Genomic DNA, 93,272 nt, shown 5'->3' on the forward strand with positions numbered 1-93,272 from the left:
AGCACCTGGGCGCGCTCGGCCCGCTGCCCCCGCTGCCGCGCGCGCGCGGGCCCACGCGCCCCGACGCCGTCGGTGGGGTCTCCGTCTGCCCCGACGTCCTGGCCGAGCAGCACGCGCCCCGGCTCACGGCCGTGACCGGCCCGAGGAAGGAGCTCGGGCAGCTGGCCGTCGAGCAGGTCATGGCCCGGATCACCGCCCTGGCCGAGGGCGGGGCACCGGAGGACGAACTGGTCCTGATGCCACCGGAACTGGTGGTCCGCGAGAGCACCGCCCCGGCGCCCCGGCGCCTCACCCACCGCTGATCTCACCCGGAGGATGCACTCCCCATGGACATGCGCCGGCTCACCGACCGCCTCGGCGGTCTCGCCTTCGGCGGCGACTACAACCCCGAGCAGTGGGACGAGGAGGTGTGGAAGGAGGACGACGAGCTGATGCGCCGGGCCCGGGTCAACCTGGCCACCGTCGGCGTCTTCTCCTGGGCCCTGCTCGAACCGGAGGAGGGCCGGTACGACTTCGCCTGGCTCGACGCCCACATCGACCGGCTGCACGCGAACGGCGTCGCCGTCGACCTGGCGACCCCGACCGCCTCACCCCCGCCGTGGTTCACCCTGGCCCACCCCGACGCCCTGCCGGTGACGCCCGACGGCACGCGGCTGACCCACGGCAGCCGGGACACCTACTGCCTCGCCGCCCCCGCCTACCGCGCCGCGGCCCGCCGGATCGCCGCCGCCCTGGCCGAGCGGTACGGCGACCACCCCGCGCTCGCCCTGTGGCACGTGCACAACGAGTACGCGACCCTCTGCTGGTGCGACCACACGGCGGCCGCGTTCCGGGTGTGGCTGCGCGCCCGGCACGGCTCCCTGGACGCGCTCAACGAGGCCTGGGGAACGGCCTTCTGGAGCCAGCGCTACACCGCGTGGGAGCAGATCCTGCCGCCCCGCGCCACCCAGTGGCACAAGAACCCCGGCCAGTCCCTGGACTTCCGCCGCTTCTGGTCCGACGAGACCCTCGCCGCCTACCGCGAGCAGCGGGACGCGATCCGGGCGCACAGCGACCGTCCGGTGACGACCAACCTCATGCTGCCCGGCTACCAGAACCTGGACCTGTGGGCCTTCGGCCGCGAGGTGGACCTGGTCTCCGTCGACCACTACCCGTCCGCGCCCGGCGTGGACGCCGCCGCCGACACCGCCTTCGGCGCCGACCGGGCCCGCTCCTTCGGCGGCGGCGCACCCTGGCTGCTGATGGAGCAGGGCACCAACACCGTCTACGCCGGCGACCGTGTCCTCGGCAAGGAGCCGGGCGAGATCCTGCGCCACTCGCTCGGCCACATCGCCCGTGGCTCGGAGGGTACGCTGTTCTTCCAGTGGCGCCAGTCCCGGGCCGGCGCCGAGCAGTGGCACTCGGCGATGATCCCGCACGCCGGGGCCGACAGCCGCACCTTCCGCGAGGTCACGGCCACCGGAGAGGCCGTCGCCCGCCTCGGCGAGCTCGCCGGCTCCTCCGTACGGTCCGAGGTCGCGGTGCTGCACGACTCCGACGCCTGGTGGGCACTGCAGTCCGACGGCCTGCCGTCGGCCGAACTCGACTACCACTCCGCGCTCCGCGGCGCCCACCGGGCGCTGTGGGACGCCGGTGCGACGGTCGACTTCGCCCATCCCGAGCACGACCTGAGCCGCTATCGGCTCGTTCTCGCCCCGGCCCTGTTCCTGCTCTCGGACACGGCCGCGGAGAACCTGCGCCGCTACGTCGAGGGCGGCGGCACCCTCCTCGTCCAGCACGCCGGCGGCTGCGTCGACGAGCGCCTCCACGTCCGCCTCGGCGGCTACCCGGCCGGGCCCCTGCGCGCGGCGCTGGGCGTCCGGGTCGAGGAGCACCGCCCGCTGGGGCGCGAGGAGGAGACCGTCCTCTCGGACGGCTCGCTCGGAACGGCCTGGAGCGAGTCCCTGCGCACGGAGGGCGCGGCGGCGGTCGCCACGTACACCGACGGCATGCTCGCCGGAAGCCCCGCGCTCACCCGCCACGCCCACGGCTCCGGCCACGGCTGGTACCTCTCCACCCGGCTCGCCGACGCCGACTACGCGGCCCTGATCGTCCGGCTGCTCGCGGAGAGCGGTGCGGCTCCGGACCTGCCGGGCCTGCCGTCCGGGGTCGAGAGCGTCACCCGGCACGCACCGGACGGATGCCGCTGGCACGTGCTGATCAACCACCGCGCCGAGACCGTGCCCCTGCCGGAGCCGGCCCACGACCTGCTGACGGACGGCCCCGTGCACGAACTGCCGCCCGGTGGCTGCGCCGTACTGCGCGCGCACTGAACACCCCACGTCCGCCCCGCCCCCACGTCTCCCCCGCCCCCACCGAGGAAGGCCACCATGACCGACCCGCACCGGACGATCCGCTGGGGCCACGACGCCCTGGAGCTGGAGATCAGCCTGGGCGAGCACGGCACCCCCCGCCTGGTCCGCATCGGCCCGCCCGACGCGGCCGGCGGAGGCCCGCGTCCCGACGCGGCGCTGCCGCTGGTCGAGGTGACGACCGCGGGCCTCGGCCGCCATTGGTCGGGCCGCCACCTCGTCGACACCGCGCTCGGAGCGCGGCTGCGCCACCGCTCCCACCACGCGACCCGGGACGGCGACTGGCACGTGCTCACCGTCGAGCTCCACGACCCGGAGACCGGCCTGACCGCCAAGGCGGTCTACCGCTCGCCGGACGGTCTCCCGGTGCTGCGCGCCGAGGTCGTGCTGCGCAACGAGGGGGCGGCGACGCTGCACCTGGAGTCGGTCGGCTCGCTGGTGGCGGGCTGCCTCAGCGAGGGGGACCCGGCGGCCCTGGACAGCCTCGACCTGCTGTGGGCGGAGAACGACTGGTTCGCCGAGTGCCGGTGGCGGCGCGAGCCCCTGCGGGTGTCCTCGCCCGCCCGTGACGGGCGGTTCCGCTACCGCGCCGGCCGCAGTCCCCACATCGTGGCCGGACGGGGCGTGTGGTCCAGCTGCGGCCACCTGCCGATGGGCGGTCTGACGGACCGCGGATCGGGCCGTACCTGGCTGTGGCAGATCGAGCACAACGGCGGCGGCTGGCGCTGGGAGTGCGGCGTGCGCGACGACACGGCGTACGCGGCGCTGTTCGGCCCCGGCGACGCCGACCACGGCTGGCGCCACCCGTTGGCACCCGGCGCCGCGTTCCGCACCGTGCCGGTGGCCCTCGCGCTCAGCGAGGACGGCGGCCCGGACGACGCCTTCGCCACCCTCACCCGCTACCGCCGGGCGACCCGGCGCCCCCACCCCGACCACCACCGGCTGCCGGTCGTCTTCAACGACTACATGAACTGCCTGATGGGCGACCCCACCACCGCCAAGCTGCTGCCGCTGGTCGACGCCGCCGCCGAGGCCGGAGCGGAGTACTTCGTCATCGACGCCGGCTGGTACGACGACGAGGACGGCGGCTGGTGGAGCACCGTCGGGGCCTGGGAGCCCTCCGCCTCCCGCTTCCCCGGGCCGAACGGGATCCACGAGGTCCTGGACCGCATCCGGGAGCGGGGCATGGTCCCGGGCCTGTGGCTGGAGCCGGAGGCGGTCGGCGTGTCCAGCCCGGTGGCCAACACCCTGCCGGAGGAGGCGTTCTTCCGCCGTGACGGGCGGCGCGTCGACGAGGGCGGCGGCCGGTACCACCTGGACCTGCGTCATCCCGCCGCCCGTGCGCACCTGGACGGCGTGGTGGACCGACTGGTGGGCGAGTGGGGTGTCGGCTACCTCAAGCTCGACCACAACACCGACCCGGGCTCCGGCACCAGCAGCCGTCCCGGAGAGGCCCCGGCAGCGGGGCTCCTCGGCCACAACAGGGCGCACCTCGACTGGCTCGACGGACTCCTGGACCGGCACCCGGGTCTCGTGGTCGAGAACTGCGCCTCGGGCGGCATGCGGATGGACCACGCCCTGCTCTCCCGGCTCCAGCTGCAGTCCACCAGCGACCAGCAGGACCTGCTGCTCTACCCGCCCATCGCGGCCTCGGCACCCACCGCCGTCACACCCGAGCAGGGCGCGGTGTGGGCGTACCCGCGGCCCGAGGACACCCTCGACGAAGTCGCCCTCACCATGGCCAACGCACTCCTCGGCCGCATCCACCTCTCCGGCCGGCTCACCGAACTCCGGCCCGAGGCCCGCGCCTTGGTCCACGAGGCCGTGACCGTCCACAAGTCCCTGCGCGCCGACCTCCCGCACGCCGTGCCCGTCTGGCCGCTCGGCCTCCCGGCCTGGGACGACCCGTGGATCGCGCTGGCCCTGCGCGCCCCGGCCGGCACGTACGTCACCGCCTGGCGCCGCTCCGGAGCGGAGGCCGTCCGGGTTCTCGACCTGGCCCACCTGCGCGGCCACGAGGTCAGTCCCGAGGTGCTCTACCCGGCCTCCAGCCGGGCCGCGGCCGTCTGGCACCCGGACACCGGCGAACTCATTCTGACCCTTCCGGCCGCACCGTCCGCCGTCGTGCTGCGCCTCACCCGTACCTCCCGCGAGGGGAGTTGACGATGCCGTGCGCGACCGCGCGGGGCCCGCCCCCGTACGGAAACGCGTCCGGGCCCGATCCCCGCGCAGCCGCGCCGGGCCCACCGTCCAGATCGCCGGGAGTTCGTTTCCCCCACCCGAACAACCACGCACCCCACCCCCTGGAGGGACGCATGAAAGGGCACGTACGAGCTTGTCGTGAACGCGTCGTAGCCTTCGCGGCGGCGCTGTCGCTCGCGATCAGCGGCGCGATCGCCGCGGTCGCGCCGGCCGCCACCGCGGCGCCGATCGCCACCGAGCCGTCCGCCGCCGCGAGCTCCGTGTCGGTGTCGGTCGACGCCGCCCTGCAGCTCGCCACCATCCCCAGCACCGGCGTCGGCATCAACACCGCGGTCTTCGACGCCACGATGAACGACGCCGCCACCCCCGGTCTGCTCCGCGGCGCCGGCATGGGCGCCGTCCGCTACCCCGGCGGCAGCCACTCCGACCACTACCACTGGAAGACCGGCACCGCCTCCGGCGGAGCGTACGTCGCCCCCAACACCGGCTTCGACGCCTTCATGGGCACCATGCGCGCAGCCGGGACGCAGCCGGTCATCACCGTGAACTACGGCTCCGGCACCCCTCAGGAGGCCGCGGACTGGGTCCGGTACGCCAACGTCACCAAGGGCTTCGGCATCAAGTACTGGGAGGTCGGCAACGAGGTCTACGGCAACGGGCTGTACAGCAACGGCAACGGCTGGGAGTACGACACCCACAGCAGCAAGACCGCCACGACCTACGCGACCAACCTGGTGCAGTACGTCGACGCCATGAAGGCGGTCGACCCGGGCATCAAGATCGGCGCCGTGCTCACCACCCCCGGCAGCTGGCCGGACGGCATCGTGGGCCCCGGCGACACCATGGACTGGAACCACACGGTCCTGTCGATCGCCGGCTCGAAGGTCGACTTCGTAATCGTCCACACCTACCCCGGCAGCACCAGCCCGGCCGACCTGCTCACCAAGCCGCAGGCCGAGATCCCGAACATCGCCGGCACCCTGCGCGCGCTGATCGACCAGTACGCCGGGGCCAACGCCCCCGACGTCGGCATCGCGGTGACCGAGGCGAACGCCACGAACTACCGCGACACCTCCCCGAACGGGCTGTTCGCGCCCGACACGTACCTCACGTGGATGGAGAACGGCGCGTTCAACGTCGACTGGTGGGCCCTGCACAACGGCGTCGACTGCACCGACCTGAGCACGGTGGAGGGCGCCACCGAGTACAACGACTACGGCATGGTCTCCAGCGGCGCCTCCTGCGAACCGCCCCTGAACACCCCCTTCCCCGCCTACTACGGCACCGCGATGATCAGCAAGCTGGGGGCGCCCGGTGACACGCTGGTCAAGGCCGCGAGCTCGTCCTCGCTGCTCTCCGCACACGCCGTCCGCCGCGCCAACGGCGACGTGGCCGTCATGCTGATCAACAAGGACCCGAACAACGCGGCCACGGTGAACCTCTCCTACACGGGGTTCACGGCCTCCTCCGCCACCCCGACCGTCTACTCCTACCTCAAGAACGGCCACTCGATCGGCACGGCCCAGAGCGGCAGCCCGACCAGCCAGACCGTGCCGGCCTACGGCATCACGGTCGTCGAGATGCACCCGACCAGCGCACCCTGTCGGGTCGTCTACAACAGGAACGAGTGGCCCGGCGGCGTGATCGGCACCGTCACCGTCGTCAACAACAGCCTCGGCCAGGTCAACGGCTGGCACCTCGGCTTCAACTTCCCCGGCGACACGACCATCACCAGCAGCTGGAACGCCTCCGTGTCGCAGAGCGGCCCCAGCGTCAACGTCGGCAACGCCTCCTTCAACGCCGCCGTCCCACCCGGCGGAAGCGTCCAGTGGGGCTTCAAGGCCACCTGGTCCCGGAGCGACGCGAATCCGTCCGCCTTCTGGTTCAACGGCGCCTCCTGCGCGATCGGCTGAACCCCTGAACCGGTGGTGCCCCGGACACCTGACCGTCCGGGGCAGCACCCCCACGCGAACCACCGTGAAAGGAACCCTCCACGTGTCGGACCAGCCCCAGCCCGGTGACACCGTCCCCAACCCGGTGATCCCCGGCTTCCACCCCGACCCCAGCGTCTGCCGCGTGGGCGACGACTACTACCTCGTCTGCTCCAGCTTCGAGTACTTCCCCGGCATCCCCGTCTTCCACAGCCGCGACCTGGTGAACTGGACCCAGATCGGCAACGCCCTCGACCGGCCGAGACAGCTGCGCCTGCCGCGCGACATGCCCTCCTCCGCCGGCATCTACGCGCCGACGCTCCGTCACCACGACGGCCGGTTCTGGCTGATCGTCACCAACGTCGGCGACGGCGGCAACATGCTCTTCACCGCGACCGACCCGGCCGGCCCGTGGTCCGACCCGGTCCGGCTGCCCGGCGTCCCCGGCATCGATCCGGACCTCGCCTGGGACGAGGACGGCACCTGCTGGTGCACGGTCGCCGGGGTCTCCCAGGTCCGCATCGATCCGTACACCGGCGAGACCCTCGGCGAGCCGCACCGGGTGTGGTCCGGCACCCCGGGCGCGCTGGCGCCCGAGGCCCCTCACCTGTACCGCATCGGCGACCACTGGTACCTGCTCATCGCCGAGGGCGGCACCGAGCGCGGCCACGGGGTGTCCGTCGCCCGCGGCCTGACGCCCTCGGGCCCGTTCGAGCCGTGCCCGGCCAACCCGATCCTGACCCACCGCAGCACCAGCCACCCCATCCAGAACACCGGCCACGCGGACCTCGTGGAGGCGCCCGACGGCTCGTGGTGGATGGTGCTGCTCGGCGTCCGGCCCGGTGGCGGCACCCCCGGCTGGCACGTACTGGGCCGCGAGACCTTCCTCGCCCCCGTGGAGTGGGTGGACGGCTGGCCCGTCGTCGGCGCGCTCTCCCCCCAACTCCCCGCACCCGCCTGGACGCTGCACCCCGGCCCCGCCGCGCCGGTCCGGGACGACTTCGACCAGGCCGAGCTGCACCCCCGCTGGATCTCGCCGCGCGAGCGCCCGGAGCGCCTCTGCACCACGAAGGAACGATCCGGCTGGCTGACCCTCCACGCCGCCGGGGCCTCCCTCGACGAGAACGACGCGGTGTTCGTCGGCCGCCGCCAGCAGCACCTGGAGTGCACCGTACGGACCCTCGTCGACCCCGCCGAGGGCCGCGGCGGCCTGGCCGTACGGCTGGACGAGGAGCACCACTACGAGATCGAGGCGGCAGCCGACGCGGTGACCGTCTACGCCCGCATCGGCTCGCTGCGCACCGAGGTGGCCTCCGCCCCGGTGCCCGCCGGTCCGGTGGTGCTCGGCATCGACATCACCCCGCGGCCGCCGCAGGACTCGCGCTCCGGCCCCGACCTCGTCGCCCTCGGCGTCGAGGCGGCGGACGGGACGTTCACCGCGCTCGGCACGCTCGACGGCCGGTACCTGTCGACCGAGGTCGCCGGGGGCTTCACCGGCCGTGTCCTCGGCATGTACGCCGCCGAAGGCACCGTCCACTTCGACTGGTTCGACTACGAGCCGACGCTCAGGCCGGCCCTCTGACCACTGCCCGATCACACCCACACGACCGACCGAAAGGGACACACGTGAACGAGATACAGCAACCCTCGCACCACCGGAGTCGCGGCCCAGGCCGCCTGGCCGCCCTCCTCCTGGCCGTGCTCGTCATGCTCGGCCTCGGCACCACGGCCTTCGCGACGCCCGGCGGCGGCAAGGGCGCGTCGCGGCCGGCCGTCGTGGTCCCGGCCTCCGCCATGGACGCCGTGGCCGCGATGCAGCCGAGCTGGAACCTGGGCAACACCCTGGACGCCATCCCCGACGAGACGTCCTGGGGCAACCCGCCCGCCTCCAGGGAACTGCTGGCCGCCGTGCACGCCCAGGGCTACCGCAGCGTCCGCATCCCCGTGACCTGGACCGACCACCAGTCGGCCACCGCGCCGTACACCATCGACGCCACGTACATGGCCCGCGTCAAGCAGGTGGTCGACTGGGCGCTGGCCGAGGGCCTGTACGTCGTGATCAACGTGCACCACGACTCGTGGCAGTGGATCTCGAAGATGTCCACCGACCACGACGGGGTGATGGCCCGCTTCAACTCCTCCTGGACGCAGATCGCCTCGGCGTTCCGCGACGAGCCGCGGACCCTGCTCTACGAGAGCGTCAACGAGCCGCAGTTCGACAACGCCACGGCCGCGCAGAAGACCCAGTTCCTGAACGAGCTGAACCTCTCCTTCCACACGATCGTCCGCGCCTCGGGCGGCGGCAACGCCGACCGCCTGCTGGTTCTGCCCACCCAGTTCTGCACGCCCTCGCAGCCCCTCATGGACGACCTGTCCGCCACGATCAGGACGCTCGACGACAGCAACCTGGTCGCCACCGTCCACTACTACAGCTACTACCCGTTCGCCGTGAACATCGCGGGCGGCATCCGCTACGACGCGGTGGCCCAGAAGGACCTGGACGACGCCTTCGCCCGGATGCACGACACGTTCGTCGCCAAGGGCGTCCCCGTGTACGTCGGCGAGTACGGCCTGCTCGGCTGGCCCGACCACAACCACCCCTCCCGCATCGAGCGGGGCGAGGCGTTCAAGTACTACGAGCACCTCGGGTACAAGGCGCGCGTCGCCGGCGTCACCACCGCGCTGTGGGACCCCGGAACCTGGGCCTACCTGGACCGCGCGACCCTGACGTGGACGGACCCCGCCCTGTTCGCCTGGATCAGGTCGAGCTGGACCACCCGTTCCGGCACCGCCTCCTTCGACAAGGTCTACGTGCGCAAGTCCAGCCCCGTCACCGCCCAGACGCTCACCCTGAACCGGAACGGCACCAGCTTCCGTGGCCTGTGGCAGGGCGGCACCAAGCTGTCCTACGGCCGGGACTACACCGTGTCCGGCGACCAGCTCACCCTCACCGCCGGCACGCTGACCCGGCTGGCCGGTGACCGCGCCTACGGCGTGAAGGCGACGCTCCAGGCCCGCTTCTCCAGCGGCCTGCCGTGGCAGATCGAGGTGGTCAGCCAGGACCCGGCGGTGCTGTCCAACGCCACCGGCACGACCGGCGGGTTCACCGTCCCCACGCAGTTCCGCGGTGACGAGCTGGCGACCATGCACTCCACGTACGCCGACGGCACCACCGCCGGCCCGACCGACTGGACCCCGTACCAGGAGTTCAACAAGGCCTTCTCGCCCGACTACCCGGGCGGCGGGATCATCCTCACGTCCGAATACCTGAACGCGCTGCGCGACGGCGCACAGGCGACGCTGGTCTTCCACTTCTACAGCGGCGCCACCGTCACGTACCACGTGACCAGGTCCGGCACCTCCGTGACCGGCACCCTCGCCTGATCTCCACCTCTCGTCGCCCCGGCCGCCGCTCCCCCGGCGGCCGGGGCCCCGCCGTGCCGGGGTCCCCCGTGTTCCCGTGGCGTGCGGGGCTTTCCCGCGCGTCAGCCGGCGTGATGCGGAGGAGGCGGCGGGAGGGTGGGAAGCCCCGGCGGCGCCTCGGGCCAGACGAGCAGCACCGGGCAGGGGGCGTGGTCGACGACGAAGCGTGCGGCGGGGCCGAGGCTGTGCGGTCCGAGGTGGGAGCGGTCGCCGTCCCGGGCCAGGATCAGCAGCTCGGAGCCCTCGGCCGCGGCGACGACCTCGCGCTCGACGCGCCCGGTGCGCTCGACGGGCGTGCAGGGGCGGCCCAGCCGGTCGGCGGCGGCCTGGAGCAGCTCCCGCGCGGAGGCGGCGGCGAGGTGCTCCAGGCGTGTGCCGGGGTCGCGTTCGGGGTGGCCGCGGCCGAGGAGTCCGGCGAAGGCGCCGTGTGCCGCGCCCGGGACGGCGGCGGGTGTGACGTGGAGGAGGACGATGTCGTCGTCCTCCGGCGTCCGCGCGCGGGCGGCGTCCACACAGGCGGGCCAGGTTCCCTCGACGATCCAGACGACCACGGCCATGGGGTCAGCCTCCTCCGATGACGGTCAGCGAGAGCCACAGTGCCAGGACGGCGGCGACCAGGCTGGCGGGTACGGCGTACACGCCGAGCTTGGTGAACTCCTTGAGCTCCACCTCGCCGTCGTGGGCGTGGACGATACGCCGCCACAGCAGGGTGGCCAATGACCCGGCGTAAGTGAGGTTGGGGCCGATGTTGACCCCCAGCAGGACGGCGAGGACGGCGCCGGGTCCCAGGGGGGCGGTCAGCGGCAGCAGCACCAGGACGGCGGGCAGGTTGTTGATGACGTTCGCGAGGACGGCGGCCAGAGCCGCGAGGGCGAGCAGTTCCGGCAGGCCCGTTCCCTCGGGGATCAGGTGCCCCAGGGCCTCGTCGAGGCCGTTGTCCACCACGGCGAGGACGACGATTCCGAGGGCCAGGACGAAGGCGAGGAAGGGCACGGAGGCGGCGCTCACCAGTGCCCGGGGCGTGGTGCGGCGGCGGATCAGGGCCCGGACGGCCAGGGCCAGCGCGCCCGCCAGGGCCGCCCACGCGGGGTCGATGCCGATCGCCGAGGTGAGGACGAAGCCGGCGAGCGTGCACCCCACGGTCACGAGGGCGAACAGCGGAAGCTGCGGCGGCTCGGTCTCCAGGGGGGCCTGCGCTCCGGCGTCGAGGTCGGTGGCGAAGAAGCGCCGGAAGACGAGGTACTCGACCGCGATCGCCGCCACCCAGGGCAGGGCCATCAGCGCGGCGAACCGGGTGAAGGTCAGCCCGCTGGCCGCGAACGCGAGCAGGTTGGTGAGGTTGGAGACGGGCAGCAGCAGGGAGGCCGTGTTCGACAGGTGGGTGCAGGCGTAGACGTGCGGTTTGGGGCGTGCGCCGATACGGGCGGCGGTGGCGAACACCACCGGGGTGAGCAGCACCACCGTGGCGTCCAGGCTGAGCACGGCCGTGATCGCCGAGGCGGCGAGGAACACCTGCGCGAGGAGTCTGCGGGGCCGGCCCGCCGCCGTGCGGGCCATCCACGCCCCGCAGGCCTGGAACAGCCCTTCGTCGTCGCAGAGCTGAGCCAGCACCAGGACGGCCGCCAGGAAGCCGATCACCGGCCCGAGCCGTTCCGCCTCGGCGAGCGCGTCGTCGAGGGAGATGGCGCCGGTGGCGATCACCAGTGCCGCGGCCGGGACGGCCACGACCGCTTCCGGCCACCCGAAGGGGCGGATGACCGCGCAGGCCAGCACGAGCACGAGCAGGGCCGCGGACAGCGCCTCCGCGAGCTGGGGGTTCAGGGTCGGGTCCTTCCGTAGCGGCGGCCGGGCCGCCTGCGCCTTCGCGCCGAACGCTACCTCGTCGACCGTTGACGGTCGTGTCGGGCATCACTACTGTGCGCTCCAGATCTCCGACCTCTCGACCGGCGTTCGACATGTCGTCGCTTGGGAGCGCTCCCAAGCGACGTGCAGCCGCACCATCGAAAAGGCAGGTGGCATTGTCATGAATATGCCAGCCGGGACGGGCTCCACCTGCTGACCACCCACTTCGACCCACAGGAGCCGCTCATGCCGTCCTCCCCGCCGTTACGTCTCGCCACCGCCCTGCTCACCGGCGCTCTTCTCCTCGGCGGCCTGATGACCGCGCCGGCCGCCGCGGGCATGGACGCCGCCGCGACCACGGCCGTGCGCGTCAACCAGGTCGGCTATCTGCCGGACGGCCCCAAGCGCGCCACCGTCGTCACGACGGCGACGGGAGCCCTCGCCTGGCAACTGCGCAACGCGTCCGGGACCGTGGTCGCCTCCGGCTCGACCGCGGCGCGCGGCGCCGACACCCCCTCCGGCCAGTCCCTCCAGGTGGCCGACTTCTCCTCGTACCGGGGAACGGGCCAGGGATACGTCCTGGCGGTGGACGGCAGCAGCAGCGTCCCCTTCGACATCCGCGCGGAGGTGCACGACTCGCTGCGCGCCGACGCGCTGGCGTTCTTCCACCACCAGCGCAGCGGCATCGCCATCGACGCGTCTCTCGTCGGCTCCGCGTACGCGCGCCCGGCCGGGCACCTCGACGTCGCCCCGAACCAGGGCGACACCTCCGTCCCCTGCCAGACCGGGGTGTGCGACCACACCCAGGACGTCAGGGGCGGTTGGTACGACGCCGGCGACCACGGAAAGTACGTGGTGAACGGCGGCATCTCCACCTGGCTGCTCGTCAACTCCTTCGAGCGGGCCAAGCGGGCGGGCAAGGACGCGGCGCTCGGCGACTCGACCCTCCGCGTCCCCGAGCGCGGCAACGGGACGCCGGACGTCCTGGACGAGGCGCGCTGGGAGCTGGACTTCCTGATGCGCATGCAGGTGCCCGAGGGCAGGCCGTACGCGGGCATGGCGTTCCACAAGGTCCACGACGCGGCCTGGACCGGCATGCCCCTGCGCCCCGACCAGGACGCCCAGGCGCGCGAGCTGCACCGCCCGTCCACGGCGGCGACCCTGAACCTCGCGGCGGCCGCCGCGCAGTGCGCCCGGGTCTTCCGTCCGTACGACGCCGCCTACGCCGACCGCTGCCTGTCGGCGGCCCGGCGGGCCTGGGCCGCGGCCCAGGCCACTCCGGCCCTGTACGCACCGGCTTCCGACAGCACGGGCGGCGGCGCCTACGAGGACAACCGGGTGACCGACGAGTTCTACTGGGCGGCCGCCGAGCTGTACGCGACGACGGGCGAGAGCGCCTTCCGGGACGCGGTCACCTCCTCGTCCTGGCACACCTCCGCCGACGCGTTCAGCGCGTACGGCTTCGGCTGGGCGGACACGGCGGCGCTCGGCCGGCTCGTCCTGGCCACCGTCCCCAACGGACTGCCCGCGACTGACCTGGCCCGGGTCCGGGCGTCGGTGACGGCGGCAGCCGACGGCCACCTGTCCAGGATGGCCGCGCAGGGCTACGCGGTGCCCGTCCCGGCCGACGGCTACTTCTGGGGCTCGAACGGCGAGGTCGCCAACGACGCGATCGTCATGGCCGTCGCCGGGGAGCTGACCGGGGACGGGCGCTACCGCGCCGGCGCCCTGGAGACCATGGACTACCTGCTGGGCCGCAACGCCCTCGGCCTGTCGTACGTCACGGGCTACGGCGAGCGGTCCGCGCAGAACCAGCACCACCGCTTCTGGGCCCACCAGTTGGACGCCTCCCTGCCGCACCCGCCGGCCGGGTCGCTCGCGGGCGGGCCCAACAGCGGTCTCCAGGACCCCGTGGCGCTGGAGAAGCTGACCGGCTGCGCCCCCGCCGCCTGCTACGTCGACGACATCGGCTCGTACTCGACCAACGAGGTGGCGGTCAACTGGAACGCCCCGCTGGCCTGGCTCGCCGCCTACGCCGCCGAACGGACCTCCACGGGCGGTGACCCCGGGGGCGAGACGCCCACCGCCGCCTGCGCGGTGACGTACACGGTGAACAACGTCTGGACCACCGGCTTCACCGCGACCGTCACCGTCAGGAACACGGGTGCGACGGCCGTGGACGGCTGGCAGCTGGCCTGGACGTACCCGTCCGGCCAGCGCGTCACCAGCGCATGGAACGCGACCGTCACCCAGGACGGCACCGCCGTCAATGCCCGCAACGCCGACTGGAACAGGGCGATCGCCCCCGGTGCGACCGCGAGCTTCGGAGTCCAGGGCACGCACGGCGGTAGCAACACCTCCCCCACCGCCTTCACGCTCAACGGGAGCGCCTGCACCTGATCCGCCGCCGACCGGGCCCGGGCGGACGATTCCGCCCGGGCCCCGTCGCGCGCCGCCCGACCGCCCACGACCCCCGCCACCGGGAGGAACCCATGCGCCGACTCCTCGCCCGCCTGACAGCGGCGGCAGCCCTGCTCGCCGGACTCACCGCGACGGCGCCACCGGCGACGGCCGCCGACGCGGGCACCTTCAGCGTGCTCACGTACAACGTCGCCGGGCTGCCCGAGAGCCTCTCCAGCGCCCCGACACCCCGCGAGCCCGCCACGACGGAGATCGGCCGGCGGATCGCGCCGTACGACGTCGTCCACGTCCAGGAGGACTTCAACTACCACGCCCGCCTGTACGCGGCCGACACGACTCACCCCCACCGCACCCCCACCAGCGGCGGGGCGGGCATCGGCAGCGGTCTGAACACCCTGTCGAAGTCCCCGTACGACGGGGACGACTTCGAGCGGGCGCGCTGGAACTCCTGCCAGTACGACTCCGGCGACTGCCTGACCCCCAAGGGCTTCACCTTCGCCCGGCAGCGCCTCGCCGAGGGGGTGTACGTCGACTTCTACAACCTCCACACCAACGCGGGCACGAACGCCGGGGACCTGGCGGCACGGGCCGACAACCTGAACCAGCTCACCGCCTTCATCAGGACCCACTCGGCGGGCAACGCGGTCGTCGTCATGGGAGACACCAACACCCGCTACACCCGCGCCGGCGACACCATCGCCGAGTTCGCCGCGGCCAACGCCCTCACCGACGCCTGGGTCGAGCTGATCCGCGGCGGCACCCCGCCCGCGAAGGGCAGCGACGCCCTGGTCTGCGACCAGTCGGGACCGACGGTGCCCAACACCTGCGAGGTCGTCGACAAGATCCTCTACCGCGGCAGCAAGCTCGTCTCCCTGAAAGCGACCTCCTACAGCAACGAGCACGCCGCGTTCCTCACCGACGGCGGACTCATGCTCTCCGACCACGACCCGGTCGCGGTCGGCTTCTCCTGGTCGCGCAACCCGGCCTTCCAGCTGAGCGAACAGTTCGGCGGACCGCACGGCGACCCCTTCAACGACCTCGACCGCGTCCCCGCAGGCGCCCGCGCCACCACCCTCGCCCTGAGCGCCGGCTCCCGCGTCGACCGGCTGGCCATCACCCTGGACAACGGCACGACACTCACCCACGGCGGCGCCGGAGGCACCACGTCCTCCCTCACGCTCGGCAGCGAGGAGTACGTGACCACCGCACACCTGTGCCGGGCCCAGAAGGACGGCCGCACCCGGATCTTCCACGCCGCCTTCACCACGAACCTCGGCCGCACCCTCGCCGGCGGCACGCCGACCTCCGACTGCGTCACCCGGACGGCTCCACCGGGCTGGCAGATCACCGGCTTCCACGGCCGCTCGGGCGACGAGATCGACAAGATCGGCCTCATCCGGACCCGCCGCTGACACCCGCCCCCGAGTGCCGGCCCGGCCGCGCACCATACTGGTCGGGACCCGATCGCCGACGGAACGGTTCCATGGCCAAGAACAGCACTCCACCGACCACCGTCCCCGACACCGCCTGGCTCGGGCGCGGGCGCCACCTCGGGCCCGAGCCCGAGCGGGACGTCCGGCGCAACCTGCTCGCGCTCAAGGCGGCCCGGGTGATCGACGACTTCCTGGACCTCGACCCCGTCGAGGCGGCGCGTTCCACCGACCTGTACCCCCGGGACGCGTCCGCCGATCCCGGCCCGTCCGCCCGCCGCCTCTTCGAGGCCCGCTGGCGCGTGGCCGAGGACGTCACCGTGCGCGCGCAACTGACCACGTACGACCCCGAGTCCCGCCGCACGAAGGGCGAGGGTGTCACCTGGGTCCTGGCCGCCGAGGCCGAGCGCGCGTGGGAAGCGAACTGGCCCTCGCCGGCCACCATGTTCTGGCCCGACAGCGAGCAGGTCGCCTGGGACCACCAGCCGGTGCCGGACGTGCGCCTGCGGTCGGCGAACCATCTACCGAAGGACGACGACGAGCTGCGCCGCCTGCTGCGGGCCTGTACCCGGCAGAGCTGGTTCATCCACGTCGTGGTGCACGAGGCGATGACGCCGGACGCCCTGGGTCGCCGGCCGATCACGGCGTTCCTGCCGCCGGGCCTGCGGCACCGGGTGGTCGAGCACCGGGCCACGCCGGAGCAGGCGCTGATCGCCGACTTCGTGATGAAGCGTGAGCTGGGCGTGGGGCTGCCGCGAGGCGGCGCCGTCATCCTGCCCCCGACACCGCGGGTCGTCGATCACGACGAGGAGCGCCTCACGGTCCGCACCGTCTTCCTGGACGGTACGGAACCCACCGAACTCCTCGACAAGATCAAGGAGTTCGCCGCACTGCCCCAGCCCCTGCCGGCCGACGCCGAGCAGGTCCTGACCCGGCTGCGCCAGGGCTGGCACCTGCTCACGCCCGACGAGGAACTGGCGCACGCACGGGCCATGGTCACCCAGTACGCCAAGGCGCTCGAAGCCATGACGGCGTCTTGCGACCTGTACCGGGAGGCCGCCGAGTCGGCGCTCGACGCCCTCGCCGAGGCGACCGGCGGCAAGGGCGCACCCCGGACGCCGGCGTCGGCGCCGGTGTCGGCCAAGGACGACGCCTCGCCGTGGAAGGCCCTCACCAAGACACTCGCCCGCTTCCGGGGCCCGAACCCCCACGCACCGGATCCGGAGGTCCCGCAGGGTCCGCCCGGAACGTGAGGCAGGAGCGGAAGGAGAGCCGATCGCACGCGTGCGCGATCGGCTCTCCTTCCCGTCCGTCAGACGGTCAGTCCAGCCAGCCTGCGCCGGTCGAGCGGGGACGCGCGACGGTCGAGGCGCTGTTCGAGGAGGTGGCGGGCGGTGTCGCTGTGCCCCGCCTCCACCAGCGCGTACAGCAGGGTCTCCTCGACGACCTCGCGCTGCGCCGCGCTGCCTCCCACGCGGCGCAGCGAGGGCAGCAGTCCGCGCAGTTCCCGCACCGCGGTGGCCCACTCCTCCTCCAGGACCGCTTCCAGCGCGCTGCACAGCGGGACGACGACCTCCCGCTGCACCGGGTCCGCGCCGGCCGCGTGGGTGCGCAGGCGACGGAGTGCGGGGAGGTCGCCGGCGGCGGCGAGGGCGACGGCGCTGTGCAGGGCCGTGAACGCGGTCGAGGGACGTTCGACCAGATCGCTGGCGACGGCGTCGAGCACGCCGTCGACGGGGACGCGCCCGGTCCAGTTCCGTGACATGCGGGCCCGCCACAGCAGGGAGCCGGAGTCGACGAGGGCCCGCACCCCGTTCACCTGGCCCGGGGCGAGCTGGGCGAACCAGCGGCGGCGGACCGCCGCGGAGTCGTCGAGGGCCAGTTCGTGGAGCGCCACGTGCCAGGAGAAGTGTGCCCGGTGCACGGCGCCCCGCCCCTGGCCGCCGATCCAGCCGTCGAGCCAGTCCCGGCCGGCGCGGTGCTCACCGGACTCGTAGTGGACGTGGGCGAGGGCGTGCACGGCGTGGCCGGAGGCGGGTTGTGCCACGAGTGCCGCCCGGGCGAGCTCGCCGGCCTCCTCGATCCTGCCTTGCTCCTGCCGGACGAAGGAGAGGAGCGAGGTGTGGAACCAGTGCCCTTCGTAGGCGGACGCGGTCCGCTCCACCAGCCCGAGGGCCAGGCTGCCGTCGAGGTCCGCGACGCCGGAGAAGGCGATGGTGGGGACGGCGATGCCGAGCGCGAACGCGTCGGCGGGGAACCGGCCGAGGTGGTCGACCAGCGCCGTGTCGCCGTCGCCCGCCGCACCTGACGGGGCTCCGTGAGCCTCGATGCGGCGCGTGACGACGTCGACGAACGAGCGCTCCCGCTCGTCGCCGCGTTCCCGCACGCTGCGCTGGGCGTCCGCCAGCTCCCGGGCGACGTCGACGTCCGCTCCGCACTCGTGGCCGAGCAGGGCGAGCGCGGCGTGCCCGAGCGCGAACCCGGGGTCCAGTTCGGTGGCGCGCGCGAACGACTCGGCCGCCTTGGCCCGTACGGTGATCACCCGGGCGAGTCCGCAGCGGAAGGACGCGGCGGCCGCGGCATGGGTGGACAGCGGCAGCCCGAACTGGTCGGTGGGCCGGCGGCGTGCCGACCGGGGGGCGCCGGCGAGCGGGGCGAGTACGGCCTCGGCGATCTCCTTGGCCTGGTGACGGATCTCGGGGATCGCGGTGGTCTCCCACAGCTCGCCCCGGCGGGGCGCGCCCAGGGTGAACAGCGGCCGCTCCAGGTGCCCTTGGGCGTCGAGCAGCCTGCCGCCGTCGGTGGACACGCCGATGCCCAGCGGTCCGGGTGCGGCGAGGCCGTCGGACAGCAGCCCGCTCCACAGCGGGTCGCCGCCGGCGTCGGCCCGCAGCCCCGGCCCCGTACAGTCCACCACCCATGCCACGCGCAGCTCACGGCCGTCGGCGAGCGACACGATCAGGCCGCCGTCCTCCTGTGGTTCCGCGGCGGCGACCCGGCCGGCGTGGACGCGGAGCCTGCGGGCGGCGCGTGCCCGGGCGACGGTCTCGGCGGTGGAGGGTGCCATGCGGTGCCGGTGCACGTTCCACGGGGTGGCGTCACGGCCGAGGAACTCCGTCCGCTCCTCGTCGCCGAGGCCCTGCCAGAGCCGTGCGATCTCGGGCCGCAGCCCGTCGAGTGCGGGCCGCCAGTCGCCGTGGGCGCGGCGCGTGGCGGCGAAGTGCCGCATCACCTCCCTGCGGAGGCGGTGGAACGGGAGGGCGGCGAGGCCCGGCGGCGGCGGTACGGGGGGCAGCGGGGCGACCGCGTGCGGCTGGGGAAGCAGCCCGCTGCGGGACACGGCGTGCACCGTGCGGCCGGGACGGTCGAGGACGAGCGCGAGGTCGACGGCGGTGAGGCCGGTGCCGACGAGGAGGACGTCGTCCGACGCGCCGACGGCGTCGAGCGCGCCCGGCGTCCAGGGGCGGGGGACGAACCGGTCGGAGGCGACCAGCTCGGCCGGGGCCCAGCCGGACCGGCCCGCCGCGGGCCCGGTGGCGAGGACCACGCTGTCCGCGGTCACCGTGCCGCCGTCGGCGAGCTTCAGCTCCAGACGTCCACCGGGCGCGTCGGCGCAGGCCACCGCCCTGGTGCGCAGCCGTCGTACGGAGACCGTGCCGTGCGCCGTGATGATGGCCCGGCCGAGCGTGTCGGCGAGGTACGAGCCGTAGCGGTACCGGGAGGCGAAGTCCGCCGCGGTGACGGTGGGTTCGCCGTGCCGGCAGAGCCAGCGCCGGAAGTGACCGGGGTCGTCCGGGTAGCAGCTCATGCCGCCGACGGGCACGTTGAGCCGGTGCTCGGGGACCTCGGTGGCGTACGCGGTGCCGCGGCCCGCCTCCGGCGCGGGGTCGACGAGGATCAGATCGAGCGGGACCCGGCGCCGGGCCGCGCCTTCGCACAGCTGGACGGCGACGAGCGCGCCGGCCGCGCCCGCGCCGACGACTGCCACGGTCGGTCGGGGACGGGCGGACTCGGCCGCCGACTCGGCGGACGGCGAGGACACGACAGGCACCACGGAAACCTCCGACCAGGGCGGGTACTGGGCACGACCAAAGTTCACTATGTCGATGAACAAAGTGGAGTGACAATGCCGCTTCCGGACAACAACGACACGCCGCTGCGCTGTTGACGTCCTGTTCACGCCGCCGCAGGTCAGGTTCCCGCCACTCGTGAGACATTGAGTGCGTGAGGATCTCAGCACGAACGGACTACGCCATCCGGGCCATGGCCGAGTTGGCCTGCTCCCCCGACCGGCCCCTCAAGGCCGAGGACATCGCGGGACGCCAGGACATCCCCAACCGCTTTCTGTTCGTCGTGCTGAGCGATCTGCGGCAGGCTCGTCTGGTACGCAGCGTGCGCGGGCCCGACGGTGGCTACTCCCTCACCCGGCCGCCCTCGGAGATCACCCTCGCCGACGTCATCCGCGCGATGGACGGACCACTCGTCAGCGTGCGGGACCTGAAGCTGACGGGTCTTGAGTACCAGGGGGCGGCGGCTCCGCTGCCGGATGTGTGGCGCGCGGTGCGGACGAGTCTGCGCCAGGTCCTGGAGAGCACGACCCTCGCGGATCTGGCGACGGGCACCCTGCCCGAGCTCGTACGGGACCGGGCGCGCGACTACAACGACGACGTGCGGACGTACCCCTAGGGCCTTTCCTGGCCGTTCGGTGACACCCCTGGCGTTCCTGGTCGTTCGGTGAGCCACCCCTTACGCTCAAGGTGTGCCGCCCTCCACCGAGACTCCCGAGCCCGCCGGATCCGCCGACGGCCGACCGCGCCGGCTGGTCGTCCTGCGGCACGCCAAGAGCGCCTGGCCGGACGGCGTCGCCGACCCTGACCGTCCCCTCGGCCCGCGCGGGCTGCGCGACGCCCCGGCCGCCGGGACCTTCCTGGCGGAGAGCGGCGTCCTGCCCGACCTCGCCCTGTGCTCCCCGGCCCGGCGCGCCCGCCAGACCTGGGAGCTGGCCGCGGCGGAGCTGGACGACCCCGTGCCGACCCGCCACGACCCGCGGCTGTACGGAGCGGACGCCGCAGAACTGCTCGACGTCCTCCACGGCGTGCCGGACGGGGTCGCGACCCTGCTCCTGGTCGGGCACAACCCGGGCCTGGAGGACCTGGTCCTGCTGCTCGCTGGCCGGGCGGTCGGGGACGCTCTGGACCGGGTGCGGACCAAGTTCCCGACCTCCGCGATCGCCGTCCTGACCTGGTCCGGCAGCTGGCCGGACCTGCACCCCGGCGCGGCACTCCTGACGGACCTGGCGATCCCCCGCGGCTGATCCCCGGGTCGGTGTGATGCGGCCTCAGGGGGTGACGCGGTCCGCGAGGGCCGTCTGCCAGGCGGGCGCCGGAGTGCTCGGGGCGGCCTCGGGGCGGCGGCCGCCCCGGGCGAAGAAGTCGTCCAGGGGGAGCAGGGCCGCGCCGACCGTGACGGCCTCGGGTCCCAGGGTGCCGAGGCCCACGCTGGTGCGGCTCGCCGGATAGCGCAGGGCGTACTCGGTCGCGTACCGGGTGACGGTGTCGAGGAAGCTGGCGCCCAGCTGGAGGCCGGCCCAGCCGCCGACGAGGATGCGCTCGGGCTGGAAGAGGTTGATGAGGTCCGCGAACCCCGCGCCGAGGTACTCGGCGGTCTCTTCGAGGACGGTGAGGGCCGTGTCGTCGGGGGCGGTGTCGGGCTCGGCGGGGTAGGCGGCGGTGAGCATGGCGGTGAGGGCGGTCTCCTCGTCGGCGCCGGCCGGCGGGGTGCCGCCCGCCTCGCACCAGCGGGCGAGGAGGGCTTCGGCACCCGCGTACGCCTCCAGGCAGCCGCGGGCGCCGCAGCGGCACCGGCGCCCTCGGACGTTGACGGTGAGGTGACCCCATTCGAGGGCGCGGCCGGGTCGGAGGGGGTCGGTGACGACGCAGGCGCCGACGCCGGAGCCGAAGAGGACGGTGACGGCGCTGCGGGCGCCGCGGCCGGCGCCGAACCACATCTCGGCCTGGCCGAGGGTCTTGGCGCCGTTGTCGATCCGGTAGGGGACGGTGTCGGGGAGGTCGACGGTGCGGCGCAGGACGCGTTCGAAGGGGACGGCGTCCCAGCCGATGGTCTGTCCGTGGACGACGGCGCCGTCGTCCGGCGTGTGGGCGACGATGCCGGGGACGCCGACACCCACGCCGAGGAGCCGGTCGGGGGTGACGCCCGCGGTCCGCAGCACCTGGGCGATGCCGTCGCGGACATGGGCGACGACCAGATCCACGTCGTAGCGGGAGGTGCGCGGCCCGGTGCTGGGCAACGCCCGGTCGGTACGGGCGAGTTCGGTGAGGGTGAGGTCGAAGAGTTCGACGCGGACGCGGGTCTCGCCGACGTCGACGCCGATCATGCAGCCGCTGTCGGGGCTGACCCGCAGCAGGGTCTGGGGGCGTCCGCCGGCCGAGTCGACGCTGCCGGCCTCCTCGACCAGGCCCTCGGCGACGAGTTCGGCGACCACGTTGCTCACAGAGCCCGAACTCAGCCCGGTCGCGGGCCCGAGCATGAGGCGGCTCATCGGTCCGTCGAAGTACAGCCTGCGCAGTACGGCGGTGCGGTTCTCGCGCCGCAGGTCACGCACCGTACGGCCACTTGTCGCGTGCACGTGGGTCCCCGTCTCTGAAGTCCTTCGGTGCAACATACCCGCATTCCAAGCCTTGACGCGACCTTCTCGCGGGGATTAACTCACGTCCTAAATTAAGCCGTTGTCCTCCCGTCGTCCTCGAAAGGGCCCTGGAGCCATGCGCACAGTCAGAGCCGCCATCACCAGTGCCATCACCCTCTCCCTCGTCCTCGCCGCCACCGCCTGCGGATCCGGCGGGGGCGCCGACTCCCAGCCGAAGAAGCTCACCTACTGGGCCACGAACCAGGGCACCAGCCTGGAGGCCGACAAGAAGGTCCTCCAGCCGGAACTCGACAAGTTCGAGAAGCAGACCGGCATCAACGTCGAGCTGGAGGTCATCCCCTGGTCCGACCTGCTCAACCGGATCCTCACCGCCACCACCTCGGGGCAGGGACCCGACGTCCTCAACATCGGCAACACCTGGAGCGCTTCGCTCCAGGCGACCGGTGCGCTGCTGCCCTGGGACGAGAAGAACTTCGGCGCGATCGGCGGCAAGGACCGCTTCGTCGACTCCGCGCTCGGCTCCACCGGCGCGCCCGGCAAGGACCCGGCCGCCGTGCCGCTCTACTCCATGGCCTACGCGCTCTACTACAACAAGAAGATGTTCGCCGACGCGGGCATTGCGAAGCCTCCGACCACCTGGGCCGAGGTCGACGCCGTCGGCCGGAAGCTCAGCCGGGACGGGAAGTGGGGCATCGGGGTCGAGGGCTCCAACCTGTCGAACAACATCCACCAGGTCTTCGTGCTCGGCCAGCAGCACGGCGCCGACTTCTTCACCCCCGACGGCAAGGCCGACTTCACCTCCGAGGGGGCCGTCGCCGCCGTCAAGCAGTACGTCGACCTGATGGCCCACTCCAAGATCGTCGCGCCCGGCAACGCCGAGTACGCCCAGAACCAGTCGCTCTCCGACTTCGCCAAGAACCGCACCGGCATGGTCCTGTGGCAGACCCCGCAGCAGACCTTCGCCGCCCAGGGCATGTCCGAGGACCAGTGGGGCGTCGTCCCGGCCCCGGTCGCCTCCGGCGCCCCCGGCCAGGGCGTCCGGACCAACTCCATGGTCGCCGGCATCAACATCTCCGTCTTCAAGAACACCAGGAACCTCGACGGCGCCCTGAAGTTCGTGAAGTTCATGACCGGTGACGAGGAACAGATCCTCCTCAACAAGACGTACGGCTCCGCCCCGCCGGTCAAGTCCGCGCAGGCCGACCCCGCCTTCGACTCGGCCGCGCTGAAGGTCATCCGCGACACCCTCGCCCACAGCGCCACCGCCCTGCCGCAGGTCCCCGAGGAGTCCCAGTTCGAGACCGTCGTCGGCACCGCGGTGAAGGAGCTCTTCGCCGACGCCGCCGCAGGGCGCCCGGTCACCACCGAGTCCGTACGGGCGAAGCTCGACAAGGCCCAGCAGCAGATGCCGAAGAAGTAGGCAGCAGCCGAGATGACCCAGACCGCCGTCACTCAGCGGAGCGAGCGCGCGGTGCGCAGGGCCGGACCCGAGGCGGCGCCCGCACGGCGCCGCTCCGGGCGCCGCATCGCCCTCCCGTACCTGCTGCTGCTGCCCGCGCTCCTCCTCGAACTCCTCGTCCACCTGATCCCGATGCTCATGGGCATCGGCATGAGCTTCAAGGAGCTCACCCAGTTCTTCATCCGGGACTGGTCGTCCGCGCCCTGGGCCGGCCTCGACAACTACTCCGTCTCGATCGACTTCGACGCCCCTGTCGGCCAGGCCCTCCTGAAGTCCTTCCTCACCACCTGCCTGTTCACCCTGGCGTCCGTCGCCCTGTGCTGGTTCCTCGGCACGGCCGCCGCCGTGCTCCTCCAGGAGAACTTCCGCGGCCGCGGCATTCTTCGGACCCTCTTCCTCGTCCCGTACGCCCTGCCGGTCTACGCGGCCGTCATCACCTGGGCGTTCATGTTCCAGCGGGACAACGGACTGATCAACCACGTGCTCCACGACCAGCTCGGCATCGGCGACAGCCCCGCCTTCTGGCTCATCGGCGACAACAGCTTCTGGGCCCTGCTCACCGTCTCCGTGTGGAAGGGCTGGCCGTTCGCCTTCCTGACCGTCATGGCCGGACTGCAGAACATCCCCCGGGACATGTACGAGGCGGCCGCCCTCGACGGCGCCGGCGTCCGGAAGCAGATCCGCCACATCACCCTGCCGTCCCTGCGCCAGGTCAACCAGGTCCTCGTCCTGGTCCTCTTCCTGTGGACCTTCAACGACTTCAACACGCCGTTCGTGCTCTTCGGCAAGGCGGCCCCCGAAGCGGCGGACCTGATCTCCCTGCACATCTACCAGTCGTCCTTCCTGACGTGGAACTTCGGCACCGGATCGGCGATGTCCGTGCTGCTCCTGCTGTTCCTCCTCCTCGTCACGGGCGTCTACCTCCTGCTCACCACCAGGGGAAGGAAGGCCTCCGATGCCTGAGCGCGCCCCCCGCTCCCCCATGGCCGCGCCCCGCTCCTTCCTGTGGACCCGGCGGATCTTCCTCACCCTGCTCACCGGCTTCGTCCTGCTGCCGCTGTACGTCATGGTGTCCAGCTCCCTGAAGCCCCTCGCGGACGTGTCGGGGAAGTTCGAGTGGATCCCGTCCGGGCTCACGCTCCGTCCGTACCTCGACATCTGGGACACCGTCCCGCTCGCCGACTACTTCCTGAACTCCCTGACCGTGGCGGGCGCGGCCACCGTCTTCTCGGTCGCCGTGGCGGTCTTCGCCGCGTACGGGGTCAGCCGCCACGACTTCCGGGGCAAGCGCGTCTTCACGGTCACCGTCCTGTCGACGCAGATGTTCCCCGGCATCCTGTTCCTGCTGCCGCTCTTCCTCATCTACGTCAACATCGGCAACGCCACCGGCATCGCCCTGTTCGGCTCGCGGGAAGGCCTGATCCTCACCTATCTGACCTTCTCGCTGCCCTTCTCCATCTGGATGCTGACCGGGTACTTCGACTCGATCCCCCGCGAGCTCGACGAGGCCGCCGAGGTCGACGGCTGCGGCCCGGTCGGCGCCCTCTTCCGGGTCATCGTGCCCGCCGCCCTGCCCGGCATCGTCGCCGTCGCCGTCTACGCGTTCATGACCGCCTGGGGCGAGGTCCTCTTCGCCTCCGTCATGACCGACGACACCACCCGCACCCTCGCCGTCGGCCTGCAGGGCTACGCCTCCCAGAACGACGTCTACTGGAACCAGGTGATGGCCGCCTCCCTCGTGGTGAGCGTGCCCGTCGTCGCCGGGTTCCTCCTCCTGCAGCGCTATCTCGTCGCGGGCCTCACGGCGGGCGCGGTCAAGTGACCCGTCCTGCCGCACCCTCCCCCGGCCTCCGGCCGCACACCCTCCGGCCTTTCACGAAGGGGTCCTCCTTGTCCGACACCACCGACCACCGCACGCTCGACCTGGGCGCGTTCCCCGCGGACTTCACCTGGGGCACCGCCACCTCCGCCTACCAGATCGAGGGCGCCGTCGCCGAGGACGGCCGCGCCCCCTCCATCTGGGACACCTTCTCGCGCGTCCCCGGCGCGATCGACCACGCCGACCACGGCGACACGGCCTGCGACCACTACCACCGCTGGCCCGAGGACATCGCCCTGATGAGGGAGCTGGGCACCGACGCGTACCGGATGTCCGTCGCCTGGCCCCGCGTCGTCCCGAACGGCGACGGGCCCGTCAACCAGGCCGGGCTCGACTTCTACGACCGGCTCGTCGACGGACTCCTCGACGCCGGCATCACCCCCAACGTCACCCTCTACCACTGGGACCTGCCCCAGGCCCTGCAGGACCGCGGCGGCTGGACCGCCCGCGACACCGCCGAGCGCCTCGCCGACTACGCCTCCGTCGTCGCCGCCCGGCTCGGCGACCGCGTCACCCGGTGGGCCACCCTCAACGAGCCGCTCTGCTCCGCCTGGATCGGCCACCTGGAGGGCCGGATGGCGCCGGGCCTGACGGACCTCACGGCCGCCGTCCGCGCCTCGTACCATCTGCTCCTCGGCCACGGTCTCGCCACCGCCGCCCTCCGCGCCGCCGCGCCCGGCGCCCGCGTCGGCCTCGTCACCAACCACTCCACCATCACCCCGGCCTCCACCCGCCCCGAGGACATCGCCGCCGCTCGCCGCGTCGACGGGCACACCAACCGGTGGTGGCTCGACCCGGTGTACGGGCGCGGCTTCCCCTCCGACATGCGCGAGCTGTACGGGGTCGAGCTCCCCGAGCGGCCGGGGGACCCGGAACTGATCGCGGCCCCGCTCGACTGGCACGGACTCAACTACTACTTCCCGGAGACCGTCGCCGACGACCCGGCGGGGCCCGTCCCCCACTCCCGTTCCGTACGCCTGCCCGGCGTGCCGCGCACCGGCATGGACTGGCCGGTCGACGCCGGCGGCCTGGAGGCCTTCCTGCTCCGCCTCACCGAGGACTACGGCGTGCGGAAGCTGTACGTGACCGAGAACGGCTCGGCCTTCGCCGACACCGTCGGCCCCGACGGCGAGGTGCACGACCCGGACCGCACCCGCTACCTGGAGCAGCACCTCGCGGCCTGCGCCCGCGCCCTGCGCAAGGGTGCCCCGCTGGCCGGGTACTACGCCTGGTCCCTGCTCGACAACTTCGAATGGGCCTACGGCTACGACAAGCGCTTCGGCCTGGTCCACGTCGACTACGCGACCCAGCGGCGCACGGTGAAGACGAGCGGCCGGCGGTACGCGGACATCATCCGCGCCCACCGGACGCGGAACCGCTGACCCGGCACAGCACCTTCCCCTGTTCCCCCCTCATCCCGAGGAGCCCCCATGTCTTCCTCTTCCGTCGGGTCACCGCCGGCCCTCCGGCGCCCCCCGGCAGTCCGACGCGCCACCGTCGGCGCCCTCCTCGCCGCACTCGCCGGCGGCCTCCTCTCCGTCATCCCCGCCTCGACGGCCTCCGCCGCCCCCACCCTGCTCTCCCAGGGCGGGACGGCCACCGCCTCCTCCACGGAGGGCCCCTTCACCGCGGCCGGCGCCGTCGACGGCGACCTCACCGGCACCCGCTGGGCGAGCGACTGGACCGACGCCCAGTGGTTCCAGGTCGACCTCGGCCAGAGCGCCACGCTCAGCAGCGCCGTACTGACCTGGGAGGCCGCCTACGGCAGGAGCTACGAGATCCAGGCCTCCGACAACGGCACCGACTGGCGCACCGTCACCACCGTGACCGGCGGCGACGGCGGCACCGACGACGTCACCCTCTCCGGCACCGGCCGCTACGTCCGGATGAAGGGCCTCACCCGGGGCACGGCCTGGGGCTACTCGCTCTGGGAGTTCCAGGTGTACGGCACCACCGGCGGCGGCACCACCCTGCCCGGCGGCGGCGACCTCGGCCCGAACGTCCACGTGATCGACCCGTCCACCCCGAACATCCAGGGACAGCTGGACGAGGTCTTCCGGCAGCAGGAATCCGCCCAGTTCGGCACCGGACGGCACGCCTTCCTGTTCAAGCCGGGCACGTACAACGGCCTCAACGCCCAGATCGGCTTCTACACCCAGATCGCGGGCCTCGGCATCCGGCCCGACGACACCACCGTCAACGGCGACGTGACCGTCGACGCCGGCTGGTTCAACGGCAACGCCACCCAGAACTTCTGGCGCGGCGCCGAGGGCCTGGCCCTCGACCCGGTGAACGGCACCGACCGCTGGGCCGTGTCCCAGGCCTCGTCCTTCCGCCGCATGCACGTCAAGGGCAACCTCGACCTGGCGCCCAGCGGCTACGGCTGGGCCAGCGGCGGCTACATCGCCGACTCGAAGGTCGACGGCCAGGTCGGCAACTACTCGCAGCAGCAGTGGTACACCCGCGACAGCTCGATCGGCGGCTGGTCCAACAGCGTCTGGAACCAGGTGTTCTCCGGCACCGAGGGCGCGCCCGCGCAGGCCTTCCCCGAGCCGAAGTACACCACCCTCCCCACCACCCCGGTCTCCCGCGAGAAGCCCTACCTGATCTGGGAGGACAACGAGTACAAGGTCTTCTCCCCCACCAAGCGGACCGACGCGCGCGGCACCACCTGGGCGAACGGCACCCCGCAGGGCGAGAGGATCCCGCTGAGCCGGTTCTACGTGGTCAGGCCCGGCACCGGCGCGGCCACCATCAACCAGGCGCTCGCCCAGGGCCTGCACCTGCTGTTCACGCCCGGCATCCACCACGTCGACCGGACGATCGAGGTGAACCGTGCGCGCACGATCGTCCTCGGCCTCGGCCTGGCCACGATCGTCCCGGACAACGGTGTGACCGCGCTGCGCGTCGCCGACGTCGACGGAGTCCGTCTCGCGGGCTTCCTGATCGACGCCGGCCCGGTCAATTCGCCGACGCTCCTGGAGGTCGGACCGCAGAACGCCTCCGCCGACCACGCCGCCGACCCCACGACCGTCCAGGACGTCTACGTCAGGGTCGGCGGCGCGGGGGCCGGCAGGGCCACCACCAGCATCGTCGTCAACAGCGACGACACCATCGTCGACCACACCTGGGTGTGGCGGGCCGACCACGGCGACGGCGTCGGCTGGGAGACCAACCTTGCCGACTACGGCGTCCGCGTCAACGGCGACGACGTCCTCGCCACCGGCCTGTTCGTCGAGCACTTCAACAAGTACGACGTCGAGTGGTACGGCGACCGCGGCCGCACGATCTTCTTCCAGAACGAGAAGGCGTACGACGCGCCCGACCAGGCCGCCATCCAGAACGGCGGCACCAGGGGCTACGCCGCCTACCGGGTCGACGACTCCGTCACCGCCCACGAGGGCTGGGGCCTCGGCAGCTACTGCTACTACAACGTCGACCCGACGATCCGTCAGGACCACGGCTTCAAGGCCCCGGTGAAGCCGGGCGTGAGCTTCCACGGCCTGCTCACCGTGTCGCTCGGCGGAAACGGCCAGTTCGAGCACGTCATCAACGACACCGGAGCCCCGACCCAGGGCACCGGGACCGTCCCCTCGACCGTCGTCGCCTTCCCCTGACGGCACCCCGGGTCAGGGCTGGTGGGTCCACTTCTGGTTGGCGGCGCCCGTGCAGGACCAGATCTGCGTGCGGGTGCCGTCCGCCGAGGTGTTGCCGGTGACGTCGAGGCACTTGCCGGCCGCCGTGTTGACGACGTCGTGCGTCGAGGCGTTGTACGACCAGCGTTGCGCACCGGTCCCGTTGCAGCCGTAGAGCTGGACCTTGGTCCCGTCGGCGGTCCCGCCCGTGGAGACGTCCAGGCACTTGCCGAGCGCCCGCACGGTGCCGTCGGCGGCCAGGGTCCAGCGCTGGGCCGCGGTGCCGTTGCAGGTGTAGAGCTGCACCGCGGTGCCGTCGGCGGTGGCCGCGCCGGCCACGTCCAGGCACTTCCCGGCGAGACCCGTCAGCGGTCCGGTCGGCGCGCTCGCCGTCGTACCGGACCAGGTGAAGGTGGCGGTGGTGCGGGCGGGCAGGCTGTACGTGAAGGACTGGCCGCCCCAGTCGACGCGGACGGACTGGGCGGAGGCGCCGCCGTTGTGGGCGATGAGCGCCTTGGAGCCGTCGGGGTTGCGCCAGGCCACGTTCTGTACGGTCGCGTCCGCCGTGGAGGCGATGCGGTACGCGCCGGGGCGCACGAACTTGGTGAGGTGGCCGGTCGTGTAGTACTCGATCGTGTAGTCGACCTGGCCGGCGCGCGGGCCGCCCTCCTGGACCGTGATCAGCCCCGTACAGGTGCCGCAGCCGCCGTTGTGCGGGCCCATGTCCTGGTTGAGCGCCAGGCTCCACTTCGTCAGGCTGCTGCTCCAGTTGCGGGCGTAGTCGACGATGTCCTTGAGGTCCTCGTTGTGCTGGTTGCCGATCCAGGTGCCGCCCGAGTGCTCGGTGCTGAACTGCCTGACCGTCGGGTACTGGTCGTGGACCTGGGTGCCGACGGCCGGGTCACCGGCGTAGCCGTGCCAGGCGATGCCGCCGAACAGCGGGTCGTTGCGGACGCCCGCGTCGTTGAGGACGCCGGAGCCGAAGTTCGCGTAGTCGCCGTAGTTCCAGTCGTGGACCAGGACCTTGGTGGTGATCCCGGCGGCCCGGAAGGCGGGGTAGACGTGGTTCTTGGTGAACTCGGCCAGACCGGACGGGTTCCAGCTCATGCCCGGGTAGTTCATGGCGGTGGGGTTGCCCGCCTGGCAGCAGTTCGGCTCGTTCTGGACGGAGAGGTAGTCGATCTTCACGCCGGCCGCCTGGTAGCTCTGGAGGTACTTCACCAGGTACTGGGCGTAGAGCGGGTAGTACTCCCACTTCAGCCAGCCCATCTGGTCCATCCGGCCGTTGTCCTTCATCCAGCCGGGTGCGCTCCAGGGCACGGCCTTGAGCCGGAGTGCCGGGTTGAGCTGCTTGGCCTGGACGGTGAGCAGCCGCACATCGGTGTCGTAGCCGTTGGCCCCGAAGTCGTTCAGGTCGCAGCAGGTGTCGTCGAGGGAGACGTTGCCGGGCCGGGACAGGTCGGAGGCGCCGATCGGGTTGCGGACGAAGGAGAGGCCGATGCCGTCGGTGGGCGAGAACAGCTTGCGCATGACCTCGTCGCGGGTGGCGGCGCTGATCGCGCCGCCGCGGAGGAGGTGGGCGGTGGTGTCGGTGATCGAGGCGCCGCCGCCCTCGAACTGCTGGTAGGTGGTGTTCTCGTCGACGGCGATGGTGCGGTTCGCGCTGCCGCCGGCGGGACCGAAGGCGATCGGCGTCTGCGGGGCGAGTCCCCGCGTGACGGTACGGCCGCCGGTGTCGGAGGTGGTGGTCAGCCAGACGTCGACCCGCTCGCCGGCGGCCTCGGCGACGCCGGGACCGGTCATGACCAGGCCGCTCGCGAGGAGGGTGCCGCTCAGGAGGGCGGCGAGGCGGCGGGGGGCGCCGGACCAGAACTTGTTTCTGTAGTGCACCTGACAAACCTTTCGATGGGGTCCACCCAGACCTTCAGGCTTTCTTTAAGGTGTGAAGCTATGGAGGCCCCTCCCGCACGTCAACCCCTCCCGCGTACAACTCCCGAACGCAGAAAGCCGGTTGAGGCCGGATTCGGCCCAAGCTCTTGTCGACCTGGTCCGGACCATGGCACGCTTCGTTGCCGTCCACGACCCCTCCCCCACGTCGGCGGTGACAACGATGTCCGCACCTCCCTCTCGACGATCACGCCTTCTCCTGGCCCTCGGCCTCGGCTGCGCCACCGTGGCGGCCCTGGTGAGCCCCACCGCGCAGCCGTCCGCGACCGCCGCCACCGCGGCCGCCTCGGCGGTCGCGGCCGAAGTCGGCGCCCAGGCCCTCACGTTCAGCGACGAGTTCAACGCCCCGGCGGGCACTCCGGTCGACGGCTCCAAGTGGAACCTGGAGACCGGCGACAACGTCAACAACCACGAGCGGCAGTACTACACGAACTCCACGAACAACGCCGTGCACGACGGCCAGGGCAACCTGGTCATCACCGCCCGGCGCGAGAACCCGGGCAACTACACCTGCTGGTACGGCCGGTGCGAGTACACCTCGGCCCGGCTCAACACCGCCGGCAAGTTCACCCAGACGTACGGCACCTTCGAGGCCCGGATGAAGATGTCGCGCGGCCAGGGCATGTGGCCAGCGTTCTGGATGCTCGGCAACGACATCGGCAGCGTCGGCTGGCCCCAGAGCGGCGAGATCGACGTCATGGAGAACGTCGGTTTCGAACCGAACACCGTGCACGGCACCCTCCACGGCCCCGGCTACTCCGGCTCGGGCGGCATCGGCGCCGCCTACACGAACGGGGCGCCGTTCGCGGACGGCTTCCACACCTTCCGTGTCGAGTGGTCGCCGGACAAGCTGGTCTGGAAGGTCGACGGCGTCACGTACCAGACCCGCACGCCGGCCGATCTCGGCGGCCGCCAGTGGGTGTTCGACCACCCCTTCTTCCTCATCCTCAACCTCGCCGTCGGCGGCTACTGGCCCGGCGACCCGGACGGCAGCACCCCGATGCCGAACACCCTGACCGTCGACTACGTACGCGTCACGAACGACCAGTCGGCGCCGCCGTCCGGCGGTGGCGGCCCGATCACCGGCCTCGGCGGCAAGTGCGTCGACGTGGCCGGAGCGAACCCCGCGAACGGCACCCCGGTCCAGCTCTACGACTGCAACGGCACCGCGGCCCAGCAGTGGACCGTGAACGCCGACGGCTCGATCCGCGCGCTCGGGAAGTGCCTGGACGTCACCGCCGGGTCCACGGCGGACGGAGCCAAGCTCCAGCTGTACGACTGCAACGGCACCGGCGCCCAGAAGTGGCGCGTCGAAGCGGCCCGCGACATCGTGAACGTCGCCGCGGACAAGTGCCTCGACGTCCCGAACAGCAACTCGGCGAACGGCACCCGGCTGCAGATCTGGACCTGCAACGGCACCGCGGCCCAGAAGTGGACCGTGGGCTGAACTCCGCGAGGACGCCCGGCCCCGAATTGTCGACCCGCGCGCCCGGGACTAGCGTGGCAAGAGCAAGCCCCGTCCGTTCCGCGGAGGCCGCCATGGCGCACCTCGCCGATCAGGCCGTCAGCGCGCTCAGTGACCGCATCAGGGGAGACGTCCTCGGGACGGAGCATCCTGAGTACGACAGGGCCCGCTCCGTCGCGAACGGGGCCATCGACCACCGCCCCGCCCTCATCGTCCGCTGCGTCGGACCCGAGGACGTCGCCGCCGCGCTGGCCTTCGCCCGGGACGAGCGCCTGGAGGTCTCGGTGCGCTGCGGTGGTCACAACCCGGCCGGAGCCGCCGTCTGCCCCGACGGTCTGGTCGTCGACCTCACCGCGATCCACGGAATCGAGGTCGACGCCGGGGCCCGCACCGCACGCTGTGGCGGCGGAGCCACCCTGGCCCAGCTCGACGCCGCCACCCAGGCCCACGGCCTCGCCGTGCCGTCCGGCACCATCAGCCACACGGGGGTCGGCGGTCTGACCCTGGGCGGTGGCATGGGCTGGCTCACCCGCGACCACGGGCTGACCGTCGACAACCTGCTGGGTGCCGAGGTGGTGCTGGCCAACGGCACCCTCGTCCACGCGTCCGCGGACGAGAACCCCGATCTGTTCTGGGCGCTGCGCGGCGGCGGAGGCAACTTCGGGGTGGTCACGGCCTTCGACTTCGCGCTGCACCCGGTGGGGCCCGAGGTGCACGTCGGTGTCTTCTTCTGGGACATGTCGGTGGGCCGCGAGGCCCTGGAACTGATCCGCGAGGTGGTGCCGGCGCTTCCGCCGCGGCACAGCGCGTTGGTCGGCGTCGGGCTGAACGCCCCGCCGGAGCCCTTCGTGCCGGCCGAGCACCAGGGCAAGCTCGGCCACGCACTGATCATCGCGGGGTTCGCCGGCGCGGAGGAACACGCCGCCGCGGCCGCCCTGTTGGACGGGGGGCCGCCGAGGCTCTTCGAGATGCGGACACCGCTGCCGTACACCGGCCTGCAGAGCATGCTCGACGACTCCTCGCCGTACGGGATTCTCGACTACGAGAAGGGGCTGCCGCTCGCGGACTTCACCGACGACGTGATCGCGCTGCTGAACGACCACCTGCGGCGCAAGACCTCGCCGCTGACCTTCTGCCCGACCTTCCGCCTGGACGGTGCCTTCGCCGAGGTCGACGAGGAGGCCACGGCCTACGGGGGTTCGCGCGAACCCGGTTACATGCTGGCGCTCACCGCCCTCAGCCTCGATCCGGAGGAGCTGGTGGCGGACACCGCCTGGGTCAGGGGGCTGTGGACGGAGCTGCTGCCGCACGCGGTCCGCCCCGGTGGCTACGTCAACTTCATGGCGGAGATCGAGGAGGACCGCGTCCGGGCGTCCTACGGGCCGGAGAAGTACCGGCGGCTGGCGCGGATCAAGGCCACGTACGACCCGGACAACGTCTTCCACCGCAACGCCAACATCCTGCCGTCGGTCGCCTGACGCACCGACGGATGACAGACGCGCGGCGTACGGCCTCTCCCGTCCTGCGGTGGGGAGAGGCCGTAGCGCCTTCGTGTCAGCAGGTGAAGCGGGCCTCGGCCCAGTCCGAGTGGTCGTAGTAGTTTCCGTCACCGGCGTCGGTGGTGCGCAGTTCGACCTCGGTGGCGCCGGTGATGTCGGCCGTGAACGGCCGGCCCGGGTCGGTGCCGCGCAGGACGTCGCTCTCGGCGATCCTGCGGCCGTCGGCCCAGACCTCGAAGGTCACCGAGCCCCGCGGGCCGTCCTCGTCGTCGACACCGACGGTCGCGTGGAACGTCCGGCATCCGCCGCCGACGTAGAACAGGGCCCTGGACTTGGCGTGGGCGCCGAGGCCCTTGGCGTAGGGGACGCCCTCGATGACGATCGGGTGGCCGGCCGGGCTCTTGTCGCGCTGCACGATGCCCCAGTCGGCGGACGAGGCCATGATCGGCAGGTCGCTCGCGTAGGGGGTGCCGGTCGGGACGGGCGGTGGCACGGTGAGCGTCAGGGTCTTGTCGACGGTGGTGTCCCGGCTGCCGTTCCACCGGTAGGCGGCGGTGGCCTTGACCTGGTACTTGCCGGGCTTGGCGTCGGCCGGGGGCCGCACGGTCCAGGAGGTGCGCAGGGACTGGCCGAGGCCGAGGCCGCCCTTGGGGCTGCTGCCGGTGGGGGTGACGGTCCAGCCCGTGGGGGCGGTGACGGTCACCGACGGGTCGGTGACGGCGGTCGGTCCGAGGTCGGTGAAGTCCGCGGTGAGCGGGGTGTCGGTGCCGGTCTTGGCCAGCACCACCGGCGACCCGGGGTAGGTCGGGGTTCCGGTGAGCGACACGGCGGTGGCGGGCCCGTCGGGCAGCGCGATCCGGTCGATGTCGGGCGCCCAGCCGGCGGGGTTGCCGAGTTCCAGGGTGTGGCTGCCCGCGGCGAGGCGCACGGTGGCGGTCGCCACGCCGGTGTGGTCGCCGCCGGTCGGCGGGAAGGAGAGGGCGGCGGACGTTCCGCCGTCGACCTTCAGGGTGGCGGTGCGGTCGGTGGCGTCGCCGTTGGAGTAGCCGATCTTCAGGGTGTAGGTGCCGTCGTGGGGCACGGTGACGCCGTTGATCCGCAGCGCGGCGCCCTTGCCGAGCCATCCGACCTTGCCGCCGCCCGAGCAGGCGCCGCAGTCGCTGCGTACGGCGCCGCCGGTCGGGGTGTTGCCGGCGGCCTCCGCCTCGTACGTGGCGTCGGCGTTCTGCGGGTACCAGGTGCCGGAGTGGACGTCCAGGCTCCAGCTGTCCTGCCAGTCGAGCCTCGCGGTGCCGCCGCCGATGCTGAGGGGCAGCCAGATGGGCTGGGAGTCGAAGAGCCGCTCGGGCTTCCAGCGGTCGCCGACGTAGAGGTGGGTGGTGCCACGGCTTCCGGTGACCGGGACGATGGTGGAGACCTGCGAGTCGAAGGTGCGGCTGCCGACCGGCGCGAAGGTCTTGAACGCGCTCCAGGGGCCGGCCGGCGAGGGCGCGGTGGCGTAGGCGTTGTCGTTGCTGGACCAGCCGGTCAGGCGGGAGCCGAAGAGGTAGTACAGGCCGTCCGCCTTGACCATGGCGGGTGACTCGAAGCTGTCGACGAGGGCGGTGCCGCTCTCGACCGAGAGGTAGTCTGCGGAGAGCTTGTCGATCCGCAGGCCGTTCTCACGGTCCTCGGTGAGCAGGTAGCCGGTGCCGTCGTCGTCCTTGAACAGTCCCATGTCGCGGCTCTGGTGGCCGAGGGGCCGGAAGCTGCCGCGGTAGCTGTACGCGCCGCACGGGGTGGTGCTGGTGGCGACGCCGACCTTCGCCTCCTGGTAGGTCGGGTCCTCGACGTGCATGTACATCACGTACTGGCGGGTGCTGTCGTTGTAGATCACCTTGGGCCGCTCGACCACGCGGCCGGGTCCGAGGTCGCCGTCGGCCCGGCGGGAGAGGGCGTCGCCCTCGAAGTGCCAGCTGGTGAGGTCCTGCGAGGAGTAGCAGGCGACGGCGGTGTAGTGCTGTCCGGCGGTCTTGTCCTCGCCGACCATGTAGTAGGTGGAGCCGACCTTGAAGAGGCCGGCGCCGTGGGCCTGGAGCAGCCGTCCGGTGTCGTCGGTCCAGCCGGCGGCGGGGACGATGGGGTGGGTGGGCATGAGCGTCCCGGCCGGCGGCACGGTCTCCGCCTGTGCGGAGAAGCCCGAGGGGACGACGGCGGCGATCGCCGCCATGAGCGCGGCGCTCAGCGCCGCGATGACGCGCGGTCTGGCCATGATGGCCTCCGTTGTGGTGGTGGGGGGGCGGGGTGGTCCTGATCAGAGCGAGGTGCGCTGGAACTGCTGGTGGGTGGCGCCGGTGCAGACGGCCGGCCTGAGCTGGGCGTTGTCGGCGGTGGAGGCGTTGGCCACCTCGGCGCACTCGCCGGTGACGGCGTTGACGAGCTGGACGTAGCCGGTGCCGAGGTCCCGGACGGTCCAGTGCTGTTTGGGCTTGGCGACGCCGCACGTCCAGGTGATGACGGCGGTGGCGAGGTCCATGCACTTGTTGGCGCTGCGGGAGACCAGGCGGGACTCGCCGTCGGCGAGGGAGTCGATCCGCCACTGCTGGTCGGTGTTGCCGGTGCAGCCGTACTGGACGACCGCGGACTGGTTGGCCTTGACGCACCTGCCGGAGTGGCGCACCGTCAGCCGGTCGTAGCCGGTGCCGATCGGGGTGACGGTGCCGGCCGTGGTGTCGACGGCCAGTTCCCTGGCGTAGGCCATGGTCATCGTGGTGGCGGTCGGGAAGTTCAGGGGCAGCCGGACGTACGTGGAGTCCTCGACCGGCCCGCCCCAGGAGCCGGCCCAGCGGTCGCCCAGGTAGAGGTACGTCGTGGCCTGGGTGCCCTGGACGGTCAGGACGTACGCGGTCTGCGAGCCGTACGCCTGGGAGTCGCCGACGTTCGCGTTGGCGCTCCAGGCGCAGGCGACGCAGCTCGCGGTGGCGTACTGCTGCTGGGTGGGCAGCCAGCCCTTCTGTCCGGAGGTGAGCAGGAAGTAGACGCCGTTCCGCTTGAACATGGCCGGGGCCTCGCGGCGGGCGCCGGGGAAGAGGGTCTGCACCTGCGACTGGACGTTCGTGTAGTCGGCGGTGAGTCGGTAGACGTGGAGGTCGGCGTTGTCGTTGGCGGCGGAGATCAGGTACGCGCTGCCGTCGTCGTCGCGGAAGAGCGTCATGTCCCGTGACTCGTGGCCGAGCGGTCGGAAGCTGCCCTGGTAGGTGTAGTCGCCGTCGACGGTGGAGGAGACGGCGACGGCGACCTCGGCCTCGGTGTAGTCGACGCCGTTCTCCTTGTGGGCCCACAGGACGAACTGACCGGTGGCCGCGTTGTGGACGACCTTGGGGCGTTCGAGGTTGGCGAGCTGCAGCTCGGGGTGGCTCGCCTGGGTGAGGACGTGGTTGCGGAACTCCCAGTTCTTCAGGTCGGTGGAGCGCCAGACCGAGAGGGAGCGGAAGGTGTCGTCGGGATTGCGGTCCTCGCCGAACCAGTAGAAGGAGCCGTTGACGTTGATGACGCCGCCGCCGTGCGTGTGGACCGGGTTGCCGGTGGTGTCGGTGATCGGGGCGCCGACCGGGACGGTGACGGAAGCGGCCCGGGCGGGTGCGGTCGGCAGGAGGGCCGCGACCAGGAGGGCGATCAGCAGGGCGACGCGGAGAGCGGTGCGCCGGGAGGGAGGGGACACGGAGTCGTTCATGCGGGGAACTCCTCTGCGGGCAGGGCGCCTTGGGGACGGCGCCCCTGGGGGGGAGGGAGGGCCTCAGTCCTTGAGGCCGCTCAGGGTGATGCCCTGGACGATGTGGCGCTGGGCGACCAGGAACATCACGGCGAGGGGCACGATCGTGACGACCGCGCCGGCGAACAGTCCGGGCAGGTTGACCGACTGCGCCGTGAGGAAGGTCGAGAGGGCGATCTGGGCCGTCCAGGTGCTCGGGTCCTGGCCGATGACCAGCGGCCACAGGAAGGCGTTCCAGCTCTCGATGAAGGACAGGGCGCCGAGCGCCGCGAACATCGACGTCGAGTTGGGCAGCACGATCCGGCGGTAGACCCCGAGGTACCCGAGGCCGTCCATGCGTCCTGCTTCTTCGATCTCGGCGGGGAAGCGCAGATAGAAGTTGCGGAACAGCAGCACCGCGAACGCGTTGAACAGGCCCGGGGCGATGATGCCCCACTGGGTGTTCACCCCGCCCAGGGAGCCCACCACGACGAAGGTCGGGATGAAGGTGACCGAGCCGGGGATCATCAGCGTCACGACAATGAACGAGAACACCGCGCCGCTTCCGGGTACGGGGATCCTGGCCAGCGCGTAGCCGGCCATCGAGGCGAGCAGGGTGGAGACGGGCGCGGTGACGGCGGCGATCAGCAGGGAGTTGGCGAGCGCGCCCGCCATGGGGACGGCGGGGTCGGTGAACAGCCCGGTGAAGTTGTCGAGCGTGAAGGGCTGGGGCAGCCACTGCCAGTCGGGGGAGGTGACCTGCTGCTGTGTCATGAGCGCGTTGCGCAGCATGACGTAGAAGGGCAGCAGGAAGACGGTGGCGGCGATCCCGAGGGAGAGGTACGTGGCGAAGGTGGCCGCCGTGCGGCGGTGGATCGGGCTCGGGCCCGGGTGTCGGCTCATGACGGTCAGTCCTTCCGGCCGAAGCCGACCAGTCGGCCCTGGAGCAGGGTGACCGCGACGATGATCAGGGTGAGGAGGAAGGCGCCCGCCGAGCCGACGCCGTAGTTCTGGTCGCCGAGTGCCACGTTGTAGAGGTGGACCAGCGGCGGGCTCACCGGTGCGGTGCGGCTGCCGCCGAGACCGCCGCTGAACAGGTTGTAGAACTCGTCGAACGCCTGGAACGCGGCGATCGTCATCAGCAGCAGGAGCGCCACCGAGGTGTTCCGCAGCATCGGCAGGGTGATGTGCCGGAACATCCGCTGGCCGGACGCGCCGTCGAGGGCGGCGGCCTCGTACAACTGGGGCGGGATGGCCTGGAGTCCGGCGAGGAAGAGGATCACGTACAGGCCGAGCTGGAGCCACAGCCGCAGCGTGACCAGGACGATCCAGTACAGCGGGGGGTGCTGGGTGGCGATCCAGGGCACGGGGTCGAAGCCGAGCAGTCCGCCGATGGTGTTGGCGATGCCCGAGGGCAGGCCGTTGAACAGGCTCATCCGCCAGACCAGGGCGGCGGCGACGTAGGAGACGGCCGCGGGGAGGAGGAACGCCGTACGGAAGAAGGCGCGCCCGCGTCGGATCCGGTTGACCAGCACGGCCAGCGCGAGCGAGGCCGCGAACGTCACCGGAACGATGAAGAGGGTGAACAGGACGATGGTGACGAGCGAGGAGCGGAATCCGGGGTCCGCGAGGAGGGTCGCGTAGTTGTCGAGGCCGACCCAGCGGGTCGGGTCGAGCGTGCCGCGTGCCTCGCCGAGGCTGAGCACGAAGCTCCAGCCGATCGCGATGTACTTGAAGAGCGCGAGGCCCAGCAGCATCGGTGCGGTGAGCACGAGGAACGCGAGGACGGCCGACCGGTCCGCCTTCCGGCGGGGCGGCCTCTTGGCACGGGTCCTGGGCGGCGTCGTCGCCGGGCGGGGCGGTGAGGTGGACAGAGCCATGGTGCGCCGTCTCCTCAGCCGAGCTGCTTGTCGAGCTCGGCCTGGCACGCGGAGGCGGCCTTGGCCAGTGCGGCGGCCGGATCGGCCTGCTGCTTGGCGATCTTCGTGACGGCTTCGCCGAAGGCGGTGGCCATCGCGGTGTTCCACAGGTTCGGGAAGGACTTGCCGTACTGCTGCGAGATGGCGACGGCTTCCTTGGCGGCGCCGCCGGCGAACTCGCTGGTCCGCGCGGCGACGCCGGTGCGCGGCGGCACGTGGAAGCCGTAGCTCACGCACCAGTCCCGCTGCAGGTCGGCCTGCTGGAGCCAGAGCCACTGGACGTACTTCTTGGCCTCCTCGACGTGCCGGCTCTTGGCGTTGACCAGTTCGTACCAGCCGCCCAGGCGCGCGGCCGGCCGGCCGCCGGGGCCGAAGGACGGCCAGGGCACGACGCCGAAGTCGTCGCCGAGGTTCTTCTTGATGTCGGGCATCGCCCACAGCCCGCACCACTGCATCGCGGTGGCGTTCTGGCTGATCGCCCCGGGGTCGTACCAGTCGGTGGTGAAGTCCAGCAACAGGGCCTTCGCGTCGTGCAGTCGGCGGAGGCCGCCGATGGCCGCCGCGGTCCCCGGGCGGGCGAAGACGGTCTTCTCGCCCTCGATGAGCTCTCCGCCGGCGGACCAGGCCATGAGGTAGCCGGCGTCGCCGATGCCGTCGTTGCCGACGAACAGGCCCTTCCTCTTCGAGGTGGTCAACCGGTCGGCAGCGTCGACCAGTTCGGAGTAACTCCGGGGCGGGGTGATGCCGGCCTGCTCCAGCAGGCTGCGGCGGTAGTACAGCATCATGATGTCGTCGATCATCTTGATGCCGTAGACCTTGCCGTCCACGGTGGCGACGTCGAGGGCCGCCTGGGAGAACTCGGACTTCGCGGTTCCGAGGACGTCGTCGAGAGGGGCGAGCTGGCCGTTCTTGACCATCTGGTGGCGGAAGTCGCCGATCTCGAAGATGTCCGGGGCGTCCGCGGTGAGCAGGCTGGAGTTGAGCTTGGTCTCGTACTCGCCGGCCACCCAGGTGATGTTGATGGCGACGTCGGGGTGGGCCTTGGTGTACTCCAGGGCGTACCGCTTGACGGCCTCCTGCGTCCCCTTCTCGCCGTACGCGTGGTACCACTGGTTGAGGACGATCTTGGCGCCGCCCGCGCCCTCGTTCTTCTTGAGCGGGTCGCTCGTACAGCCGGAGAGCGCGACGCCGCCGGCTATGAGGAGCGAGGTGGTGAGGAACTGTCTGCGGCCGAGGGCCTTCGGTGTGGCGTGCATCGTCGCGGCTCCTGACGGTGAGGTGGGGACGTTTCGTTCAGGCAGGTGGTTCTGGGGGGTGACTCAAGGGGTGGCTCAGTGCGGTGACTCAAGGGGTGACTCAGGGGGGTGGCTCAGTGCGGTGACAGGGGGGCTCAGGGGTCGGTCTGAGGGGCGTCAGATCGATTCGGCGGTGAAGAGGGTCTGCACGGCGGTCGCGGCCGCGCCGCGCGCCCACTCCTCGAAGGGCAGTGGCCGGATGATCAGTTCGCAGTGGGCGGCGCCGAACGCCTGGCCGGCGAAGGCCTCCCGGATCTGCTCCTCGAACAGGTCGTACGAGGCGACGCCCTCGCCGGACACGACGATCCGCTCGGGTCCCATCAGGTTGGCGACGGCGGCCAGTCCGAGGCCGATCGCGTGGCCGGCCCGGTCGAAGGCGGAGCGGATGTCCTCGTCGCCCGCCCTGGCGCGGGCGACCGCCTCGTCCATGGAGAGTGCGGGATCGCCGGCGGCCAGCCGGGCCCGCGCGACGATGGCGCCGGTGGACGCGATGGCCTCGATGCAGCCGCTGCCACCGCAGTGGCAGGCCGGCCCCGCGTCGGAGACGCGGACGTGTCCGAGTTCGCCCGCCACGTTGTGCGCACCGGTGACCAGGCCGCCGTTGAGGACCATCGCGCAGCCGATGCCGGTGCCGACGGTCACCAGGGCGAAGGAGGACGCCCCCACACCCTCGCCGAACCACTGCTCGGCGACGGTGAGTGCCTTGACGTCGTTCTCCAGGGTGGCGACGAGGCCGGTGGCGTCGTGGAGCAGCGCGGCGAGCGGCACGTCGCGCCAGCCGAGGAAGGGTGAGTAGCGCACCATCCCCGACGTCCGGTCGACGTCGCCGGAGACCGCCACGCCCAGGCAGTAGGTCCGCTCCCGGTAGGCGTCGGACTCCGAAAGGAGTTCCTCGACCAGTTCGGCGAGCGCCGCGACGACGCCGTCGACGCTCTGGGTGGTCAGGACGTGGTGGCGGGAGGTGCGCACCTGCGCCCGCAGGTCGCAGACCACTCCGATCAGGTCCTCGTTGGTGATCTTGACGCCGATGAAGAACTCCCGGTCGGCGCGGATGGCCAGCGGGCTGGCCGGCCGGCCGGCGCCGGGGCCCGTCCGCTCGTCGGCCGAGAGCTCCTCCAGGTAGCCCGCCTCGATGAAGGGGCGCGCCGTCCGGGTGACCGCCGCCGAGGAGAGTCCGGTGCGCCGGGCGATCTCCACTCTCGACACCGGCCCGCCGGTCAGGACGGTGGTGAACACCGCGGCGGCGGCCGGGGTGCTGATCGGGGCGGGGGACTCAGGGGTTCGAGGCATGGCGAGACCGTAGGGGGGATTAATTACCTCCGTCAAGTATTGAATTCGAGGAAACCGGAACCTACGCTCGCCGCCATGAATCCGGTGTCCTACGACCCCTCCCGCCGGCTGTGGCTCATCGCCACTCCGAACAGCGCTTATGCCCTCTGTCTGGACGATGACGACGCTCCGCGCCAGGTGCACTGGGGACCGTCGCTCACCCTCGAACAGGTCCTCACCGTCCCCCCGCCGCCCCCGCCGCCCAGCAGCTTCGCGGGGACGGCCCACGGCCGCGAGGAGTACCCCACCGAGGCCGGCGCGGCCTACGGACCGCCCGCTCTCCGCATCCGCTTCCCGGACGGCGGCAGGGGCGTCGAGTGGGTCCACCTCGACCACTCCGTCGACGGCGGCCACCTCACGATCCGCTGGCGCGACCGGCACCACCCCCTGGAGATCGCCCTCCACTACCGGGTCCACGAGGACAGCGACGTCGTCGAACGGTGGACCGAGCTGCGCCACACCGGCGACGGCGAGCCCCTGACCCTGACGCGCGCCGACTCCGCCGCCTGGAGCCTGCCCCACGGCACCGGCCGGCGCGTCGGCCACGTCGTCGGAGACTGGGGTGCCGAGACGCAGCTGCGCCGCACCCCGCTCCCCCACGGCGAACTCGTCCTCACCAGCCGCCGCGGCACCACCAGCCACCAGGCCAACCCCTGGCTGATGATCGACGCCGGCGACGCCACCGAGGAGACGGGCGAGGTGTGGAGCACCGCCCTCGCCTGGAGCGGAAGCTGGCACATCACCGCGTGGCGCAGCCCCGACGACCGGGTCGGCTGGACCGGCGGGGCGGGCCACGACGGACTCGTCTGGCAGCTCGGACCGGGGCAGCTGTGGAGCAGCCCCGTCTTCGCCGGCCTCTACCGCGCGGACGGCTTCGGCGGCACCAGCGGCGCCTGGCACACGTACCAGGCCGGACATGTGCTGCCCCGGCCGGACGAGCTCCGGCCGGTGGTCTACAACTCCTGGGAGGCGACCGGCTTCGACGTCGACGAGGCCGGCCAGAAGCGTCTCGCCGCGCTCGCGGCCGAGGTCGGGGCCGAACTGTTCGTGATGGACGACGGCTGGTTCGGCGCCCGCCGCGACGACACCGCGGGCCTCGGCGACTGGACGCCCCACCCCGAGGCGTTCCCGAGCGGGCTGACCCCGCTCATCACCGAGGTGCACCGGCTGGGCATGCGCTTCGGGCTCTGGGTCGAGCCGGAGATGGTCAACCCCGACAGCGACCTCTACCGCGCGCACCCCGACTGGGTGCTGCACATGCCGCACCGCGAGCGCACCGCACTGCGCCATCAGCTCGTCCTCAACTTCGCCCGGCCGGACGTCGCCGCCTGGGCGCACGCGTGGCTCGACCGGCTGGTCACGGATCACGCCGTCGACTTCCTCAAGTGGGACATGAACCGTCCCTTCAGCCAGGCCGGCTGGCCCGAGGCCGGCGAGAACTCCGACCGGCTCTGGTACGAGCACGTCCGCCAGGTGTACGCGATCATGGACCGGCTGCGCGCCGACCATCCCCGGCTGCGCATCGAAGCGTGCGCGGGCGGCGGCGGCCGGGTCGACCTGGGTGTCCTGGCCCGTACGGATCAGGCGTGGGCCTCCGACAACACCGACGCCGTCGACCGGATCGCCATCCAGCACGGCTACAGCCAGCTCTACCCGGCCCGCACCATGGCCGCCTGGGTGACGGACTGCCCCAACCCCTTCACCGGGCGCACCGTGCCGCTGCGCTTCCGCTTCCACGTCGCCATGGCGGGCGCCCTGGGTCTCGGCGGCAACCTGCTGGAGTGGACCGCCGAGGAACGCGCCGAAGCCGCCGACCTCGTCGCGCTGTACAAGGAGATCAGGCCGGTCGTCCACCACGGCCTGCAGTACCGGCTCGACGGCGACGGCGTCCAGTACACCGACGGCGAGCGGACCGTCGTCCTCGCCTGGCGGCTCAACCCGGCCCACGGGCAGCCCACCGCACCCCTGCGGCTGCGCGGCCTCGACCCGGCGGCCCGGTACCGCGACGAGGACACCGGCGACCTCCACCACGGCGCCGTCCTCATGACGCACGGGCTGCCCCTGGAGCTGCCCCGGCACGACTACGCGAGCGCCCTGGTCCGGCTGCGCGCGGAGGGCTGAGCGTCACCACCGGCGGGTGGCACCCCCGGCGGGGCAGCTGAGCACGGTCGGCCATGCGTGGGTTCCCTTCCGCGTCATGCGCGTGCCGCCGCCGCTGCCGGCCCGGTCCGCAGTCGTTCCCCCCCTCGGCCGGCCAGGTCGGCCCGCCCCCGTTCGGCGCCGCACGGAATCCCGTGCGGCGCCGTCCCGTGGGCAACCGTCGCGTCCGTCGCACCGGCCGGGCAATCCGGGCGGCCCGGAGTACGGGTACCTAAGAATCCGCGCGGGGCCCCTCGCGACGCAGATCGAGGCGCGACGGGACGCCGAGTTTGCGCAGGGCGCGGGCGACGTGCTGCTCGACCGTGCGCGGGGAGAGGTGGAGGGTGGCGGCGATCTCGCGGTTGGAGAGGCCGGTGCCCGCGAGGGCGGCGACCTCCTCCTCCCGGGGCGAGAGCTGTTCGCCGTACGAGGGCCGTCCCGGAGGGCGGCGCTCCTCCGGCTGGTGGGCGCGCAGCGTGGCCCGGGCCCGGGCCGCGTCCCACACGGCTCCGAGTTCTTCCAGCGCGCGTACTGCGGCCTTGAGGTCGTCGACGCCGGTGGCGTCGGCGGAGCCCTGTGCGCCGAGCGCGCAGCGTCCGGCGGCCTCCCCGGTGAGCGCGGCCTCGTAGGGGCGGGGCAGGGCGGCGAAGGCGTCCCGGGCGCGCCGGAAGTGGTCGAGGGCTCGTTCGGGCTGTCCGGTGGCCTCGGCGATCAGGGCGTGGCACCAGTCGAGAGCGGCGTCGGCCACGGGGGCCCGCCGGCCGTGGAGCCCCGCGGCGAACTCTGCGGTGCGGTCGGCCGCCACCTCCGGCCGGTCCGCCGCGAGCGCGGCCTCGACGGCCCGGGGCGCCACTTCGGCGGCACACACCCACACGCCTTTGTCGCGAAGCCGCGTCCAGGCGGTGTCGGCCTCGGCCGCGGCGAGGTCCACCTCCTGGCGGGCGAGGGCGAGGCGGATCCTGGCGCCCGAGGCGCCGGCGACCAGAGGCACGGAGCCGTCCTCGGGGGCGGCCAGTCCCGCGCCGCTCAGCCATGCGTTGACCTGGCTCCATTCGCCCTTGGCGAGGGCGATCATGCCGAGGACCAGATGGGCGTCGGCGGCGATCCACGGCATCTCACCGGCCTCGGCGACGAACGCGCGGGCCCGGTCCGGAAGGCCGCTCCAGCGGCCGGTGCACCAGTCGAGCAGGAGGCGGGTGCCCCGGCCCGTCTGTTCGGCGAAGGCCTGGCCGCTGCGGACCGCGAGCTCCAGGCCCTTCTCCAGCAGGTCGGCGGACCGCTGGTACTCCCCCAGCCAGACCGCCGCGTCCGCCGCGTTGCACAGACCGCGGGCGACGTGCTGCACGGTGTGCGCGTCGTGACTGTCGGTGGGCAGCCGGTCGGCCAGGCGCCAGCCCTCGGGGTCCCCGACGGACAGCAGAACCGTGACGTGGTTGGCGGCGACGGCCGCCTTCATCGCGGGATGGTCGGTCGCGGCGGCCAGGGCGCGGGCGCGTTCGAGCCAGTCGAGGTTCTCGGCGAGGGTGGCGCCGGGCCAGTAGGGAAGGGCGAGTGCGGACATGGCGCGGGCGGCTGCCCAGGGCCGGGCGTCGACGAGTTCTTCGGCCGCGCGTTCGAGTTCGGCCCGGCCGTCCGCGCTGCGGCCGAGCTGGTTGCCGAGGAGCAGGGCGAGGTCGAGCCGGATGGCGCCGCGTACGTCGGTGGGCAGATCGGGGTCGGCGACGACCCGGCTCAGTACCCGCACGGTCTGGTCGGAGCGGAGCCCGACCGAGGCGCTCTTGGCGAGGACCGGGGCCAGCCGGGCCCGGATCCCGGCGGACACGGACGGGTCGGCGAGGGCCTCTTCGAGGAGGCGGACCGCCGTCTGGTTCCGTCCGGCCAGTGCCGCCTCGCGGGCGGCCTCCTCCACGCTCTTCAGCCACGCGTCACGGTCGCCGCCGGCCCGCTGGTGGTGAGCGAGCTGTTCGAAGGGCGGTGGCCGGCGCCGGGCCAGCAGCCCGGCGGCCCGGCGGTGCATCCGGGTGCGGGTCGGGCCGGGCAGTGTCTCGTAGACGGCCTGGGCGGCGATCGGCACCCGGAAGCCGTAGGTCGGGCCGGGGCACTCGTCGAGCACGGCCGCGTCCAGAGCGGCGAGCAGCGCCTGATGGCCGTCCGGTTCGGACAGTCCCGCCACCTCGGTCAGCTCCGCGTCGGTGGCGGGGGCGCCGAGGACCGCGGCGGCCTCGACGACGGCGCGCCGGCCGGCCGGGACGGCGCCGAGGCGGCCGAGGGTCAGCTCGGTGAGCCTGACCGGTACGGGGGTCGCGTCCACGTCCCGCGCGGTGTACCGCTCGCGCCGGCCTCCGTCGTCGAGCAGGCGCAGCACATCGGCCACCACCTGGGCGTTTCCGCCGGTCCGCTCGTACAGGCGGGCGGTGAACTCGGCCGGGCAACGACGGTCACCGAGCGTGGCGGTCGCCCATTCGCGGACCTGTCCGGCGTCGAGGGCTTCGAGGCGGAGGCGTCGGACGTCCAGCTCGGGCGGATAGCCGACGGGGCGGCCGAGCGGCAGGCCGGGGACGGCGAGGTCCTCCGGCCGGTAGGTGAGCACCGCGGTCAGGCGGGCCGGCGGGTGCGCCAGCAGGCGTTGCAGGAGGGCGAGGGCCTCGTCGTCGGCCCGGTGGACGTCGTCCGCGACGAGGAGGGCGGCCGGCCCGTCGATCAGCTCGGCCAGCAGCGCATAGGGGTCCGGACGGGGGACCGGCGGCTGCGCCGCGGACCGGGGCCCTCCGTGGGCGGGGGCGTGTTCGGCCACCGTCACGGCCGGTGGCCCGGCGGAGGGGAACGAGAGGGCCACCCGCGGCGGACCGGCGCGGTGCGGAGGGTCGAGGAGGCGTCTGACCAGGGCCGTCTTGCCGGTGCCTGCCCGGCCTTCGACGAGGAGGAGCAGCGGCCCGCGCGAAGCCTCCGAGTCGGTAAGCTCCCGCAGCCACGCGCCGTGATCCGGTACGGCCCGCACGGGAACCACCTCCCCGACCGGTCGTCGGTTATCTGCGTATCCGTACTTAAGTCTCCCCTGATTGCCGGTGTACGACCTGACGGCGGAAGGTGCTGGTACGCGGTGTGACGGGGGTGGCCCCTCCGTAGGACGGAGGGCGCACACCGGAGCCCGTCCCCGTCCGGAGGCGCCATGACCACGACCCAAGCCCCGACCCGCACGCGCCGGATCGCCCTGTGCACGATGGCGGCGACCCCCGCGTCGGTACCGGCCCTACGGCACTTCGCCCGCCGTCTCACCGGCGGCTGGGGACTCGGCGAGGACGTCCAGGAGGCTCTTGCCCTGGTGGTCACCGAGCTGACCACCAACGTCCTGCTGCACAGCGGAAGCCCCCACGTGGCCCTGCTGCTCGCCGCGGACCGGCACCTGCTGACGGGCGAGGTGCGGGACGCGGGCCGCTGGCTGGCCCGGTCGACGCACCGCAGAGCCGCCGCCGACGCCGGCGTCAGCTGCGGCCGGGGCCTGCGGCTCGTCGAGGCGTACGCGCCGGACTGCACCGTCCTCACGGATCCGACGGGCACCCGGGTGGTGGTCCGGATTCCGATCGGCGTCCTGCCGGAGGCGCGTACGGCCCCGGCCTGAGGGGCCCGCCGACCGGCAGGCCCCCGCCCCCGTCTCGGCGTCAGCGCACTCGGCCCCCGTCTCGGGGATCGTCAGCGCACCCGCCAGGTGAGCGAGTTGCCCGTCGCCGCGCGGACCTCGGGGTCGCGGACGGCCGCCGTGGTGTCGGTGACCGTGGCGGTGACCCGCTGGCCGCTGCGGACCGCGCCGAGTTCGGCGGGGGTCACCGACAGGTCGCCGGTGGCCCAGGTGATCTGCTTCCCGTCGACGGACCAGGTCAGGACCGGGTTCGCCAGGCCGGACACCGGGGCGAGCCGGACGGCGAGCGCCTGGGTCGCGCGGACCCGCGTGCCGGTCGGCACGGTCGAGGTCACGGCGTCCGCGTAGGTGTAGAAGCCCTTGATCATCGCCTCGCGTCCGACGTGGTTGAACTGCGTGGAGGCCAGGGTCCGCATGAGGGAGGTGCTGGTCGGGCGGTAGACGCCCGTCTCGTAGTAGTCGCCGCCCTCGTAGGTGCCGATCACGGAGCCGGTCGGGTCCTGCTCGCCCAGCCAGCGGTACCACTTGCCCGTGCCGAGGTCGGCGGTGACGGAGATGTTGGCGCTGCCGGACGAGGGGTACGGGTAGGCGCCGTAGCCGGCGTACTGGTACTCGTCGGCCAGCAGGCCTATCGAGTGGCCGAGTTCGTGGGCGCCTATGAGGTACGACTGCGGGTTGTCCGAGGACATGGTCGCGATGCCGTGGTACGACGCCCCGGCCGGCGGGGTGGAGAAGCTGTAGCCGGCGCCGCCGTACTTGGTGGAGTTGGCGATGACGAAGACGATGTCGGAGGCGGGCGCCTGGTCGGCGTACGTGGTGACCTTCGACGTGTCGACGCAGAGCAGCCGCTCCGTGCCCTCGCAGAAGAAGGAGGAGCTGACGGCCGTGTTCTTCACGACCCCCGCGGTCGGGTCGCCGGAGACGCCGGACTCGGCGGAGGCGGCGTCCACCAGCCAGATGTTGAACAGGCCGCGGTAGCTGGCGTACGGCTCGATCGCGAAGACCGCGTCGAGCGTGGCCTGCGCGTCGGCGTGGAAGTCGGCCTGCTGGCCCGCGGTGTAGCCGTCGCCCATGACGACCAGGTCGAGCCGCCCGGAGACCGGTCCGGTCTGCTGGACGGGCGTGACCGCGGCCGTGGTCGGGGCGGGTGCGGTCGCCGACCGGTGGTCGGTGAGCCGTGCCGGGGCCTGGGCCGGGACCCTCTTGTGCCGGGGCTCGGCGTTGGGGCCGTCGAAGTACTCGACCTCGTGCGTCACCCCCGCGCCGGAGCCGGTGGCGGGGACGGGCTCCGCGCCGGCCGCGTTCGCGCCGGCGAGCAGGGCGGCGGCCGTGACGGCGGCGCCGACGGTGACGATCCAGCGGGTGCGGGTAGATCCGTGTCTGGGCACGACGACCTCTCTCAAGCAATGACGTAAATCTGCTTAACCGGCCGCTTAAGCTAGGGGGTTGAGCGTCCGGGACACAAGGCCCCGGGCGGGACGGGCAAGGTGAGCGAGCAACGTGGAAGCGTCACGACCGCGCTCTCACCGGCGGTGACGGCGAAGGGCACTGGCATGATGGAGCGCATGGCGAAGCGGGACGACCCCGAGATCATCGGCCGCAGAGTGCAACGGCTGCGGCGCGAACGGGGGCTGACACAGCGACAGCTGGCCGAGCCCTCCTACACGCCCGCCTACGTCTCCACCCTCGAGGCCGGCCGGGTGCGCCCCTCCGACGAGGCGCTGCGCCATCTCGCCGACCGGCTCGGCGTCGCCTTCGAGGAACTCGCCACCGGACGGCCCGCCCATCTCGCCACCGACCTGCGGCTCCGGCTCACCGGGGCGCAACGCGTCCTCGCCGACGGCGAGGCCGGAGAGGCCGCCCTCCAGTACGCCGAGCTGCTCGCGGAGGCGGTGACGCACGGGCTCGTCGACGAACAGGCCACCGCACTGCTCGGACTCGGCGAATGCCGTCTCGACACCGGCGACCTCACGGCCGCCCGCGAGCACTTCGAGCACGCCGAACAGGCCCTGGCCGAGGCCTCGCTGCCGGCCCGCGTCCCGGCCCGCCGCGGCCGCGCCGTCACCCACTACCTGGCCGGCGAACTCCGGTACGCCGTCTATCTCCTGGAGTCCACGCTCGACGAGATCAACCGCGCCGGACTGCACGACCCCGACGCCCTGCTGCTGCTCCACACCGCCCTGATCAGCCCCTACATGGACATGGGCGCACAGGCCCGCGCCGCCCAGGCCGCGGAGCTGGCCCTCGCGCTCGCCCCCCAGGCCGGGGACCCGGCGCTGATCGCCCGGATGCACCGCTCGGTCGCCCGCACCCTGCTCGCCGAGGGCAGGGTCGCCGAGGCCGACGCCTCACTCGCCAAGGCCGCCGAGATGTACCGCCAGCTGAAGATCCGTACGGAGCTCGCCAACTGCCGCTGGATGCGGGGCTACGTGTACGCACAGAACGGCGAACTCTCCCTGGCGGAGGAGGAGTTGCGGGCCGCCCTGGCCATGCTCGCCTCCCACCGCGCCACCCTCTACAGCAGTCAGGTCACCGTCGAGCTCGCCGACGTGCTGCACCGGCGCGGCGCGTCCGAGGAGGCCTCGCTCCTCCTCCGGGGGGTGGTCGGGGGCCTCTCCCCGGAGCGCGGCGCGGTCCACGCGGCCGCCGCCCACCGGCTCCTCGGAATCATCGCCGAGGACGCCCACGACACCGAGGCGGCCGAGGAGCACTACGTCCGCGCGCTCAGCCTCCTGGAGCGGGCGGGCGCGGCGGGCGACCTCGCCGACCTGTGCCGGCTCCTCGGCGACCTGCTGCGCCGCACCGGCCGGGTGGAGGCGGCCCTCGACGCGTACCGCACGGGCCTCGGTCACCGCACGGCCGGCACCACCACACTCGGTCCGGCACCCGCGCAGCCGGTCCTGTAGCGACGAGGAGCGACCGGAAGGTCGCGGTTCGTGGCGTGCGGCGCGGCCCCTCCTCGGGCTCCGCGCTCACCGCGTCGGTGACGGCCGGCGCTTCGACATGCGCTTCACCTCGCAGGGGTGAACCATGGAGAGAGGTCGTGCGTGCGGCAGCCGCAGACGAGGGGGAAGTCAAGGCAGCTGTTCCGGCTCCGACTTCCAGTGGGTGGCGAGCGTGGACGTTTTCGATGCCGTCGTCGTCGGCTCGGGTTTCGGCGGGTCCGTGACGGCGTATCGCCTGGCCGAGGCCGACCTCCGCGTCTGCGTCCTCGAAAGAGGGAAGCCGTTCCCGCCCGGGTCCTTTCCCCGCAGCCCCCACGAGGCGGCCAAGAACTTCTGGGACCCGGACTCCCGCTTGTACGGGATGTACGACATGTGGAGCTTCTCGACGATGGACGCGCTCGTGTCCAGCGGTCTCGGCGGGGGGTCGTTGATCTACGCGAACGTGCTGATCCGCAAGCCGGAGAGCTGGTTCGTGCACGAGTCGTTCGACGGCGGCTACGAGAACTGGCCCGTCACCCGTGAGGACCTCGACCCGCACTACGGATCCGTCGAGACCATGATGGGCGCGCGGAGATACCCCTTCGACGTGGAGCCCTACCGGAGCACGCCCAAGACCCTCGCCATGCGCCAGGCCGCCGAGCGACTGGGACTGCCCTGGGAACTCCCTCTCCTTGCCGTCTCCTTCGGAGACCCCCCGGTGCCCGGCGCCCCCCTCGACGACGGCTCGGACAATCTGCACCACATGCCCCGCTACGCGTGCCGGCTCGTCGGCGAATGCGACCTCGGCTGCAACTTCGGCAGCAAGAACAGTCTGGACTTCACGTACCTCAGCGCCGCGCAGCGGCTCGGCGCGGACATCCGCACCCTCTGCGAGGTCCGCTCGTTCGAACGGGTCCGAGAGGGCTTCCAGGTCTCGTACATCGAGCACCGCGCCGACGGGGACGAGGATCCCTCGGCTCCTCCCGTACGGCGGACCGTCAGGGCCAGGCGGCTGATCCTCTCCGCCGGCACGCTCGGCACGACCTATCTGCTGCTGCGGAACCGCAGCGCCTTCCCGGCGCTCAGCCCGGCGCTCGGCACGCACTTCTCCGGGAACGGGGACTTCCTCGGGCTGGTGTTCAAGGCCCGGGAGGGACGTCAGGACCGGCCGGGGGAGACGGATCCGCGACTCCTCGAGCCGAGTTTCGGACCGGTCATCACGAGCGCCCTGCGCGTGGACCGGAAGGGCAGCGGCGCGCGGGACCGGGGCTTCTTCATCGAGGACGCCGGATACCCCGAATTCCTCAACTGGCTCGTCGAGCACAACGTCCTCACCCTCTCCAACAGGGTCGCGAGATTCCTGCTGCGCCGGGGGTGGTCGCAGCTGACCGGGACCGCACGCAGCCGGGTCGGACGACAGCTGGGCGACGCCATGGGCAAGGGCCTGTTCACCGCGACGTCCCTCCCGCTGCTCGGCATGGGAAGGGACGTCCCCAACGGCCGGATGTTCCTCCGGGACGGGAATCTGGACCTCGACTGGAAACTGGCCGCCTCCGACCCGTACTTCGACCAGATGAACGAGACCATGAAGCGCGTGTCCCACAGTCTCGGCGGACACTACGCCGCGAATCCGCTGTGGTTGCTCAACCGCCTCATCACCGTCCATCCCGTGGGCGGCGCGCCGATGGGGCACACCCCGCGCGAGGGCGTCGTGGACTCCTTCGGCCGCGTGTACGGCTGTCCGGGACTGTCGATCGCCGACGGCTCGGTGCTGCCCGGTCCCGTCGGCCCGAACCCCTCGCTCACCATCGCGGCGCTGGCCGACCGGTCGGCCGACCGCATCATCGAGGACCACCGGCAGAACTCTGAGGGCCCCTCATGACGACCGGACAGGGCGCCACGCCCCGCAGCGGATCCCCGCGCAGATCGCTCCTCCTCGCCGGCGGCGGGCTGAAGGTGGCCTACCAGGCAGGCGTCCTCCAGGTCCTCCTCGACGAGGCCGACCTGACGTTCGACCACGCCGACGGCGCGAGTGGAGGCGTGTTCAACCTCGCCATGTACTGCCAGGGGATGTCCGGGCACGAGATCGCGGACAACTGGCGCGAGCTCTCTCCGCTGAAGGGCGTCACCCCGAACTGGCGCGAGCTGCCGAAGGGGCCCTACGCCCGTTCCCTCTTCACCCTGGACGGCTACCGGCGCCGCGTCTTCCCCGACTGGGGCCTCGACTGGGAGCGGATCCGGGCCACCGACCGTGAAGCCACCTTCAACCTCTACAACTTCAGCGCCAACGAGCTGGAGCCGGTGACCGCCGACCGCATGGACGAGGACCGCTTCTGTGCGGGGGTGGCGCTGCCCATGTGGTTCCCCCCGGTCGTCATCGACGGGCAGACGTACATCGACCCGGTCTATCTGACCGACGCGAACGTCGAGGAGGCGATCCGGCGGGGCTGCGACGAACTGTGGATCATCTGGACCGTCAGCCGGAGGCACCGCTGGCGCGACGGCTTCGTGGCCAACTACTTCCACATCATCGAGACGACGGCCAACGGCCGGCTGCAGCACTGGCTGCGCCGGATCGAGACGAACAACGCGGCGATCCGCGACGGGGAGGAGGGCGAGTTCGGGCGCCCGATCGAGGTCCGGATGCTGAGCGGCGAGGTCCCCCTGAACTACCTCATCAACTTCAGCCGCGACCGCTTCGCCCAGGCCGTGGAACTCGGGGTCCAGCACGCGCGCCGCTGGTGCACGGACCAGGGAATCCCCTGGAAGCCCGGCGATCCTCCCGGCCGCCCCGACGACCCGACCCGCCTGCGCTTCACCGAGCGCATGGTCGGCCGTGTCGTCTTCGGCGAGGACGACGCCCGGAAACCCGCCACGAAGGCCGGAGGAGCCGCCGCCGACCTCGCCCTGCACGTGACCGTGGACATCCGGGGAATGGACCGCTTCCTCGCCGGCCCGGAGCACGAGGCCGAGCTGCGCGGAGAGATCCTCTGCCAGGAGCTGGGCGGGCGCCTTCCGGTCGAGCGCGGAACGTTCCAGCTGTTCGTGGAGCACTCCGACCCGCAGCACCTGCGGATGCTCTACCGCGTGTACTTCACCGACCGGGCCGGTCACCGGCTCACCCTCAGCGGCTACAAGGACGTCAGCGAGGACTCCCGTCTCGGCGTCTGGAAGGACACGTCCGTCCTCTACACGCGCGTCCTCCGCGGTCACGTCGACGCCGACGAGGAGCCCGGAGCCGAGCCGGTGGCCGCGGGAACCGTCCACATCCGCCCCACCGACTTCCTGAAGCAGCTCACCACCTTCCGGGTCGAGGCACCGACGCTGCCCGGCAGGGTGACCACCCTGGGGCGGTTCGGGCAGTTCTTCCTCGGCAAGCTGTGGGACGTGTACGCGCAGAACGTCCTGCCCTGGTCCCCGCTCTGACCGAGGAGGAGCCGACGTGGACTTCCGGGAACTGCGCCGACACGCGAAGGAGCTCCGGTTCACCCCTCAGGAGCCGGTGCGCTGGTTGGCGCCGAAGGAGCTGGCGCGTACCGCGGTCAAGGTCTGCCTGGCCGCCGTCTTCGCCGACTACTCGGACAAGCGGGAGATCCAGGGCGCGCTGGAGGCCCGTCTGCTGCGGGCGCCGTTGGCGGACCCCGACGCGGAGGAGCTGTGGATCGACTTCGTCGCGGACGTGGGCGACGGGTTCGAGGCGACGGCCTCCGTGGCGTCCGCCCTCGGGGCGGACCGACTCGACGTCGACGGACCGGGCCCGCTCCCCCGTGGCTCGCTGCTCGTCCTCGGCGGCGACCAGGTGTACCCGGTGGCGTCGGCGACCGCGTACGAGGACCGGATGAAGGGGCCGTACCGCGCGGCGCTCCCGTCGGCGCCGGACGAGCCGCTCATGGTCGCGCTGCCGGGCAACCACGACTGGTACGACGGACTCACCGCGTTCCTGCGGATGTTCACCCAGGAGAGCGTGATCGGCGGCTGGCAGACCCGGCAGACCCGCAGCTACTTCGCCGTGGAGCTGCCGCAGCGCTGGTGGCTCGTCGGCCTCGACAGCCAGCTCGGCACCTACGTCGACGATCCGCAGCGGCGCTACTTCGAGACCTGCTTCTCGCCGCGGCTGCGTCCGGGCGACAGCGTGATCGTCTGCGCGGCCGAGCCCACCTGGGTGCGGAGCGACGAGAGGCCCGACGCCTTCAACACCCTGCACTGGTTCGACCGCACCATCGTGCGGTCCCGCTTCGACCGGACGACCCGGAAGCACGAGGAGACGGGCGCCTCGATCCGGCTGTGGCTGACCGGCGACAAACACCACTACGCACGCTACGCGGAGCGGCTGCCCGAGGACCCGGCCGGGGCCGACGACGCCCCACCCCCGGACCCCCGGCGGCGGCAGATGGTGACGTGCGGCCTGGGCGGGGCGTATCTCGCGGCCACCCACAGGCTCCCGAAGGTCCTGCCGCTGCCGCCCGCCACCTCGCGCATGCTCAAGAAGGACCAGCCGCCGACCGAGTTCGCCCTCGCCCGGCACACGTACCCGGAGGCGGCGGAGTCCCGCTCGCTCTCCGGCGCGATCGCCACGCCCTGGTCGCGGTACTGGCTCCCTCGGCGCAACCCCGGATTCGCCGTCCTGGCCGGGGCGGTGCAGCTGGTGCTCGTCCTGATCGCGAGCGGCGCGTTCGCGCTGGCCGACGGCCGGCACAACCCCGTCGGGGCCCTGCGGAACGCCGGTGTCGACGACGTGCTCCACCTGCTCTGCGCGAGTGCCGCCCTCTTCGTCCTGCCCTTCGTGATCGGCTGGTGCCGGGGGCTGCTGCGCGAGCGACGCCCCAGGGCGCCGTCCGGTCCGATGGCGGCCGTACTGTTCCAGGCGGCGGTCGCCGCCGCCGCCCTGGCCGCCACCGTCGCCATCGCCCGGTCGGTGCCCTCCTCCTGGAACGGCTTCGTGTTCCTGGCGATCCTGCTGGTCGTCGCCGCCGTGACGGGCGCGTCCCTCGGCTCCCAGCTCTTCGCCCTGTGGGTGCTGTGGTCGAACCGGGGCCTGGTGGCCGACTGGCAGATGTCCGGGCAGTCCCTCGACGACCACAAGGGCTTCCTCCGGATGCACCTAGCGGCGGACGGCACGCTCACCCTCTACCCGCTGGCCCTCGACAGGACCTGCCGGAACTGGGAGTTCCGCGAGGTCGCTGACGACGAGGGCACGTGGAAGCGCCCGGTGCCCGAGCCGGCGCCGACCGTGCGGCTCATCGAGGAGCCGGTCGTGATCGCGCGGCACGGTCAGGGGTGACCGCCCGGAGGAACCGCAGTTCGGTCGGTCCGCCGGAGCATCGCGAGGCGGCTCGCCGTGCGGTCCAGGTCGCGGGTGAGGGCCTGGTCGGCGGGGAGGGCGGTCAGGGGGTCGGCGCCGATGAGGACGAGCCGGATGTCACGGTCGCAGGCCACGTCGACGAGGTTCGCGAACCGCTGCCGTCCGTCCGCGGAGGCCTCGGCCAGCGGCGGCACACCGTCCAGGACCAGGGTGGGGAACCGCTCGGCGAGGGCCAGGTAGTCGGGCACTCCCGTCGCGGTCTCGCACAGGGCGTCGAAGGCGAGCCAGACGAGGTCACCGCGTACCGCGCGGGCCGGCAGCTCCCGCAGATGGGCCTGGACGACGGTGGCCTCCGCGGGCTCCGGGGCGGGGAGCCCCAGCGCGTCCAGGCCGGTGTCGCCCGGAGGCAGACACAGGCCGGTCGCGAAACGCCGGCCGCCGTCCGCCGCCGCGGGCGCCGCGACCCTGCGGAAGTCCACCGGCCCCGTGACGTCCAGGACGTCCATCCGCTCCTCGATGAGCCGGATCGTCGGCTCGAACAGATGGTGGTACAGCGGGTCCGGCATGAGGCCTGCGGGCGGGTAGTTCGAGGTGGTGACGAGGGTGATCCGGCGGTCGAGCAGCGTGCGGAACAGGCGCGCGATCAGCATCGCGTCACCCGCGTCGTGTGCGTGGAACTCGTCGAAGACCAGGACCCGGCTGTCGCCGATCAGCTCGTCGAGGGCGCTGTCGACGGCGCTCTGTCCGTCGTGGCGGGCGCCCGGCCGGACCACCCCGTCGTGCAGTCGGCGGAAGAAGTCGTGGAAGTGCAGGCGGCGTTTGCGCGGGGTGGGCAGCCCTTCGTAGAAGGTGTCCACGAGCCAGGACTTCCCGCGGCCGACCGGACCCCAGACGTAGAGGTCGCGGGGCGGCCTGGGGAAGGTCCAGGCCGGCCGGGCGAGTTCGGCCGCCAGGTGGGCCAGCCGTTCGACGGCCGCCTCCTGCGCGGGGGCGACCGAGAAGCCGCGTCGTGCCGCGGCCTCGTGGAAGTGGTTGCGCATGGCCTGGGCGTGCTGGGGCACCGGTCGGTTCATCCGTTCGTACGCTGGGGGGTTCGGTCAGGGTGTCGGCAGGGGCCTCACGCGGGTTCGGGTGCGGTCGCCGCCTCCAGGACGTCGACGGTCCCGCGGCCGCCGTCCACCCGGATCCGGTCCCCCGTCCGGATCCGCGTCGTGGCGTTCCCGCAGCCCACCACGGCCGGGATGCCGAGCTCCCGCGCCACGATCGAGGCGTGCGAGAGGTTCGCGCCCACATCCGTCACGATCGCCGAGATCCGGGTGAACAGCGGCGTCCAGCCGATGTTGGTCACCGTGGTCACCAGGATCTCGCCCGGCCGGATGGTCTCGCCCTGCTCGATGCCGGCGACCACCCGGGCGATGCCCTCCACCACGCCGGCGGACGCGGGCGAGCCCGCGACCGTGTCCGTGGCCGGTGTCGTGTCCTGGGCGTCGAACAGGTCGGCCCGCCGGTTCGGGTCGGCGGCCCAGACCGCCGGGTCGAACTCGCCCCGGATCAGGGTCGGGTAGACGGGGAGCGCGCGGTAGGTCTCGTACGCGGCACGGCGGGCCGGCACCGCGGCGAGCGGCGCCCGGTCACCGCCGAGGACGGTGAGGATCTCCTCGCGGGACAGGAAGAACAGGTCCTCCCCCGCCCCGCTGAGCTCGCCGGCGCGCAGGACGAACGTGCGCAGCAGCCAGAAGACGCGGGCGACCTCGGTACGGGCGGCCTCCCGCAGGCGCGCCGAGGCGGCCCAGGTGTTCACCGCGGCACGGATCCCCGCCACCCGCCGGGGGTGTTCGACGGCCAGCCGTTCCCACGCCGCCGCGCGGGCCGCCGTCTGCCGTCCGATCCGCTGCGCGGCGTCGTCCTCCACGGTGCTCAGGGCGGCCAGCTGCCGGTCGATCCACCGGGCGTCCTCCGCGGGCCGCGGCAGGGACACCTCGAACTCGTGCGGGCCGCGGTGCCCGTACGTGCGGGTGTAGGTCTCGCGGTCGGTCTCGCCGCGGGCGAGCCGCTCCAGACCGAGCAGCGGCCCCATGCTGGCGAGTTCGCCCTCGTCGCCGAGGCCGGTCGTCATCAGGTCGGCGGCCTCCTCGCCCACCAGCGACTCCAGCGTGCCGCGCACCTTGACCAGGGAGTCGCCGCCCTGCCGGGTGGCGGCCTGGAGCATGTGGCAGCAGCGGCGGAAGTACGGGGCGACCTCCGACGCCCACAGTGCCGCCAGGTCCCCTTCGGTCTCCGCGGCGGCCACGCGGGCCCGCAGCGCCTCGCAGCGTGCGGGCGCCTCCTCCAGGAACGCGGGCAGCAGCTTTCCGTTCGCGCGGATGCGGCTCATCACCGCGAACGCCTCGCCGATGGTGTCGCGCCAGACCCGCGGCCGGGAGGCGGGCAGCAGCGGAATGGTCACGCCCTCCGGAAGGCGCCCGAACACCAGCTCGTTGGCGCGGGCGAACTTCCGGCCCTGCCCGAACGCCGCCGCGAGGGTGGCCGTGACGCTGAGGTTCATGTAGAAGCGGCCGCCGATGTTCCCGTACATCGGGCGTCCCTCCAGGGTCGCCCCGACCATCACGTCGCCCATGAACGCCTTGACGAACGACCAGGTCGCGGGCGTCATCACGTCCGGGACGGCCTCGCCCAGGTTGGCGCTGGTCCACAGCGAGTCGGTGCCGGTGCTGTCGTTCCACACCTCGGGCCGGGGCTCCGCGACCGTGGTGATCGGGCGTGCCTGGAGGATGCGGAAGGAGCCTGCCTCGCGCGCCCACTCGACGTCGCGGGGCTCCCCGTACAGTTCCTCGATCGCGAGCCCGAGCCGGGCCAGTTCAGCGGCCTCCGCGGCGGTGAGGACCGGAGCCTCGCGCAGGTCGGCGGGGACCGGACGCTCCGTGGTGCCGTCGGCGGTGGGTACGGTCATCACCTCCTTCGCGGCGACCCGTTCCTCGACCACGGTCAGGTCCGCCCGGTCGACGACCAGGGTGTCCGGGGTGACCAGTCCGCTGACGACGGCTTCGCCCAGCCCCCAGGCCGCGTTGACCACGAGCCGGTCGGCCCGCCCACCGAGCGGGTCGACGGTGAACATCACCCCGGCGGCGTCGGCGGCCACCAGCTCCTGCACCACGACGGCGAGCGAGACGTCCTCGTGCGCGATGCCCGCCCTGGTCCGGTACGCGAGGGCGCGGTCGGTCCACAGGGACGCCCAGCAGCGGCGGACGGCCGCCAGGAGGGCGCTCTCGCCGCTGATGTTCAGGTACGTGTCCTGCTGGCCGGCGAAGGACAGGTCGGGCAGGTCCTCCGCCGTGGCCGACGACCGCACGGCGACCGTGCGGGCGCCGTCACCGAGTTCCGCGTACGCCTTCGAGACGGCACGCTCGAGATCGGCGGGGAGCGGGCCCTCCTCGAACAGCGCCCGGATGCGGGCACCCGCGCCCGTGTCCGGGCCGTCGTGCGGTCCGGAGGCGACGGCGAGCTCCGCGCGGATGCGGTCCGCGACCCCGGTCGAGGAGACGAACTCCTGGTACGCGGCCGTCGTCACATGGAACCCGCCCGGCACCGGAAGCCCGCCGCGCGCGAGCTCGGACAGAGCCGCCCCCTTGCCCCCGGCCGTCTCCAGTGTCGCGGCGGCAGCGTCCAACGGCAGCACGAAGTCCATGTTCTGATCCCCCAACTCGGCCTCTGAGAAGACATCATGATCACATCAGAAGCCACCCCGCGAACAGACCTGTCCTCGTCGGAGCCGTCACATGACGGGGCGCACCCGGCCCGGGGCGGGCAGGGTCGGCGGCGGGGACGGGTGGACGAGGCGGGGTGGGCGGCGGAGGACCGTCGGGGGGAGCATCGCGGTGAACTGCGGGGAGGGTTCGATGGACAGTTCCGCGCGGACCAGGGCGCGGAAGGTCTCGTAGTGGCGGACGGCCTCGGCGGTGTTGTGCTCGGCGAGGTGGACGGCGACGACCGCGCGGTGTGCGCTCTCGCGCAGCGGGTCGATGCCCACGCAGCTCAGCGCGGCGTCGAGGGCGAGCGCGTGGCGGCCGTCCCGGGACAGGCGGGCGCTCAGCGCCTCCAGCGCGTGCAGCCTCAGCTGGCGCAGCCGCTCGCGCTCCACGACCACCCAGTCCTCGTCCCATCCAGGCAGCAGGTCGCCCGCGGCCAGCAGGCCGAGGCCCGCCTCGTCCCGGTGCTCCGGGTCGTCCCGGGGCTCCGTGTCGTTCACCACCGACAGGGCGGCACGGGCGAACACGCGTACGTCGACGGTGACGTCCTCGGACAGCGACAGCACCTCGCCACGGCTTTCGACGACCCCGGCGCCGCCGCGGCGCAGCCGCCACAGCGCGGAGCGCAGGCTGCCCTGCGCATGGGCCTCGGTGGCGTGGGGCCACATCGTGCCGGCGAGGATGCATCGGGTGGTGCTCCGGTTGAGCCCCAGGAAGGCCAGCACCCGCTGCCCGGGGGCTTCGACGCCCGCTCGCCCGCCGTCCGCGAGGTCGAGGCCGAAGGTGCCGAGCAGGCGCAGTGCGGGCACCGGAAGTGACAGGTCCTTCGCCATCCCTCTCCCCGTCGCCGCAGGTCGTCCGCCGGACGCGCTGCGCGGCCCGGCGTCTGCGCACTACCCCCTCAGGCCCCGGCCAAGCGACTCGAAAGGGTGATCCTGCGCCCCCCGTCCGCCGGTCAGCGGCCGCGGACCGTCGCCTGGATCCAGTCCTGGATCGTCTTCGTCAGCTCGGCGTCCTTGGCCGCCCACTTCTCGACGACATCGGGCCCGTAGTAGAACCCCGCCTGCTTCCACGTACGCCAGCTGCGGTCGCCCTTGGAGGCGTTGGCGAAGGCGTCCATGCGGACGAGGTTGTCCTGGCGGACGGCGAGGGTCCTGAGCTCGTTCGGTCTCAGCTTCTCGAAGCCCGGCATCTCGGAGATGCGCTGGATCGAGACGACGTGATCGACCTCCAGCGCCGAGGAGCTCCGCAGCAGGGGTCCCACCTGGTCGGTCTTCGCGAGCGCGACCGCGGCCTTCTCCCGTGAGGCGTTGAAGTACTGCCGCATCCTGACCGTCGGCCTGACCCGTGCGGCCTCCGCGAGCTCCTCCGCCTTCTCCAGGTTGTGCCGGGCGCGGGTCAGCTCTCCTTCCCGCCTGACACGGCCCGCGTTCGGGCCGCTGCGGACGACCTCGTCCTCGAGCTCCTTCAGCCGCGCGTCGATCTCCCCGATCCGCTCGGTGTCGACGGCGCCCGAAGGCGTTTTCGGCCGGGCCGCCCGCTCGGCGAGCAGTCCGGCCCTCTCCTGGTGCAGGTCCGCGAGGATCTCGCTCGCCCTGCCGAGTTTCGCCTCGGCCTCGATCTGCTGGGCGGTCGGCGGCCGCCACGCCCTCATGTCCGCCATGAGCGCCTCGAAGGCGCCCTGGCCCGCCTCCCGTTCGTCGGCGAGCCGCTCCACGTACCGCAGGGCCGTGGCGTCGTCCATGCCCGTGCGGTCGGCCGTCGTGACGATCTTCTGGAGTTGGCCGAACGCCGTCTCCAGTTCGGCCCGCGTGGCCGTGGACAGCTGGGTGACGTCGCCCATGAGCGCGTACAGCCGCGGTTCCTTGCGGAACCTGGCGAGCGTCTTCACCCCGGTCTTGAGGCCGTAGTACACGGCCTTGTACCAGTCCGGGTTGAAGATCGGCAGCGATCCCAGTTTGCTCATGGCCTGGCCGGCCGCCGTCTCGAACGCGAGTTTCGCGGCGCCGGCCTCCTCGATCGCGGCCCTGACCTCCGGCGTCAGGCCCTCGACCGTGCGGATCCTGGCGCTGAGGGCCTGGTAGCGGGTGGTGGCCGTCTCGATGTCGGTGGCCGCGGAGAACTCGCGCAGTGGCCCTTCGAGCGCGGTCAGGCCCTTCGCCGACATCTTCAGCAGGGCTCCCGTCGTCATCCCGAGGTCGACGGCGGCCGCGGCGACGGCGACCCCGACCCAGAACAGCGACGGCTCCTCCGCGAGGAAGGCCAGTCGGTACTCGACGGCCTGTCTGCCGTACTCCTCGATCGCCTCGATCGCCTGATAGCCGCTGATCGCGGTGTTCGCGACCAGAGCGGCCGCCGCCAGCCAGCCCCCGCCCGGCACGAGCGCGGCCAGTACGAGGGCGATGATGCCGAGGACGACGGCGGAGAAGAGGTGCCGGTCGCGGACGGCCTCCAGGTGGTCGCGGACGATCCAGTCGTAGATCGTGCCCTGGTCCACCCCCTGGGTGCGCCTGGTCACCTCGATGAGCTGCGGCAGGCTGAACACCCGCTCGGGATCGTCGGTGAACTCGCGGCGGGCCCTGCCCGTGTCCGCGAGCCGCTCCGCGGCCACGTCGAGCAGGTACTGCCGGGCGGCCGGGGCGTCGAGGCGCGTCAGTTTCTCGCGGTCGGTGGCCCGGCCCAGCTGCTCGGGGTCGACGAGCGGGTCGTCGCCGGAGGCGGTCACCACCGCTGCCGCGGCCGAGCCGCGCAGCGAGGCGGCCTTCTCACGGTGGGGGGCGGCCTCCTGGTGGGCCCGGAGCCGCTCGCGCATCGACTCGGGGTCCGCCGTCATCTCGATGAGCCGGGCGACGGATTCCTGCTCGGCCGCCGCCGCGTACTGGGCGCTCGCCTGCGTCGCCGCGATCCCGGCGACCATCTTCTCCGTGTATCCGGGGCTGTTCAGCCGCAGCCGCTCCTCGTAGAGGAGGTGGTCGTAGCGGGCGAGGACGTCGAGGGCGAGCTGGACGGCCTCGGACCTGAACCGCAGCCGGTACGTCTCCATCGCGGCGAGGAACGCCGCCTCGTCGGCGAAGCCGTGCCGTGCGAGGGCTTCCTGGAAGCGCGCTCCGGCCTCCTGCAGTGCGGACGACGTGCCCGCCGAGACTCCCGGGTACGGTCCCGTGGCGAAGGCCGCGGCCATCCGCAGGCGGTTGCGGCGGGCCCACAGCTCGTACAGGTCCTCGCATCCGAAGAGGGTCGCCTCCGCCTCCCTGGTCCGGCGCGCCTCGTTCTCCCGGGCGCGTTCCTGGACGATGAACCTGTCGATCGAGGCGTCGAGTTCGGCCCAGTCGTTCGTGCCCGCGTTGACGCGGCCGAGGTAGTCCGCCCGTTGTGCCGGGTCGAGCGCGCCCAGCTTCCGTGCGATCCGCAGGACGGTCTCGTACTCCTCCGGGGCCAGGGGCCGCGTGCCGCCGAACAGGACGCGCCGGATGTCCTCGGGCAGCGCCGCGATCTCCCGGCGCTGTTCGTGCTCCTGCAGCACGTCGGCGCGGGCGCCCAGCCACCGTGCGCGCAGTGCGGCGTCCTCGGGGCCGGTGCCCAGCTTCGTCCCCGGGGCGAGGCCGCTCTCGCGCCAGAACCGGACGTCCGCCTCCTCGTTGACCTGGGCCTGCTCGGCCGGGGCCAGGCGTTCCATGGCGGTCCGCGTGACGTCGGTGACGCGCAGCTGGAGGACTCCCCTGCGGACGTCGTCGGCGGTCGCCGAGCGGCCGCGTCCGGTCTCCCAGTGCCACCAGCCGAGCCGCCGGTCGACCTCCTGTTCGCTCGTGGCCTGGTAGTACTGCCGGACGAACTCGCGCAGCAGCTCCGGCGGGGACATCACGCGCGTCACCTTCAGCGGGAACAGCCGGGAGGCGGGCGTCTTCGGTTTCGGCGGGGCCTGGGGTTTGAGGTGGACCGTGCCGTGGCCCTCGCCTCGGGCCTGCTGGGCCACATGGGCCAGTTCGTGGGCGATCAGGCGGCGCCCGGACGCCGAGGCGGGGTCCTCGCCGCCGCCGCAGACGATGTGCGGGCCGGTCGTGTACGCCCGGGCGCCGAGGGCGTCGGCCGCCTCGGCGGCCCGCCTGCCGGTGTGGACGCGGACGTGCGTGAGGTCCCAGCCCAGCCGGGACTCCATCTCGCTCCGCGTTTGGGCGTCCAGGGGTGCGCCGGCGGAGCCGGGCGGAGGAGGGGCGGGCACGGGCAGCGGTGGCATCGGGCGCACCGGCCCCGCGGCGCCCGCCGTGCGACGGTCCGCGAGGGTGCCGGCGAACCGGTCCGCCTCGGCCTCGAGACGGTGGTCCACCGCGGGCGCCGCCTTCGCCGCCCTGCGCTCCACGCCGTGCGGCGGCTCCGGGGGCCGCCGGCCGTGGAATTCGGGGGGCGGGCTCACGGGAACAGGGGCTTGAAGACGGGCACGAGGGAGACGGGGTCGCCCTGCGCGGGCACGTAGGCCAGCGGTGCGTACCGGTAGACCACCCCGTGCGGCTCCACGGCGGCGGGGCCTTCGGGATCCTGCGGCCAGAGCACGTCGCCGGAGACGGTACGGGCCGGCACGAGCCAGTGGTCTCCGCGCCGGAAACGGGGCGGCTTGTGCGCCTTCTTGGGAAGGTCGTCCGGCACCGGCGGGGCGCTGAACCGCACCTCGACGCCGTCCTCCAGCGCAATCCACGTGTCGAGGACGACCGGCAGGGCGTCCGATCCGGGCGGCGGGCGGTGGTCCCACCTTCGCAGGTACGGGTGCAGCTCGGGGTCGCCGGTCACGCTCGGGGCCGGGGGCTCGGCGCCGGGGGCGGAGTCGTTCGGGTCGGCGTCAAGGGTCACGGTCCGGCCGGGCACGTCCAGGGCGGTGATCCGGTGGACGCGCGGCGCGGGTGCGGTCGGCAGGTCGTCCGCCGCCCGTACGGCCGTGGCGTCGTCGAGGAGTTCTACCCAGTCGCCCACGTCGAGGCCGAGGCCGCCGTCCCGTCCCCAGGACTCCAGGCTCACGACCGGGCCGGCGACCCGGGCGACCGGGAAGGCGACGGAGGCGTTCTCCCGGGACCAGACGAAGGTGGCGACGTCCGGTTCGGCGGCCTTTCCCTTGGCGGCGGCCCCCCGCTTGCGGGCCGCGGGCACGGGCCGGAGGAGGGTGTGGTCGTCACCGGGCGGCGCGCCGACGCCGGAGGTGTGGATCTGCACCCGGTAGAGCTGGTTCTCCGGTCCGCGGTACCGGGCTTCGGGAGCGATGACGCAGGGTTCGGCGGGCCCGGTGCGGTCGTCACCGGTGCGGGCGGCCATCAGCCCCTTCGGGCCGTGCAGGCGGGCCAGCCAGATGCGCAGGGCGTCCCCCGCTCCGGAGCTGCCGGGGTCCTCGTTCCCGAACGGGTGCAGGGCGACCTGCCAGACCACCTTGGCGCGGGCCGCGGTGTCGGGGCCGGTGGCGCCGAGCGCGACCTCGCGGATCGACGGGTCCTGGATCGCGGTGATCTCACGCTCCCAGGCCCGCAGGTACACCCCGAAGGGGCCTTCGGGCACCGCGCTTCCGTCCGGGTCGACGTAGCCCTCGGGCTGGCCGAGGTACGTCGTCTCCTCGCCGCTCTCGACGAGCAGCCCGTCGACGTACAGGCGTCCGGGGCCGATCAGCAGGTCCCGGTCCGGGTCGTCCGGCACCCGGGAGACGTCGAACCCGGGAGCGGACTCGGGGCGGGCGGTGGGCCCGAGCACATCGGCGACGACGGTGCGCAGGTAGTGCAGGAGGACCTGTGTCTGCTCGTTGGCGTCGGCGTCGAGCGTGACGCGGCCCTGCTGGTGGATGAGGCGGGAGTAGTGCTTGGACGGGTCGAACGAGACGCGTGAGATGTCCACGGCCATGGTGTGCGTGCCTTTCGGGAGGGACGGGTCAGGTGACGAACAGGACGTCGCTCGAGGCGCCGGCCGGCGTGAACTCCGCCAGCCTCGTGCGCAGCCCGTCCTCGCGCTGGGGCTGGAACAGGTCGTGGAAGGCGCCGAGTTCGGAGCCGTCGTCCGCGCCGCGCCGGATCTCCTCGGCGCATCCGGGCGCGAGTTGGCCGTACCCGGGGGTTCCGTAGCGGGTGCTGGTGAAGCGGGGGACCACGCGGTCCGGTGCGCCGGAGTGGGCCGGCTCGCAGTGGAAGGGAGCCGGGGTGCGCGAGCCGGGGGCCAGATAGGAGAAGCGGACGCAGCCGCGCCCGCGCACGCAGACCTCGACCTCGCCGTCGAGCAGGGAGTTCTCCACGAGGCCGACGGACTGGACGTGCACCGAGCCGATGACCGTGGTGCGGCGCGCCGACAGTTCGGCGTACGCGCACTCGCCGTCGGGGCCCGTGAGCGCGGGCAGCGCGGCGGAGGTGGCGTCGAGGACGGAGTCGGAGAGGAAGATCTGGTTGGGTGCGCTGCGGGTCTCGTCGGCGACGACGACGAGGGTGCCGGTGATGCTGTGCTCGATCTCCAGGCAGGCGGGGGTGCGTACGAGTTCGAGGCCTGGTTCCTGCGGGTGCTCGCAGTGGCCCTCCGCGTCCAGCGACCACCCCGGGACGAGGGTGCAGTGGCTGATCGTGACCCGCCCGACGGCGCCCTGCACCCGGATGCTCCGCCCGGTCACCAGCAGGCCCGAGAGCCTGATCTCCGGCAGGGGGCCCTTGCCCCTGCCGGTGCCGGTGATCCGCAGGGCGTCGGGCCGGTTGGCGTACCAGTCGAGGAGGCGCAGGACGGGGCGGCTGCCGGGCGCGGCGCGTACGGTGAGCCGGTCGCCGCGGTCGAGGCGGATGTCGATCTGCTCCTGGAGCACCGCGGGCCCCACGAGTTCGATGACCGCCTGGCGGCGGGAGGGGTCGGCCGCCTTGTCGCGGCGCCAGGCCACGAGGGCGTCCTGGAGTCGTTCGAACCGCTGCCCGGGACCGACGCGGTAGGGCTCCGCCGGGGCCGGGGCACCGGGTGCGGGCGCCGGCACCGGTTCCGTACGGGGGTATTCGCCGCCGCCCATGGCCGCGGCGAACGCGTAGTGGTAGCTGACCCATACGCCGGTGTCGGGCGCGGTGCGGGCCGGGAAGGCGATGCGTCCCAGGACCGGATCGACGGCGACCTGGCCGCGTCGCGGCACGTAGGTCCACCGGGACAGGTCCGCCGGGACGATCGCCGTGAGCGGGACCGGCTCGTCGTCGACGTAGACGCACAGGCTCTTGCCCGGGCCGTAGTAGTGCGCCGTGTTCGTCTCGAAGGCACGGCGCCGGATCAGGCCGGGCACGTTGGTCTCGTCCGCGAGGTGGTGGGGCGCCGGTTCGCGCACCGGCCGGGTCGCCAGGGGTGTGTCGTTGCCCAGGACGCTGAACGTGTAGTGGGCGCGGTCGCGGTCACGGCAGTACGCCGGGGCGCGGGTGACGGGGTAGGCGCCGAGACGCCAGACGAACAGGCCGACGGCCGGGATTCCGTGGCGGCCGCCGGGGCGGTGTGCCGAGTCGAGCCGGCGTACGTCGACGGTGTGGGCGAGCCGGTCGAAGGGCCCGTCGACCAGGTCGAGTTCCGCGCCGTGCCGCAGGTCGGCGAGTTGCCCGCGGCGCAGCCGGTCCGCGGTGTCCGCCGGGTGCGTAGCGTACAGCCGTACGGGCTGGGTGAAGCCGAGCAGCTGCCGGAACTCCACGGCCCGGGCGGGCCAGTCGGCGACGTCCCGGGCGAGGTCCTCCAGGACGGCGAGCGTCCCCTTGCGGCGGCGGTCGGCCAGCGTGCGGGCGACGTCGCGGCGGGGCGCGACGACGCGGGCGAGCCGGGCCGCGCTCTCGTCCCGGCGGGCGAGCACCTCCTCGTATCCGGGCAGCGGCGCGTAGCCCACCAGGGCCCCGAGGTAGGGCAGCACCCACGGCCGGCAGGTCTCGACGAACAGGTCGGCGTAGCTCTGGTCGATCGCCTGGCCGACGAGGGCGCGCTGCTCCTCGATCACGCCGAGGAGCGCCTCGAGCGGCCCGCCCTGTTCGGCGTCGCGGCGCCGGTGGAGGGCGGGCAGCAGTTCGTACAGGGTCGGCCCGGGCTCGGCGGTCATGGGATCCTCCGCAGGATCAGCGTCTCGGGCAGGTCGGGGGCGAACACGGCGAGCTGGGCGGGGCGGATGCCGGAGAAGACGGTCAGTCTGCGGCCCTGCGCCAGTCCGACAGTGCGCAGCGTGGGGTTGAGGGCGACGAGTTCGGCCACGCTCAGCCCGTGTTCGAGGGCGATCGAGGTGAGGGTGTCGTCGGCTCCGGTGGGGTCCTGGCCCACGGTGTGGAAGGTGCGCAGGGCCCGGGCCGGGCGCGCGTCGACGGCGTGCGCCGCCTCCCGCAGCGAGGCGGGCAGACGGACGAGGGCCAGTGGGTCGCCGGTCGCCGGGATGCCGGCGAAGACGTCGACGTCGATGTGGTCGACGCCGGGCACGGCCTGCGCGGTGGCGAGCACCTCGCTCAGGTGGGCCGGCTGGGCGAGGTCGCGTGCGGCGAAGCCGAGGGTGCGGAGCAGCGCCGCCCGTACGGCCGTCTCGACGCTGTCGAAGGTGTGGTCCGGCAGCACTCTGAGTCCTGCCGACAGGACGAGGACGACGCGTTCGCGGACGTCGACCGCGACGGGCAGGTGCGGGTCGCCGTAGGCGGCCAGGGCGGCGGTCAGGCCACTGAGGAGGGGGTCCGAGGCGTCGATCGGGGCGTCGTCGACGCCGGCGACGGTGAGGTGCACGACCTCGCGTCGCCCGTCGAAGAGGCGGGCGGCCGTGGCCCGGCCGATGCCCGGGCGGGCCCGGGCGAAATCGGCGTGGTCCCGCACGGACACCAGCCGGTCCAGGGCGTGGCAGCGCAGCGGAATGCCCGCGCGGATGTCCTCGGGTCCGTCGCCGTCCGTGCCGCCCGTGGAGGGCAGCGGGTTGGTGACCGCGTTGACGCCGGGGGGCCGGCCGGCGAGCTGGGTGATCCGGCCGGCCGGCAGGTTGCCGCCGGTTCCCGCGCCGGTGCGGTACGTGGCGGTGACGTTCTCCAGGCCCGTCGGGAGCCGTGATCCGTGGATCCCGTCCCCGAAGGCGACCGATGCCGCTCCGGGGCGTTGGGTCGACCGGTAGCCGTGGTCCTGGGGGCCGAGGAGCGACAGGTCGTCGGCGGGGTGCCACCGGACCTGGTCCACGCGTACGGTCAGGGCGGGTTCGGCGCCGTCGGCGGTGGCGGCGGGCAGGTGGGTGAGCGGGGCGGCGGCGGACACCTGGCGCAGCGGGAAGGACTGCCGGGCGCGGGCGGCGTCGCCGCTGCCGAGCACCTCCGTCCGTGTCTCCCCTTGTGTGGCGGGGACGACGTTGCCGTGGATGACCACGGTGTCGCGCCGGTACGTGTAGGCGAGCGGGGCCGTGAGGAGGAGGGTCGTGCGGACCGACTCGCCGGGCTCGTCGGCGCCGAGGCTCTGCCGGACCGCCGCGAGCATCGCGGGTTCGGCGGCGGTGACTCCGGTCGTCCCGGGGATGTCGGTGCGCTCCCCGGAGACGATCAGACGCCGGCCCGGGCGCAAGCCGGTGTAGACCTGGGCGAGTTCGATCCGGCTGCCGCCGACGTCCTCGGTGATCGGCTGCTCCGCGAGGACGAGGGGTTCGCCGCCGGTCCGTACGGTGATGCTCTCGTACGGCACCCTGCCGTCCTGGGCTTCGTACCAGTCGTCGTCGACGGTGATCCGGGTGACCGGGACGGTGATCGGCGGGGCGCCCTCCGGGGTCGGCACGGACAGCTGCACCTGGGCCGTCCTCACCACCTTCACCACGAACACCTGCGGCACGTCCTCGTCACCGGCCTGCTCGGTGACGACGTGCATGCCCGGCAGCACGCCGTCGAGCGCGCCCTCCACGTAGATGTCCTCGGGCTCCGAGCCGTCCCCGGTGCGGGGCCCGGCGAGCGGGCGGGCCTTGATCCTCAGGACCTGGATGCCGGACGTCGGCTGCGGTTCGGCGATCCGCTGGGTCGCCCAGGCCCGGTGGACGCTTCCCGCGAGCCGGGGGTCGGCGGCGGCGAGCAGGCCCGGGACGGCGTCGGACCGCGGGTCCCACAACACCCCGAGGGGCGTGCCGGCTTCTCGGCCGGAGGCCGGGAGGCGGGCGGGTGTACGCCGCAGGGCCGGCAGGACGGCGGCGGTGGCGACGAGCGCCGTCGCCCGGTCGCACTCCTCGCCTCCCCCGCCCCGGTCCTCGTGCGAGGCGGGGCAGACCAGGTTGCGGGCGAGTGCGCGCAGGTACTCGATGTCGGGCAGGCTTCGGCGCCGGTCGGCGGCCACGGCGACGAGCGCCGCGCGTACGGCCCGTACCGCCCGGGCGACCTCCTTGTCGGCCCAGCGGGCGAGCGCGCCGCCCCGTACCTCCGGGAGGAAGGCGATGCCCTCCGCGACCAGGCGGGCGGCCTCGGCCAGGGCCTCGTAGAGTTCGTCGGGCTCGGTCTCGGGCGTCAGGAGGTCGCGCGCCTCCTCCAGGGCCGCGCGGAGCGGCTCGGCGGCGGCCCGGCGCGGGGCGGCGTGCTCCGCGGAGCTCAGGGCGGAGTGGGCCCGGGCGGGCAGATCGACCGTGGTGTCCTGGACGAAGGTCACCGTGGTGCGTCCGAGCGTGAAGTCGGGAGTGGCGTCGGCGACCGTCCGCACCTGGGGTGGCTGCCCGGCGGCGAACAGGACGAGGATCCTGTCGCCGGCCTTCAGGTTGAGCGCGGCGCCGGTGAGGGTGACCGGTTCGGGGCCGCCGCCGAGGGAGGCGTGCGGGGAGAGCGGCGGGGGCGCGGTGAGGCGGACCGCCAGGGTGTTCCACCCCGCGTCCGCGTCGAGGTCCTCGGCGGTCTCGAAGGTCTGCGGCAACTGCCCCTGGGAGGGCACGCTCCTGGCCTGCGTGCCGGCCGGCACGGTGGCCCGGGTCCCCGGGTCGAGGGTGTAGGCGAGCCTGCCGCCGGCGCCCAGCGCGGGGCGGGGCCGGTAGCCGACGAGGCGGCCGAGCAGGACCAGCGACTCCTGCTCCCCGGCCGTGGGCACGAAGCCCTCCTGGGCGTGGCGCTCGGTGTAGAAGGTGAGGATGTCGGCGACGACCGCCCAGCAGTCGAGCAGCGCGATCGCGGGATCGTCCTGCTCGCGGGTGCGCAGCTCCGCGAGCGCGGGCCTGCTCGCGATCCGTTCCCGCATCGAGGCCATGAACTGCCCGTGCGTTCCGGTCCGGTAGCGGAGGGCGGACAGGCCCGGCGGGTTGTACACGTCCGCCGGGGTGGGCGGCCCGGAGTGCGGTCCGCACCCCTGGCATCCGCAGTCGCTCGCGCTGCCGACGACGTCGCCGGGTCCGCCGTGGCTGTTCATCGGCCCCCTCCGATCTCCAGTTCCAGAACGCCGTGCTCGGGCCTGGCCGGATCGCCGTCCAGCCGGGGCACCTCGTGCGGGCCCAGGGTCAGGACCCCGTCGCGCAGCGGCTGCCCGGACGGCTCGAAGAGCCGCTCCAGGGCGGTGACCTTCACGGACCGGACGCCGGGCACGGCCGCGACCGCGGCGACGATCCGGCTCACGCGCACGGCGGTGCCGAAGGTCAGCTCGTCGGGATGGAAGAGCCCGCGCGTCCCGTCGGGCAGCGTCCCGGTGCCGAGGACCCGGGCCACCGCCGTCCGCACATGGCCGGCCACGGCGTACGGTTCGGCCACCACGCACAGGGCCAGCCGCAGCGGCACGGTCCGCGCGGGGCCGACGACGAGGTCGTGGCCGATCCGGCGGGCGCGGTGGAGCCGCTCACGGACCGCGTCGAGCAGCGCGGCGGGGGCGGTCGGCGTGCCGAGCGCGTCGACGGACACCTGTGCCTCGTACCAGGCGCCCGTCCAGCGCAGCCGGGCTCCGGCCCGCTGCACTCCGGGCGCCTCGGCGGCCAGGGTCGCGTAGTCCTGGGCGGCGACGGCGCGCAGGAGCCGGCGTGCCGCCTCGTGCGGCGCTCGCGCGCGGACCTGGGCGACCGGCTCGGGGTCGGTGCCGCCGGTGGCCGGCAGGGGGTTGCGCGCCTCGACGGTGACACCCGTGGTCCGGCAGAGTTCGATCGCGTCGATGGCCTCCGCCGCCACGTTCCCTGCCGTGCCGTTGCCGAGGCGGTAGCGCAGTTCGAGGGCGGTGCCGGGAGCGGGCGGGGCGCCGGCCGTGCCGTCGCCGAAGCGCAGATGGAGGACGCCGTCGTCGTCGGCCTCGCCGACCATGTCGCGGTCGGCGGGTCCGCTGTCGAGCAGGTCGCGCCGGGGCAGCCAGGGGTCGCCCCCGTCCGCGGCGGTCACCCGCACGGCGGGGAGGGCTTCCCGCGGATCGGGTGTCAGGGCCCGCGCGGCGGGTCCGTGGAAGACGGTCCGGGCGGGGTCGAGCGCGTGCCCCTCGTCCTCGCCCCAGCTCTGGCCGGTCTCCCAGCCCTCGTCGTCGCGCCGCAGGACGTATCCGGCCCGCGCCCGGGCGGCGAGTTCGCGCAGCCGGTCCCGTTTGCGCGCCAGGAGTTCGTCGAAGCGGGCCGAGAGCGTGCGCAGCGCGCCGGCCGGGTCCGTGCCCAGGGGCAGGCGGCCGAGCGTCCGGGCGCCGAAGACGGTGGTCAGCCAGGCGGTGGCCGCCGCGTCGGGCGGGGTGCCGCTCTCGGCGGCCCGCAGCAGACCGAGCAGGCGCTCGCGGGCCCGGTCCGCGACGCCGTCGAGACGGGCGGCCTGGCCGCGCGCGACGTCGGCCGGTGACGGGAACGGGGCGCTGAAGGTGACGCTGCCGGCGCTCGGTTCGCCCGGTACGGCCGGTGAGCAGCCGACCGGCAGCGGCGGATACGCGGGCAGCAGGGCCGGGCCGCCGGTGTGCGCGCAGCCGAAGCCGGGCGGGCAGGGGCACCCGGGTTCGCCGGGGGGCGGGGCCGGCCAGGTGAAGCGCTCCGGTTCCCGGCCGCACCAGGTGCGGGCGGCTCCGTGCTCGACGAGCACGGCGTTGCCGCGGGCCACCCCGACCTGCAGCTGCCGGCAGTCCTTGCCGCCGACGGCCGTCACGCGCAGCGGGAACCGGAGGGCGTCCTCCGCGGCCCAGGTCACCTCCAGCAGACGCTGGCCGTAGAGGGAGTCGGCCGATTCCCTGACCTCGACGAGCCGGACGGCCTGGCGGTGGGTGCGGTCGGCATCGGCCTCCAGTCCGGTCTGCGCGCCGACGGCCTCTTCGAGGACCAGGACGTCACCCGGCGCCAGGGCGAGACCTCGGGAGCCCTTCCCGTCCCGCAGGGCCGCCGAGGTCGCCCCGGCGGGCAGACAGAACTCCGGTTCGCCCCAGGCCCACAGGGGGATCCGCCCGTGGGCCGGATGGACGGTGACGTCCCGGTCGGTGACGGGCTCGAAGATCTCCGGCCCGGCCCTGAAACGGAACGTGCCGGCGGCCAGGGTGATCCGGGCGGGGGCGTTCAGGCAGACGAACGCGCGGGCGGCGCAGCCGTCGTGCATCGGGTAGTCCACCAGCCGGGTGTGACGGCGCACCGAGGTGCGCAGCCGGGCGGTGTCGAGATAGGCCTCCGCGGCGACCGCGTCCTGTCGGTAGCTCAGCTCGTCGCCCGCGTAGGCCAGGAGCTCGACCAGGGCGACCATGAGGTCCGCCGCGTGCCGCTCCCCCCACCGCGGCAGGGTGAGGCTGAGCCGTTCCAGCAGGGCGCGCCGCAGGCTCTCGTAGTCCTTGGCGAGGTAGTCGACGACCGGCTCGGGGTACGCGGGCGGCGGGCAGGGCTCGGCGGCGCAGTCCGCCAGGGCCGGGCAGTCCTGGCCGAAGCCGAACTCGGCGCGGGCGAAGAACGGGTCGAACCCGTCGAGGGGTTCCGTGCCGGGCCTGCCGAGCGCGTCGGTGCGCACCAGCTCCAGGAGGTACCGGGAGATGTCCCCGGGGCGGTCCACGTCGAGGACGATCCGCCCGGGGCGGTCCGGGTCGGCGTCGGGGTCGGTGACGGCGGCCACCACCCGCAGGTCGCGGGCGACGACTCCGCCGGTGATCCTGAAGTTCGCCGGGAGCAGGCCCTGGGGTGCGGGCCCGAACAGCGTCAGGGTGATCCTGCGCCGACCCGGGTCGACCGTCACGGCCTCGATCCCGTTGCGCCCCTCGGCCCGCGCCCTGCGGGCCCGTGACGCGAAGGGCCGTGCCGCGCCCGCCTGTGCGCTCATCGGACGCCTCCGCCCTCGAACGTGTCCGTGCGGGCCTGGCCGGTGGCCAGGACCGTGTAGCCGATCTCGAACCGCAGCACCGAGTCCTCGGCGAAGACCTCCACCGACCGGACGGCGATGACGTCGCCGAGCCAGCGCTGCAACGCCGCCTGCACGGTCACCCGCAGCGCCGCGGCGAACTCGGGACCGGTGGGTTCGAAGACGAGGTCGAGCAGTCCGCAGCCGAAGTCCGGCCGGTTGACCCGCTCCCCCGGCCTGGTGAAGAGGACCTGCTCGACCATGTCGCGCACGTGGTCGTCGTACCCGGTCGAGGCCGTACGGCCGGTGCGGGCGATGTGGAACGGGAAGTCGACGTCCATGCCGCTCACACCGCCGTCGCCCGGAGCTGGACCGCGTACACGAGCGGCAGGGTCGGCGGGGGCCCGACGCACTGTCCGTCCCCGGGCACCGGTCCGGCCGGCGGAAGCGTCTGGACGAGCACGCCCTGGCCGCTCGCGAGCAGGCGTGCCGCGACCCCCGACCAGACGACCTTCGTGCACGGCGGCGACCCGCTCACGCCCGGGCAGCCGGTGACCAGCAGCTGGTCCAGGACGGTGGCGAGCGGGGCACCCTGGACGAGGACCCGGGTCTGCGCGGGCGTGTCCTGCACCTTGCCGGCGTGCCCGCAGGTGATCGTGGTGGCGGTGGTGACGAGGTGACCTGGCATCGCGCTCACCCCGGCAGGACGGTGAGCGCGCCGTTGCCGAGGTCGATCCCGCCCGGCGTCACCTTGATCGTCGGTCCGGCGGCCGACGCGCCGATCTCGACGCCGCCCTCGTAGATCCGGATGAACGGGCCCGCCGGGCCTTTGAGCTGGAGCAGGATGCCTCCGGTCTGACCGGGGGCGTCGGACAGCAGCAGACACGTCTGGGCCGGTGTGCCGATGACCACCTGCGGTGTGCCGTCGGGCGCCGCCTGCGCCGCGAGCGGCAGTTCACCCGCCCCGCCGCGCCAGAAGCCGGTCCACACCGCCCGGTTGATGTCCCCGTCGACGAACTGCACCCAGACGCCGGAGTTGGGGAGGGGGACGACGTACATGCCGCTGGCGAGTCCGGCCAGCGGGGTCGCCGGACTCGCCCAGATGCACGGATCGTTGCCGAGCACGTCCGAGACGCGGACGAGGAGCCGTCCCGCGCGCAGCTGGTCGACGTTCGACACGACCACGCCCTTGTACAGGCCGTGGTACTTGTTCGCATCCGTCGTCACGGGATCACCACCGGGGTTTGAGGGACGAGGCCGTCGCGGGTGAGGGAGAAGCTCTGCTTGTACTCGCCGCGTCTGATGTCGTGCGTGACGCTGGAGACGTAGTAGAGGCCGTCGTAGGCCAGGCCCGCGCCGCGCACGCCCACGAGGTGGCGGGCGCGCAGCACGTGCCCGTAGCGCAGGACGTCGAGCTTTCCGCTGCCGCGGACGGCGTCGGCGGCGGCCGAGGTCCGGCTCAGTCCGAGGAGCAGGGCCTCGGGCACCGAGCGGTCGCTGACGTCGGGCAGCGGCTCCTGCTTGAGGGTGACGGCGGGGCGTGCCGCGAGCGGCGGATGCAGCAGGCTGATGTCGGGCAGGGGCAGATCGATCTGGATCTTGCTGGTGGGTTCGGTGAGCCCGACCGTGTACTGGGTGCGCGAGAGCCCGTCGTACGTGAAGGACAGCGACTCCACCGTCGAGGCCGCCCCGGCTCCCACGGTCAGCGCCGGCTGGACGAGTCCGGCCCGCACCTGCGGCCCCCAGTAGGCGATGCCGGCCCCCGGCAGCGGGCCCGGCTCGATGAAGAAGACGTAACCCACCTCGGAGGCCATCTTCCTGAGGTAGGCGAGGTCGGTGGAGGACTGGATCGGGATGTGCCGGACGGGGTCCGGCAGGTCGGTCATCACGGGCGGGACGGCGACCGGGACGATGCCGTACATCGCGTACTTGGCACAGATGGTCAGGGCGCGCAGGTTCTGCGGCAGGCCGGGGTAGCACTCCCGCTCGTGCCGCATGTCCATGAGGACCGACAGGTCCTCGCCGGTGACAGTCAGGGTGGCGGCGCCGGGGTCGGCGCTCGGCGCCATGTCCTGTTGTGTGATGACGCCGTCCATCAGGACGGACGGGAAGCCGTCGACGACGGCGACGACCACCACCCTGATCCCGGGATCGAAGAAGCCCGCAGGAAGCAGCGCCTGCTGGATGAGGGACCGGCCGCTGACGGCGAAGGTCAGCTGGAACCCGCTCGTCTGCTGCGCCGAGGTGGTGACCTTCACCGACTGCAGGGCGTCGGTGAGGGGGGCGGGCACCGGTACGGCGATCAGCGGGCCCATCAGGAGCATCAGGCGCAGGCTGCTAGCCACCGAGACCACTGCCCGTGTCCAGGGCGCTCCCTCCCTGGGGCAGGCCGGCCGGCAGGGTGATCCGCAGTCGGCGGCCCGGCGGCCGGGTCAGGGTCCGGGGGTCGAGGACGCGGTGGGCGTCGGCGATCCGCCAGGCCTGGGCGGGGTCGCCGAGCTCCCGGGCGGCGATGTGGTCGAGCCGCTCGCCGGGCGCGACCGTGTGGACGGACAGCGTCGTCAGGGTGTCCGGGTCGGGCGGGAAGCGCCTTCGCACATAGGTGACCGGGCGGCCGTCGGGCAGTTGGAGAACGGCGGTGGGGACGTGCGCGTAGCGGCTGGTGGCGGCGAACATGTCCGCTCCTTCACAGGCTCGGCAGGCCGAGGTCGGAGGGGGTGCGCGTGATCCGGTCGGCGAAGGCCTCCCGGCTCAGGTGGTGCTGGAGGTAGAGCAGGCCGCCCTTGTGCCGGAAGCCGAGGTCGTCGGTGGTCAGGACGCGGGCGCCGACGGACACCTTGGCCCGGATGGGATGGAGTGAGGTGTCGAAGGCCTCTTCCGTCACGGTGAACTCGGTGATCCGGACGGGCAGGACGCGACTGCTGCCGAGGACGAGCACGGTGAGCGGTGCCTCCACCGGTGCCACCTCGATCATGCCGAAGGCGGCCATCCGCTCCTCTTCGAGGAGCTGTCCGACGCTCGGGTAGAAGCCGCTCTCGAGGGCCGACAGGACGGGCAGCAGACCGCTCGTGGCTTCGACGGGGTGGCCGTCGGGGTCCTCCAGCTGGTCGGCCGCGTCGAATTCGGCCTCGAACTTGTACGTCTCGTGCGGGGGGCCCTTCAGACGCAGCGCCTCGAGCCGGTCCCCCGGTTCGGGCCCGATGCCCTGCGGCTGGACCGTCCTGGTCAGCGAGTCGGGATTGAACTGGAAGGGAACGGTCCGCAGCGGCCGGGCGGTCGCGGCGTCGAGGAGGACGAATCCGCCGCGCACGGCGCGGGCCGCCCCGGGGAAGCCGGTCATACGCGCTCTCCGCCCGTCCGCCGTCGCCCGCCGACGACAGCGGCGTGCAGGGACCGGGCGACCGCGCGCCCGTAGGAGTCGGCGCTCGACGGGGCCTCGCGCGGTGCGAGCACGACGGCCGCCCGGGCGAGCTCGTACGAGCTGAGGCACGCGGACGGTCCGAGCAGTTCCGCCAGTTCGGCGGTGAGCGCCGCGCGGAAGGTCTGCTCGCCGGCTCCGGCCAGTGCGCGGGCGTCGCCGTCCGTCGCGTCGACGACGAACCGCTCGACATGGACCTCGACCCTCATGACAGCGCCTCCTTGAGCGGGTTCTGCGGATGCGGCCAGACGAAGTCCCGTTCCCGCACGGGGTGCTGGAGCTTGCGGAACTCCTCCCGGGCGGCCTGGAGCACGTGCGGCATGGTGATCGGGGTCCCGCCGGACGCGGCGAGGAACGCCGCGTTGACGGCGATGTTGCGGGTCATGGCGCCGCTCACGTCGAGGCGCGCGAGGCGGTCGTAGTCGAGGGCGGCCCGGCCGGGCGCGTGCTCGGGGAAGGCCCGTCGCCACAGTTCGCGGCGGTGCGCGGCGTCGGGGAAGGGGAAGTCGACGACGAACCGGATGCGGCGGACGAACGCCGTGTCGAGCGCCGTGCGCAGGTTGGTGGCCATCACGGCCAGTCCCCGGTAGGACTCCATCCGCTGCAGCAGGTAGTCGGTCTGCACGTTGGCGTACCGGTCGTGCGCGTCCTTGACCTCGCTCCGCTTGGCGAGCAGTGCGTCGGCCTCGTCCAGGAACAGCAGGGCTCCCCCGGCCTCGGCGGCGTCGAAGAGGCGGCGCAGGTTCTTCTCCGTCTCGCCGATGTACTTGCTCATCACACCCGACAGGTCCGCGCGGTACAGGTCCAGGCCCAGTTCGTGGGCGAGGACCTCGGCGGCCATGGTCTTGCCGGTGCCGCTCGGCCCGGCGAACAGCGCGGTCACCCCGAGGCCGCGGGTGAGCCGCCCGGCGAAGCCCCAGGTCTCGTAGACCGTCTCCTGCCGGGACACCTGGGCGGCGATCTGGCGCAGCAGCGTGTGCGTCTGCTCGGGCAGGACGATGTCGTCCCAGCCGACGTCGGGCCGCAGCCGCTGGGCGAGGCCGTCGAGTCGGGAGCGGCCGCGGGCCACGCAGGCGCCCCAGACGCGGCCCGGCTCGCTCGACCGGGCGACTTCGTCGATCGCGGCGACGTCCATGGCGAACTGCCCGGCCAGGAGGCCGATGTGCACCGCGTCGGCGTCGGCTCCGAGGGCCTCGCGCCAGGCGGCGGCCCGCTCGTGGAAGGTGGGCGGGTTGACCTCGACGTCGACCGCCGGGCGGGCGAGCCGGGGATGCGCGTCCCGGGAGCCGAGGAACGCCGGGATCCTGCTCCGGGAGAGGAAGCGGCCGACGAGCGAGGCGGCGGTCGTGTCGTCGACGACGGGTGCGTCGTGGGTGTCGTCGTCCGCGTCGAGGTAGAGCGCCAGCGGGAGCAGGGCCGCCTCCCGGTCCCACAGCCGGACGAGTCGGTCGAGGTCGTCGGGGTGCGAGGGCAGCGCCGGTGCCGGCAGCCGGTACAAGGTCAGCCCGAACTCGGCCGCGGCACGGGCCGCGACCACGTGCTTGCTGCCCGGCCGGCTTCCGGTCAACCGCACCACGGGCGGGGCGGCCGGGGAGCGTTCCCAGGCGTTCGCGCACCGGGTGACGGCGGTCTGCTGGGAGGCGGGCAGGGCTGACGGCGCCGCCGGCAGCCGGGTGACGAGCACGGAGAGACGCTCGTCGAGGTAGTCGAGGCCCCTGACGTAGTCGACGATCCGTTCGTCGGCTCGTACGGGGCTCGTCACCAGCGCCGCTCCGGCCGGCCGGCTGATCTCCACGAGCCGCCAGAAACGCAGGGCGCCGTGGGCCGACGCGGCCTCCCAGGACGGGTCGGGCAGCACGGCGAGGGCGAGCCCGAGGGTGGGGTGGGCCAGTGCCCGGCTGCCGTGGGCGGCGGCGAACAGCCCGCCCATGGCCGGTGCGATCTCCTCGGCCAGGCACATAAGGAGCACGTCGCGCTCGAACCGGCTCAGGCCCAGTCTCTGCGCGAGCACGACGAGCGCCGGGGCGGGCACGGCGGCTTCGGCCGCCGCGACCCTGGCCGCCGCGGCGGCAAGCTCGTCGTCGGCGCGGGGGCCCATGGGGATGTGGGAGCCCGTGGGGATGTGGGGGCCCGTGGTGACGTGGGGGCCCGTGGTGACGTGGGAGCCCGTGGTGACCTGGGAGCCCGTGGTGACCTGGGCGTCGGGGGCCGTCCCGGCGCCGGCGTCAGGGCCGCTGCCGGGCGCCTGTGCGGACGGGGCGTGCGGAGTCTGGCGCCGCCTGCCCCAGGGCAGGGACGTCCGCGGCTCGGCCGAGGGCGGCGGTTCGCCGGCCCGGTCGGCGGGGCGGCGCTCCGGCTCCGTCGGTCCCTCGGGCCCGGCCTCGTCCCGCGGTCCCGTCCGGTCCTCCGCGTACCGGTGCAGCAGGATGCGCAGCCAGTCCAGGGAGGCGGAGAGGAACTCGGCGTTCCGCCGCTCCCATTCCTCGCCGCGAACGGCGGTCTGCAGCCCGTGTGCGGGCCGTTCGGTCTCGGGCATCAGGTCACCGTCAGCAGCTGCGTGGGGTCGTACACGGGCCGCGCCGCCGTGCGGTCGGCGACCAGGAGGCTGTCGACGCCGTCGACGCGCAGGCGTACGAGATGGTCACCCGGAGGGGCCTCGCGCACCGTGAACTCGGCAGCGCCACCGACGGCGCTGCGGGCGCGGTGGCTCTCGCCGCCGAGCAGGAGCAGCACCTGCTGGCCTTCGACGAGTGGGGGATCGACGTCGAGCCTGACGTCGGCGTCTCCGTGGCCGTCGCGTGCGACGGTGAGCGGCATGGCGCTCGTGATCTTCGGGGCGACGGCCAGGTACGCGGGCGGGACCGGGAGTTCGACGGGTGGTGCGCCGGCCATCGGTGTCACCGCGCAGACCCCGGCCGAGACGCCGCCGGGAAGGGTCAGGGCGATCAGGTCGTGCCGTGGCGGGGTGGTGGTCAGCGGTACGTCGACGATCTTGCCCGTCATGAGGTGGGTCAGGCGCACCTCGCTCACGGCCGACAGATGGACGCCGTGCAGCTCGACCCGGTCACCGACCCGGGCCGCGGGCTGGCCGGCCGGGTGGCGCACCGCGTCGATCCGGGGCGTCGTGTCCCGGATGTCGGCGGCGGCCCGCGGGCCGCGGCCGTCCTCACCGCGGTTGAGCACCGGGACCGGGGTGCGGGCCGGGCGGGTGGAGTCGATCAGAACGGCCCGGACCTCGAAGGCGGCGCTCAGCCGGTAGGGCGTCTGGAAGACGCTCCACAGCGAGTAGATGTCCTTCTCCTCGACGGAGTGCCAGGTGATGCGCAGGCAGTCGATCTGGCGCGAGACGTTGCTGTAGGCGGCCGTCTGGTTCAGTTCGTCGCGGGTCAGTGCGGGTACCGAGTGGAGCTTCTGGAGGGCGAGGCCGAGCAGCCGGTGCGCGACGACGTCGTCCCCGTCGTGGACGTAGGGGGTGAGCAGGTAGCGCAGGACGAGCGGCAGCGGGGGCTCGCCGCTCTCGCCGGGGGTGAGCCCGGCGTACGGTTCGTTGCGCAGGTTCGGGGCGATGCCCGTCTGGTAGAGGAACAGGTTGACCTGTGTCTGCTGGGAGGCGGCGGCCTTGTCCGGTGGCATGGTCACCGCGGTCGCGTGCGGCGGGACGCTCTTGACCGCGTCGTTGACGAGGGCGCGCAGCGTCTCGGTGACGGCCTCGACGGCCCGGGCGTCGCTCATCGGCCACCGCCCGAGCGACGGCTCAGGTACTCCTCGAGCGGGACGGCCGGTTCGCGGGCGGGGCGGCGGGCCGGGGCGGCCGCGGGGGCCGGGCGGGCCGGACCGGAGCGGATCTCCAGGCGTCCGATGGTGATGTGGACGGTGGTCTCCTCGGGCGGGGAGGCGGCGCCCGGCGCCGCGGGCCCGGCGGTGCGGCGCCCCGTACCGCGTCCGGCGGGGGACGACGGGAGGGTGGATCGGGGGCTGCCCGCGTCCGGAGTCCGTGGCTGCGCGGCGAGGGCGGACCCGGCCGGGGGCGGCGCCGCCGCGCGGCGAAGGGACCGCCTGCCCTCGGAGGCGGCCTCGCCATGTGCAGGGCTCGCGGCCGCGCGGCCGGTTCCTCGCGCACCGGTGCCGGCTCCGGGGTACGGGATCGGGGAGGTCCCTTCCGTCGAGGAGGGCTGACGGACCGCCGGTCCGGCGGGCCGTCCGATGCTCCGCGGGCCCGGGCCGCCCGGCCCGCGCCCGGCGCCACCCGAAGGGCCTGCGGGCAGGACCGGAGCGTGTTCCGGCGCCGTGCGCGCCGGTGGCGTCCCGTGCCGTGGCGCCATCGGGTCCCCCGCGGGTCCGTGGCCGTCGCCGTCCGGACCCTCACCGAGGCTCTCGTCCCACTGGAGGGCGGTGGCCGGAACCGGGGGCGGGTCGAAGAAGGAGGGCGGCCGGGGGCGGACGGCTGCCGGGTCGGGTACGCCGAGGAGGCGGTCGACGAGATCGCTCATGCGCCGATCGCCTCCAGGTAGAAGCGGCGCCGGGCAGAGCTGAGGGCCAGGATGTCCCGCTCGGACCAGCCGTAGGCCCGCGCCAGGGCGTGTACCTGGGCCAGCAGGCCGCGGGCGCAGGCGTCGACCTCCGCCCAGACGTGGGCGGGCACGTCGAACGGGGCCGCCCAGGCGTGACCGCACAGGGCGCACGTCAGAGCCAGCCGGACGTCCGCCCGCGGGTCCGCCTCGGTCAGGGCGGCCGCGACCGCTTCGACGACCTCGTCGGCCGGTTCTCCCGCGGCCGGTGCGCCGTCCACGTCCAGGACGCACCGGCCAACCAGCCGGCGCCGGGCGTCCGGGGCCTGCGGTGCGACGGCCAGCACGTCCCGGCTCGTCAGGGCCCGGTAGCGCACGCGCGTCCCGCCCTCGGTCACCAGCGTCGCCTCGTACCGCTCGGGGACGGGCAGGCGCAGGTCCGACAGGGGCACGGACACGTCCAGTTCCTCCCCGCAGCCGGGGCAGCGCGCCAGGCATTCCAGGTCGCCGGGGAAGCAGGCGGCGCGCACGTCGACCAGCAGCGCGTCCCGCGTCCCCAGCGGCAGGTCACTGGCCTCCGCGAAGGTGTGCCCGCCCGCCGCCGCGGCGAGCGCCACGGCGCGGACGACGGGTCCCTGGCCGGCACCCGCCTCCCATTCGTGCAGGAGCCGGTCCTGCGTGAGCGCCCGCATCTGTCACACCGCCGGGTCGTCGAACGAGACCTCGGCCGCCGGGGGCAGGTCCACGTCCCGGATCCAGCCCTCGTTCTCCAGCCGGATGTGCTGGACGAGCACGGCGTTCGCGTTCGCGTCGAGATCGGACAGCGGCTGGTACTCCGAGACCCAGCAGTTGAAGACGTGGTACGAGAGCACCTTCTGACCGGTCTCGTCGTACACGTCGATGATGAGGTCCCGGCGGAAGTCCTTCAGGGAGGTCTCCCGGCCGCGGGCGGAATTGGTGAAGCTCCACGCCTTGTTGGCCCACTTCTCGAAGTCGTGGCCGTTCACCGTGACGCCGCGTTCGAGGACGATGGGGTCGTACTCGACCCGGCCGGGCAGTTTGGTGCTGGAGGCGGGATCCCCGCCGCTGCGGTGCTTGATCACCTCGGCGGTCCGTTTCATCCCGGTGACCTTGTGCACGCCGAGGAAGGGCTCGGTGCTGTCGCTGTAGCGCACCCGGAAGCGGAAGTTCTTCAGCGGGTCGACCCGCGCGGTGGTTGCCATCGTCTCGCTCTCCTCAGACCTGCAGCTGCCCGGCGAGCTGCTCGATGTGGATGATCACGAACTCGGCCGGTTTGAGCGGCGCGAAGCCGACGACGATGTTGACGATCCCGCGGTCGACGTCGTTCTGCGGGTTGTTCTCGCGGTCGCACTTGACCACGTACGCCTCGCGCGGGGTCGCTCCCTGGAAGGCCCCCTGCCGGAACAGGGTGTTCATGAACGCGCCGACATTGAGCCGGATCGACGCCCACAACGGCTCGTCGTTCGGCTCGAACACCACCCACTGCGTACCGCGGAACAGGCTCTCCTCGATGAACAGGGCCAGTCGCCGCACCGGCAGGTACTTCCACTGGTCGGCGAGACGGTCGGCGCCGCGCAGGGTCCGCGCGCCCCACACCACGGGGCCCACGACGGGGAACGACCGCAGGCAGTTCACCCCGAGCTGGTTCAGCCGCCCGTTCTCCAGGTCGGTCATCGGGATGGCCGGCGCCGTCACCCCGCCGAGCGAGGCGTCGGTGCCGGCGGGTGCCTTCCACACCCCGCGCTGGACATCGGTACGGGCCATGACGCCCGCGACCGTGCCGCACGGCGGGACCCGCTTGGGCAGTCCGTTCTGCGCCGGGTCGGGGATGACGAGGTCGGGGAAGTAGACCGCGGCGTTCTTCGCCTCGTCCCCGGTCAGCGGCGGCTGCGCCATGCCGCTGACGGCGGAGTTGATGTCGCTCCACGTCGAGGGAGGGTCCACGATGAGCAGGGCCCGGCGGTCCAGGCAGAGTTTCGCCGCGGGGCTCAGGACCGCGCTCGGCGCTTCGGGCAGGCAGAGCAGGTTGAAGATGTCGGTCTTGAGTAGCTGGTACAGGCCGGTCTTGGTGTCCTGCCCGTTGCTGCCGCCCTGGTAGTCGGCCAGTTCCGGGGCGGTGCCGTCCGTGCCGGGGGTCGCCTGCGTGTAGCGGTCGGTCTTCGCGTCGTCGAACGGGTCCTGGCTCGGGTCAGTGGGAGTGATGGCCTTGTGGGCGTCGGGAACGACATTGAGCACCGGGTTGGCCTTCGGGACGGTGACCAGGGCCGAGGAGGCGAGGACCTTGTCCAGGGCGGTGGCGTCCGCGGGCCGCGAACTGACGTTGAGGTAGCGCTCGGTAGCGCCCGTGCCCTTGTCGAACACGGTGAGGTTGTACAGGGTGGGCGAGGCGCCGGAAGCCACCGTCTCGCTGGTGTCGTGGTCGACCCGGACCCGCAGTCCCCCGCCCCAGGCGCCCTCCCCGCGCGCGACGAGCGGCACGGTGGCGGTCCCCGCGGGCAGGTTGACGAGGGCGGCCGTCGCGTTCTTGGACTTGTCGGTGTCGGTCGAGTGCACGAGCCGGACGATCTCGGCCTCGCTGCCGCCGTTGGCGTAGAACTGGTGGACGGCGTAGCCGAGCGGGCTGCCCGCGACCACGCCGCCGAAGATCCGCTGGAAGTCGGCGAAGCTGGTGATGTGCACCGGACGGTCCGTGGGGCCGCGCACCGCCGATCCGACGAACGCGGCCACCGAGGTCGGCACGCCGGTGATCGTCCGTACCGCGCTCTTGACCTCGTCGATGTACACACCTGGGAACGTGGGGCTGACGGGCACGTCCAGTCCCTCCTCTCGCGATCGGCTGGTGGCCAGTGTGCCGGGCCACCGTGATCGCAGCGTCACCAGTCCGTCACGAAGGGTGAGCAATACTCGCCCGTGATGCCGCCGTGGCGAGGCCGGGCGCATCCTGATGTCGCGGGGGAGCACACTGGCAGGAGGGGCGGAAGGTGTGCCCCGTCCGGGGTTCGGCCGGTCCCGCCCGCTCGTGGAAGAGGGTGCGTGGATGCCCAGAACCCGGTCCTCGTCCCGCTCGCGCTACGCCCCCGACCGGGGGCTCGCGACGCGCATGGCGACGACGATGTTCCTGATCGGTCTGCTGTACGTGGTCTTCGTCGGCGTCCTGCTGGTGCTGCTGCGCGGGTCCTGGCCGATCATCCTGCTGATCACGGGCGCGCTGTTCGTCGGGCAGTTCTGGTTCAGCGACCGGATCGCCGCGCTGGGCATGGGGGCCCGCGAGGTGACGCGCGAGCAGGCGCCCGAGCTGCACGGCACCGTGGACCGGATCTGCGCGCTGGCGGACATGCCGAAGCCGAAGGTGGCGATCGCCGAGAGCGACGTGCCGAACGCGTTCGCCACGGGCCGCGGCGAGAGGACCGCGCTGGTGTGCGTCACGACCGGTCTGCTGCGGCGCCTCGAGCCGGAGGAGCTGGAGGGGGTCCTGGCGCACGAGATGTCGCACGTGGCGCACCGGGACGTCGCGGTCATGACCATCGCGTCGTTCCTCGGCGTCCTCGCGGGAATGATGACGCGGGTCGCGCTCTACAGCGGGCTCGGCCGCAGCCGGGACAGCACCCTGGGCGCCGCCGTGATCCTCGTCCCCGTGGTCAGCGCGGCCGTCTACGTCGTCAGTTTCCTGCTGACCCGGGTCCTGTCCCGCTACCGCGAGCTGGCCGCCGACCGTGCCGCGGCGCTCCTCACGGGCCGCCCGTCGGCGCTCGCCTCCGCGCTGACGAAGGTGAGCGGGGAGATGGCCCGGATCCCGACGAGGGACCTGCGGAAGGCGGAGCCGTACAACGCCTTCTGGTTCGCGCCCGCGTTCTCCTCCCAGGAGAGCCTGAGCCGGCTGCTCTCCACCCACCCCACCCTGGAGCAGCGGATCGAGCAGCTCACGCGGATCTCGGCGCAGCTCGGTGGGGCGTGAGGGCGGTGGGGCTTCTCGACAGCATCCTGGGGCGCAGCCGGCCGGTCCGGCCGGATCTGGACCGTCTCTTCGGGCTGCCGGCGGCGGCGCTGACCCTTCAGGCGGGCACGGGCTTCGTCCCGGCCGGCGCCGGGTCGGTGTGCTTCGCCGCGGTGGAGGGCGGTGCCTTCGCGCGCCTGAAGGGAGACGTGCGGGATCTCCTCGACGTCGAGGTGGTGGCGGCGAAACCCGATCGGGATGCGGGCGACGGCGCGGGACCGGGGGCGTACCCCGTGACGTACACCTCGGACGCGTACGGCTACACCTGGCTCACCGTACGGCGTCCCGCCGAGGACCTGATCACGCTGGTCAACGACCTGCACGCGGTCAACGCGCTCGTTGAGGAGGCCGGCTTCGGCCCCAATCTGCTCTGCTCGCTGACCGCGTTCCGCGCGCCGTCGGACGGGCCGCGGGCGCGCGAGCTCGCGCTGGTGTACCTCTACAAACGCGGCACCTTCTACCCCTTCGCGCCGCGGACCGATCGCGCCGAGGCCCGCGACAACGCCCTGGAGCTCCAGGTCAGGGGCCTGCTCGCCGGTGACCTCGCGATGGAGCCGGACATGGAGCGGTGGTTCCCGGTCTGGGGCGCGCCGGGGCTGGGCGGGCCGGAGCGGTGAGGGCCGTGCGGCGGGACCGTACGATCGTCATTCGGCGATCGGCCAGTTGAGCTCGGTCCGCAGGTCCTTCGGGTCCATGTCCGGCGTGGGCCGTGTCACGTACACCTCCCACCGGTCCTCACCGGCTCGCAGCCCTCGCGCCCGGATCCACGCCCCGAGTCGCTCCCAGGCCTCGCCGAGCCCGTCGAACCCGCCGTGATGCGTGACCCGCGCGACCCGCCCGCCGGGGAGCTCGCCGGTGACGACTCCGTCCTCGGCGCGCACCCGCCGGCCCGTGACGAAGCCGACCTCCAGGTCCAGGGTCTCCCCCGGTCCCCCGTGGGACAGCCCGAACGCGGCGCTCTTCGGCGGGACCTGCTGCTCCTGCAGCACCCGGCCGAGCGCCCCGAAGGCCTCGTCGAAGAACGTCCGCAGTTCGCCGAGGGGCACGACGCCGCGTACGACGGCGGTGGTCTCGGGTTCGCGTTCCACGAGCCGGGGCTGCTGCTCGGGGTCCGGGGTGCTGCTGTCGTGGTCGTTCTGCGTGCTCATGTCGTTCGGGTGCTCCGATCCGCGTTGACGGCGTACCTGGAACGTACCGACCGGAGGCACGTCGGAAAGTCATCGCCGCGCCCGAAGCCTCAGGCCGTGAGGCGTCCCGGAATGAGGCTTCGGTCCTGCGGAACCGTTCAGCGGACCCAGGCGCGGGTCAGGTTCTGAACCGCGGAGCCGTCGAGGTCGGCGAGGGTGGTGCCGACGAACTCGCGGGCCCACTCCGAGGTCTGGACGCGGAACGGGGGCCGGTCCCCGGTCAGGGCCTCGATGATCGGGGCGGCGGCCTCGAACGGCGTCTGGGCGTTGCCGAAGGATTCCTGGGTGCGGGCGATATAAGCCTGGAGGGCCGGGGCGTACGGTCCCGCCTCGGCGAGCATGGCCGGGATGTCCAGGCCGATGTTGGCGACGAACTCGCTGGCCACCGCGCCCGGTTCGACGACGGTGACGTCGACGCCCACGGTGGCGGCGACGGGGGCGAGCGACTGCATGAAGCCCTCGACGGCGAACTTCGCCGCGCAGTAGGCCTCGTTGAAGGGCTGCCCGACCGCGCCGCCCACGCTGGTGACGGTGATCACCCGGCCCCGGGACGCCCGCAGGTGCGGCAGGGCGGCACGAGTGGCTGCGGCCACGCCGAAGAAGTTGACCTCCATGGCGGTACGGACGTCGTCGAGGCTCATCCGCTCGATGGTGCCGACCTGCGCGGCGCCGGCGTTGTTCACCAGCGCGTCGAGGCGGCCGTGCTCGGCGATCACCTCGTCCACGCAGGTGGCGATGCTGTCGGGGTCGACGACGTCCAGGCGCTTGACCTGGATCCGGTCGGTGACGGCGTGCTCGGCCGCCGCCTTGAGCAGGGCCTCGGCCTTTCCGGTGTCGCGCATGGTGGCGACGACGGTCCAGCCGGCCTGGGCGGCGGCCACGGCGGCGGCCAGGCCGATTCCGGAGGACGTACCGGTGATCAGGACGGTCTTCTCGCTGGCCATCAAGGGGTCTCCTTGTCTGTCGGACGGAGCACCGGCCGATAACCGGGGAACTCCCCATTTAACCGGGAGGCTAACCGGGGAACTCCCCGGTTGTCCAGATAGACTGGCTTCCGACGAAGGGAACAGCCTTGACCACCCAGCCGAGCGTCTTGCGCGCCGATGCCCGCCGCAACCGGGAGCGCATCCTCGAAGCGGCCGTACGCGCCTTCACCGAGAAGGGCGCGGACGTTCCGATCGACACGATCGCCAAGGCCGCCGGCGTCGGCTCGGCCACGCTCTACCGCCACTTCCCCACGCGCGAGGCGCTGGTCGAGGCCGCCTACCGCAATGAACTGGCCCGTGTCTGCGACAGCGCCGCCGAACTGCTGGCCGAACTGCCGCCGGACCGGGCCCTACGCCTGTGGATGGACCGGTTCATCGACTACCTGGCCGCCAAGCAGGGCATGGCGGACGCCCTGCGGGCCGCCGTCGCGTCCGGCGCGGACCCCTTCGCCGAGACGCTGGACCGGCTCGGCGCGGCGATCGACTCCCTGCTCCACGCGGGCGCGGACGCCGGTCTCCTGCGCTCGGACGTCGACCCGTTCGACGTCGGCCTGAGCCTCGCCGGCGTCGCGCTGATCACGAGTTCGCCGGCCCAGCGGGGCCGGTCCGGCCGCCTCCTCGACCTCCTCCTCGACGGGCTTCGTCACGGGGCGGAGGCATAGGGGCCGCTCCCAATCCGGCCTGATCGACAAGACGCCCCCTAGCCTTCGGCGAGCCCCGGCCGGGACCGCTCGGCCCGTGACCCGAATGCCCGCGGGGCGGCGCGCTCCGCCCGGACCGCGCGGAGCATGGGAAGGGCCGGCGGCACCGCTTCCGTACCGTCGGCGACACCCGCAGCCCTCCCTCGGAAGGTCACGTCATGACGTCGAGGAAGCCCTCCGACGACCCCGCCTTCCCGTCCCCCGCGCCGGACGGGGGCCGTTACGGCGAGGACGTGTTCCGGCCCGAGCAGCCCGGCGAGGGCGAGCGGATCGATCTCGGGGCCCTCGCGTACGACGACCTCACCCTGACGCGGCTGCGCGCCCTCGGCGCCGGGCCGGGGTGGCGCTGTCTGGACATCGGCGCCGGTACGGGCACGGTCTCGCGGCGCCTGCTGCGCGAGGCCGAGGTGGCCGGCGTCCTGGCCGTCGACCGCGATGTGCGGTTCCTCGCCGAACGGCCCGTACCCGGCCTCGACGTCCTCCAGGCCGACATCACGGCGCCGGACTTCGCGCCGGGCCGGTTCGATCTGGTCCACGCGCGGTTCGTCCTCATGCATCTCCCGCAGCCCGAGCGGATGGTGTCGGCGCTGGCCGGGCTTGTCGCTCCGGGCGGGCTGCTGGTCCTCAGCGACGCGGTGGACCTGACCAGCGGCCGTACGGGTACGGGGCACTCCGCACCGGACGGCGCGATCGCGGCCGACACGCCGTACTCCGCGGCCATGCGCGCGATGTGGCGGGGGCTGCGCGCCTCCATCGGCACGGACGTCTCCTGGGTGCCGTCGTATCCCCAGCTGCTGAGGGCGGCCGGCCTGAGGGCGGTCGGCGCGGAGATGTACGCGCCACCGCTGCTCCCGGGAAGCCCGATCAGCCGTTTCTGGGCGGACACGTGGGAGCGGAGCCGGGGGTCGATGGTGGCGACCGGTCTGATCGACGACGCGGGCATCGACGGGGCGGTCCGGTACCTGGACTCGGACGCGTGTGCCGCGCTGTCCGCCGGGATGCTCACCGTCTGGGGCCGCCGGCCCGGGACGTCGGAGCGTTGACGTCCTCACCGGGTGGCATTTACTTGCAGTAGCTCTTTATAGGCCCTGGCCGGTTTTTGCGCCCATGTCGTACCCTGGGGTTCACGGACCACCGAAAGGAGACCGGACCCCATGACCGCCACGGACCCCGCACTCACCGCACTCGCCAGCGGCTGGGGCGCGCTCTCCCTGCTGCACGGCCGGATCGAGTCGCACATCGAGCGCGCCCTGCAGTCCGGGCACGACCTGAGCGTGCGGGAGTACTCGCTGCTCGACGTGCTCGGCCGGCAGCACGACGGCGTGGGCGGGCACCTGCAGATGAAGCAGGTCGCCGACGCGGTCGTCCTGAGCCAGAGCGCCACGACGCGCCTGGTCACCCGCCTGGAGGACCGCGGGCTGCTCTCCCGCTACCTGTGCCCGACCGACCGGCGCGGCATCTACACCGACGTGACCCCCGCCGGCCGGAAGCTCCTCGACGAGGCCCGGCCGACCAATGACGCCGCCCTGCGCCGGGCACTGGACGAGGCCGCGGAGAATCCCGAGCTGGCCTCGCTGGTCGCGGCGGTGGAAGCCGTCGACGCACCGACCCAGGGCGCCTGACGCCCCACCCGCTCCGACCGCCGCCCCGCCCGCGACACCCCAGCCCCCGTTCGAGCTCCGCGCCCGGACGGGGGCTCTTCGTTGCGCCCACACATGACCGCGCGCGCCCATTCCAGGACTACACGGCCTGCCCGCGTTTGCATTTAACGCGCGCATGCAATTATTGTGAGAGCACGCTAGGAGCTCGCTCAAGCAACCAGGAAGGGTTGAGCCCAATGCCGCTCGCGCTACTCGCTCTCGCCGTCGGGGCCTTCGGAATCGGCACGACCGAATTCGTGATCATGGGGCTGCTGCCCGAGATCGCCGCCGACTACGGCGTCACCATCCCCATGGCGGGCCTGCTGGTCACCGGATACGCACTCGGCGTCGTCCTCGGCGCACCGCTGCTCACCGTGCTCGGCACGAAGGTGAGCCGGAAGCGGATGCTCATGCTGCTCATGGGCCTGTTCGTACTCGGCAACCTGCTGTCCGCGCTCGCCCCGAACTTCGGGATGATGCTGACCGGCCGCGTCGTCGCCTCGCTCGCCCACGGCTCGTTCTTCGGCATCGGGTCGGTCGTCGCCGCCGAACTGGTCGCACCGGAGAAGAAGGCCGGCGCCATCGCCACCATGTTCACCGGACTGACCGTCGCCAACATCGTCGGCGTCCCGCTGGGCACGTTCATCGGACAGGCGGTGGGCTGGCGCACCACCTTCGCGATCGTCGCCGCGCTCGGCGTGATCGGCCTGCTCGGCATCTCGAAGCTCGTCCCCTCCGTCCCCCGCCCCGAGGGTGCCCGCCTGCGCGGCGAGCTGACGGCCTTCCGCAACCCGCAGGTGCTGCTCGCGATGGCGATGACCGTGCTCGGCTTCGGCGGTGTCTTCGCGGCCATCACCTACATCGCGCCGATGATGACGCACGCCGCCGGTTACTCCGACGGCGCCGTGACCTGGCTGCTCGTCCTCTTCGGCGTCGGCATGTTCCTCGGCAACCTGCTCGGCGGCCGCTTCGCCGACCGGGCACTGATGCCCCTGCTGTACGCCACCCTGGGCGGCCTCGCGATCGTCCTGGCGCTCTTCACCGTGACCGCGCACCACAAGGTCCTCGCCGCGATCACCATCCTCCTCGTCGGGGCGCTCGGCTTCGCCACCGTGCCGCCGCTCCAGAAGCGCGTCCTCGACCAGGCGCACGGCGCGCCGACGCTGGCCTCCGCCGTGAACATCGGCGCCTTCAACCTCGGCAACGCGGTCGCCGCCTGGCTCGGCGGCATGGTCATCGCCGCCGGCTTCGGCTACACGTCCCCGAACTGGGTCGGCGCCGCCCTGGCCGCGGCCGCGCTGCTCCTCGCCTTCTGGTCGGCGGCGCTGGAGCGCCGGACTCCCACGGGCGGCGTCACGGACGTGGCCGGTGCCGTCGGGGACCTCACGGTCACGGCGTCCGCCGCCCCCACCCCCGTACACCACTGATCCCCCCGTCCTGCCCGATCCCCGGGAGCACGCCCCCATGCTTCCGCGACGGGCTCATCAGCGCCCAGACCGTCCGCCACACCCTCTCCACCCGCACCAAGTGAAGGAACACCCGCACACCATGGCACCGTCCACCACCCCCGCCGTCCCCACCGTCCCGCTGAACAACGGCGTCGAGATCCCGCAGCTCGGCTTCGGCGTCTTCCAGGTCGCCGACGACGCGACCACCGCCGCCGTCAGCGCCGCCCTCGAGGCCGGTTACCGCAGCATCGACACCGCCGCCATCTACGGCAACGAGGCCGGCGTCGGCCGCGCCCTCGGCGCCTCCGGGATCGCCCGCGAGGAACTGTTCGTCACCACGAAGCTGTGGAACGCCGACCAGGGCTACGACGCCACGCTGCGCGCCTTCGACGACAGCCTGGCCAAGCTCGGCCTGGACCACGTCGACCTGTACCTGATCCACTGGCCCGCCCCGGCCCGTGACCTGTACCGCGACTCCTGGCGCGCCCTGGAGCGCCTCGCCGAGGAGGGCCGGATCCGGGCCGCCGGCGTCTCCAACTTCCAGCCCGAGCACCTGCGCCGCCTGATGGACGGCGCCACGCTCGCCCCGGCCGTCAACCAGATCGAGCTGCACCCCGCACTGCAGCAGTCCGAACTGCGCGCCTTCCACGGCGAGCACCGGATCGCCACCGAGGCGTGGAGCCCACTGGCGCAGGGCGCGGTCCTCGACGACCCGGCGGTCACCGCGATCGCCGCCGCCCACGGCAAGTCGCCGGCGCAGGTCGTCATCCGCTGGCACCTGCAGCTCGGCAACGTCGTCATCCCCAAGTCGGTGACCCCGGCCCGGATCCGCGCCAACATCGACGTGCTCGACTTCGTCCTCACGGATGCGGAGATGGCGACGATCGCCGGTCTCGACCGCGGCCTGCGCACCGGCCCGCACCCGGACGAGCTGAACTGACCCGCGCGCCCACCGGGCGCATCCCCCTCCCCTGACGGCTCACGCTCACGCGCCGCGGCCCCGTTCCGGACCAGTCGTCC

At 73.0% G+C, this 93,272-nt stretch carries 67 protein-coding genes; 31 read left to right on the forward strand and 36 right to left on the reverse strand.

Going from position 1 to position 93,272, the window contains the following annotated elements; translation table 11 throughout:
* The 6 genes from ACWGN5_RS21940 to ACWGN5_RS21965 all read left to right on the forward strand — a co-directional run.
* Positions 1 to 302 (forward strand): substrate-binding domain-containing protein (locus ACWGN5_RS21940; protein ID WP_453517670.1); only part of this gene is annotated, 302 nt, incomplete at its 5' end.
* 24 nt (positions 303 to 326) lie between these two features.
* Positions 327 to 2,312, forward strand: a complete 1,986-nt coding sequence (locus ACWGN5_RS21945; protein ID WP_453517673.1) for a beta-galactosidase — start codon at positions 327 to 329, stop codon at positions 2,310 to 2,312.
* 57 nt (positions 2,313 to 2,369) lie between these two features.
* Positions 2,370 to 4,514, forward strand: a complete 2,145-nt coding sequence (locus tag ACWGN5_RS21950) for an alpha-galactosidase (RefSeq protein WP_453517676.1) — start codon at positions 2,370 to 2,372, stop codon at positions 4,512 to 4,514.
* 152 nt (positions 4,515 to 4,666) lie between these two features.
* Positions 4,667 to 6,466, forward strand: coding sequence for a cellulose binding domain-containing protein (locus ACWGN5_RS21955; protein ID WP_453517679.1), 1,800 nt, complete (start codon positions 4,667 to 4,669; stop codon positions 6,464 to 6,466).
* An 82-nt stretch (positions 6,467 to 6,548) separates the two neighbouring features.
* Positions 6,549 to 8,066 (forward strand): glycoside hydrolase family 43 protein, encoded by a 1,518-nt coding sequence (locus ACWGN5_RS21960; RefSeq protein WP_453517682.1) that lies wholly within the window; start codon positions 6,549 to 6,551, stop codon positions 8,064 to 8,066.
* Positions 8,067 to 8,110: 44 nt separating this feature from the next.
* Positions 8,111 to 9,868: a cellulase family glycosylhydrolase gene (locus tag ACWGN5_RS21965; protein WP_453517685.1), complete on the forward strand. Its 1,758-nt coding sequence runs from the start codon at positions 8,111 to 8,113 to the stop codon at positions 9,866 to 9,868.
* Positions 9,869 to 9,969: 101 nt separating this feature from the next.
* Here the strand turns inward: ACWGN5_RS21965 and ACWGN5_RS21970 are convergent, their stop codons facing one another.
* Both ACWGN5_RS21970 and ACWGN5_RS21975 read right to left on the reverse strand, forming a co-directional pair.
* On the reverse strand, positions 9,970 to 10,464 hold the full coding sequence (locus ACWGN5_RS21970; protein WP_453517688.1) for a universal stress protein: 495 nt from the start codon (positions 10,462 to 10,464) through the stop codon (positions 9,970 to 9,972).
* A gap of 4 nt (positions 10,465 to 10,468) precedes the next feature.
* A complete protein-coding gene (locus tag ACWGN5_RS21975) occupies positions 10,469 to 11,728 on the reverse strand; it encodes an SLC13 family permease (RefSeq protein WP_453517829.1) in 1,260 nt (419 codons plus the stop codon).
* Between the two features lie 267 nt (positions 11,729 to 11,995).
* Here ACWGN5_RS21975 and ACWGN5_RS21980 point away from each other — a divergent pair, with 267 nt between their 5' ends.
* The 3 genes from ACWGN5_RS21980 (at position 11,996) to ACWGN5_RS21990 (ending at position 16,853) form a co-directional block, all read left to right on the forward strand.
* Entirely contained in the window at positions 11,996 to 14,149 is a 2,154-nt protein-coding gene (locus tag ACWGN5_RS21980) for a glycoside hydrolase family 9 protein (protein WP_453517690.1), read from the forward strand.
* A gap of 92 nt (positions 14,150 to 14,241) precedes the next feature.
* On the forward strand, positions 14,242 to 15,582 hold the full coding sequence (locus ACWGN5_RS21985) for a jacalin-like lectin (RefSeq protein WP_453517693.1): 1,341 nt from the start codon (positions 14,242 to 14,244) through the stop codon (positions 15,580 to 15,582).
* 71 nt (positions 15,583 to 15,653) lie between these two features.
* Positions 15,654 to 16,853, forward strand: a complete 1,200-nt coding sequence (locus ACWGN5_RS21990; protein ID WP_453517695.1) for a hypothetical protein — start codon at positions 15,654 to 15,656, stop codon at positions 16,851 to 16,853.
* Positions 16,854 to 16,912: 59 nt separating this feature from the next.
* Here the strand turns inward: ACWGN5_RS21990 and ACWGN5_RS21995 are convergent, their stop codons facing one another.
* Positions 16,913 to 19,588 (reverse strand): FAD/NAD(P)-binding protein, encoded by a 2,676-nt coding sequence (locus tag ACWGN5_RS21995; RefSeq protein WP_453517831.1) that lies wholly within the window; start codon positions 19,586 to 19,588, stop codon positions 16,913 to 16,915.
* 236 nt (positions 19,589 to 19,824) lie between these two features.
* Between ACWGN5_RS21995 and ACWGN5_RS22000 the strand changes: the two genes are divergently transcribed.
* Positions 19,825 to 20,286 carry an RrF2 family transcriptional regulator gene (locus ACWGN5_RS22000; RefSeq protein WP_453517698.1) on the forward strand — a complete coding sequence of 154 codons (462 nt, stop codon included), beginning with the start codon at positions 19,825 to 19,827 and terminating at the stop codon, positions 20,284 to 20,286.
* Positions 20,287 to 20,359: 73 nt separating this feature from the next.
* Entirely contained in the window at positions 20,360 to 20,914 is a 555-nt protein-coding gene (locus ACWGN5_RS22005; protein WP_453517701.1) for a SixA phosphatase family protein, read from the forward strand.
* Between the two features lie 24 nt (positions 20,915 to 20,938).
* On the opposite strand, the gene ACWGN5_RS22010 is transcribed toward ACWGN5_RS22005, so the two are convergent.
* The gene (locus ACWGN5_RS22010; protein ID WP_453517704.1) at positions 20,939 to 22,246 is read right to left on the reverse strand and encodes an ROK family transcriptional regulator; all 1,308 of its coding nucleotides are present in this window, start codon (positions 22,244 to 22,246) and stop codon (positions 20,939 to 20,941) included.
* A 136-nt stretch (positions 22,247 to 22,382) separates the two neighbouring features.
* Here ACWGN5_RS22010 and ACWGN5_RS22015 point away from each other — a divergent pair, with 136 nt between their 5' ends.
* The 5 genes from ACWGN5_RS22015 (at position 22,383) to ACWGN5_RS22035 (ending at position 29,222) form a co-directional block, all read left to right on the forward strand.
* The gene (locus ACWGN5_RS22015) at positions 22,383 to 23,687 is read left to right on the forward strand and encodes an ABC transporter substrate-binding protein (protein ID WP_453517707.1); all 1,305 of its coding nucleotides are present in this window, start codon (positions 22,383 to 22,385) and stop codon (positions 23,685 to 23,687) included.
* A gap of 12 nt (positions 23,688 to 23,699) precedes the next feature.
* Complete coding sequence (locus tag ACWGN5_RS22020; RefSeq protein WP_453517710.1) at positions 23,700 to 24,689, forward strand: carbohydrate ABC transporter permease; 990 nt, start codon at positions 23,700 to 23,702, stop codon at positions 24,687 to 24,689.
* Positions 24,690 to 24,708: 19 nt separating this feature from the next.
* Positions 24,709 to 25,548, forward strand: a complete 840-nt coding sequence (locus ACWGN5_RS22025) for a carbohydrate ABC transporter permease (RefSeq protein ID WP_453517833.1) — start codon at positions 24,709 to 24,711, stop codon at positions 25,546 to 25,548.
* 68 nt (positions 25,549 to 25,616) lie between these two features.
* Positions 25,617 to 26,987 (forward strand): GH1 family beta-glucosidase, encoded by a 1,371-nt coding sequence (locus ACWGN5_RS22030; protein ID WP_453517713.1) that lies wholly within the window; start codon positions 25,617 to 25,619, stop codon positions 26,985 to 26,987.
* A gap of 48 nt (positions 26,988 to 27,035) precedes the next feature.
* Positions 27,036 to 29,222: a discoidin domain-containing protein gene (locus ACWGN5_RS22035; protein WP_453517716.1), complete on the forward strand. Its 2,187-nt coding sequence runs from the start codon at positions 27,036 to 27,038 to the stop codon at positions 29,220 to 29,222.
* Between the two features lie 12 nt (positions 29,223 to 29,234).
* Here ACWGN5_RS22035 and ACWGN5_RS22040 read toward each other — a convergent pair whose 3' ends face one another.
* Entirely contained in the window at positions 29,235 to 31,130 is a 1,896-nt protein-coding gene (locus tag ACWGN5_RS22040; RefSeq protein WP_453517719.1) for a ricin-type beta-trefoil lectin domain protein, read from the reverse strand.
* 220 nt (positions 31,131 to 31,350) lie between these two features.
* Between ACWGN5_RS22040 and ACWGN5_RS22045 the strand changes: the two genes are divergently transcribed.
* Both ACWGN5_RS22045 and ACWGN5_RS22050 read left to right on the forward strand, forming a co-directional pair.
* The gene (locus tag ACWGN5_RS22045) at positions 31,351 to 32,634 is read left to right on the forward strand and encodes a lectin (RefSeq protein ID WP_453517722.1); all 1,284 of its coding nucleotides are present in this window, start codon (positions 31,351 to 31,353) and stop codon (positions 32,632 to 32,634) included.
* Between the two features lie 92 nt (positions 32,635 to 32,726).
* Positions 32,727 to 34,130, forward strand: a complete 1,404-nt coding sequence (locus ACWGN5_RS22050) for an FAD-binding oxidoreductase (protein WP_453517725.1) — start codon at positions 32,727 to 32,729, stop codon at positions 34,128 to 34,130.
* Positions 34,131 to 34,206: 76 nt separating this feature from the next.
* Here ACWGN5_RS22050 and ACWGN5_RS22055 read toward each other — a convergent pair whose 3' ends face one another.
* The 6 genes from ACWGN5_RS22055 to ACWGN5_RS22080 form a co-directional block, all read right to left on the reverse strand.
* Complete coding sequence (locus ACWGN5_RS22055; RefSeq protein WP_453517728.1) at positions 34,207 to 36,402, reverse strand: NPCBM/NEW2 domain-containing protein; 2,196 nt, start codon at positions 36,400 to 36,402, stop codon at positions 34,207 to 34,209.
* A gap of 42 nt (positions 36,403 to 36,444) precedes the next feature.
* Positions 36,445 to 37,863: an RICIN domain-containing protein gene (locus tag ACWGN5_RS22060; RefSeq protein WP_453517731.1), complete on the reverse strand. Its 1,419-nt coding sequence runs from the start codon at positions 37,861 to 37,863 to the stop codon at positions 36,445 to 36,447.
* A gap of 63 nt (positions 37,864 to 37,926) precedes the next feature.
* Positions 37,927 to 38,784 (reverse strand): carbohydrate ABC transporter permease, encoded by an 858-nt coding sequence (locus ACWGN5_RS22065; protein WP_453517734.1) that lies wholly within the window; start codon positions 38,782 to 38,784, stop codon positions 37,927 to 37,929.
* A 5-nt stretch (positions 38,785 to 38,789) separates the two neighbouring features.
* Positions 38,790 to 39,761, reverse strand: a complete 972-nt coding sequence (locus ACWGN5_RS22070) for a carbohydrate ABC transporter permease (RefSeq protein WP_453517736.1) — start codon at positions 39,759 to 39,761, stop codon at positions 38,790 to 38,792.
* Between the two features lie 14 nt (positions 39,762 to 39,775).
* A complete protein-coding gene (locus tag ACWGN5_RS22075) occupies positions 39,776 to 41,056 on the reverse strand; it encodes an ABC transporter substrate-binding protein (RefSeq protein WP_453517739.1) in 1,281 nt (426 codons plus the stop codon).
* Positions 41,057 to 41,212: 156 nt separating this feature from the next.
* Positions 41,213 to 42,385: an ROK family protein gene (locus tag ACWGN5_RS22080; RefSeq protein ID WP_453517741.1), complete on the reverse strand. Its 1,173-nt coding sequence runs from the start codon at positions 42,383 to 42,385 to the stop codon at positions 41,213 to 41,215.
* A 75-nt stretch (positions 42,386 to 42,460) separates the two neighbouring features.
* On the opposite strand from ACWGN5_RS22080, the gene ACWGN5_RS22085 reads away from it, so the two are divergent.
* Positions 42,461 to 44,545 (forward strand): alpha-galactosidase, encoded by a 2,085-nt coding sequence (locus ACWGN5_RS22085; RefSeq protein ID WP_453517743.1) that lies wholly within the window; start codon positions 42,461 to 42,463, stop codon positions 44,543 to 44,545.
* A gap of 250 nt (positions 44,546 to 44,795) precedes the next feature.
* On the opposite strand, the gene ACWGN5_RS22090 is transcribed toward ACWGN5_RS22085, so the two are convergent.
* The gene (locus ACWGN5_RS22090; protein ID WP_453517744.1) at positions 44,796 to 47,561 is read right to left on the reverse strand and encodes a LuxR C-terminal-related transcriptional regulator; all 2,766 of its coding nucleotides are present in this window, start codon (positions 47,559 to 47,561) and stop codon (positions 44,796 to 44,798) included.
* Between the two features lie 171 nt (positions 47,562 to 47,732).
* On the opposite strand from ACWGN5_RS22090, the gene ACWGN5_RS22095 reads away from it, so the two are divergent.
* Positions 47,733 to 48,182 carry an ATP-binding protein gene (locus ACWGN5_RS22095; protein WP_453517746.1) on the forward strand — a complete coding sequence of 150 codons (450 nt, stop codon included), beginning with the start codon at positions 47,733 to 47,735 and terminating at the stop codon, positions 48,180 to 48,182.
* A gap of 71 nt (positions 48,183 to 48,253) precedes the next feature.
* On the opposite strand, the gene ACWGN5_RS22100 is transcribed toward ACWGN5_RS22095, so the two are convergent.
* Entirely contained in the window at positions 48,254 to 49,588 is a 1,335-nt protein-coding gene (locus ACWGN5_RS22100; RefSeq protein WP_453517748.1) for a M64 family metallopeptidase, read from the reverse strand.
* A 177-nt stretch (positions 49,589 to 49,765) separates the two neighbouring features.
* Here ACWGN5_RS22100 and ACWGN5_RS22105 point away from each other — a divergent pair, with 177 nt between their 5' ends.
* The 4 genes from ACWGN5_RS22105 to ACWGN5_RS22120 all read left to right on the forward strand — a co-directional run bounded on the left by ACWGN5_RS22105 (position 49,766) and on the right by ACWGN5_RS22120 (position 56,405).
* The gene (locus tag ACWGN5_RS22105) at positions 49,766 to 51,106 is read left to right on the forward strand and encodes a helix-turn-helix domain-containing protein (RefSeq protein ID WP_453517749.1); all 1,341 of its coding nucleotides are present in this window, start codon (positions 49,766 to 49,768) and stop codon (positions 51,104 to 51,106) included.
* A 211-nt stretch (positions 51,107 to 51,317) separates the two neighbouring features.
* Positions 51,318 to 53,006 carry a GMC oxidoreductase gene (locus ACWGN5_RS22110; RefSeq protein ID WP_453517751.1) on the forward strand — a complete coding sequence of 563 codons (1,689 nt, stop codon included), beginning with the start codon at positions 51,318 to 51,320 and terminating at the stop codon, positions 53,004 to 53,006.
* Complete coding sequence (locus ACWGN5_RS22115) at positions 53,003 to 54,550, forward strand: patatin-like phospholipase family protein (RefSeq protein WP_453517753.1); 1,548 nt, start codon at positions 53,003 to 53,005, stop codon at positions 54,548 to 54,550. The genes ACWGN5_RS22110 and ACWGN5_RS22115 overlap by 4 nt, the downstream gene beginning before the upstream one ends.
* 16 nt (positions 54,551 to 54,566) lie before the next feature.
* Positions 54,567 to 56,405 (forward strand): hypothetical protein, encoded by a 1,839-nt coding sequence (locus tag ACWGN5_RS22120; RefSeq protein ID WP_453517756.1) that lies wholly within the window; start codon positions 54,567 to 54,569, stop codon positions 56,403 to 56,405.
* Here ACWGN5_RS22120 and zapE read toward each other — a convergent pair.
* The 21 genes from zapE to ACWGN5_RS22225 form a co-directional block, all read right to left on the reverse strand.
* Positions 56,396 to 57,499 (reverse strand): cell division protein ZapE, encoded by a 1,104-nt coding sequence (zapE, locus tag ACWGN5_RS22125; protein ID WP_453517759.1) that lies wholly within the window; start codon positions 57,497 to 57,499, stop codon positions 56,396 to 56,398. The two genes, ACWGN5_RS22120 and zapE, sit on opposite strands and share 10 nt — an antisense overlap.
* 44 nt (positions 57,500 to 57,543) lie before the next feature.
* Positions 57,544 to 60,111 carry a PEP/pyruvate-binding domain-containing protein gene (locus ACWGN5_RS22130; RefSeq protein ID WP_453517761.1) on the reverse strand — a complete coding sequence of 856 codons (2,568 nt, stop codon included), beginning with the start codon at positions 60,109 to 60,111 and terminating at the stop codon, positions 57,544 to 57,546.
* An 87-nt stretch (positions 60,112 to 60,198) separates the two neighbouring features.
* Positions 60,199 to 61,005 carry an AfsR/SARP family transcriptional regulator gene (locus ACWGN5_RS22135; protein WP_453517763.1) on the reverse strand — a complete coding sequence of 269 codons (807 nt, stop codon included), beginning with the start codon at positions 61,003 to 61,005 and terminating at the stop codon, positions 60,199 to 60,201.
* A 122-nt stretch (positions 61,006 to 61,127) separates the two neighbouring features.
* Positions 61,128 to 64,583, reverse strand: a complete 3,456-nt coding sequence (locus tag ACWGN5_RS22140) for an eCIS core domain-containing protein (protein WP_453517766.1) — start codon at positions 64,581 to 64,583, stop codon at positions 61,128 to 61,130.
* Positions 64,580 to 66,037 carry a DUF6519 domain-containing protein gene (locus tag ACWGN5_RS22145; RefSeq protein ID WP_453517768.1) on the reverse strand — a complete coding sequence of 486 codons (1,458 nt, stop codon included), beginning with the start codon at positions 66,035 to 66,037 and terminating at the stop codon, positions 64,580 to 64,582. Before ACWGN5_RS22145 ends, ACWGN5_RS22140 begins: the two co-directional genes overlap by 4 nt.
* Positions 66,038 to 66,071: 34 nt before the next feature.
* On the reverse strand, positions 66,072 to 68,225 hold the full coding sequence (locus ACWGN5_RS22150) for a hypothetical protein (protein WP_453517771.1): 2,154 nt from the start codon (positions 68,223 to 68,225) through the stop codon (positions 66,072 to 66,074).
* The gene (locus tag ACWGN5_RS22155; RefSeq protein ID WP_453517773.1) at positions 68,222 to 71,503 is read right to left on the reverse strand and encodes a putative baseplate assembly protein; all 3,282 of its coding nucleotides are present in this window, start codon (positions 71,501 to 71,503) and stop codon (positions 68,222 to 68,224) included. Before ACWGN5_RS22155 ends, ACWGN5_RS22150 begins: the two co-directional genes overlap by 4 nt.
* Positions 71,500 to 74,331, reverse strand: coding sequence for a putative baseplate assembly protein (locus ACWGN5_RS22160; RefSeq protein ID WP_453517776.1), 2,832 nt, complete (start codon positions 74,329 to 74,331; stop codon positions 71,500 to 71,502). Before ACWGN5_RS22160 ends, ACWGN5_RS22155 begins: the two co-directional genes overlap by 4 nt.
* Positions 74,328 to 74,690, reverse strand: a complete 363-nt coding sequence (locus ACWGN5_RS22165; RefSeq protein ID WP_453517777.1) for a GPW/gp25 family protein — start codon at positions 74,688 to 74,690, stop codon at positions 74,328 to 74,330. The genes ACWGN5_RS22160 and ACWGN5_RS22165 overlap by 4 nt, the downstream gene beginning before the upstream one ends.
* A 5-nt stretch (positions 74,691 to 74,695) precedes the next feature.
* A complete protein-coding gene (locus tag ACWGN5_RS22170; protein ID WP_453517780.1) occupies positions 74,696 to 75,037 on the reverse strand; it encodes a hypothetical protein in 342 nt (113 codons plus the stop codon).
* 5 nt (positions 75,038 to 75,042) lie between these two features.
* On the reverse strand, positions 75,043 to 75,576 hold the full coding sequence (locus tag ACWGN5_RS22175) for a phage baseplate assembly protein V (protein ID WP_453517782.1): 534 nt from the start codon (positions 75,574 to 75,576) through the stop codon (positions 75,043 to 75,045).
* Positions 75,573 to 76,694: a hypothetical protein gene (locus ACWGN5_RS22180; RefSeq protein WP_453517784.1), complete on the reverse strand. Its 1,122-nt coding sequence runs from the start codon at positions 76,692 to 76,694 to the stop codon at positions 75,573 to 75,575. The genes ACWGN5_RS22175 and ACWGN5_RS22180 overlap by 4 nt, the downstream gene beginning before the upstream one ends.
* Positions 76,687 to 77,025, reverse strand: coding sequence for a hypothetical protein (locus tag ACWGN5_RS22185; RefSeq protein ID WP_453517786.1), 339 nt, complete (start codon positions 77,023 to 77,025; stop codon positions 76,687 to 76,689). The genes ACWGN5_RS22180 and ACWGN5_RS22185 overlap by 8 nt, the downstream gene beginning before the upstream one ends.
* A 10-nt stretch (positions 77,026 to 77,035) precedes the next feature.
* Positions 77,036 to 77,689 carry a hypothetical protein gene (locus tag ACWGN5_RS22190; protein ID WP_453517789.1) on the reverse strand — a complete coding sequence of 218 codons (654 nt, stop codon included), beginning with the start codon at positions 77,687 to 77,689 and terminating at the stop codon, positions 77,036 to 77,038.
* Complete coding sequence (locus tag ACWGN5_RS22195; protein ID WP_453517792.1) at positions 77,686 to 77,976, reverse strand: hypothetical protein; 291 nt, start codon at positions 77,974 to 77,976, stop codon at positions 77,686 to 77,688. The genes ACWGN5_RS22190 and ACWGN5_RS22195 overlap by 4 nt, the downstream gene beginning before the upstream one ends.
* Positions 77,973 to 80,303, reverse strand: a complete 2,331-nt coding sequence (locus ACWGN5_RS22200) for an ATP-binding protein (protein WP_453517794.1) — start codon at positions 80,301 to 80,303, stop codon at positions 77,973 to 77,975. Before ACWGN5_RS22200 ends, ACWGN5_RS22195 begins: the two co-directional genes overlap by 4 nt.
* On the reverse strand, positions 80,303 to 81,499 hold the full coding sequence (locus ACWGN5_RS22205; protein WP_453517796.1) for a DUF4255 domain-containing protein: 1,197 nt from the start codon (positions 81,497 to 81,499) through the stop codon (positions 80,303 to 80,305). The genes ACWGN5_RS22200 and ACWGN5_RS22205 overlap by 1 nt, the downstream gene beginning before the upstream one ends.
* The gene (locus ACWGN5_RS22210; protein WP_453517798.1) at positions 81,496 to 82,257 is read right to left on the reverse strand and encodes a hypothetical protein; all 762 of its coding nucleotides are present in this window, start codon (positions 82,255 to 82,257) and stop codon (positions 81,496 to 81,498) included. Before ACWGN5_RS22210 ends, ACWGN5_RS22205 begins: the two co-directional genes overlap by 4 nt.
* On the reverse strand, positions 82,254 to 82,967 hold the full coding sequence (locus ACWGN5_RS22215; RefSeq protein ID WP_453517800.1) for a T4 family baseplate hub assembly chaperone: 714 nt from the start codon (positions 82,965 to 82,967) through the stop codon (positions 82,254 to 82,256). The genes ACWGN5_RS22210 and ACWGN5_RS22215 overlap by 4 nt, the downstream gene beginning before the upstream one ends.
* Before the next feature lie 3 nt (positions 82,968 to 82,970).
* Positions 82,971 to 83,498 carry a phage tail protein gene (locus ACWGN5_RS22220; protein ID WP_453517802.1) on the reverse strand — a complete coding sequence of 176 codons (528 nt, stop codon included), beginning with the start codon at positions 83,496 to 83,498 and terminating at the stop codon, positions 82,971 to 82,973.
* Positions 83,499 to 83,511: 13 nt separating this feature from the next.
* Positions 83,512 to 85,107 (reverse strand): phage tail sheath C-terminal domain-containing protein, encoded by a 1,596-nt coding sequence (locus ACWGN5_RS22225; RefSeq protein ID WP_453517805.1) that lies wholly within the window; start codon positions 85,105 to 85,107, stop codon positions 83,512 to 83,514.
* A 226-nt stretch (positions 85,108 to 85,333) separates the two neighbouring features.
* On the opposite strand from ACWGN5_RS22225, the gene htpX reads away from it, so the two are divergent.
* Together htpX and pspAB are read left to right on the forward strand one after the other, a co-directional pair.
* Positions 85,334 to 86,251: a zinc metalloprotease HtpX gene (htpX, locus tag ACWGN5_RS22230; RefSeq protein WP_453517808.1), complete on the forward strand. Its 918-nt coding sequence runs from the start codon at positions 85,334 to 85,336 to the stop codon at positions 86,249 to 86,251.
* A 5-nt stretch (positions 86,252 to 86,256) separates the two neighbouring features.
* Positions 86,257 to 86,907: a PspA-associated protein PspAB gene (gene pspAB / locus ACWGN5_RS22235; RefSeq protein ID WP_453517810.1), complete on the forward strand. Its 651-nt coding sequence runs from the start codon at positions 86,257 to 86,259 to the stop codon at positions 86,905 to 86,907.
* Positions 86,908 to 86,934: 27 nt separating this feature from the next.
* On the opposite strand, the gene ACWGN5_RS22240 is transcribed toward pspAB, so the two are convergent.
* Positions 86,935 to 87,438: a GyrI-like domain-containing protein gene (locus tag ACWGN5_RS22240; protein ID WP_453517812.1), complete on the reverse strand. Its 504-nt coding sequence runs from the start codon at positions 87,436 to 87,438 to the stop codon at positions 86,935 to 86,937.
* Positions 87,439 to 87,575: 137 nt separating this feature from the next.
* Entirely contained in the window at positions 87,576 to 88,421 is an 846-nt protein-coding gene (locus ACWGN5_RS22245; protein ID WP_453517815.1) for an SDR family oxidoreductase, read from the reverse strand.
* A gap of 128 nt (positions 88,422 to 88,549) precedes the next feature.
* Between ACWGN5_RS22245 and ACWGN5_RS22250 the strand changes: the two genes are divergently transcribed.
* The 5 genes from ACWGN5_RS22250 to ACWGN5_RS22270 all read left to right on the forward strand — a co-directional run bounded on the left by ACWGN5_RS22250 (position 88,550) and on the right by ACWGN5_RS22270 (position 93,192).
* Positions 88,550 to 89,125 (forward strand): TetR/AcrR family transcriptional regulator, encoded by a 576-nt coding sequence (locus ACWGN5_RS22250; protein ID WP_453517817.1) that lies wholly within the window; start codon positions 88,550 to 88,552, stop codon positions 89,123 to 89,125.
* A gap of 197 nt (positions 89,126 to 89,322) precedes the next feature.
* Positions 89,323 to 90,207, forward strand: coding sequence for a class I SAM-dependent methyltransferase (locus ACWGN5_RS22255; RefSeq protein WP_453517819.1), 885 nt, complete (start codon positions 89,323 to 89,325; stop codon positions 90,205 to 90,207).
* A gap of 111 nt (positions 90,208 to 90,318) precedes the next feature.
* Positions 90,319 to 90,786 carry a MarR family winged helix-turn-helix transcriptional regulator gene (locus ACWGN5_RS22260; RefSeq protein ID WP_453517822.1) on the forward strand — a complete coding sequence of 156 codons (468 nt, stop codon included), beginning with the start codon at positions 90,319 to 90,321 and terminating at the stop codon, positions 90,784 to 90,786.
* A gap of 215 nt (positions 90,787 to 91,001) precedes the next feature.
* Positions 91,002 to 92,231: an MFS transporter gene (locus ACWGN5_RS22265; protein WP_453517823.1), complete on the forward strand. Its 1,230-nt coding sequence runs from the start codon at positions 91,002 to 91,004 to the stop codon at positions 92,229 to 92,231.
* A 121-nt stretch (positions 92,232 to 92,352) separates the two neighbouring features.
* Positions 92,353 to 93,192 (forward strand): aldo/keto reductase, encoded by an 840-nt coding sequence (locus tag ACWGN5_RS22270; protein ID WP_453517826.1) that lies wholly within the window; start codon positions 92,353 to 92,355, stop codon positions 93,190 to 93,192.
* The last annotated feature ends 80 nt before the right edge of the window (positions 93,193 to 93,272 follow it).

Source organism: Streptomyces sp. NPDC055815 (assembly GCF_053616475.1).

What these genes read in the sequence shown, in the direction of transcription:
- ACWGN5_RS22130 (WP_453517761.1), bottom strand. Translation starts at nt 60,111, where the DNA reads ATGGACTTCGTGCTGCCGTTGGACGCTGCCGCCGCGACACTGGAGACG.
- ACWGN5_RS22035 (WP_453517716.1), top strand. Translation starts at nt 27,036, where the DNA reads ATGTCTTCCTCTTCCGTCGGGTCACCGCCGGCCCTCCGGCGCCCCCCG.
- ACWGN5_RS22055 (WP_453517728.1), bottom strand. Translation starts at nt 36,402, where the DNA reads ATGGCCAGACCGCGCGTCATCGCGGCGCTGAGCGCCGCGCTCATGGCG.
- ACWGN5_RS21970 (WP_453517688.1), bottom strand. Translation starts at nt 10,464, where the DNA reads ATGGCCGTGGTCGTCTGGATCGTCGAGGGAACCTGGCCCGCCTGTGTG.
- ACWGN5_RS22060 (WP_453517731.1), bottom strand. Translation starts at nt 37,863, where the DNA reads ATGAACGACTCCGTGTCCCCTCCCTCCCGGCGCACCGCTCTCCGCGTC.
- ACWGN5_RS22050 (WP_453517725.1), top strand. Translation starts at nt 32,727, where the DNA reads ATGGCGCACCTCGCCGATCAGGCCGTCAGCGCGCTCAGTGACCGCATC.
- ACWGN5_RS22210 (WP_453517798.1), bottom strand. Translation starts at nt 82,257, where the DNA reads ATGAGCGATCTCGTCGACCGCCTCCTCGGCGTACCCGACCCGGCAGCC.
- ACWGN5_RS22165 (WP_453517777.1), bottom strand. Translation starts at nt 74,690, where the DNA reads ATGGACGTCGACTTCCCGTTCCACATCGCCCGCACCGGCCGTACGGCC.
- ACWGN5_RS22085 (WP_453517743.1), top strand. Translation starts at nt 42,461, where the DNA reads ATGAATCCGGTGTCCTACGACCCCTCCCGCCGGCTGTGGCTCATCGCC.
- ACWGN5_RS22205 (WP_453517796.1), bottom strand. Translation starts at nt 81,499, where the DNA reads ATGAGCGACGCCCGGGCCGTCGAGGCCGTCACCGAGACGCTGCGCGCC.
- ACWGN5_RS22025 (WP_453517833.1), top strand. Translation starts at nt 24,709, where the DNA reads ATGGCCGCGCCCCGCTCCTTCCTGTGGACCCGGCGGATCTTCCTCACC.
- ACWGN5_RS22185 (WP_453517786.1), bottom strand. Translation starts at nt 77,025, where the DNA reads ATGTTCGCCGCCACCAGCCGCTACGCGCACGTCCCCACCGCCGTTCTC.
- ACWGN5_RS22095 (WP_453517746.1), top strand. Translation starts at nt 47,733, where the DNA reads ATGACCACGACCCAAGCCCCGACCCGCACGCGCCGGATCGCCCTGTGC.
- ACWGN5_RS22220 (WP_453517802.1), bottom strand. Translation starts at nt 83,498, where the DNA reads ATGGCAACCACCGCGCGGGTCGACCCGCTGAAGAACTTCCGCTTCCGG.
- ACWGN5_RS22075 (WP_453517739.1), bottom strand. Translation starts at nt 41,056, where the DNA reads ATGCACGCCACACCGAAGGCCCTCGGCCGCAGACAGTTCCTCACCACC.
- ACWGN5_RS22150 (WP_453517771.1), bottom strand. Translation starts at nt 68,225, where the DNA reads ATGACCGCCGAGCCCGGGCCGACCCTGTACGAACTGCTGCCCGCCCTC.
- ACWGN5_RS21985 (WP_453517693.1), top strand. Translation starts at nt 14,242, where the DNA reads ATGCGCCGACTCCTCGCCCGCCTGACAGCGGCGGCAGCCCTGCTCGCC.
- ACWGN5_RS22020 (WP_453517710.1), top strand. Translation starts at nt 23,700, where the DNA reads ATGACCCAGACCGCCGTCACTCAGCGGAGCGAGCGCGCGGTGCGCAGG.
- ACWGN5_RS21990 (WP_453517695.1), top strand. Translation starts at nt 15,654, where the DNA reads ATGGCCAAGAACAGCACTCCACCGACCACCGTCCCCGACACCGCCTGG.
- ACWGN5_RS22245 (WP_453517815.1), bottom strand. Translation starts at nt 88,421, where the DNA reads ATGGCCAGCGAGAAGACCGTCCTGATCACCGGTACGTCCTCCGGAATC.
- ACWGN5_RS22240 (WP_453517812.1), bottom strand. Translation starts at nt 87,438, where the DNA reads ATGAGCACGCAGAACGACCACGACAGCAGCACCCCGGACCCCGAGCAG.
- ACWGN5_RS22155 (WP_453517773.1), bottom strand. Translation starts at nt 71,503, where the DNA reads ATGAACAGCCACGGCGGACCCGGCGACGTCGTCGGCAGCGCGAGCGAC.
- ACWGN5_RS22115 (WP_453517753.1), top strand. Translation starts at nt 53,003, where the DNA reads ATGACGACCGGACAGGGCGCCACGCCCCGCAGCGGATCCCCGCGCAGA.
- ACWGN5_RS22015 (WP_453517707.1), top strand. Translation starts at nt 22,383, where the DNA reads ATGCGCACAGTCAGAGCCGCCATCACCAGTGCCATCACCCTCTCCCTC.
- ACWGN5_RS22065 (WP_453517734.1), bottom strand. Translation starts at nt 38,784, where the DNA reads ATGAGCCGACACCCGGGCCCGAGCCCGATCCACCGCCGCACGGCGGCC.
- ACWGN5_RS21950 (WP_453517676.1), top strand. Translation starts at nt 2,370, where the DNA reads ATGACCGACCCGCACCGGACGATCCGCTGGGGCCACGACGCCCTGGAG.
- ACWGN5_RS22270 (WP_453517826.1), top strand. Translation starts at nt 92,353, where the DNA reads ATGGCACCGTCCACCACCCCCGCCGTCCCCACCGTCCCGCTGAACAAC.
- ACWGN5_RS22200 (WP_453517794.1), bottom strand. Translation starts at nt 80,303, where the DNA reads ATGCCCGAGACCGAACGGCCCGCACACGGGCTGCAGACCGCCGTTCGC.
- ACWGN5_RS22160 (WP_453517776.1), bottom strand. Translation starts at nt 74,331, where the DNA reads ATGAGCGCACAGGCGGGCGCGGCACGGCCCTTCGCGTCACGGGCCCGC.
- ACWGN5_RS22260 (WP_453517822.1), top strand. Translation starts at nt 90,319, where the DNA reads ATGACCGCCACGGACCCCGCACTCACCGCACTCGCCAGCGGCTGGGGC.
- ACWGN5_RS22170 (WP_453517780.1), bottom strand. Translation starts at nt 75,037, where the DNA reads ATGCCAGGTCACCTCGTCACCACCGCCACCACGATCACCTGCGGGCAC.
- ACWGN5_RS22070 (WP_453517736.1), bottom strand. Translation starts at nt 39,761, where the DNA reads ATGGCTCTGTCCACCTCACCGCCCCGCCCGGCGACGACGCCGCCCAGG.
- ACWGN5_RS22195 (WP_453517792.1), bottom strand. Translation starts at nt 77,976, where the DNA reads ATGAGGGTCGAGGTCCATGTCGAGCGGTTCGTCGTCGACGCGACGGAC.
- ACWGN5_RS22265 (WP_453517823.1), top strand. Translation starts at nt 91,002, where the DNA reads ATGCCGCTCGCGCTACTCGCTCTCGCCGTCGGGGCCTTCGGAATCGGC.
- ACWGN5_RS22135 (WP_453517763.1), bottom strand. Translation starts at nt 61,005, where the DNA reads ATGGCGAAGGACCTGTCACTTCCGGTGCCCGCACTGCGCCTGCTCGGC.
- ACWGN5_RS22045 (WP_453517722.1), top strand. Translation starts at nt 31,351, where the DNA reads ATGTCCGCACCTCCCTCTCGACGATCACGCCTTCTCCTGGCCCTCGGC.
- ACWGN5_RS22215 (WP_453517800.1), bottom strand. Translation starts at nt 82,967, where the DNA reads ATGCGGGCGCTCACGCAGGACCGGCTCCTGCACGAATGGGAGGCGGGT.
- ACWGN5_RS22255 (WP_453517819.1), top strand. Translation starts at nt 89,323, where the DNA reads ATGACGTCGAGGAAGCCCTCCGACGACCCCGCCTTCCCGTCCCCCGCG.
- ACWGN5_RS22105 (WP_453517749.1), top strand. Translation starts at nt 49,766, where the DNA reads ATGGCGAAGCGGGACGACCCCGAGATCATCGGCCGCAGAGTGCAACGG.
- zapE (WP_453517759.1), bottom strand. Translation starts at nt 57,499, where the DNA reads ATGAACCGACCGGTGCCCCAGCACGCCCAGGCCATGCGCAACCACTTC.
- ACWGN5_RS21955 (WP_453517679.1), top strand. Translation starts at nt 4,667, where the DNA reads ATGAAAGGGCACGTACGAGCTTGTCGTGAACGCGTCGTAGCCTTCGCG.
- ACWGN5_RS21945 (WP_453517673.1), top strand. Translation starts at nt 327, where the DNA reads ATGGACATGCGCCGGCTCACCGACCGCCTCGGCGGTCTCGCCTTCGGC.
- ACWGN5_RS22080 (WP_453517741.1), bottom strand. Translation starts at nt 42,385, where the DNA reads ATGCCTCGAACCCCTGAGTCCCCCGCCCCGATCAGCACCCCGGCCGCC.
- ACWGN5_RS22190 (WP_453517789.1), bottom strand. Translation starts at nt 77,689, where the DNA reads ATGACCGGCTTCCCCGGGGCGGCCCGCGCCGTGCGCGGCGGATTCGTC.
- htpX (WP_453517808.1), top strand. Translation starts at nt 85,334, where the DNA reads ATGCCCAGAACCCGGTCCTCGTCCCGCTCGCGCTACGCCCCCGACCGG.
- ACWGN5_RS21980 (WP_453517690.1), top strand. Translation starts at nt 11,996, where the DNA reads ATGCCGTCCTCCCCGCCGTTACGTCTCGCCACCGCCCTGCTCACCGGC.